Below are 85436 nucleotides of genomic sequence, written 5' to 3'. Positions count from 1 at the left end.
GGAATGACGGGGCCCGTCCCAAACGGGTTTACCTGGCGCCCGAGAAAAAATCCCTTCCCTTTAAACAGGTTGATGATTATATCGAAGTGACGGTACCAAAATGTAAGGGGTATTCACTGGTCGTTTTCGAAAATTAAGTGATGATAAAAAAATTAAATAAACTGAATGTTATGGAAAATGAAAGAAAAGGCTTAAGCCGCCGCAAATTTATTTCAGGCTCGGCAGCATGCAGCAGCCTGCTGGCAGTGGGGACAGCAGGAATGGCAACATCCTGTATGATGTCTAAGCCACATAGTGGAGAAGCACCAATAGCACGTGTTGCATTACGTCCATTCCAGCTTCTGTGCGCCATCTGCCGGATTGGGGAAGGCCACACAGAAAAGGATTGCGATAAAATAAAACAAATCAGGGAAAACCCGGATATTCCGGTAACACTGGTATGTAATGCCGGGGATATTTTTGCTTACCAGGATCCGGATACTTCAGAAGACACCCATGGAAGTTTTGAGTTCAACAGGAAACGGGACCTGGAGATTTTGCAACGGATTGACCTGCCTCCGGGGGTTATTTTACCCGCCAGGATAGTTTTACACAGGATATGGGACAGGATAGAAAGCCCAACCGGGATTTGTGATTGTGGGGATATGGCTTCAGATTCATGTAAGGGATGTCCGAAGGCAAATTCCGGGTATTATGAAAAAGGGCGTGAGATTAGCCTGCGGTATGCTGTACCGGGTTGGAATACCCGGCTGGATTTTTCGGAATCAGACCTGGCCGGGACGCAGGGTGCGATAATTATCCCCAGGACAAAAGAGGAAAGGTCCCAAGCAAAGGAAGAGTCAATCCGGGCAATGTATAAAGCGGAAGCAATTAGTGTGAGGCCCCATATTTTACTGTGTGCAATATGTCAATACGGGTTGGGAGAAAGGCCTCCTTTTGAGACCGATAACCTGCCTGAGATGCTCCAGTATATCCTGAAAAAACCGGATGCAAAAATAAGGATTGCAGAAGCCGCCGACTGGATGATGTGTGCTCCGTGTCCCAGCATGAACAAATATGGAGCCTGTTACAACGTAAAAGGTCGTGCCGGTTTAACCAGCCAGCTCCGCGATGTAAGGGTACTTCATAAACTGGAACTTGCTTATGGGGATGTGATAAATGCACAGGAGTTGTACCGGAGGATAATAGAGCGTATACCCAGTACTGCTCCAATATGCGGGACTATCTCGCACGGGGTGGAAGCGCCCTCGGTATGGGACGATGAATGCGGGCACCATTCAGAAAGCCTGCCGGAATATGTAGAAGGAAGGAAACTGCTGGCAAAGGAATTTGGGGTAACTCTGGATGACAACAGCTAATAAAAGAGATAAAAATGAAACGCAGAACTTTTTTTAAGAATACAACTGTAATATCAACTTTTACTGTTCTAAGCCCGTCCATAGCTTTTGGTACTAAAATCAACTCGGCTGTCAGAGTGGGGATTATAGGTTGCGGAAACAGGGGGACAGCCGTTATTACTTCCATGGCGAAGCACACGAATACCCACATTTTTGCTATGGCTGATTTGTTCAGGGACAGGCTTGAGTTTTCCCAAAAAAGACTGGATGAACAGAACAGAAGTAAGGGGCTGCCTGGAATTGAGCAATCCTCAACCTATGTGGGGTTTAAAGCGTACGAACAATTGTTAAGCAATAATCAAGTTGATGCCGTATTAATTTCATCACCTGCCTATACTCATCCTGATTTTTTGTTGGCAGCTGCCAGGGCAGGAAAACATGTCTATTGCGAGAAGCCGGTGGCTCCTGATGTTGCAGGTTGTAAAAGGGTTCAACGTGTTGGGGATGATTATGACGGTAAAATAAGCATCGCTATCGGATTTCAAATCCGACATGCTTCGCCATATGTTGAAATGGTAAAACGAATCCAACGGGGAGATATTGGGGACTTAATCAGCGGAGAACTCCATTATTTTTCTTTGGGAATCCCAATAATAAAAAAAGAGGGAATTTCCGAGGATGAAGCCCGGATAAGAAATCATTTCCATTTCAGGGCATTATCCGGTGGCATATTGTTGGATCAGGGCATCCACATGTTAGATGTTTTTAATTGGGTTTTGAAATCGAATCCACAAAGTGCAATGGGTATTGGAGGAGTGAAAGGAGCCCCTGATTTTGGAGATGCCTGGAGTAACTTCCAGGTTTTGTACCGGTATCCGGGCAATATAAATGTTTCGATGCATTCAACACAGGCAGGGCCACAATTCGGGGATGTTTGCGCACGCTTTATCGGTACAGAAGGAATAGCTGAAGCACATTATACGGGAGGCGTTTTTATTGAGGGTAGGAATAAATGGGATTCAGGGATTCAGAGATGTGAAAATGTTTTACCTGACGAAAAACAAAGACAGGCCGGAGTATTCCTGTCCTCCCTCAGTGATGCTGATGCCAATAAGGAGATTGCTTTTATCGAAAGTATTGAATCGGGCAATTACCTCAATGAAGCCAAACAGGGGGCTACATCCACTCTTTCAGCTATTGTGGGAAGAAATGCGGCTATTTCAGGAGAAAGCCTCAACTGGGATGAGGTATATGCTTCAAATGAAAAACTGGAAACAGGTTTAGACCTGTCGCAGTTTAAAAAATAGGTTTAGAAGAAATTAAAAAACAAAATAATTCTTGTAACTATGGCAATTAATAGAAGGAAATTTTTACTTGCAACAGGAATGGCCGCAGCAATGCCGGCTTTTTCAACAGCAGTTAGCTGGATTGAAAACAAGGACAAGAAAAATGGCCGTTCATTTACCTCAGGTGATAATCCGATTGGTATTATAACTTCGGGAAATAACCCTGAAGAAGATATAAAAAGAATTAGTAATATGGGATTTACTACATGCCAGCTTGGGATATCTGAATATTCCCCGGAGTTGGCAAAAAGGCTTTCCGACAATCTCGGCAAATACCAAATACAACCCAATACCCTTATATGTATGGGGCCGGGCCCATACATATGGTCCCTGGACGAAGGGCCTTCTACCATTGGACTAGTTCCGCGGGAATATCGTGAGGAACGGATTGAACGATTGTACAAGGGAATTGACTTCTGTGTGGAAACGGGGATTCCCGCGGTGCATGCACATTTCGGTTTCATCCCCGAAGACCCCAGGGATATTCTTTACCTGGAATTTGTGAAAGCTATGAGGAAAGTGGGGGAATACGGGGTAAATAAAAACATCGACCTCTATTTTGAAACCGGACAGGAGACCCCGATAACTTTGTTGAGAGCAATAGAAGATATCGGTACCGGCAATTTATACGTCAACCTTGATCCTGCAAATTTGGTAATGTATGGTAAAGCAAACCCCTGCGACGGGCTAAAAATATTGATAAAATATGTAAGGGCCCTTCACATTAAAGATGGTCTTTATCCGACAGATCCTAACAAATTGGGAAAAGAAGTTCCCGTACCTGAAGGTGAGGTAGACTTTCCCGGAATGGTTCGGCTTCTTAAAGAAAATGATTTTAAAGGAGCTTACATTATTGAGTGTGAACTGTCCGGTGACCGTACAGAATACATCCTTCAAACAAAAAAATATATCGAAACACTGATTTTGAGTTAAAGGGAAAATGTGTGATATACTATTTAATAAGTCGCACTATCGCGAAATAAAATTGATTTCATTATGAATTGGATAAAAAACAGGTGGGGGTTTACCGGCATGAATGCAGTTATTTTGTCACTGGCATTTTTTTCATTCAACCACCATAGCAAAAATAATATTGTACTGGAAAGTAATGGTTTTAAATATGAGATTAGCTCTTCAGGAAAGAACCTGAGTTTTATTGATAAAACATCAGGTATTGACTACCTTAATGCAGACACTGTTTCATATTGTGCTTATGTCAAACAAAGTGGCAAGGAATATTATGTGTCATCGGTTTCAGTACAAGGGGGCAAACTTATATATGGATTTGGCGATGCTGGAGTAACTGCTGAAATAAATTTGGTAAAGGAAAATGACCGGCTTGTATTCGAAGTATTATCTGTAACGGGAGATGCGGAATCACTTACTTTTGTGAATGTCCCTTTAAAGCTGGAGGCAATGCCCTGGGAGCCTTTTGCTGCCTGTGTGCTGTCGATGAACCTTTTTACCCATGTAAGGCAGTTGCCTGCATTACAGGACCATTTGTGGGCAGCCTGTTACAAACGGTTTGGTATGGAAGGCGCCGAAGCAGCCATGCTGGGTGTACCCATGGAGGAAATACTACCGTCTATCCGGGGTGTTATACGAAACGCTGAAGATATCCCTTTTTCAGATAAAGGAGGGGCATGGGCCCAACTGGAGAAGGAGGGGTATGGCTCGTACCTTATGGATTTTGGGAGCCTGACGGAAAAAACGGTTGATGAAACAATCAAGCAGTGCCGGGAACTTGGTTTCAACCAGGTTATTATTCACGGAGGCGGAGAGTTCTATAAACATGGTGAATTCGAACTTGACAGGGCAAAGTGGCCTGATGGATGGCAAAGTTTTAAGCGGATAAATGACAAACTCCATGAAGCAGGTATCTCATCCATTTTACTCACATATACCTTTTTTATTGACAAAAGCTCGAAATATGTAACACCGGTACCAAGCGAAGACCTTGGATATTTTAGTTCTTTTACATTGGCAGAACCGCTGGGGCCTGATGATGATGAGATTGTTGTTAAAGAATCAACGAGTGATGTTTCCCCTGTGACAGGGTATTTTGTCCGAAACAGCCGGACGCTTCATGTTGGCAATGAACTGATTGAATTCAATGAGGTTACACCAACATATCCGTATAAATTTAAAGGATTGACAAGGGGAGTATCCGGTACACAAGTGACCACTCATCCTGTTAATGAAAAAGCATATCACCTGAGGGAGATGTTTGGCCTGTTTGTCCCCGGGCCTGAAACACCATTATTTAGGAGCATCGCAAAAAGGACAGCCGAAATTACCGACGAATGTGGTTTCGACGGCTTATACTTTGACGCGATTGACGGGAACGATCTGCTTGCAGGAAAAGAGAATGCCTGGTATTACGGAACAAAGTTTATATTTGAGGTAGCCCGCAACCTTAAAAAGCCTGTTGGGATGGAGATGTGCGATATGCCCCACCATTACTGGCATTATAGCTCCCGGTGGCAGGCCTGGGACAGGCCAACAAGGGGATACAAAAGGTTCATTGATATCCACCTGGCGGCAATAAAATCGGACGACCCCCGCCATGGCGAATGGATGGGCCATACACCCGTAATTAATAAACTTGCCCCTGCAGAAAATGGCAGGCTCCTTTTGCCGCTGCATTTAGGATGGTGGAAAAATTATACATGGGACCCTCCACAAACTGAGCCCACTTTCCCTGACGATATCGAGTACCTTTGTTGCAAAATGATAGGGAATAATGCAGGGTTATCAATGCTTGGTGGTGTTGACGATAAAACATTGAAGGAGTACCCATTGTTTGGGAGGTTGACCCCCATTATAAAACAATATGAAGAGTTACGCCATAAAAATTATTTTAATGACAGCATACGTTCCCTCCTCCGCCAGCCGGGTGAAGAATTTACCCTGTTCCGGGAAGAGGGCGGGGGATGGAATTTTAAACCTGTAACTTACCAAAAACACAAGGTTGAAGGGGCAAACCCCCAGTCAGCCAAATGGGAAGTGTGTAATAAGTTTGAAAGCCAGCCGGTGAAATTAAGGATTGAATTATTGATGTCTGTCAAAGCTTTTGATGACGATGACAATATCCTTTTGGCTGAATTTTCTTCTCCGAAAGAGTTTAATCAAAAGGGGAACGCAAAAGGAGTAACCGGAAGGATAGAAGAATCTGCAGAAAAAAATGCTGGACACGTGGGCCCGGTGGGGCTTTTTAATGCAACCAGTAAGGGAGAATCACCGCAGGAGGGTTCCTGGCTGAAAATGGAAAAGAAATTTGATCCCTGGCTTAATCTGGAAAATAACCAGGCACTGGGAGTATGGGTAAAAGGGGATGGCAAAGGAGAGTTGTTAAATTTAAGAATAGAGAGCCCACAGTATATTTCGATGGGGGCAAGAGGAGACCATTTTATTAAAATTGATTTTACAGGCTGGAGATATTTTGAACTGGTGGAAATAGAGTCGTCCAGGTTTAATGATTATATATGGCCTGACGAATATTTTAATGTATATAATTCTTATTTCTATAAAGTAGACTTTGGACGCGTCGACAAACTGCAGTTGTGGTATAATAACCTCCCCAAAGATAAGGAAGTAAGCTGCCGGATTGGGGCAATAAAGGCATTGCCAATGATTCCAAATACTGTCAAAAATCCTACTGTAATAATAGGTGAAGAAAAAATTGTTTTTCCGGTGGAAATGGAATCCGGTATGTACATTGAGATGTTGTCACAAGGCGATTGTAAGTTGTATGGTGCTAAAGGCGAATTGATTCAGGAGATTAGGTTGAAAGGGGAAATACCTGAATTTCAGAAGGGAAATAATGATATATCATTTACATACGAAAATGTTAATGGTATTCATTCCCGATTTCAGGTAACTATAATTGGAGAAGGAGAGCCTTTGTTGAAAAATGAAAAGAACTGATACTTCAGAAATAAACTGGTTTTCAACAAAACAAAATTGATTAAAGTAATTATGAAATTACAGTTATACTTTCTCACGGTGAACCTGTTACCCTACGCAAATACATGGGGACCTGGCTATTTTCCCGGGGGGATATGGGCCGGAACACAGGGGATTTCCTTTCGCCCCTAATGACCCGCCCCGGGTCACAAGGGGAAAAGCCTTTTCCCCTTGTGACTTTCTTTGGGTACTTTGGGGATTTTCCTGTGTCCCGAGGGGAAATTCCTGCGTACACGGGGGATGGCTTTAAGTTCCGAGGGGATAAGAACATTTCTCAAAACAAAAAGCTGCCGAAAGGCCTTGCTGCTGCCTATTTGCAATCGGTACCTTTTGGGAAGTGGATTGCAGTACTAAATTTTCTCTTTAATCAAGCTAACCGCAATTTGCAATGCTTTAATACGTCTTTTTAGCAAAGTTTGCTGGGAAGAACTTTGTTCCAGCTTATCTTTAGCTTTCTCACATTTATCGATTAAAGAGGTTAAAGCCACCAAGGCTTCCTCCAATTCCTTCTCACCAAAAGACACGTTATTTTTTACAATACTATTTTTCATGCGAATCAAAAGTTTATGTTATTTGATTATCAGTAGCAAGGCACGCGTTGCGGATCCGTGTTAGCAAAGGGTTTCTGCTTATTTGGTTTTCCCTTTGAATGTGGCATAAACTGCCATCGCATGTCCATGACCCAGTTTAAATTCTTCTTTCAGCCAATTGGTAATCTCAGTTGCTTTTACTACAAGGTTACCGTCTTTCAGGAATCCTTTTTTTGTTGCCAGCTCTTTAAAATCCGCGGGTGTTTTTCCTGTTTTCTTTTGAATATTATCTATATACGCTTGAAATGACATAACTTTTAGTTTTCAATTTATTAGTCATACATAATGATCTTTGCTATTTAAGAATAGTTGGAAATCATTGGCTTTCTAGATTGGTTTTTATTTTTTGCAAAGTGGATTCAATATCTTGTCCTATTATTTTATCCATATCTATTATTAAAAGCATAAAATTTTTAGGCCAATCCATTCCACTATGATAATCCCAAACTATTTTTGTTTTGTTTTCTGATTGAGATTTAAACTGAATACTCCCTTGTAGCTGTAAATAGATAAGGCTTTAGAAACCTTAATTCTAAATCAATTCTCTCATTTGGGTTCATGGCTACATTTTCCCATTCACCAGTGCCAACTTTTTTATGACTACTTTCAAAATGAAATGTAGCCCCTGGTGTACCATCTTCACTACCCGTAATTTCTATTTTTGTATTAGGATCGAAACTAAGCCAATGGTTAAAATACTTTTGATTTTTATGCATTCGCACATAATCATATACTTTTTTTTGAGGTGCATTTACAACCAATTCTCTTTTAATATTGTACTTTTTCTTTGTAAAGATTGTTATGACACAGACTACTGCAATTATTGCGATTAAGACTGTAATTAATTTTAGAATAATCATTTTCATTATTATTTATCAACTGTTAGGTTCTTAATCATTTTATCCAAAGTTCTGATTACCTGTTCGTATTCACTCTGAGAAATACCTTTCGCTACTCGTCGCCTGAATGCTTTTTGCATTTCAAAAACCATATTGTAGCACTTTCTCCCTTTTCCAGTCAGTTTCAGGAATTTGTGTCCTGTAACCAATTCCTTTTTGATTAAATTACTTATTAGCTTATGAGCAGTTACGATATCCGTAAATTCTTTTACAATATCAACTAAAATCGCAGTGTCAATATTTGGTGTGCAATAAATGCTATTTAATATTTGCCATTCTGCCCTGGTCAATCCATTTGCTGCATGCATTCGATCTATATGTTCTGTTAGCAGGTTATCCAACGTTTTAAGATAATAGCCAATATGCACCGGCGGCTTTTGGTTTTGTTCTGTATTTTGGTTTTTATTTCCAGTTAAGCCAATTATCGCAATGAGAGCCGCTAAACCATAAACTGAGTTTCTAAACATTTTTTTATTTTTTAGATTTTAAAATGCAAAGATTTATCTTTCAGTAGGTAAATGCATGACACAAATGTGCCAAAATCAAAATGATGCTAACTTTTTTCTGATTCGGGTAAGTGATTGTCTTTCTATACCTAAATAACTACTTAGGTGAGTGAGGGAAATTCTGTTGAAAAGTCCGGGGTTTTTCCGGATAAAAGAAAGGTAACGTTGTTCAGCTGTTTGGGTAAGAAAAGTTTTTATGCGGTTATTTTGCATCGATAGTTTTTTCTCGGCCAATATCCTTCCATGTTTTTCGAGAACCGGATTTTGGTTGTATCCTTCTTCTAGTGCAGTATAAGGAATTTGAATAAGCGTAGTATTTTCCAAACATTGAAAGACGTACATAGTAGGCGTCTTACTTATAAGGGACTGATAGTCTCCTACATAATTTAATTCAGTGAAAAAGTTAATCGTTCTTTCGTTTCCGTTTTCATCAATAATGTAGGAACGCATCAATCCGTTAACAATAAAACCCAATTCATTAGGTATTGTGTTTTCAGATAGATAAATATTGTTTTTCTTCAGTTTTAAAATTGAAAGATGATTAAAAAAGTTACCTAAAAGATCACTTACTTTTATATCAAAAGAGGAAAGATAGTCTTGATATGTTCTAAATTCGGGAGACATAATTTCTTTTAATAACCAACTGAGGGCATCTGAAGTATTAAAACTATTGTAATTAGACACAAACAGGAATCCATCGTTAATATATTACCGAATCCACTTTATTAAATCAGAACGTTGAATTTCAAAGGATTGCTGACTTCTATTTGCTGCTCTTGCCATTAAAACAACTTTTTGAAGATTAGCTGATACAACGTTTCCATTAAGGTAAATTTTTAGATTACCTCCGCTTTTTAGTTTTTCTCTATCCGGCCGAACTTTGACATCCCCGGGAATATCTTCTGTTACAAAATTTTGGTTAGACAATTCCAATATGCGTTTTGAATGCGGATTGGACGGTAGGGGAGTTGATAAATTTTGTCTTGTTTCGGGCAATGGCTTATCTACCCGATCCTGGCTATCAATGGTTAATGAATAAATTCTGGTTATATGAACTTGAAATGCCCTAATTTTATCTTTCATTTTATACTCAAAATAAACCAAATTGCTCTCAGGATCAATTTTTTTTAGTGTTCCTGTCCAAACTAACGGACGTTTATCAGACCAGTCATTTGTTTCAAATTTTATTATGTCGGCATAACAAAATCCGGTGCTGCAAAAAATAGTAATACTCAAAAGTTGTATAATCTTTTTCATTTTACTGTAATTTCATGATAATTAATATTCTTTCTGCTAACAACAATTATTTGAATTACAGAGCCTTCTACGCCCGCCGGCTCAAAAATGTAAAACCTTTCATCATCAGAAAAAAGTAAATGATAGTTTCCATCTGCATAGTTTGTTCCTGAATTGTCTGTGCTGTATAATTTTACAACTGGTAAACTAGTAGAATCCTTTAATCCATCCCTTATTGCATCCCTTTTCCCTTTGGTGTTGCCAATTGCCGCACAAATTAAAAAGGTAGAATAGAACAATAAGCTCATTACAAAATATCCAATCCAGGGTTTCCATGCATATCTGCAAGAGTAGTATAGAAGAATAAAAAGAAGTATGTATACTGAAGAAGCCAACCAATACCAACCGGAAGCAAGAACATGAGTCGCAAACTTTACAGCAGTGTATGAATCCTTTATATTAATTGGTGTTTGCATTGAAAAATAATCATTATAACTTGAACTGTATGCTACACCACCAGCGTAAAGACAAAAGGAAAAGTAACCAGCAAATACAATCAAATCGATAACTTGCTTTGTTGGATCGCCATCCGCATTCCTGAACTTTGAGATAAGATTTTGAATTAACTGCATCGTTAAAAAAATCTAGGAATAAAGTTTTTTATTATTCATACATGTGATTTTCCTGTAGAATCTCTCCTCGTCAAAGTGGGGAAAAGAACTTTTTCTTATTTCGGATTAAAAGGTATGAAATAATCTTCTTTTTTCAAAATCTCGTAATACATTGTAAGCAGAATTCCCTCGCAGGCACAAATTTATAATTTGTGCCTTGCCCGTTAGGGCAAATACTATTGCTTTTATAAAACAAGGCACGGGTCACAAACCCACTCTAGCTGGGGGACTATTATTATTATCTACATTTTTTTAAGCATCTTAAATCGAATACAACCGGAACAGTATATTCTACTTCTATTGGTCTTCCTTTTTGCAATGCCGGTCTATTAAATTTAATTAGTTTTGCAACCCTAAGAGCTTCATTATTCAAATCTTCTCTGATTCCTTTAACAACCTTGTGATTGATAGTTAAACCTAAAGTATCTATTTTAAAGGAAATTACAATAGTTCCTTCGACAGTATCCTTTTTAGCATTCAATGGATATTCTAATTTGCTTTGAATAAACTCTTTCAAATCACCCTTAAATAATGGAGGTTCCTCAATAAAGGTAACCATATTAATTTCTGTACTATCTGCAATCTGTCCATTAGCAAAATTTGCAAATAAGAACAAAAAAGTCAATATATAAATTCTTATCATCTTCCTGGTATTTTATAAATCCATTAAAAACGACTCGGATAAGCTGGATATGACCCTCGCTGGTGCCGATTTACAATCGGTACCTTTTTGTTGAAAACAAAAAACCTATTCATACAAAATGTATCAAATTCGTCCTTACAAACTTAAGTTTTACCAAATTTAAAATGAAAAAGAGGTAAAACGAAACGTACGTCTTTTCTTTATTTTTTGTTTAGCCTTGCAGTCTGAGGCACAGTTTACAAAACTGCGCCAGAGGGGGACACTTTTCATTCAAAATATGTGGCGGATTTCTTTTATGCCAATCCCCGGCTCATCATTCAGCGTAATTTTTCCATCAACTATTTTTACTCCTTCAAAAGGATCATTTGAGATGAGCAGGTTGCCGTCCAGGTCGGCCCACTCAGCCTGTGGTGAAAGCTGGGCTGCTGCTGAAACGGCGCAGGAGGTTTCGGTCATGCAGCCAATCATTACCCGTAAATGATTGGCCCGTGCCAGGGTAATCATTTTGTGTGCTTCCCGCATACCGGTACATTTCATCAGTTTAATATTGATTCCGGAATAAACGCCAACGGTTTTCTGTACATCACAAAGGCGCTGCACCGCTTCGTCGGCAATGATGGGAAGCGGCGAATATTCAGTTAACCAGGCATGATCCTCTTCCTGCTCTTTGGGCAAAGGCTGTTCTATAAACTGAACTCCTCTTTCGCTCAGCCAGTGAATCATTTCCAGCGCCTGCTCCCTGTCGTTCCATCCCTGGTTCACATCCACACAGAGCGGTCTGTCGGTAACCGAGCGAATGGTTTCAATCATTTTTAAATCGTCGGGGCCACCCAGCTTTACTTTCAGTAGTTTATACGGCGCTGCCTCTTTTGTTTTTTGTTTAATTATATCGGGTTTGTCAATTCCGATTGTAAAGGAGGTGTCAGGAGTATTTTCAGGAGAGAGCCCCCATATTTTGTACCATGGTTGTTGCAGTATTTTACCTGTCAAATCATGCAGGGCAATATCCACCGAAGCCTTTGCCGCTGTGTTTCCGGGAGCGGATTCATCCACACAGGTTAAAATTTCTTCCATGCGAAACGGATCGGAAAACTGCCCCAGATTGAGCGCACTTAAAAAGCGGGCAGCGGTTTCCGGGTTTTCTCCGAGGTACGGAGGCATGGAGGCTTCCCCGTAGCCGGTTAACCCTTCCCATTCAATTTTTGTAAGCATTACCGGTGTGGTTGTACGGGAACTGCCGGCCAGTGTAAATGTATGTTTCAGTTGCAGGCTGTAAGGTTCAAATGTCAATTTTAAGCCTTGCTTTGGATAAACACCTTTCATTCTCAAAAAAGTTAAACGGGTTGTAGCAAACTCCCGTTGTATATTATTTTGATAAAATTCCTTTCGTTGAATCCTGTTTTTTTGAATCTTTGATGCGAGGATTCATTTAAACAAAGATAGGGAAACAGAAACATCGACGACATTAAATTAAATTTTATCCGTGGAAAGAAATTTTGAAATACCGGTTCTATTTCAGGACGAACAGTTGATAGTAGTAGACAAGCCAGTCGGACTGGCAGTGCATAAAAACGATTTTATGCCTCATGATGCGCCATACCTTACCAAACTGGTGGGGGATTTAACAGGCCGCTGGATTTACAATGTGCACCGCCTTGATGCAAAAACATCGGGAGTAATTGTACTGGCTTTTTCGCCGGAAGTGGCGAAGGAACTCACATTGCAGTTTGAACGGAAAGAAGTGGCCAAAAAATATGTTGCGGTAGTACAGGGAAATCCGGGGGAGGGAGTTTTCAGCGACAAAGTGCTGGTAAAGAAAAAGACGAAGTTTAAAAAGCCGGCTGTTACCCGTTTTAAAGCCTTGGAGTCGGTTGAAACCGCTATTTCGTATAAGGATAAAACCGGCATTGTGCTGAGCCTGGTTGAAATAATACCGGAAACCGGCCGCTGGCACCAGATTCGCCAGCATTTTGCCCGCAATCGTTTTGATATTGTGGGGGATACCCATCATGGTGACTTTACGCTGAATAAAATCATTACGGAAAAAACCGGTAGCAACAGGCTATTGTTACATGCCGCGTCGTTGGAATTTACCCATCCGGGAACACAAATGAGACAGGCATTCACTTCGCCGCTACCGGAGGAGTTTAAAAAGGTGTTGGAGGGCTGTAGTCATTTAATTTGAATCCATATTATTTTATCTTTGGATTTTAACTGGAAATCGGTAAAGGGAATGGTGATGAGAAAAATTACGGCTATATTTTTTTGTTTTATTTCTATTGGATTATTTGCACAGGGGCCCCATAAAAAAGCGCTCTCTATTGAAGATTTTGAAAAATGGAACACCCTGAAAAATTACAGTATTTCAAATGATGGAAAGATAGTTGCTTTTGAGCAAAGCCCTCAGCAAGGGGATGGAATGTTAGTGGTAGTGTCTGAAAAGAAACAGACAGACACCATCCCGCGCGGATATAATGCGCAATTCGGTCCGGAAAATGATTTTCTTGCATTTCATATTAAACAACCTGAATCGACGATCCGAAAAGCGAAACGGGCAAAAACAAAAAAGGAGGATATGCCCGGCGATAGTCTGGGAATATGGACATTTAACAGTGGCAACATGGTTAAGTTTTCTCGGTTGAAATCGTTTCAGGTACCGGAAGAAAATGCAAAATGGATTGCCTTTTCCCTGGAACCGGAACCAGCCTCCAAAGATTCTGCTTCCAACCAACCGAAGGAAAAACAAAAACAGAAGGACGTGGAAGACCTGATCCTTTTCAGAGTTGCCACTTCCGACACAATGATGTTCCGAAATGTATCGGAATGGTTTTATGCCCGGAAAGGTGCTGCAATCTACTTTAACCGGCAGGTAAAAGATTCAACCGATACGTTTTCGTCACTTTATTCTTTTGATACATCAAGCGGAGAGGTCACACAACTTTTTAACGCGAAGGGTTGGGTAAAAAAAATAACTGCAGGCGAAACAGGCGAAGAATATGCGTTTCTTTTTTCGCAGGATACCATTAAAGAAAAAGTGTATTCACTTTACCTGGGAGAACCGGATAAGTCTCCGGAGATGAAGCTGGATCGTTATTCCAGAGGGATTCCGGTAGGGTGGTCGCCCAGTGAAAACGGAAATATGTATTTTTCTGAAGACAGAACAAAGTTATTTTTCGGGACAGCCGAAAGTCCTGAACCGGCAGAAAAAGACACACTTTTGGAAGATGAAAAACCCAAACTGGATATCTGGAACTGGCAAGACCTGAAACTTCAGCCACAGCAGAAAGTGGAGCTGGAGAAGGAGAAAAAACGTACTTACCTGGCTGTTTATCACCTTGAGCTGGGACGATTCATTCAACTGGCGGATCTCCAGGTAAGAAATATTACCACTATTCAGAAAGGGAACGGTGAAATTGCTTTGGGCTACAACGAGCAGCCTTATTTGCGGGAAACAAGCTGGACCGGAAAGCAATGCAGGGATTATTATGTGGTGGATATTCAATCGGGTATTAAAAGGGAAATAGTTGACAAAAAATCGTTTGTGCGCATTTCGCCCCAAGGGAAATATGTGCTGTGGTATGAGCCTTCCGACAGCAGTTATTATGCCCGCTCCACTGATATCAATAACCTGGAGGCTGTTCCGCTTACCAAAATGATCCCGGTAAGTTTTTTTGATGAACGGAACGACAAACCTACAGATCCCAATCCATATGGAATTGCTGGCTGGAGTGAAGACGATAGGTTTGTTTACATTTATGACCGCTACGATATTTGGAAAATTGATCCTTCGGGCGAACGGGTTCCCGCAAACATTACCAAAGCATTTGGCCGACGGAATGAGACACGCTTTCGTTATGTCTCGCTCGATCCTGACTTAAAATACATTCCGTCCAACGAAACGGTATTGCTGAATGCGTTTGATGAGCGTACCATGTCAAACGGATTCTTTAGTGTACGGTTCAATGCTTTAAAAGAACCGGATTTACTGACGATGGAACGGGTTCATTTTTCTAACGTAAAAAAGGCAAAAAAAGCAGATAAACTTATCTGGACGAAAGAAAGTGCACGCATTTTTCCTGATGTGTGGATCAGCGATTTGGATTTCGATCATGCACGAAAAATCTCTGATGCCAATCCGCAACAAGAGCAATATATCTGGCCCAAAGTGCAAATTGTGGAATGGCTCTCTTTTTCGGGAGAAAAACTAAAAGGGTTGCTTTATCTTCCGGAAAACCTCGATTTCGCAAAAAAATATCCGCTGATAGTTTATTTTTACGAACGGAATACGGAGAATATTCACCGGCATCAGCATCCTGCGCCCAGCCGGTCGGTCATTAATAAAACATTTTATACGAGTAACGACTACATTGTATTTGTACCTGACATTACCTATAAAACCGGGTATCCCGGTCAAAGTGCATACGATGCTATTGTGAGTGGTACGCAGTACCTGGTAAATTCATATCCCTATATCAACGAAAAGAAGATGGCTCTGCAGGGGCAAAGCTGGGGCGGTTACCAAACGGCTTACCTGATAACAAAAACCAACCTGTACGCAGCAGCCATGGCCGGGGCGCCGGTAAGTAACATGACCAGTGCTTACGGCGGGATACGATGGCAATCGGGCATGAGCAGAATGTTCCAGTACGAACAATCGCAAAGCCGGATTGGCGGAACACTGTGGGAAAAGCCACTTCATTACATAGAGAATTCGCCTCTGTTTTTTGCGCCGGACATTAAAACGCCGTTGCTAATGATGCATAACGATAACGACGGGGCTGTTCCATGGTACCAGGGCATTGAGCTTTTTGTGGCATTACGGAGGCTCGACAAACCGGTTTGGATGTTGACTTACAACAACGAACCGCACAACCTGAAAGCTACCAGTTGGGGCAACCGCATTGATTTAAGCAAGCGGATGTTTGGGTTTTTCAATCATTACTTGAAAGGACATCCGGCACCAGCCTGGATGGAAAAAGGTATTCCTGCCCTGGAGAAAGGGGAGGATTTAGGGTATTAATGCGAATCAAGTGTTGAACCCACTTCGGGGTTCTTCTCATATCCGTTTCATTACCACGGGTAAAACCCGTGGCTATTATTGTTTAATCCCTTTCGGGATAAAGAAATGTCCGAAGGACATAAATAAAAATAGCCCCGTGCGAAGCTCGGGGAAGGTAATGCGGGGTAAAGACGCAACCCCGGAGTGGGTTGAATTTTTGATAACTAGCTAATATCAACTCTTGATTCGCATTATTAGTAAAATCATTCGGGGTTTTAAATTTCCGAACAGGTTCAGTCAAACAGCCTTTTGCGAATTATAATTTCGATTAATTATTTTATTCGGCTGTCAATAATAATGACATTTCAGCCTGCATTTTTTCCTTTTTTGAGTAATGGAATTTTATTCTGTACGTCCTATTAGAAATAAACTTAAAAAAGATGAAAAAAACAGTTTTATTTTCGATGCTCCTTCTTTTTCTTTTTACGGCCTGTGAATATGAAAGCGGTGTTTCTGAAGCTTTTACAAAGTATCGTTTTAAAGATGGGGTAACGTCTGTTTATGTGCCCGGCTGGGTGATAAAACTCTCGGCACAGTGGGGCGACTGGGACAAAAATGAACGCGAATTATTACAAAACATCGATAAAGTAGAAGTGATTACCCTGGAGGATTCTCAGGTAAATACCGGAACCAACCTGCACCGGGAATTTTACAATGCCGTCAGCAAAAACAAAAGGATGGAAAAGTTGATGACGGTAAGGGACGACAACGAGCAGGTAACTGTTTTTGGAAAAATGGAAGAAAAATCCATAAAAGAGATGCTTATCCTGGTGGGTGGCAATGATAATGCAATTATTTATGTGAAAGGGAATCTCAGGCCTGAACTTGTTTCACGTTTTGTGAATGAGCATTCAGAAGAAGGGTTTCTGAGCTTCAGGAATTAAAAGTATTTTGTTTTTTATTTGTGCATGGTAGCCATCACCAGTCTGATTTCGTTATATGAAAAATCATTACCCAGTTTGTTTTTGATTTCTGTGGTAGTATAGGCACCTGTTTTTTCGTGCAGATGCGAGAGAATGGTATCGTATTTTTGGCGATCCAAAAGTTCAAACACGTCTAACTCCCCGCGACTGACAAAATGAGCCAGATGACCGTCAATCGTTGAAATGGCGAGGTTTCGTTTTTTTGCAATATCCGGCGGTTTCAATCCTTGTTTGAAAAGAGCCAGGCTTACTTCCTTGGTGTCAAGTCCGGCCAGCTCCACTTCCTGTTGGGCATTCAGCGGAAGGTCCATTCCTTTTTCCTTGCGGTAATCCAGAATCAGTGCCAGGAGTTCCTGTCCAAATTGTTCCATTTTTTTGCCGCCCATCCCTTTTACAGCTTTCAGGTCAATGGCAGTAGCCGGCAGTTTTTCAGCTATTTCTACCATCACTTTTTGGCGTAAAACCCGTGATTCGTCGAGTCCTGTTTCCATTGATTTTTTCCCGCGCCACTTCACCAGTTTCCTGTAAAAATCAGGATGGGACACATTGGCCGCGACCGCCTCGCTGCGGGCTTTGGAAGCTGGTTTTTCAATGGATGCAACGGCACGAGCTTCGAGATACTTTTTGATTGAGAATCCACTTAATAAAGACTCCAGGCACACCTTTTTTATTTCGAGATCCATTTCTATTCTGCCGTATACCTCGGTTATCCGTTTGCGAACACTCCGGTTATCGGTCTCAAAGGCAACATTTTCAAGGGGGATTTCAATTCGCTCCTTCATTTTTCCCAGAAAATATGTGGCTGCCTTTTGTAACCGTTCCTGTAACGGAATGTTTTCTTCAGCATGTCCGTGCCGGTGAGCCAGTTGTTCCATTTGCGGACGGAATTTTTTTGCTACATCAGTTAACTCTTCCTGAACAGGTTTCAGCATCCTTTGCAGTTCTTCCGGCAGGTTGCCCATTAAAGAAGTTGAATGTTCATTCCATACTTTCAGCAAATATGTTACAGACCGGATAAACGAACTAAAATCAAACAACTCATTCAGCAACTCTATTTCATATTCTTTCCGGTGCTTTTCCAGTTCCGTTTCTCCCGGTTGGTTTTGTTCCACATTTTTTGTGAAACCAACCACCGTATCGTCGTTAATTACACTTTGGGAGTTCAGCGGCGTGCTAAGAACCAATCCGTCTAAACTTTTACAGCGGCTCAAAGCCACGTAAACCTGTCCGTGGGCAAACGACTGCCGGGCATCGATAATAGCCTTTTCAAAGGTAAGTCCCTGGCTTTTATGGATGGTAATAGCCCAGGCCAGCCTCAGGGGATACTGAATGAACCGGCCAACAACTTCTTCTTCAATCTCCGATGTCTCCTCATTCAGCTGGTACTTGGTATTTTCCCACACATCCGGCTCTACTATAATTGCCTCTGTTTCATCCGGGCACTGTACTTCAATCTGGTCATCGATAATATTGATTATTTTTCCGATTTTACCGTTATAGTATCTTTTTTCCGGAGAGGTGTCGTTTTTCAGGAACATTACCTGGGCGCCGGTTTTTACTTCCAGCACTTCGTCGGCAGGGTAGGAGTATTCCGGAAAGTCACCTTCTGTTTTACATTCAAACCGTTTAATAGTAGCAGAAAGCTTTTTCAGGTGCGATTGGTTGATACGTTTTGCCTGGTAATTGTGGGTAGTTAACGTGATGTATCCTTCATCGTCTGCCGGAGAAAAATCGGGTTTGTACCGGTCATTTAGTAAGCGAAGATCCGTGGCATTCATTTGATTGTCCCGCACTTTATTAAGCAAATCAATAAATTTTTGTTCGCTTTGCCGGTAAATATGTTTTAACTCAATTCCGATAAAATCTGATTTTTGTAATGCCCGGCTACTGAAAAAAAAGCAGGTTTCATAATACTTTCCCAGAATGTTCCAGTCTTCTTCTTTTACTACCGGCGCCAATTGCTGCAGGTCGCCAATCATTAGCAACTGAATTCCGCCGAAAGGCTGATAACGGTTTTTGAAGCGGCGCAACACCGCATCCACGGCATCGAGCACATCGGCCCGCACCATGCTAATCTCATCAATAACCAGCAGGTCGAGGCTCCGTATAATATTGATTTTGTTTTTGCTGAAACGGCTGATGTTTTCGGAACGATTGGCATTTGGGATGCCTGAAAAACCGGGGGGAATAGCATCTTGCGGAATCTGAGGCCCAAAAGGCAACTGAAAAAAAGAGTGAAGGGTTACACCTCCCGCGTTGATGGCTGCCACACCTGTTGGGGCTGTTACCACCATCCGTTTGGGAGAAATTTTTTTTAAGTTTTTCAGGAAGGTGGTTTTACCGGTACCCGCTTTTCCGGTAAGAAATAAATTACGATTGGTGTAGTGCAGAAAATCAAAAGCCAGTTTTAACGGCGGATTTTTTTCATCATGCATGGCAATACTCCTTTGCTTGTTTTTGTGGTCCGAAGTTACTTATGTAGAATAAATTTCACAAACAACCAGCCTACAAAATTTCCTCCAGTTCAATCATTAAGTCCCTCAGCTGCTTTTTCCCCAATTGAAGAGGATCCAGGATTTCCGGTTTGTCCTGTATTTGCCGGCATACCACGATTCCCTGCTCCATCAGTTCCTGCTTCTGATTTTTGGTGAGGTTATTCAACACAGTAATTGGATAGATTTTTTCCCGGTCGATAATGTCCTTCAATCCGTTGCCATGGGGAAAATCCCAGCTTAGCAGATGTAACCCGCAGCATTTTCCATAGTCAATGGCATCCGATGTAAAGCGGGTGTTAGTGACCACCCAGCCGTAGAAAGAAAATCCGTTATATTCTGCATTTTCACTTCGTTTTTTTATAATGTCATCCACCCGTGAACGAATGTAAAGCGGAACCTGCACGCTCACCGTTTTTCCCGGGCTCTGGCCATACTTGCATTCTACGATGTATTGTTGCTTACCGCGTGTCGCCACCACATCCACTTCATGGGTAATACATAAACCTTCCACTATCTGTCCTACTTCGGTTGAATACCCCTGGAGTTCCAGAATTTTGCCAATAAAATGTTCAAAAGGATAGCCGGTAGGGCCAAGCTCCATAATGGCTTTTTTGAGTTTGTAGCGCGATGCCACATGTTTTTTCTTCTTCCGCAACAGCGCAAAAGCCCGGGAGTATATTTTTTGAGTCGTAATGCCGTCGTATATCCAGGAGCCAATATCATCAGTCACCTGATCAATTGTTTCTTCCCCTGCGCCTGCCCTGCGCAACGATTCTTTCAGTTTTTCAACTCTGAAAGGTTCTTCTTCTCCCGATGCTTTTTTTATGAGGAGGGTTGAATTTTCTTTTCCGGCCATAAATTTCTGTTTTTGTCAAAAATATAAAATAAAAGGATATCATAATTTTATGCGGCAAATGATGGGCTCTTGTGGAAGGATGATTAAATTTGGAAAAAATAATTTTCATGAAAAAAACATACAATTGGGCCGTTTTGGGCTGTGGAAAGATTGCACGGAAGTTTAGTAACGACCTGAAATTATTGTCGAATGCCAGACTCTATGCAGCGGCATCACGCGACCTGAAAAAAGCAGAGCAGTTTGCAGAAGAACTTGGTTTTGAAAATGCTTACGGAAGTTATGAAGAGATGGTATCCGACCCCAATGTGGATGTGGTTTATGTTGCTACGCCACACTCTCATCATTACGAGCACACCATGCTCTGCCTGAACAATAAAAAAGCGGTTTTATGTGAAAAGGCGTTTGCCATTAACAAAAGGGAAGCAGAGGAAATGATTGCCTGTGCCCAAAAGAACAATACCTTTTTGATGGAAGCTTTCTGGACCATGTTTCAGCCAAGTTTTAGAAAGGCGATGGAGATTATTCAATCCGGCGAATTGGGTAAATTAAAAATCGTACGTTCTGACTTCGCCTTTAATGCACCTTACGATCTGGAAAAAAGATTATACAATATTTCTTTGGGGGGAGGGTCGTTGCTTGATATTGGAATTTACCCGGTTTTTGCTGCCCTTACCTCCCTGGGTAAACCGGAAAAGATTAAAACATTTGCCGACTTTAGTCCCACTGGTTCCGAAGAAACGGTTAACATGATTTTTAAATATAAAGACGGAGAAATGGCAAGTCTTACCTCGAGTTTTGCCGGTTTTTCGCCTACCCAAACAGAGTACTTGTGCGAGAAAGGGTACCTCATTCTGAACGCGCGATGGTTTGTTCCTACCCATATTACGGTTTGGAAAGCCGGGGGTGAAATGGAAACCTTCCCCTCTGAACACAAAGAAGGAACAGGCTACCAATATGAGGCGGCTCATGTGATGGAATGCCTCGACGCAGGCAAAATTGAAAGTGATAAAATGACCTGGCAAATGAGCCTTGACCTGATTGAGACCCTGGACCGGGTGCGTATTGACGCAGGAATATTTTTTCCGGAGCACGATAAAAAAATGTTTTTTTAGTATTGCCTCAATGTAAAATGAGAATCAAAAAAACCATGGCAGTTTTTACTTTTAAAAAGGCGCTGGCAATTTCTTTTGTACTTTTGATAGGAATGAAAGGTTGTCACTCACAGGAAGAGAAGAAAATAAATTTTTCAACCATTGAACATCTCGATCTGGAAAGGTATATGGGGACCTGGTATGAAATTGCCCGTTTTGACCACTCGTTTGAACGTAACCTGGTGGGAGTAACGGCAAATTATTCATTACGTCCTGACGGGAAAATTAAAGTGGTAAATGCCGGATACAAAGATAGTCTCGACGGCGAATTTAAGCAGGCTGAAGGTAAGGCCAAACAACCCAATCCGGATGATCCGGGCAAACTTAAAGTTTCCTTTTTCTGGATATTTTATGCTGACTATTTTATTCTCGAACTGGATGAAGATTACCAGTGGGCACTCATTGGCAGTTCGTCAGACAAGTACCTCTGGATTTTAAGCCGCATACCGGCTCCGGAGCAGGAAACATTGGATCATATTCTTGCATTAGCAGCACAACGAGGTTATAATACCGATAAACTCATTTGGGTGAAACAGAGGAAGTAACCGATGCAGTTTTAAATTACAGTTAACAAATACATCTTTTTAATAAAGAATTATTTCTTTAATGTTTTAGTTTTTATATTTGAAGTGGATTAAAAAAAAATCACTTTAAATGAGCGAAACAGGGAAATACAAAACGAAAGACCGGGTGCCGGAACCAACATTGAAACGGTTGCCTGGTTATTTGTATTACCTTGAGCAGGTCAAAGAAGAAGGAACCATCAATATTTCAGCGCCAACCATTGGCAAAGATCTTGGCTGTGATCCTACACAGGTTGTAAAAGACCTGGCTGTTACAGGCGTTAAAGGAAAACCGCGGGTGGGATACAATACCTACGAGTTGATTCATGCCCTGGAAGATTTTTTGGGATTTAACAGGATAAATGAAGCCTTTCTGGTTGGGGCAGGTAACCTGGGGGCGGCTTTAATGGCTTACCAGGAACACCAGTCACTTGGTTTGAGAATTCTCGCTGCTTTCGACGTGGACTCCAAAAAAATTGGCCAAACAATCGGGGGAATTCACATTTTGGAATACAACAAATTGTTTAGCCTTTATGATCGGCTTAACGTAAAAATCGGAATACTTACCACTCCCAATCATGTTGCACAAGATGTTGCAGAGGATCTGGTAAACTGTGGAATTAAAGCGATCTGGAATTTTACTTCAGCCAAGCTTAGTTTACCGGAAGAAATTATCGTACAAAATACTTCAATGAGCTCTTATGCCGCCGTGTTACTAAGGCGATTAAACGATGCAGAAAAATAACCGTTAAAACCGTAAAAAAATGAAAGCACTTAAAAAAATAATGAACTGTTTGGAATTTCTAATAAAGAAAAAATTCCTTAATTCAGCAAAGACTGACATTGCTCAGGAATGCCAGGAGGTATTGGAGAAAAGTCTACTTGAGGAAAGCCGATTGGAAGAAGTGCCAGTGGAAGAATATGTTGTGAATTACAGAAGCACAACGCGTTGGCAAACTCTTTAAGTAAAGTAGCTGTTATGGATGTAGCCTTTTCCGGCAGCAATCAGTGCCGCTTCATGGGTCGATTTTACTTCAAAATAACCGGTATTCACCTGAGCCAGTTTACCCTTAATTTTTTTATCTCCTCCGGGGAAGGTGCGAGAACGGATTCTGCGAATAAAAATAGTATCAACCCGTCCCGGAAACTCAAGCGCCAACCTGGCATAGATTTCAGGGTCCCGCTGACCACTGTCGCCTATTAGAATAAATTTTTGTTTCGGATAGAAACGAAGTAACGATTCAATTTTTTCAAATTTACTCTCATGATTTCCCCCTCCCGATTTCCAGAATTTAAAGACACTTGTTTTTAATTTTCTCAGCATAAAAACCCCTTTGGGAATATGATTGAAATGAAAAAAATCTTCCAGCAGATCGTACAAGTTCCATTCGCTGCTTGAAACATAAAAAAACGGGTTACTTACCTGATTATCTTTTCCTTCTGCCAATGCATTATAAAATTTCGAAATCCCGGGAAACGGTGATCGTGTGAAAGCATTTTTAAAAAGCATGAGTTTCAGCTTTTTTAGAGTTTGGGTAGAGTGTGAAATCAGTACCGTATCATCAATGTCGGAAACCACTATTAGCTTCTGGTGGCAGGAAACAATCTGCACTTGACCGGTTGCATGAATGGGAGACTGATTTTCAACAATTTCATCCAACAGTGTGAAATGAACGGGGTGCCATTTTTTTCTTTGTAAACTCTCTGTTTTATTTTCGAAATGAAAATGGAAGAAAAAAAATCCCCAATCATCGGTTGTTGTGGTTTGGGTGGTGTCCAAAAATTTAGCTCTCACAGTAACCCCGGGGATTTCATCACCAGAGAACCGTTTTATGGTAGCCAGCATATTTTTCCAAACCCGGTGTTTATCTTTTGGTTTCGACAAACCTTTGTCTTCTATTACCATTCCCTGAATAAATATATCGGTTTCGTTTCCATATCCGTTATAGGGAACAATGATAGGCTTATCCAGCCACCCGGCCTTTTGTTTCAGAAAAACTTTTAAAAGCTTGAATGGCTTCCTGATTCCTTTTATAAAGGGTTTGAAATACTTCATCTCATTTTTTTCAAATCTATCTGTTTTACCGGTTTAACAATCCTGTGCTGTTTCGTTTAATGCATCAGTGAAAGTAATAAAGATAACGAGATTCATTATTTTTGAAAATTGGTAGTAAACAATTTTTTTACTGAGAGGTTGAGTAAGCAACGAATAAAGTCTGAAAAATGAACATATTTATTACAGGAACCAGTTCAGGACTGGGGTTTGGTCTCGCAAAACATTACCTTGAGAACAGGCATTCTGTATTCGGTATAAGCAGAAAAATAAATCCGGATTTGAATGCTTTTCCCAATTTTGATTTTCTGGTTCAGGACATTTCCAATTTTAACGAGGTTGAAACCAATCTTTTTTCTTTTCTGAAAGAAGTTGAAAACCTTGATCTGGTGATACTGAATGCAGGGATTTTAAACGGGATAAAGGATTTGAAAGATACAAGCCTGGAAGAGATTAAAAAGGTAATGGACGTAAATGTGTGGGCCAATAAAATTTTAATCGATACCCTTTTTAATTCGGTGAAAAAAATAGGGCAGGTAGTGGCTGTTTCCTCCGGCGCTTCTGTCAGCGGTGCGCGGGGGTGGAATGCTTATTCGATTTCGAAGGCGGCTCTGAATATGCTTATCAGTTTGTATGCAAAAGAATTTACAGAAACCCATTTTTGCGCTTTGGCGCCCGGGCTTGTCGATACCGGTATGCAGGATTATATTTATTCTCTGGAAGACAACGAAAAGTATCCTGTCGTTCAACGGTTAAAACAAGCCAAAGGAACCCCGGGGATGCCAACACCCGGAGAAGCTGCTGTTCTATTTTCATCCGCTATAGAAATGGCAAAAAAAGAGGAGAGCGGAATCTTTTTGGATGTCAGAAAATTAAAATAAATTCCATTGAATACCATCTTGAAAAGCAGAATTTTATTTGTGATTAATCCCTCCTCGGGAAAGGGAGAAAGGGGGGATGTAAATTCTATGTTGACTCGCTTTTCGGAAGAAATGGGGTTTGAATATGCTGTTTATCGGACAACCGGGAAAGAAGATGAAAAAGAGGTCAAACGATACCTGGAAAAATTTCAGCCTCATACTATTATTGCCGTGGGAGGCGACGGAACGGTTAATATGGTCGCCAAAATACTTATTGGGAGTGACATCAGGTTAGGTATTATTCCTGCGGGATCGGCCAATGGACTGGCATACAACCTGGGGATCCCGGAAAATTTTGAAGCAGCCCTGAAGAAAAACCTTCAGGATGCGGCGAATCCGGTAGATGTGATAAAAATGAATGGCAAACATTACTGTCTGCATTTGGGAGACATCGGCTTGAATGCCCGCATTGTAAAGCGCTTTGAAAAAGAGGGGTCCAAAGGAATGTTGGGTTACGGGAAACAGCTTTTCAAAGAGTTGTCGGAAGGGAAAACGTCATTTTCATTCTATATCCAGGTTCCGGGGCATCGCCGTAAAAAAATGAAGGCTGAGATGGTCGTAATTGCCAATGCAAAAAGTTTTGGTACCGGCGCAATTATTAATCCAACAGGAAAGCTAAATGACGGAAAGTTCGAAATCATTATCATCCGGCCCTATCCCTGGTGGTTTGTTGCCACTTTTATCTATGCTTTTTTTACCGGAAAGCTTCATAAAATGAAATACATAAGGGTATATTCTGCGTCAGAGGCCCGGATTACGCTGCTAGACCCTCAGGAGTTTCAGGTAGACGGTGAGGTACTTCCCAAAACGGAATTAGTAGAGGCTGAAATTATCCCTGCTGCCCTGATGGTTATTGGCGCCTGAGCAGCTTCCTCACTATTCACTGCTGCACGGGCAGCTTGCGGCTTTCTTCCCTTCCATATCCTTTAATTTCAATGGCACCGGAAGAAAGGACAATTTCAGCAAAGGCATTTTCTGATTTGGTTTCCACCATCCCCTTGAGATTTACGAAATGAATCCCATGATGAAAAGCATAATTCCCGGTATGGTTGTGCCCGTTTAACCAGAGTTTCACACAGGAATATTTTTCGAGTAACGCCAGTGTTTCTTCCTGGTTCCACAATGTGTGAGATTCCAGCGGAAGGAGAGGGTAGTGGCAAAAAACGGCTACCTTCAGTTTGTTGTTTTCTGCCTCCTGCAACTGATTTTCCAGCCATTCCAGTTGTTTTTGTCCCAACCCACCGTTCCAGGGATGGTAGTTAGGCTTACCTTCAGCTTTCAACCGGGTAGTTATCTTTTCTGCCTTCTTTACCACATCCGGATCAGAAGAAAGAAAAGAGATGTCGTTTCCATTGAGAAAAACAAAATGCCAATTTTCCTTTTGGAATGAATGATACATTTCTGCGAGGCCAAGCTCCTTAGGAACCTGGCTGCGAAGTGCCGGCTCTACCTCCAGATCATGATTGCCGGGCACATGAAACAATGGTTTTTCTATTTGTTTCAAAACAGGTTCCAGCAGGGTATAACTTTCAAAATCACGATCGATAAGATCGCCCAGGTTGACAACAAATCCGAGTTGTTTGTTTTTGTTGAAGTGGGCAATACAATCTGCCAGTTTTCCTGAGGAATCACGATAATATCGGGATCCTTCTGTTTTGCAGTCACAAAACTGGCAGTCGGCAAATACCCCAAAATGTATTTGCCCGAAGGATATGCCCGGTGTAAATGTAATTAGCAATAAAAGAATGACAGTTAGCTTATATTTATTCCTCATTGGCAGGCATCTGAAACGACCCCAGGTTAGTGACTTTATAATCAGCCATTGAAAAACGGGTGTTGGAATTGGCATCAACACGGGTTACCTGCATAATCGATTTTTCCCCGGTTTGCTTATCGGTGGTAGTGGCCTCCATCATATAACCCCAGGGAATACCGTGAGAGTAAAGACTGGTTTTAAACAGTGTACTGAAAAAATCCCGGGTATTCAATTTCAGATCCTTGGTGATCCATATTTCCGATTCGGACTCTTCATCGCTGTATTTGTACTCTTCACATTTGTACCCTGCAATGGTTTTTGTACGTCCCGTTTTGGTCACATTGGGATTGGCAATGTATGCATCCGGTGTTTCTTCCAAAATCTCCTCCTCATAGGTTTCACCAACCGAAGAGAAGAAGGCCCCCATACCATAAACAATACCTGTTTTTTCTCCCTTTTCTTCACTCAGAATAATGGTTGCGCCATTTTCAGCATCAATAATAAACATTCCCTGCCCGGGCTTTCCTATATCGCCTGAAACCATTTGGTAGGCCATGCTTCTCGAATCGGGGCTGAAATGGGTGATAAATTCTCCCTCACTCTCTTTCTTTCCGTTTCTGTTATATGATTCAATGTGCATCTGAATCAGGTGGTCGAAACGGTAACTGTCAGCAACCGGTACCGGTTCGCCTGACATTCCTATTCCTTTTAGGATATTCTGCATACGTTGCTCGCTGCGGGCATCGCTGCCTGAACCGTCAGATGTACTTTCCGGTTCCTCACTTTCGAGTGATTCTTCAATTTTATCGAGTTGCTTATCAATGGCTTCATCTGTTTTTTCTTCTACACGTTTTTCCACTTTCTCTTCCACTTTCTCCTGAACTTTTTCCTGGAGTTTTTTCAAAAATCGTTGTCCATGCGCAGGTTGAACAAATAAAACTGAAAGCAACACGAGTAAGGTAACTTGAGGTAAAAACTTCATATTTAATAACTTTAGATTATAAAAAATGATACTTTATTACAAATTTAGTCTAAATCTTTACAAAAATACAGCAATTCTGAGATTAGAAATGCCCCGTCTGATCATTTTCTATATTTTTGTCTTTAATTATATCTGACATTACTTGAACCGAATGACTAAAAAGAGAGAATTTGACAAGGATTATTTTCTCTGGGAACGATTTAAGAAAGGCGATAACAAGGCTTTTTTTTCAATTTATGACAAATTTTTTGATACGCTTTTCAATTATGGATTACATTTTTCCCGGGATAAAGATCTGATAAAGGATTGTATTCATGATCTCTTTTTAGACTTATATAAATACCGGGAAAAACTCTCAGAAATCGATAATATCCGTTTTTATTTATTGCGCTCATTGCGTCGACTAATTCATAAGGAGAAGTCGCGGAAAATTTCTGCTTTGCGAGGTGAGCAGATATTGATGCAAAACGATATTCCCCAAATGGCGTTTGAGGATAACCTGATAGCTATCGAAACTGAAAGCGAAAATAACAGGGTTTTGGGTGAAGTAATGAAAGTGCTATCGGACAGGCAACGCGAGGGACTTTTACTGAAGTATGAACAAAATCTTTCGTATAAAGAAATTGCATATATTCTGGGGATATCCGTTGAATCAGCCCGGACTTCTGTTTACCGGGCCTTAAAAGATCTCCGGAAGGCGCTTAAAAAGAAAGGATTTTCCATGCAGGTACTCTTTATCTTTTTGCGTAACAGGAATCTGATTTTATAAAATAGGGTTGAGTTTTTTCTTGTTATTTTTACTACTACAAAACATTGAGGTGGCTATACCGCTTTTTGTGACAATAATGCTGTGTGCTATTTCCTGATAAACAGAGCTTCTGCGCACAAAAGTGAAAAAAAATCATTTTTTTTTGTCTATGTTTTTGGTACTGGTCTCTTTCTTTACAAAGAGAGGAACGAATGTGAATGAATAAAAAGCAAAAAATAGAAGCTCACGATATTTTATCGGATGATGAGTTTACTGAAGAATATTTTTCAGACAATACTAAAAAAACAGAGAAATCTGATGAAAAAGAGATATGGAAAGCCCGTATTATTTTTGATTTTTTAAATGCCCGGAAAAGAGGTTCCTGGCCGGTAGAAAGGGAACAAACGAAAAAGAGGCTTGAAAAATCCATTCAAAAGGCTGAAACAGGAAAATATTTATTAAAATGGGTGGCTGCAGTCTTTTTGCTATTGGCTATTTTTTCGGTATTGCTTATCCGAAACAATCTAAAAACGGAAACAGCAATTGTTGATTTTGCCCAAACAATCGATCCGACAAAGTCTGATAGTGTTACGAATCTCATTCTTCAGGACGGGCGCAAAGTTTTGATTACAGAAGAAGAATCCCAAATCGTTTATGATGAAAAAGGGATGAACATTGTAATTGATTCCTCCCAAAAGGTTTCCCAGGAAGTAAAGCAAAAGAAAGAGGTGTTTAATACATTGGTTGTTCCATACGGAAAACGTGCGCAGATATCTTTGGCCGGAGGATCAAAAGTATGGTTAAATTCCGGTTCCAAACTAATATATCCCGCAACTTATTTGAAAGGAAAAAGAGAAGTCTACCTGGAAGGGGAAGCTATTTTTGAGGTTGCCCATTCGGCACAAATCCCTTTTATTGTTCGAACGAAAGATTTTGATATTAAAGTGATGGGGACTGTTTTTAATGTTAGTTCCTATCCGGAAGATAACGTATCGAGTACCGTTCTGGAGAAAGGAAAAATAGAGTTAAGCCCCAATGAGCGCTCTTTTTTACGAAAGGAAAAACTAACCATCCTTCCGGGGCATATGGTGACTTTTAACCCGGTTCGAAAAACATTTCAGGAGCAACAGGTTGATACAGAGTATTATTTTTCATGGCGCGACGGATATATTATCTGTAAGGGCGAACCATTGGGAAGTATTTTGAGAAAGTTGGAACGCTATTATAATGTGAGTATTAAATTACAAAATGCCGAATTTAAAAGTGAAACATTTTCCGGGTACCTGGATCTGAAAAATACCCCGGATGAAGTTTTAAAAGTTATTGCTGAAACAACCCCTTTTTCATTGAAGTATGAGAACAAAAATTTTAATCACTAATTTAAATTTTTGTGTCTATGAAATAAATACGAACTTACATTTAATAAAATAAAAAAGCCTGCAGATGGTAGCAGCATCTGCAAGCTTTGAATTAATTAACATCGCCGTTGGACGATATTTATTAACATTAAAATCAAACAAAAGTATGAAAAAAAGTAAAACGGATTGCCTCATTTTTCTAAAATGGATAAAGGAGGCACATTTTTTTAAAATTATGAGGGTAACGTTTTTTCTGTTGTTGCTTGGAATAAGTCATGTTTTTGCGAGTGCAACTTATTCGCAAAGTGTAAAGTTTACTTTTAACAAGAAGAACATAACCATAGGGCAACTTTTTGAGGAGATTCAAAAACAAAGCGAGTTTATTATTTTTTATAAAGACAGCGACGTTAACCTGGATCAAGAGGTTGATGTGACCGCAAAGGATGCATCTATAGAAAAGATTTTGGACCTGGCGTTAAAAGGGGTAAACCTCAACTTTAAAGTTTATGGCCGGCAGATAGTTGTTTTTCCTGCCCCGACATCGGAAATAAGTTCCGCAGAAAATGATGGATCCGGGATGATTCAATTTCAGCAAAAGAGAATTACCGGAAAAGTAATCGATAACAAAGGCCTTCCTCTACCCGGCGTTTCGGTAGTTGTAAAGGGCACTAACATTGGAATGATGACCAATCCGGAAGGCGAGTTTTCTCTTTCCGTTCCAATCGATGCTGAAATTTTGCAGTTTTCTTTTGTTGGGATGCAAATGCAGGAAGTTGTCATCGGAACCCAAACAAACATTAATGTAACAATGATTCATGATGTTATTGGTTTGGAAGAACTGGTAGTCACTGCACTTGGCATTACCCGTGATAAAAAATCACTTGGATATTCAGTGGGAGAAGTTGGCGGTGATGAATTAAATGAAACACCTCAGGTTGGTGTTCTCAATTCGATGCAAGGGAAGGTTGCTGGTGTGCAGATTGCTCAAACATACGGTGTTAGAGGTTCTTCTGTTAACATGGTAATCAGGGGAGCGTCATCGTTAAACTCTGACAATCAACCTTTATTTGTAGTCGATGGTGTACCGATTAATAATACTTCAGATAATCAATTTAATGAAGCTGACCTGGGTAATGCTGTATCTGATTTAAATACGGATGATATTGAGTCAATTTCAGTATTAAAAGGCCCCAGTGCTGCTGCTCTTTATGGTTCACGCGCAGGTAACGGAGTTGTACTTATTACAACAAAATCGGGTACAGGTAAGGAAAAAGGTATAGGGGTGAGCTTCAATACATCAGTTATTGCTGATGTTCCGTATAAATATCTTCCTGTTCAAAATGAGTTTGCTTCAGGGCAAGATGGTGCATTTGTATTTGAAAACGATGCTTACGAATTCTGGGGGCCTAAGTTAGATAATGGCTTTATGGCCACCCAAAGATATGAGGATAGTCCGAGCGAATTGGTTTCACATGAAAACAATATAAATCGTCAGAAGGATTTTTATCAAGTCGGCTGGACTCAATCAAATAATTTAGCTATTACCGGGAATTACGAGAAAGCTAATTTCCGTGTGTCGCTGGGTAATTACGATAACACAGGTATTATGCCAAATATAGATCTAAAAAAGAATAATATTGGCATAAACGGAACTATGAGACTTACCGATAAATTGAACGTTACGCTAATGACGACTGTAAATGAGTCAAAATCAGATAACAGACCAAATGTTAATGACTCTTTTCTTACTCCAACAAGAGCCATTCTAACTATTGGGCCTCAGGTTGATATGGCACCTTATAAGAATCCGGAAACATGGTGGATGGAGGGGCAAACCGGAGTAGTGCAACGCAGATGGAAAGAAAGATGGAATAATCCTTATCTGATGCAGGAGTATGCAACAACCGCTTTTAACCGTACTCACGTATTGAATAAAGTGCAAATGGATTGGGAATTTATTAACGACCTACATTTTACAGCAAAATATTTACGAAGTTATTCAGTACAAAAAGCTACAAATCAAAGGCCATGGGATACAAATAAGCAACCTTATGGAAATTTTGATATAAAAAACTCCACTTCTAGAGAACAAAATTGGGAGGGGCTTTTTTCTTATGACAAAATGATTTTAAACGATTTGGACCTATCGGCTAATTTGGGTGGAAATCTTCGATACAATTATAGCGATAACATTTTTAACGGGACAACTAACCTGGTTATTCCCGGTTTATATAATGTTCAAAATGGTGGCCCTGGGTCCGTCACATATACTAATTCCTGGAGTGAAAAGAAAGTGAACAGTCTTTTCGGGCAGGTTTCTCTAGGCTATAAAAAGATGATATATCTTGATTTAACGGCGAGAAATGACTGGTCTAGTACACTTCCCAAAGATAACCGTTCATACTTTTATCCATCAGCTTCTCTTAGCATGCTTATAAGTGACATGTTTGATATGTCCGAATGGGTTACCTTCGCTAAGGTACGTGCAGGTTATGCTCAGGTAGGTAATGATGTAGATCCTTATCAACTTCAAAGGTATTATACTTTTGGTGAGGACTGGGGAGATGCAAAACGAGCCAGTATTTCCAAAGTGGCAAAGAATGCCCAACTAAAACCGGAAATAGCAACATCGAAAGAAATTGGAGTTGACTTGTCGTTTTTTAATAACAGGTTATCTCTGGATGCAACCTATTATGTAATGGATAATGAGAATCAGGTACTTGGCATTGATGTACCAATTACTTCAGGAGCAAACAGTAAGCTTATAAATGCTGGATTAGTAAGAAGTAAAGGTTGGGACGTGACTCTTAACACATCTATTATAAGAAAAAGTGATCTTTCTTTTGATATAGGATTTAATTTTACCAGAAACAGATCTACCATTGTAGAGCTTGCTGAAGGAATTGAATATTTTGGGTATAGCAAAGGATACGCTTATTTTTATACTTATCCAGGTGGCCAAGTTGGAGATATTTATCAAGCTCCTTTCTATAAAGTAGAGGATGTTAATTCTCCCTATTATGGCATGCCCATAATATATAACAACGGCAAGCCTGAAAGAAATCGAAATCCTGATAATTTCGAAAAAATTGGAAACTACAATCCTGACTTTGAAATGGGAATAAATCCTAGTATACAATACAAAAACTTTAGCCTTACTGCAGTTTTTGATTGGAGATCAGGAGGAGAATTCTATTCAGAAACTTTGAGGCAAGGAAAGAATGATGGAAGGTTTCCAGAATCAATTAATGGAGGCGCAGATTATGATCCGAATGTAGATATAGCACAACAAATTAGAGAAAACCCGGATAAATACATAAACAGGTGGATTGGAGGACGCGATTCCCAATATGGGGGATTTCCCTGGCCAAATGAAGAGACAAGGGAATATAGAAGTTATGTGAACGCATCCGGAGAAAGAGTTTATGTTAATGATGCCAGTTTTATTGTTGGAGTCATTGAGGATGGAGAAGGAGGATATATTGAGAATTTTGGAGGGCCGGGAACAATATGGTTAAGTCCGTATAATGCGAACAAGGGCGTTGACAGATACCTGGCGTCAGCTAATCTTTACAGTGCTACTTACGTGAAGTTAAGAGAGCTGTCACTTACGTATGATCTTCCGAAGTCTATAGTAAACAAAATGAAACTGCAAAAGCTCTCTTTAGCCTTGATAGGTCAAAATTTGTTTGCATGGACAAAGCACAATGTATTCGTCGATCCGGAAACGGCTTTTACCCTTGTTAACGATAATGATGCGGGTAAGGAACGGGGATATGAGTTTTACTCTGTAATTCCCTATACCCGTAGTATCGGTTTTAAAATAAACGTTGAATTTTAATCCTAATAATCATGAAGAAAATATTTATAATTCTATTAACAATAGCTCTCATTCCCATCGTCAATTCATGTGATGATTTTGAGGAAATAAATGTGAGTCCTAATAATGTGAGTGAGCTTTCACCAAACTTTTTATTGACCACTTGCACTAAAAATGTTGCATCTATATATAGTGATTTTGGCTATTGGAATTCAAGGATGCCTTCCTTATTACAGTATTACCAGGTAGGTGACGGTTATAAAGCAGAGGAATTTAATGCTTTATATTGGCAGCCAGGAGGCCATAGTCCATGGGAAGATATATACAGTAGTTTAGTACAAGTTCAAGCAATGTCCGATCTTAGCGTGGAAGAAGGTAACGTTTTTATTGAGGCAGCAGCGTTGGTTTACAGGGCTGTGCTTATGGATCTTGTTACGAAGGTTTATGGTGATGCTCCCTTTTCGGAGACAAATAAACTGGATGAAGGTCTTATTTTCCCGAAATATGATACACAGAAAGAGATTTATGAAACCATATTAATTGATTTAAAAACAGCAAAGAATATGATGGAGGGAATTTCTGGCCCTGAACTTCCCGTTTTGGATGGATATGATTTGTTGTACGACGGAGATAAAGGCAAGTGGATAAAGTTTATTAACTCTCTCAGGATCAGGATGTGTTTATTGTTAAACAATAAAAAGGCAGATTTAGGTGTAGATATAGACGCGGAATTTCAGGATGCGGCTCAAAATGTTTTCACAAGTAGTGATGATAATGCTCTTTTGTATTATCTTGGAACTTCTGCAGGTACTTCTTTTCGAGGAGGGCCGTTTAACTCTTCTGAACTTTCTTATGCCAGAAGAATGGGTCAACCTTTTCTGAACACTTTAAGAAACCAAAACGACCCGAGATTGTATAGGTGGATACGACCCGTAGAAAAAAATTGGAGTACGGAGGTTAGTACAGAAACGACTATCGATTTTACCGACCCACTTGGACAAACCTTTTCTGTTGACGTATTGCCTTATCCTACCGGCTTCGATATAGATACACATCTGTATGTTGGATTACCAATTGGTAGAAAAGATTCATGGACGGAATATAATGCTGGTCCCGATAAAAGTGTTGAGCCTAAATATTCCCCTTACTTATCGCGACTTACAGAAATGTATTTTGAAAATGCGAATCCATTAATTTCTATGACGATTATTACCTATTCTGAGGTTGAATTTATTCTTGCAGAAGCTGCGGCTATTGGAGCCTTTGGTATCACTGGTGCAGAAACGCATTATAAAAACGCCATAGCAGCTTCTATGGAGGAATGGGACATATTCGATGACTATGTTGGAGGTTTTGATTTTGATAATTTTTATAGTCAGGAATTGGTTGACTTAAATCAAGCCACCAATAAGCAAAAACGCATTATTCATCAAAAGTATATATCAATGTGGTTCAGGCCAGAACCATGGTTCGACTGGCGTAGAACAGGGTATCCTGATTTTGATGCGCCAATGGACGCAAGTCAGCCTTTATTGCCCATTAGGTATTCTTATAATAACCCTGATCCACCGGATCCTACGTATATTGAAAAGTACAATGAAGCTGTTGACAGATTGGAGAAAACTGAATATGTGCAGATAGGATCAAAAGACGATATTCGCTCGCGAATGTGGTTACTACAAAATACAGGTAAGCCTTATTAAAACAGTCTGTTCTGACTGGTTTGCCTCGCGATGGAAAACGAATATAGTATTTTAATAAATGTTTTCGTGTTCAGAGCAGAGGCTTTTCTGAAGAATTTGGGTTAAAGTAGCCGGTGGGTTTGTTAAAAGCCTGCCGGCTTTTTTTTGTCATTGTAACGGCTGAAAATATTTGGGCAGTAAGCAGGACATAATACAAAAAAAGGAGCCCTAAAGCTCCTCTTTTTGTGCCCGGAACAGGACTCGAACCTGCACGTCCATGCGGACACTAGTCCCTGAAACTAGCGCGTCTACCAATTCCGCCATCCGGGCTGATTTTTAAAAGAACGGTTGAACTGTACTCAGCTCGATTTCGAGGTGCAAATATATAAAAAAACGTCACCGGGAAGACACATCCCGGTGATTTTTTTACAGCATTTTTATTTGGTCCCCTACAGTATGTTTTTCACAATACTTACATCTTAATGCGATGGGTGAAGTAGCTACCACCCTAAACCGGGTAGTCATTTTTTCATGATTGGTAATACACTTAGGATTAAAGCATTTAACAATACCTGTAATTTCTTTCGGTACCCCGACCACTTTTTTTTCTGCCACTTCGTAATCACGAATAATATTCAGCTTGGCATGTGGTGCAATAAGGGCGATTTTATTGATTTCGTCATCTTCGAAAAATCTGTCGGAAACTTTAATAATGGCTTTACTGCCCAGTTTTCCACTTTCGAGATTCGCGCCAAAGGTAATCTGGTTCTCTATTTTGTCGAGCCCCAAAATGGAGATAACCTTAAACAGGTTTTGTGTGGGAATGTGATCTATTACAGTACCGTCTTTTATGGCGCTGACTTTGAGTTTCAGTTTTTTCTTATTGTTGTCCTTCATGATTTTCTACTTGAGGTTCATAATATGGGAAATGATAGCTTCGCGTGTATAAACCCCGTTTAGGGCTTGGGTAAAGTAATAGGCTTTTTCATTTTTATCCACATCAGTGTGAATTTCGTTTACACGGGGCAGCGGATGCAGAATTTTGAGGTTGGGCTTGGTTTTGGCCAACATCTCGTTACGCAGGATGTACACATTTTTCACCTGTTCATATTCAATCGGATCGGAAAACCGCTCTTTCTGAACACGCGTCATGTAAATAATATCTGCTTCGCTGATAATATCGGTAAACTCACGGTGCTCAAAAAAACGAATTCCTTTTTCCCGCAGGAACATTTTGTACTCGGCAGGCATCTGCAGCTCAGGAGGCGCAATAAAATTGAAAATTGGATTTTCAAATTCCGACATGGCCATGAGCAAAGAATGTACTGTCCGCCCGTATTTTAAATCGCCCACCATAAAAATATTGATATTATCGAGCGAACCCTGTGTTTTTAGAATGGAATACATGTCGAGCAGGGTTTGGGTGGGATGCTGATTGGCACCATCACCGGCATTGATTACCGGTACCGGGGATACCTCGGCTGCATATCGTGCCGCTCCTTCCAACGAATGCCGCATAACAATCAGGTCGGCATAGTTGCTCACCATTTTAATCGTATCATGTAATGTTTCGCCTTTTGACGTACTGGAACTGCCAGGATCGGCAATTCCGATAATTCTTCCTCCCAGCCGGCTGATTGCAGTTTCGAAACTCAGCCGGGTACGGGTAGATGGCTCAAAAAAAAGGGAAGCGACTACTTTCCCTTCCAACAGGTTTTGGTTCGGATTTTTTTCAAACTCCGCAGCCAGTTTCATTATTTCCAGGTATTCATCCTTCGAATAATCCGTAATAGAAATTAAATCTCGTTTCATTATTTTGATATATATTGAATGTCCGTTTTTTGCAGAAAAAAAGCCAATATTTCAGAAAAATAAAATATTGGCTTTCGGCTTTCTGGAAAAGCAATAGTGCTTTTTATTTTGTCGAAACATGAAAGGAATAGTCTGACCAGGCGCCGGAAAATGAAAATATTGGTTTTTTGGCAGGCGATACTGCCACAAAAAAGTCGGTGATTTTTTTGGCGATGCATCATGAGTTCAAATGTAAAAGGTTTCTGAAAAATGAAAGCGAAGCCAGGGCAGTTTTTTTAACCAATTTATTAACACTTTTCACCATTTTAAGTACTTTCTATTTCTACGCCGTAAAAATTGCGGAACAGCTCTTCTATCCGGGAAGCTTCTGATTTCCGGACAGAAAAATTGAGCTGGCAGTCCAGTTCGAAGCGGGTATCTGTGATATGCAGATTTTCCTGCTTAACTATCTGCATTACGTCATTCATCTCTTTGTAGGTGAATTTCAGCCGGAAGTTCTCTTCTATAATTCGGGTTACAATGTCAGCGTTTTTAAGCGCTTCGGCTGCAGCTGTCCGGTAGGCGTTAATCAGACCGCTTGTACCGAGCAATGTCCCGCCAAAGTAACGTACAACCACCAGGAAAACATTAGTAACCTCAAAGCTCTGCAATTGCCCCAGAATGGGTTTTCCGGCAGTAGAGGAGGGTTCTCCGTCATCATTCGCACGAAAAAGGATGTCTTCCGTACCTAATCGCCAGGCGTAACAATGATGACGGGCGCTATGATGTTCTTTTTTTATTTGGGTTAACAGCTCTTTAACTTCTTCTTCATTTTTTACAGGAAAAACAAAAGCGAAGAATTTACTTCCTTTGTCTTTGAAGCTTCCTTCGCTTTTGCTTTTTATGGTTTTGTAGGTATCTGTCACTACATAGTCAATTTTTTCTCGATATCTTCAACGTATTGCCTGAAATTTTTATCGGTATCTTTTAGGTTATTTACGGTTTTACATGCATGGAGCACGGTAGCATGATCTTTATTCCCGATTTGCGCCCCGATACTTGCCAGTGAATATTTGGTCAGGCTCTTCGAAAAGTACATTGTAATTTGCCTTGCCTGCACAATTTCACGCTTCCGGGTTTTGGTCTGAAGCGACTCTACCGGCATGTTGAAATAATCGCACACCACTTTTGAAATATACTCAATGGAGAGTTCCCTTCTCGAATTTTTCACCAACTTGTTGATAAGCTTCGAAGTAAGGTCAAGTGTAATTTCACGTCTGTTAAGCATGGATTGTGCCAGCAGCGAAACAAGGGCACCCTCCAGTTCACGAACGTTGTTGGTTACATGTGATGCAATATATTCCAATATATCTTCTGTAAGATCAATACCATCTTTATATACTTTCCTGCGAAGTATTTCCATGCGGGTTTCAAAGTCAGGCGTTTGCAGATCAGCAGTCAAGCCCCATTTGAAGCGCGACAACAGCCTTTGTTCCATCCCTTTCAGTTCGATGGGCGGCTTGTCGGAAGTTAATATGAGTTGCTTTCCTGTTTGATGAAGGTGATTAAAAATGTGGAAAAATGTTTCCTGTGTTTTTTCTTTTCCCGCAAATTCCTGTACATCGTCCAGAATAAGTACATCTATCATTTGGTAGAAATGCAAAAAGTCGTTCCGGTTATTGTTCCGGGTAGCCTCGGTAAACTGTGTTTGAAATTTATTGGCATTAACATACAGTACCACCTTGTCGGGCATCTGTTCTTTCACTTCAATTCCAATTGCCTGTGCCAGATGAGTTTTGCCCAACCCGGAATTTCCATAAATCATCAGGGGATTAAAAGCAGTTCCGCCAGGGTTTCGTGCCACAGCAAAACCGGCACTCCGAGCCAGACGGTTACAATCGCCTTCCACAAAATTATCGAAGGTATTATCGGGTTTTAATTGCGGATCTATTTGCAATTTTTGTATTCCAGGTATAATAAATGGGTTTTTAATGGCTTTCTTTTCATCTCCCTTCAGGGGAATGGTCATTGGCTGGTTTTGAATTTTTAAATTGTTGTTGGTAGGATAGCTTACGGTAAAGGGAGTCCCGTTTCCTCCACGTGCTTCTCCGTTGGCCGGTCCCATCACTACATTATATTCCAGTTTGGCGCCGTTTCCCAGCACCATCCGAAGTGTTTTTCGTAAAATATCAATAAACTGCTCCTCCAAGTACTCATAAAAAAAGGCACTCGGGACCTGAATGGTTAGTACTTTGTTTTCAAGTTTGACGGGTTCGATGGGTTCAAACCAGGTTTTATAACTGCTCCCTGGTACATTATCCCTGATAATGTCAAGACACTTAGCCCACGCAGATTGATATTCGCTGTTCATTTATACTCGCTGGATTTTGAGGTTCTACTAAATTCCCTTTTTAATTCCCGAAAGCAAAAATTGCGAAAAAAAAGTTAAAAAAAAAATCCGTTTTCACTTGACTTTTTTAAAAACTGTTTATTGTTTTCGTTATGAGGACTTTAAAATATATAATTTTCTAAAATTAATTAATGCCCTGTAAATGAGTGTGTTGCTTTTAACATTTTGATTAGTAGCAGGCTAACTGGTAGGTAGTAGTAGGTATTAATTTTTCATAAAGAACACTATTAACAATTATCCGTTAATTACCGGAGCGATTTGAGTGCTTTTTCCAGTTTTATAAGCCGGCCATTTTTAAAAGCTACAATAGACGCATCCGGAAATTGTTTTAGCGCTTTTTTATGCAGATCCAGAATTTCGGAAAAAGAGTTTGACGTGCCGGTCAGGTATGTAAAAGCTCCGCTGGCTTCATATTCTTCTGGTTGAAAGCCTTTGAACTTTTCAGAATCAAGCGGAATCCGGTTCTCGCTCGATATCAAATGTACTTTAAAAATAATATCGCCAGCCTTTTCTCCGGAGGCATTCACGTAAACTTTCCGGCCCAAATCGATTGCAGAAAAACTAAGGTATCGTTCGGGATTGGCCCGGATATCAGTCATTAAAAGATTTAGATTTTCAGTGAGCAGGTTTACGGACTGGTAGAGTTCATCATCGTTAAAGAGTCGCCCGGCGGTATTGTCTGTACTATTGAGTTTCGTCAGTAACAGATTGATTTTTTCCGTTGATTCGTGAATCGTGCCGAGTAGGGGAGATACCGTTATTTGAGCCAGCGTATCGCTAAATGCAGATAAATTTTGTAAGGTGTTTTCAAATTCCCCGGAGTTCCGGTTTAAAACAGTTGTTATTGTGTCAAGGTTTGTGATAACATTTTTCATGCTTTCCTTTTCCGATGATACGATTTCCTGCAGGTCGGCGGTAGTTCTTTCAATATTATAAATTGTTTGGTTGATGTTTTCAAAACTTTCGGAGAGGTTTCTTCGTGCATCTTCGTTCAGAATTACGGTAAGCACGGTGATTGCCGAGTCGATCGTGCCGAGCAGCTCCTCGGCTTTATTTTTTATAGGAAGTACCTGCATACTTACCTGTTCTTTCAGATCACGTTCCACATCCCCGGGAATTGTGTCATTATCGTTATAAAATTCACTTTCTTCGCTTAAGTTTATCCGGATAGTTCGGGTTCCCATAATATCGCTGCTTGCAATCTGTGCTACCGAATTTACGGGTATTTTTACAGATGAATCAATTATAACAGTAACCAAAAGCCTGCCACTGTTGTCGGGTAAAAATTTTATTTCTTTTACATGGCCAATCTTAAAACCACTCAGTATCACTTCATTGGATCCGGAAAGGCCATCCACCCGATTATAAATAACATGGTATTCATTGCTTTTCTTAAAGATGTCATTTCCTTTCAGGTAGCTCAGGCCCCAGATTAGTGCGGTTATAGATAAAACAATTAAAATTCCCAACCGGGTATACTTTGAAACTTTCATTTTGCTGTCATTTAATGAACAATAAGTGAAGTAAAATTAGGGAATTCAAACAGGAATTACCTAAAATATACCGGAAAAACATTTTTTTAATGGCTACATTTTTTGCAGGGCAACATCTACCGGAATCAATTCTCCGTTTTCGAAGGCAACCACAAATGCCCCGTTAAACCTGGACCGAAGCCGTTTCCTTTCTGCTTTGGCCTGCTCAATTGTACTATACTTCCCACAAAAATAACGGTACGTTTTACCGCTGTTCTGCATGAATATTTCACTTTCCCCGTTAAAATTCGAGGGTTTTATTTCTACCGGACTTGCAAGTGAAGCTACCTGCACCGAAAAAATGATATCTGGTTTTTGAGCAACTTGATTTTCTCTGCTCTCACTTCCGTTGACATTCCCGGGCGATAGTGGGGCAGAAGGAACTGTTACCAGGTTGAAACTGCTTTTGGCCTCCACCTTTTTTTTATAATCCCGGAATGCCCTGTAGATTGCCGATGCCAGGTAATCCCTGCCCGGTTCACTCATTAGAAAATTCCGTTCGGAGGGATGGCTCAAAAAACCGGTTTCGACCAGAATGCTGGGCATGGTGGTTTGTCGCAATACCAAAAAACCCGCTTGTTTTACGCTCCTGTCGATGCGTTTGGCCCGCTCCCTGAACTGGTCTTGTATGGCAGAGGCAAGCATGGCGCTTTGTTCCAGGTATTCGTCCTGAACCAGTTCAAACATAATATACGATTCGGAGGAGTTAGGATCGAATCCTTCGTAAGTGGTACGGTAATCGTCTTCCAGCAAAATAACAGCATTCTCTTTTTTAGCAACCTCTAAATTATCTTTTGTACGATGTTGTCCCAAAATATAGGTTTCCGTTCCCTGTACCAACCCCCGCTGAACAGCGTTTACATGTATCGAGATGAACAAATCGGCATCATTTTCATTGGCAATGGCTGCCCGCCGGTAGAGAGGGACAAAAACGTCCCGGTCGCGGGTATATATTACTTTAACTTCGGGAAAGTTCTGCTGAATGTATTTCCCAAGTCTTAATGAAATATCCAGAACAATATCCTTTTCGCGTGCACGGCCATGTACGGCTCCGGGATCCCTGCCTCCGTGGCCCGGGTCAATGACTACGGTACGAACATGCGATTCATCCACTGGCGGGCCCGCACGGACTACGCCCGGCAACCCGCAATTAATAAACAAAAATGCACAGATGTATGGCACTACTTTCATAATCGTTTCCTGTTTCCGGAACAAAAATAGAAATATTAGAATTATTTTGCATTTATTAGGGCTCAGGTATAACCCTTATTTTTATTTTTGCACCTCGAGCCAGGAGGAGAAGCATTAAATGCAGAAAACATTTTGTACAAATTATTGATAACATACTTTCTTGCTGTATTGCCACTGATAACTTTAGGCCAGCAAACAGAGACAAGGCCGGATAATTTAAATTTATCAGGGATTGATACCACCAGCACCATGCCTGACCGGCGGGATACCATAGTGCCAAGTCTGCTTGAGTCTGACTTCTTTGTTCCGGATTCCCTTTCGACTGACACAATGGCTATGGAGAAGGCCCCTGTCATTGAAGCGCCAATTGATTACAATGCCGAAGACTCAATTATAGGCTCATTCGACGGGCAGAAAGTGTATCTCTACAATAATGCAAAGGTTACGTATCAGCAGATTGAACTGACAGCCTATTATATCGAACTTGATTTGGAAACCAAAGAAGTGTATGCTGAAGGCATTAAGGATTCCACAGGAACTTTGATTCAAAAGCCCATTTTTAAAGACGGAAACGATGAGTTTGAATCGAATACATTGCGGTATAATTTTGAAAGTGAAAAGGGAATTATTACCGATGTAGTAACGGAGCAGGGGGAAGGTTTTGTACACAGCCAGCGAACAAAAAAGATATCGAAAGATGCTTTTGTTTTAAAAGATGGGAAATATACTACCTGCGATGCACCACATCCTCATTTTTACCTGCACCTGACCAAAGCAAAGGTTATTTCAAAAAATAAGATTATTACAGGTCCGGCATACATGGTTCTGGAGGATTTTCCTCTCTATTTTCCCATCCTGCCTTTTGGCTATTTTCCCAATACACCTTCATACTCTTCCGGGATTTTAATCCCTACATACGGCGAGGAGAATAACCGGGGTTTTTTCCTAAGGGAAGGTGGTTACTACTGGGCCGCCAGTGAATATTTTGATTTGGCGGTGCAGGGCGATATTTATTCCAAAGGTTCGTGGGCTACCAAGTTGCATACCAATTACCGTAAAAGATACAAATATAACGGGGGATTCGATTTTCGTTATAATTTAAATGTTTATAAGGAAAAGGGTGATCCCGATTATAATCCGTCAAAACAATTTGCGATTACCTGGAACCATAGTCAGGATGCCAAGGCGAACCCCAACCAGACTTTTTCGGCCAGCGTAAACTTTTCTACCAGCGGGTATGACAAGCAAAACGCCATTTCTGCCGAGAATTACCTGAGAAGTCAAAAGTCATCAAGTATTGCATTCTCCAAAAAGTTTGAAAATACGCCTTACAATTTGTCTGTAAACCTGAGGCATTCGCAAAATTCCACCGATTCTTCTCTCACGTTATCGCTTCCTGAAATGACCTTCAGTATGGCAAAAGTTTATCCGTTGCGGAAAAAAGTTAGGTCTGGTGCATTGAAATGGTACGAAAAATTTGGTATAAATTATACGGGAAACCTTAGAAATTCAATTACTGCCCACGAGTCAGAAATTTTGCAAAAGTCGTTTGCCCGCGACTGGAAAAATGGTATCCGTCATAATATCCCGATTTCATTGCCCAGCTTTAACTTGCTTAGCCATATTAATTTTAGTCCCGGTTTCAACTACAACGAAAAGTGGTATTTTAAAAGATATGATTATACGTATGTTAAAGACGGAAATTTCAACAATCCGGGTAATTTCTCGGATGACATCCGGATAGATACCATTACCGGGTTAAACAGGGTTTATGACTATTCTTACAGTTTAAGCGCCTCTACCAATATTTACGGGATGTTTCTTCCGGTTAACCCGCAATCGAGGGTGAAAGGTATCCGGCATAAAATGACACCTTCATTTAGCATCAGCTACCGGCCCGATTTTGGGGCCGAACGGTTTGGCTACTGGAAAGAAGTGCAGGTGGATACAACCGGTGCTACCCGCTTTTTGGATGTGAATGATGGGGGAATTTACGGTGGTTCGCCTGGGAGGGGGGCCTCGGGAGCTATCTCGTTTTCACTCAATAATAACCTTGAGATGAAGATGATTGATAGAAAGGATACCACTCAAATGGAGGGGGAAGAAGAAAAATTTAAAAAGGTAAAAATTATCGATAACCTGAGTTTCAGCACATCTTACAATCTGATTGCCGACTCGTTAAACCTGTCGCCGATAAATATCAGGGCGCGGACTACTGTTGCCGGTGTAAATATAAATATGGGTGGTGTGCTCGATCCGTATATGACGAATGAAAACGGGACAAAAATTCATAAATATGTTTGGAATGAAAAATCGGGTTTGGCCAAACTAGGACGACTTACCCGTGCAAACCTTTCATTTGGAATGAATTTCAGATCGAAAAAGGGTGAAGAACAGGCCGAACGGAACAAGGAGTTGATAGAGGAAGAAAATGTATTGCCGGGAGACTATAGTCATTATGCTGATTTTAATATCCCCTGGGATTTTGGGTTTGACTATAGCTTTAATTATGCCGGGCCGCGAAGACCTTCAGAAAAAGGAAGGATAACACAAACTATTGGGGTCCGCGGAAACCTGAGCCTTACCGATAAATGGAGGATCAGCATGAATACCAACTACGATATTATGGCCGGAGAATTTTCTTTCACCACCTTCAATGTAAACCGCGATCTTCACTGCTGGTCCATGGCATTTAACTTTGTACCGTTTGGGTATATGAAAAGTTACAGCTTCACCATCAACGCCAAATCATCGATGCTTAAAGACCTTAAAATACAGAAACGCCAGAGTCACTACGATAATTTCTAAATCTGATAATTATGAAACGAATTATTTCAACCGGCAAAGCGCCACAGGCAATCGGACCTTACAGTCAGGCCGTAGAGATAGAAGGAACCCTTTATATTTCGGGACAGGTTCCGCTGAATCCTGAAAATATGAAGTTGGTGGAAGGTGGAATTAAAGAGCAGACTGAGCAGGTAATGAAAAATATTGGCGCCATTTTGGACGCAGCCGGATATAGCTTCTGGGATGTGGCAAAGTCAACCTGTTTGTTGGCCGATATGAAATACTTCAAGGAAATGAATGAAGTTTACGGAAAGTACTACCCGGAAAATCCACCTGCACGGGCTGCCTTTGCTGTAAAGGAACTCCCGTTGGGCGCTTTGGTAGAAATAGAAACCGTGGCGATAAAATAAAACAGGATCGGATTTTTTATTTCTGTAAAATGGAAATGAGTAGTCCGCTGTTTTTACCTTTTGCCTTTTCACTTTTTCCTTGTATTTTTGCGACTCATTTTCAAATGAAATGTTATATCTATGTTTGAGAACTTAACCGACAGGCTGGAGCGATCATTTAAACTGCTTAAAGGGCAGGGTAAAATCACTGAGATAAATGTAGCTGAGACCCTGAAAGATATTCGCCGTGCATTGCTCGATGCCGACGTCAACTTTAAAATAGCCAAAACATTTACTGACGAAGTAAAAGAGAAAGCATTAGGCCAGCAAGTACTGTCTGCTGTGAAGCCGGGACAGTTAATGGTGAAAATTGTGAAAGACGAACTGTCCGGACTGATGGGCGGCGAATCAGCCGACATCGACCTGAGCGGTTCTCCTTCTGTTATCCTGATGGCCGGGCTCCAGGGATCTGGTAAAACCACCTTCTCGGGCAAACTGGCCAATATGCTTAAACGCAAAAGAGGAAGGCACCCGTTATTGGTGGCTTGCGACGTTTACCGGCCTGCTGCAATCGACCAGTTGAAAGTGCTGGGAGAACAAATCAATGTACCCGTCTACACCGAAGAGGGGAACATGGATCCGGTAAAAATTGCCCAGGCTGCTATTAAGGAAGCTAAAAAGCAGGGGCATGATGTGGTAATTATCGATACTGCCGGTAGGTTGGCCATCGACGAGCAGATGATGAAAGAAATTTCTTCCATCAAAAAAGCGGTACAGCCAAACGACATTCTGTTTGTTGTTGATTCCATGACGGGCCAGGACGCAGTGAACACCGCCAAAGAGTTTAATGACAGGCTCGACTTCACCGGAGTTGTGCTTACCAAACTCGACGGTGACACCCGTGGTGGTGCGGCTCTTTCTATCCGGGCTGTGGTGGAAAAACCTATCAAATTTGTAGGAACAGGCGAAAAATTGGATGCCATCGATGTATTCCATCCTTCCAGAATGGCCGATCGTATTCTCGGTATGGGAGACATTGTTTCGTTGGTTGAAAAGGCCCAGGAACAGTATGATGAAGAAGAGGCCCGCAAACTGCAAAAAAAGCTGGCTAAAAATACTTTCAACTTCAACGATTTTCTGAAACAGATCAACCAAATCAAAAAAATGGGTGATCTGAAAGATGTGGTTTCGATGATTCCCGGAATGGGCAAGGCTATGAAAAACATGGACCTTGATGATGATGCCTTCAAACATATTGAAGCGATTATTTACTCCATGACGCCAGCCGAACGGGAAGATCCATCTCTCATTAATGGCAGCCGCCGTAAGCGTATTGCCGGAGGATCGGGAACCAGCATTCAGGAGGTGAACCGCCTACTCAAACAGTTTTCCGAAACCCGGAAAATGATGAAAATGGTTTCGCAGGGAAAAAATATTCAACGTATGATGGGAGGAATGAGGCAGCCCGGAGGAAGATAATAAAGGCACAAAATAACCCGATACTAAAAACAACAACATGATATTGATTGATGGCAAAAAAGTGGCGGCTGAAATGAAACAGGAAATTGCTGCCAAAGTTTTGGAATTAAAAGAAAAAGGCGGAAAAACTCCTCATCTGGCTGCTGTTTTGGTTGGACATGATGGAGGCAGCGAAACCTATGTCGCTTACAAAATAAAAGATTGTGAAGCCGTGGGGTTCAAATCGTCGCTTGTCCGTTATGAAGATGACGTAACGGAAGAGGAACTTCTTTCCAAAGTGCAGGAACTGAATGAGGATACCGACATTGATGGCTTTATTGTTCAGTTGCCGCTGCCCGGTCATATTTCGGAACAAAAGGTAATAGAAGCCATCGATCCAAAAAAAGATGTTGACGGATTTCACCCTGAAAATGTAGGACGCATGGTTATCGGGTTACCATCCTTTGTTTCTGCCACCCCTTTTGGAATTGTGGAACTTTTGAAACGCTATAATATTGAAACGAACGGAAAAAACTGTGTCATTGTAGGCCGTAGTAATATTGTTGGCCGGCCATTGAGCGTACTTTTATCTCAAAAAGCGATAAATGCCACAGTAACCGTTGCCCACAGCCGGACGCAAAACCTGGAGGAAGTTTGCCGCAATGCCGATATCCTCGTTGCAGCCATTGGTGTACCTGAATTTGTAAAAAAGAATATGGTGAAGGAAGGTGCAGTAGTTATTGATGTGGGAACTACCCGGGTGAAATCGGATCAGACCAAGTCTGGCTGGAAGCTGAAAGGCGACGTACTGTTCGATGAAGTGGCTTCAAAATGCTCCTATATTACCCCGGTTCCGGGTGGAGTGGGGCCCATGACCCGTGTTTCGCTACTGCATAATACGCTGCTGGCCGCAACCGGTAAAATATATTAAAAGAACATTTTTTTATTGGACAGCGGTGGTTTAATGGCGACCGGAAGTGTTTTTTAATAATTATTTTCTATTTTTGATTCGCTAACCAGGGAAATCGAAAATCACAAGGTATGGAAAACGTTGATTACAAGGGGGAAAAAAAGAAACCGGAAATCAATCCCAAACAAGGGATTCATTCAAAAACCATTCGGGCTGGAAAGCGGACTTATTTTTTCGATGTCAAAAGCACGCGAAACGATGAGTACTATTTAACCATCACCGAAAGTAAAAAGAAATTTGGGGAGGACGGAAATTTTCGTTATGAAAAGCACAAGCTTTTCCTGTATCCCGAAGATTTTGAGAAATTTTCCGAAACGCTGGAAGATGTAATTGGCTATATTCATGAGAATCAGCCGGAAATAAAAGCGGATGAGCCTGATGTTACATCGAAAGCAGTAGAGGAAAACAAGGTAGAAGAGCAGGAAGAAATTTCTGTAGAGTCGGCAGCTGTAGCAGATAAAAATTTTAGCGACCTTGAATTTGACGATATTTAAGCCCGGTCGCTTAGTTCCAGCCAGCGTAACTCTTTTTCATCCATTAAAGACTTAACCCTTACTAACTCTTCCGATTTTTGGTGGAGTTCTTCATGGCCAAGTGTCCCTGAATTAAGGGTATCTTCCAATTGTTTCCTTTGTAATTCGAGGGTTTCTATTTCATTTTCCAGGAGTTCCATTTCCCGCTTCTCTTTAAACGAAAGCTTCTTTTTTGTGTCTTCCCGGCCACTGTCCGAACTGCTTTTCCGGTTGGTTTTTCCTGCTACATTTTTTGCTGAAATCTTTGAAACTTCTTCCCTGGTTTGTTTTTGTTGCTGGTGTCGATAAATCGTATAACTACCGGGAAAATCACTTATGATACCGTTTCCTTCGAAAACAAAGAGGTGCTCCACAATTTTATCCATAAAAAACCGGTCGTGCGAAACCACTACTACACATCCTTCAAAAGCTCTGAGGTACTCCTCAAGCACATTCAATGTCAGAATATCAAGGTCGTTGGTCGGCTCGTCAAGAATCAGAAAATTAGGGTTCTGCATTAAAACGGTACAAAGGTAGAGCCGCCGTTGTTCGCCGCCGCTAAGTTTTTCAATGTAATTGTATTGAGTTTCGGGTGGAAATAAAAACCGGGTAAGCAATTGCGTGCTGGTCATGCGCGTACCATCCTCAAAAATTATGTATTCGGCAATTTTATTTACTGCATCAATTACTCTTTCCTGCGGGTTGAAATTGATTCCATCCTGTCGGTAATATCCAAATTGAACGGTTTGCCCAATTTCTATCTTTCCCTTATCCGGCTGCAAAATTCCGGTTATCAGGTTCAAAAAAGTCGTTTTACCCGTTCCATTTTTTCCTACAATTCCCACCTTTTCGAAACGTGAGAATTTATAAGTAAAATTATCCACCAGGTTCATGCCGGGAAATGATTTGGAAAGATGCTCTATCTCCACTATTTTTTTACCCAACCGGGCCGATTTTATATTGATGTCGATACTTCCTTCCTCAAATTTCCGGGTGGATTTTTCTTTTATTTCGTAGAATGAATCAACGCGGTATTTTGCTTTATGCCCGCGGGCTTTGGGCATTCGGCGCATCCATTCCAACTCGGTACGAAGCAGGTTTTTTGCTTTGGTTACCGAGGCCTGCTGTGATTTAATCCGATCATTCCGTTTTTCCAGGAACCAGGAATAATTTCCCTCATACCGGTAAATCTTGTTATCTTCCATTTCGATGATTTCATTGCAAACCCGGTCAAGAAAATAGCGATCGTGGGTGACCATCAGCAAAGTGGATTTGGATTTTCCGAGGTAAGATTCCAGCCACTCAATCATTTCCAGGTCGAGATGGTTGGTTGGCTCATCAAGAATCAGGAGATCCGGGTTATGAATCAATACCTTGGCCAATGCCAGTCTTTTTTTCTGGCCTCCCGAAAGTTCGCCTACAAGCTGTTCGAAGTTGGTAATATTGAGTTGGGTAAGGACCTGCTTAATTTCCACTTCAGAGTCCCACGCAGCCAATTCATCCATTTTGGCAGAAATCTCAGTAATCTTCTGCTGGTTATTTTGTGCAACCGCCAGTTCAAATTCCTTTACTGTTTGCAGCTTTTCACTGTCTGCTTCAAAAACCTCTTCCAATACAGTCAGCTCCGGGTTTAACTTTGGAATTTGCTCGAAATAGCCAATTTTTATATTATTTGTTACAGTAACAGAGCCGCCATCTGGTGAATCTTTACCTGCCAGTATATCGAGCAGTGTCGATTTTCCGGTTCCATTACGGGCAATCAATGCCACCTTTTGCCCTTCGGAAACAGTGAACGAAATATTTTCAAAAAGCATCAACTCTCCCCACCGTTTTGAAAGACTCTCTGCCTGAATGTATGGTCTCATGTAAAAAATTTTGACAAAAATAACAATTGCGAATGAAAAAAGCCGGCATTCACCGGCTTTTCAAAATCTGTTTAATTTGCTAACCTCAAACTATTTCTTTTTAAGGGAGAGAAACAGTTCTCAATATTTCCTAATAGTAGGACTCGTAAATTGCTATATTGTTACATTCCTTTTGCAAAAAAAATTATTTCTTTTGTAACAAAATACAGATCAATGCAAAAGAAACAGTTGTTTGAAGAGGTCATTCGGTATTTTGAGAAAAATATGCCGGTTGCAGAGACAGAGTTAGCGTATGAAAACCCTTTTCAGCTAATTGTGGCCGTTATTCTTTCAGCCCAGTGCACAGACAAAAGAGTAAACCAGATAACTCCCGAACTGCTCAGGCGGTTTCCAACTCCGGATAAAATGGCAGAAGCCGAACCTGCCGAGGTTTTCGAATACATCAAAAGTTGTTCTTATCCTAATAATAAATCGAAACATTTGGTAGGAATGGCCCGCAAGTTAATGGAGCTGTTTGATGGCAAAGTACCAGATGATGTGGATGATCTGCAAAAGCTCCCGGGAGTGGGCCGGAAAACAGCCAATGTGATTGCTTCAGTGGTTTACAACAAACCGGCGCTGGCTGTCGATACTCATGTGTTTAGAGTCGCGGCACGCATTGGCCTGACAACCGGCGCCAAAACTCCGTTGGCTGCCGAAATGCAACTGATAAAATATATTCCTGAAGAACTTGTTCCCAAAGCGCATCACTGGCTGATTTTGCATGGAAGGTATGTTTGCGTGGCCCGCAAACCAAAATGCGAAAAATGTGGACTCACTTCGGTGTGTAAATATTATATGGAATCAGTTAAGAAATAGCAGGCTGACAGCCATTACGGCCATTCCCCCTACTAATCCGTAAATTCCCCAGTGGTGTTCCCCGTATTCTTCCGCGGAAGGCAATAGTTCGTCAAGGGAAATGAAAACCATAATTCCGGCGATAAAAGCAAGGGAAGAAGCAAAGAAAACTTCTGAATTTGCAGCGGTTAAAAACGGCAAAAGTAAAAAATAGGCCAGAATAGCGCCCACCGGCTCTGCTAATCCGGAAAGAAAAGAATATAAAAAAGCTTTTCGCCTGCTGCCGGTGGCATAAAAAATGGGAACGGAAACGGCTATTCCTTCCGGAATGTTGTGAATGGCAACGGCAATGGCAATGGCAATACCCACTGTCGGATCATTCAATGCAGAAATAAATGTGGCTATTCCTTCCGGAAAGTTATGAAATGCAACCACCACCGCCGTTAAAATTCCTGTCCGGTAAAGTTTATGATTGGATTTTTTCCTTTTCTGATCAGTCATTTCTTCCACTGCCCGCATTTCGTGTGGGTTTTCAAAAGAGGGAATAAATCTGTCGATAAGTCCTATCAATAAAATACCGCCAAAAAATGCAAGGATAGTAAACAAAGTCCCGGTAAATTCTCCGTATCCTGCCACAAAACTTTCTTTGGCATCGAAAAATATTTCTACAAACGAAATGTAGATCATAACTCCGGCTGAAAAGCCCAGTGAAACGGTAAGCAGCTTGGTGTTTGTTTTTCGGGCCATAAGTGCAATCGTACTGCCTATTCCGGTAGATAAGCCTGCGAATGCCGTGAGAAGTAATGCATACAATACGTTGGATGTAGTCATAAATATTTGTTTTGCGCTCAAAATTAGCAAAAAGCTTATTAAATCAATTGGAAGAAAATAAAATCATCCCGGATTTTTGTTTTTCCTTTTGTATGAATTTAATGTTGTAGTATAGGAATTATATTGTCATGGATCTTTGATATTTTATCAAACTTTGTACTTTTGCGTCTGACATTTTAATTTATAAAATTCGTAGCTATGGCATATAAAATTTCAGATGAATGTATTGCATGTGGAACATGTATTGACGAATGCCCGGTTGATGCAATATCAGAAGGGGATATTTATGTAATTGACGCTGATCTTTGCACCGATTGTGGTTCATGTGCAGAAGTGTGCCCGGTTGAAGCTATTTCAGTGGAAGAATAAACCGGACGACATAAATTGAATTAAAGCCTGTTTCTTTGAAGAGACAGGCTTTAACTTTTTGTAGCAAAATTATTTGTACCTTAAAACTCCAAAAATCATGCAGTTTGGATAAAGCAAAACAAATACTGGAATGTGTGCCGAATTTCTCGGAAGGACGAAATCAGGAAGCCATAAATGCCATTACCAATGCTATTGAAGGGGTAGAGGGTGTCAAGCTGCTGAATACCGAATCCGGCAAGGATGCGAATCGTACCGTGGTAACATTTGCAGGCAATCCTTCGGCTGTTGTGGAAGCGGCATTTCAGGGAATAAAAATGGCTGCTCAAGTTATTGACATGGCAAAACATCACGGCGAACATCCGCGGCTTGGCGCTACCGATGTGTGCCCACTGGTTCCGGTAAGCGGTATATCAATGGAAGAAACTATTGGGCTGGCCCGCAAGCTGGCTCAGCGGGTGGGAGAGGAGTTGGCTGTTCCCGTTTACTGTTACGAAAATGCCGCATTCAGAGAAGAAAGGCGAAGCCTCGCGAACTGTCGTTCGGGAGAGTATGAAAAGCTAAAGCTAAAAATTACATCGGAAAACGGGAAGCCTGATTTTGGGCCCGGGCAATGGTCGGAATCAGTTGCCAGAACGGGTGCAACGGTTATTGGAGCCCGGAATTTTCTGGTGGCTTATAATATAAATCTTGATACAACTTCTGCCTCTGTTGCCAACGAGATTGCATCGGATGTACGTGAATCGGGCCATGTTGCACACGATCCGAAGACGGGAAAAATTATTTTCGATAAATCAGGCGAGCCGCTTCGTATCGCCGGGACATTGAAAAAAATTCGTGCCATCGGGTGGTTTATCGAGGAGTATGGAAAGTCGCAGGTTTCTATAAACCTGACTGACATTACCGTTACACCCGTGCATATTGCATTTGAAGAAGTGTGTAAAAAAGCCCATGAACGAGGCGTTCGGGTTACCGGTTCGGAATTGATTGGGCTCATTCCGCTAAAGGCTATGCTTGATGCCGGTAAATATTTTTTGAAAAAGCAACAGCATTCAGGTAAGGTTTCTGAAGAAGAAATTATTCAGATGGCTGTCAAATCGTTAGGGCTCGATGAGTTACGCCCTTTCAATCCCAGGGAAAAAATAATTGAATATGTACTGGGCTCAGAGTATGGATCCTAAGGCTGTTTTTGCCGCTTTTTCCAATACTTCGATGGCAGCATTGGCAGCCTTTTGTGCAATGGCCTTAGAAATTACAGCCAGGGCATTCAGTTGCGCTTCAGCAATTAACTTTTCATCCTGCAACCGGCTCTTAAATTTTTCCTCACTAAGCTCTCCGGTTATCCTTAACTCGGCTATCAGGGCAAGGCTTTCTTTTCTGTTTTGAAGAAACTGGTCTGCTGTCCCTTTTACTTTATTCCAGTGACTGCCTGTTACATCTTTTATGGCAGATGCCATGTCGGAAACGACTGCGTCTATATTAAAACTCATAAGACAAAATTTAAGTTTGCTATTGTGGCGGATTGGCTGCAATTTTTTTACCCTCTTCGGCTACCTGCATAGCATAAAACAGGTCGGAAAATGATTTCCGGTTGAGCCTGATCAGCCCGTTGCTTAACGTATTATCGGTTTTGTGTTCTTTTTTGTATTTCTGCCACAACTCAAGCGTTATTTCGCAAATCCGGGTGGAATTTTTATTCAGGGGCCTCACTTTGTTTTGATTTAGTATGAAATTGATTTCCACCTCAATCTCAACATATTCTTCTGTGAATTTATCGTAATTTCTGCCTCCATCTTCTTCGGTGGTCTTTTCCAGCATGGTAAGGTAAAATTTGTCTACCTGTTTGGCTGTGGTTTCAATGTTTTTTGAAATAGTGGCATTGTAGTTTGGGATAAATGCTACCCGGCATGAGGCCAGATAAAACAGGCTCAGAATGGTCAACAGAAAAAACAGGCGGGAGCTGACCTGTTGTTGGTTTAGCTTTTTCATAAAATCGGGTTCGAATTATTTTTACTTATAAAACACTTAAAATTAAGTGTTTATTTTGACAATGTCAATACTTCATTGTCAATTTTGAATAATTCGAACCCGGTAAGTATCAAGTCACGGAAGCGAAAAACGGAAGAATTTCCCGTTTTCCTTTATTTCAAAATCGTTCCATTTTAGAGAAGAAAAAATCGGCTTCAATCACCGCATTTTCGTCGCTGTCGGAACCATGTACGGCATTTTGTTGCAGACTGGTGCCATATAATTTGCGAATAGTACCTTCAGCGGCATTTTCCGGGTTGGTAGCCCCGATAAAATTGCGGAAGGCCTCTACTGCATTTTCTTTTTCGAGAATGACTGCCACAATGGGGCCGGAACTCATAAACTCAACCAGCGCCTGGTAGAACGGTTTTCCCTTGTGAACCGCGTAAAAAGTCCCGGCCTGTTCTGCGGTCAGACGGGTAAGCTTCATCGCCTTAACCTGAAAGCCTGCTTCTGTAATCATTTTTAAAATTGCACCGGCATAATTCTTTTTAAAAGCGGTGGGCTTAATCATTGTGAAAGTCTGGTTTCCTGCCATTTTCTGAATATTTTTAAATTTAAAACAGCCGCAATATTAACAAAATTTGAGGAAAGATGCCTTTGCGCGCGATGCAGATTTCTTATCTTTGTCCATTCAAATTTTTATGGTTTTGAAAAACACTGGGAATGAGATTTTTAACTCTTTAAAGGAGTTGCTGGGACAAAAGCATCAGAAAATGCTGCTGGTAACACATGAAAACCCCGACGGCGATGCTATTGGCTCTGCCATTGGTTTGGGCGAAATACTCCGAAACTTTGGACACGAGGTTATAATTGTTGTCCCCAACGACTATCCGGCGTTTTTGCAGTGGTTTTCCTCCGACCTTGAAATACTCATTTATGAACGGAAAAAGAATCAGGTCAAAAGCCTTCTTAAAGAGACGGATGTATTGATTTGCCTGGATTTTAATGAGCCAAAGCGGGCTGCAAAAATGGAAAAAAAGTTGCTTGAGTTTTCAAAGCCCAAAGTACTTATTGACCACCATCCAAACCCTTCCGGATTTTGCGATTACTCCATTTCAGAAACGGAATTCAGTTCTACAGCCGAATTGGTATTTGAAGTAGTAAAAAAAATCGGTCTGAAAGATTATATCAATTACAATGCTGCTGAAGCTCTTTTTACAGGGATTATGACCGATACCGGTTCTTTCAGCCACAACATTTCGCGCCCCGGTCCTTTTAGTGTGGTATCCAGTTTGATGGAGTGGGGCATTGATACCGATAAAATACACGCTGCCATATATCACAATTTTTCAGAAAACCGGATGAAACTTTTAGGGCATTGTTTGGGCCAAAAAATGGAAGTTTTCCCTGAATTCAGGTCTGCCATTATTTGGATATCGCAGAAAGAACTGGAAGATTATGATTTTCAGCCGGGCGACACCGAAGGATTTGTTAATTATCCCCTTTCAATAAATAATATTGTTTTCAGTGCGTTGTTTATTGAAAAGAAAGATCATGTAAAGGCTTCGTTTCGATCCAAAGGGAATTTCCCGGTTAATGAATTCTCCCGGGATCATTTTTCCGGGGGAGGTCACCGAAATGCGGCCGGAGGGGAATCAAAACTTTCGTTGGAAGAATCAGTCGAAAAGTTTAAGCAACTTTTAAAGCAATATGAGCATCAATTAAAAGAAACGATAATATAATTAAGAAAAAAATGAAGATAAAAATTGTAAACAATGTTATCCTTATTACCATTTTGACGCTTATTTTCTCGTCATGCCTGAAAAATGAAGATGAAAAAGAGTACACTGCAGCCGAAGAAATTCAGTTGCGCGAGGCTTACCTTGACGCTCTCATCGAAAATGGGAAAGATATTGACACAACTGCAAGTGGCGTTTACTATGTAATCAGGGAAGAAGGAGAAGGTCCGTTTGCCCAATCGGGTGATACACTTACCGTTGCTTATGCGGGGTATTTTATTGATGGCACTTTATTCGATGCCTCCCAATATCACTACGAAGATGGCAAATATGAATTTGTACTGGATGTTTCCTCTTTGATTCAAGGGTGGAATGATGGGATGAAAGTAATGAATGAAGGATCGGTTGTGGAATTTATTATCCCCTCAGAGTTGGCATACGGATATAAAGGTGAGAGGGGTGTTCCGCCATACCAGACCTTGTTGTTTGTAATAGAATTGTTTGACATTAAATCTCCACAAAATTGAAACAGAAGAACATGAAACGCATAATAACCGTATTGGCAATCACACTGCTGGCTGTTACTTTCTTTGCATGCAAGGAAAATGACCTGGAAAAACAACGGGAAAATGAGTTGAAGAGGCTGAATGAATATATGGCCGACAATTACTCTGGGGTGGATCCCAAACCTTCTGGTTTATATTATTTCCCTTTAGATGAAGGCACTGGCGATTCCATAAAGATTGGGGACGAGGTGCAAATCTATTATCAAATTCAAAGGTTAGACAGTTCTGTTGTTGCCCAAACCACCGGTTATTCAGAAGGACATCGGTATGATCCTGTAAAATTGGTTGTACTTCCTCCTACCCAATTAAGTTCATCTGCCACTTATGTGGAAGAATTACTGGCTTTACACGAAGCCCTTACTTACATGAAAAAGGGGGCCCGGTCACGGCTTATTTTTGACTCTGCGCTTGGCTTCGGGCAATACGGAACGACTGGTATTTCCGGCTTTTCTTCCCTGATTATGGAAGTGGAAGTATATAAAGTTATTCCGGTTCCGGTTCCGGAAGAGGAAGAAGAGGAGTAGACATAACATCCTGATTTTTTTTACGAATGACCAGGATCGAACTCCTAAAAAAACTGCTACCCGGATTTATCCCGCTTTTTGTTTTTATTGCGGCCGATGAAATATGGGGAACTAAAATCGGGTTGTTTGTGGCTGTGGGTGTAGGCATGCTCGAACTGGTTTGGGTATGGATCAGAGAAAAAAAGATCGACAAGTTTATATTATTCGATACCCTCTTACTAGTTTCGCTTGGAGCCATTTCCATTCTGCTTGAAAATGATCTTTTCTTTAAACTCAAACCCGGCCTGATTGAACTCATCCTGGTAACAATACTTGCCGTTTCCGCCTTTTCTAATGTAAACCTTGTAGGCCTGATGGGCAAACGCTACCTGAAAGATGTGCAGTTCGATGAAGCACAGGTAAAACGAATGCGCAAAAGCCTGAAATCGCTTTTTTACATTTTCAGTGTACACACGGCATTGGTTTTCTATTCCACTTTTTACATGAGTAAAGAAGCCTGGGCATTTATCAGTGGGGGATTGTTTTACATTTTATTTGGCATTTATTTTCTTTTTGGAATTTTCGTTCAAAAAAGAAAACAAAAAAAATATGCCGGAGAAGAATGGGTTCCGCTGGTTGACGAAAAAGGAAATGTTACCGGCCAGGCTCCGCGCAGTAAGGTTCACGATGGCAGCAAACTACTGCACCCCGTTGTTCACATGCAGGTTCTGACTCCCCAAAAGGCTGTTTTACTTCAAAAGCGTTCCCGATCAAAACTCATTCAACCCGGGAAATGGGATACGGCTGTGGGAGGACATATTTCTGCCGGAGAAAACCTTGAAGAAGCCTTAAAAAAAGAGGCCTTTGAAGAAATTGGATTAAAAGATTTTTCGGCAAGGCTTGTTGAAGTATACCAATGGGAGTCGGACATTGAAACAGAATTGGTTTACCTTTTTGTAACCTACGATCACAAAAATTTTCAGGTATCTACTACTGATGAAGTAGAAGAAGCCCGCTTCTGGACTGCAAAACAAATTGAAAAGCAACTGGGGTCGGAATTGCTTACCCCCAATTTTGAACATGAATTTCAAATGCTGAAAAAGAAAGGACTTCTGTAACATTGGGAGTCGGTTACAATTCCTTTATTTAGAAAGTAAAAGTCCGGTTATTCCCCAATCAAAAAAATAGCCGGTTGTTTGTGTAAATCGGGTAATGTTTTTTTCCATTGTCCGATTGTTCTGGTAGATATAAACTCATTCTCACCGGTAAGATTGGCCGCGATACAAAGCAGGGTAGAAGGGGAGCAGATTTTAACCAGGGCAGCTGCCAACTGATTGTTACGATAAGGGGTTTCAATGAATATCTGCGTTTGCTTTTCATGTACCGCCTTTTTTTCCAACGCCAAAACAGCCCGCGAACGTTCATTCGGTTTTACAGGTAAATAGCCGTTAAAAGCAAAACTCTGGCCGTTCATTCCGGATGCCATTAAAGCCAGTAAAACAGACGAGGGACCCACCAATGGCACAACTTTTATCCTTTTTTGATGGGCAATTTTTACAATGTCGGCGCCCGGATCTGCCACTCCCGGGCAACCGGCTTCCGAAATTACAGCAATATCAGCCCCCTTTTCAGCCGGTTCCAGAAAACGGTGGAACTCGGAGGGCAGTGTATGTTTGTTTAACTCAAAAAAAGTCAAACTGTCTATATCAATGTCTTTATTCACTTGTTTTAAGAAACGTCGTGCTGTGCGTATCTTCTCAACAATAAAATATTTTGTATCGGTAAGAACAGGGAAAACACTGGCCGGTAAAACGTTCTGCCAATCGCCTTCGCTTAAAACATTCGGTATCAGAAATAGCTGAGCCATTTTAAATTTTTTGTAAAAATAGCGATATTCAACTTTTCACCATCGCTTTTGTTAAATTTGTCCTATGCCAAATAATGAAAAAACCAGAATGGAAGCAACCTTTCTCGGTACGGGTACCTCACAGGGTGTTCCGGTAATAGCGTGCGACTGCCCGGTTTGCCTTTCCGATGATCCCAGGGATAAGCGGCTGCGGTCGTCATTATTATTGAAAATCGGAGAGCAAAATTATGTTATTGATGCCGGGCCTGATTTTCGCCAGCAAATGTTGCGTGAACAGGTTCAGAGGCTCCGGGCCATTCTTATTACTCACGAACATGTAGATCATATTTTCGGCCTTGACGACATCCGTTCATTCAACTGGGTACAAAAACACCCAACCGACATTTACGCTGAAAAACGGGTGCAGGAATCCATTAAGCGGATTTTTCATTACGTTTTTGCGGATCATAAATATCCCGGGATCCCCAAGATGAAACTGCACGTAATTGATAATAAACCTTTTGTTATTGAAGGAGTTGAGTTTTTGCCAATCCGCTGTTACCACCACAAACTACCGGTTTTTGGATTTCGGACAGGAGAGCTTAGTTACATTACCGATACAAACTTTATTCCCGAAGAAGAGATGGAAAAACTCCGGGGGACCCGCATTCTGATTATTAATTCCCTCCGGAAAGAAAAACATATTTCACATTTTAACCTGGAAGGGGCTTTGGAAGTAATCAGCAGGCTAAAACCCGAAAAAGCATACCTAACTCATGTAAGTCACAATTTTGGAACACATGAAGAAATTCAGTTGCAATTACCCGAAAATGTATTTATTGCATACGATGGAGAGAAAATCGTGCTGAATGAAAGTATATAAATGATGTACAGTTGACGTTTTCTCCTATTTACCGGATTTCATCCAGGGCGAGACCACAGCCAATGCGGCAATAAGGTAAATTCCACCAGCCAGAATAAAAGCTGTATTCAGACTCACATGATCAGTCATCCAGCCAAGTAACGGGCCAATCACGGCAAAACTGATACGGATAATCAGGTTCCGTACTGATAAAATGGTCGCTCTTATTTCATCCGGTGTGTACAGGTTTATATAGTTTTTGAAAACGGGGGTAGCCAGGCCGCGAACAATATAAAACAAAAGCAAAAATACCAATCCTTCGCGACTAATCAGCAGCCCGGATGAAAAATATCCCAGTGCTAGGAGTATTACTATAAACAATACCTCGTTTCGCCTGCTGAAACGTCCTTCAAACCGGTAGGCAAATGCAGAAGAAACACCTACGCTCAGATTCAACACAGTCCACAGAAGACCAAATAATTCCACAGGCAAACCAATGATTTTAAAATAGGGTTGCACCAGCCAGGCAAAAGTAAGCGTGGCAGTACCTGTTACAGCCGAGAGAAGAATTGAAACACGCAGGTTCGTTTCTTTCAGGAACGTATTTTTAATATCTCCCACTATTTTTTTTACAGAGTGTATGTGGGTTGTTGCTTTAATTTGGGGTTCTGTCAGGGTAAAAGCCGCCGGAATAGCAAGAGCTGCCACGGCAAACTGGAAATAAAACGGGGTACGCAGGCTGACAGCTGCTAGAAATCCGGCTGTAATTCCGGCAATGGCTTCGGCAAAATTGCCGGCAGAAGTGATGCGCCCTTCGTGCTTTACATAGCTGCCCGACTTACGGTCAGCTTTCAGGCTTTCATACAGCATGGCCGAATCAGCCCCGGAAACAAATGAATGACCGGCTCCCAGTACAATCTCAGCTGCCACAAAAGCCCAAAAACCATAGGAAAAACTGTACATTAAAAATCCGGCGCTTCCCAGAATGGTTCCGAGTATTAAGGTTTTTTTACGGCCCCAAACGTCTGCCATCCATCCTGAAGGTATTTCGAGAAACACAATGGCCAGGGAATAGATCGCCTTTAAAACAAAAATCTCGTGCATCCCCATTCCGTTGTCCTGATAAAACAGAACCACAACTGGCATAACCAGGTTAAACCATTTTGAAATTTTTACGAGATAAAGCCGACTGATATTTTTGCTGAATCGTGCCATTTTTTAAATAAGCTGCAAAAATACAAATCAAAAAGAAAAGCATTTTTTTAATTTTCTTGCAATAATTCATTTTTTAGCGAAAAAATTACTTTTTTGAGCATTTTTTAAGAATTTTTCTTTCAAATTGCAAGTCCATTTGTATTTTTGCAGACAATAGATAAAAAAAACAAGCATGAAGTTATTTTTTCCTGACAATTACAAGTCAATCTTGAATGTTAACCAAACGGAACAGGCCATAAAACTGATTAAAGATTTTTTCCAGTTAAACCTTGCGGCAGAATTGAGGCTGCGAAGGGTTACGGCTCCGTTGTTTGTTAAAAAAGGTACGGGTATTAATGACGATCTGAATGGAGTGGAACGTCCTGTGTCATTTCCCATGAAAGAAATGAACGATCAGGTGGCTGAGATTGTACAGTCGCTGGCAAAATGGAAAAGGCTGGCCCTGGCTGATTTGGAAATGCAGGAAGGGTATGGTTTGTACACCGACATGAATGCCATCAGGCCGGATGAAGAACTGACCAATATCCATTCCCTCTATGTGGACCAATGGGACTGGGAACGTGTTATCTCGAAAGAGGAACGTAACCTGGACTTCCTGAAAAAAATAGTTCGTAAAATTTATTCTGTGTTGGTAAACACGGAGTTTTATATGTCGGATAATTATCCTGAAATTAAGCCTGAATTGCCCGAAGAAATTACGTTTTTGCATTCGGAAGAACTGGCAGAGCAATACCCGGATTTAACCCCTTTTGAGCGGGAAGCACGCGCAGCAAAAAAATACGGGGCCATTTTTGTCATTGGTATTGGCGGACAAATGCCCAACGGAGAAATTCACGACGGGCGCGCTCCCGATTACGATGACTGGAATACTTTAACGGTAAACGGTTACAGAGGACTTAACGGCGACCTTATTCTGTGGAATGATGTATTGAACCGTGCTTTTGAGATTTCATCCATGGGGATTCGGGTTGATAGCAATGCCATGCTCGAACAGCTAAAAATAAGGGGAATGGAAGAGCGTAAAGAACTGATGTGGCACAAAATGTTGCTCAACGGCGAACTACCACTTACCATTGGAGGCGGAATAGGGCAGTCCAGACTGTGTATGTATTTCCTTCGCAAAGCCCATATTGGCGAGATTCAATCAAGCATCTGGCCTGACGAGATGATTGAAAAGTGCAAGGCAAACGGAATTCATCTGCTTTAAAAATATTGGCCGGATACTCCAAATTTCAAGTATCAAATAGCATTTTTTGTTATTTGATACTTGTTTTTTTTAGGAATTTGTTTTTTTGCATTTGTAAATTGTAATATGAGTTCTATCTTTGCCACGCAAAAAAACAAAGGCTGCCCCGGTAGCTCAGCTGGATAGAGCAACTGCCTTCTAAGCAGTAGGTCATGGGTTCGAATCCCGTCCGGGGTACAAAAAAGTTACAAAAAAGAACACTTTGTTAAAAAAAGCGAGTTGACACAAAACCGGGTCAATTCGCTTTTTTTCTAAATATCAACTTCCTTTTTTCATATCTGATATAACTGTTTGAAAAATAAAAAACACTTACTGTTTTGTTTGTGAGTCAATTAACCCCGAACTATGGCTTGTTGAAAAACGATAATTCCTCTTTGGATTAACGACTGCATTTAACCCGTAGAAAAAGTAAATCAAAAAATTTAGCTGCAACACTTTTTTAAAATAAAAATATATTTACATTTGTAGGACATAACGGTCATATACCATATAATTATCAAAAAAATGAAATTTAATAAAGTTGCAGTAAAAGCAGTAACGTTGGTCGACCAGGTTGAAGAACAGATTCTCAGTTACATTGTAGAGAATAAATTAACCTTGGGCAACGAAATCCCTTCGGAACTGACTCTTGCTGAAAATTTAAATGTTGGGCGAAATGTGGTGCGGGAGGCACTCAGCCGGTTACGAATGCTGGGCATTGTTGAAAGCAGGAAACACAAAGGCATGGTTGTCAGGGAACCGGATGTAATGAAATGTTTCACGAAAGTTGTAAATCCTTATTTACTGAGCAAACAAAGTATCCTTGATCTTCTCGACTTGAGGGTGTCAATAGAGTCAGGCATTGCCGAATTAATTCTGAGTAATATTACGGATGAAGATATAACAGAATTGGAATCCATTATTTCAAGGCACACTTATCAGGATGACATGAAACTGAAAGTGGAGAATGAAATTGAGTTCCATTCCAAGTTATACCGGATTACAAAAAATCAGGCCGTTATTGATCTGCTGGAAATGATTTTACCCTTGTTTAGTTATGTAAACGAAAAATATGAGGACTTCAAACCGTTAAACCAAAAAAACAAAGAGAAGTTGGTAAAACACGAAGATTTGATTCCTCTTTTAAAAGCCAGGGATGTAGATGGATACAGAAACGCAATTTACAACCACCTGAAAGCCTATTCAGAATATATTAAACAAACCAGAAATATTAAATAATACAGAAGTACATGGAATACAAACATTTTGAGGGGCTGATTGCTGCCACTTTCACCCCATTTTATCCCAACGGGGAGTTAAACCTGGGAGTCATTCCTGAATATGCCCATCGGTTAAAAGAAGACGGAGTAAAAGGAATTTTTGTTTGCGGTTCTTCGGGCGAAGGATTGTTAATGGATACAGAAGAAAGAAAGGCAGTGGCAGAGGCGTGGATGCCTTTTGCCGATGAACAATTTCAGGTTATTGTACATGTGGGGAGTACGAGTCAGAAAATCGCAAAAGAGTTGGCAGCACATGCAGCTTCCATTGGTGCAGCTTCCATTGGGTGTATGGGACCCTGCTGTTTTCAGCCGCGCGATGCACACAGCCTTGCGGCTTTTTGTGCAGAAATTGCTGCTGCCGCCCCGGAACTACCGTTTTACTATTATCACATCCCGACAACCTCGGGTGTCCATATTAAAATGAACCATTTTCTTCAGGTAGCAGGAAAAGTAATTCCGAATCTGGCAGGAATCAAATATACGAATAATGATATGATGGATATGATGGAATGTATGAGCCTTGAAAACGGGAAATACGATATTTTACATGGACACGATGAAACTCTGCTGGCGGGCATGACATTGGGAGCAAATGCCGCAATAGGTACTACATTCAATTTTATTGCACCACTTTTTAATAAAATGATTCGGGCTTTCCATCAAAAAAATACAGACGAAGCGCTTACAATACAAAAGGAAGTAAACAAAATTGTGGCCCTGATGCTTTCAACCGGAAGTCCCATATCCGGAGGAAAGGCAATTATGAAAATGAGCGGAATCGACTGTGGCCCTTGCCGGCTGCCGATTTCAATAATTTCCTCAGCGCAGGAGGCAGACCTTCAAAAAGAGTTGGAAAAGATCGGTTATTTTGAGATTCAGAACCAATGAAAAGGGTTCTTGTCATACTATTTGTTGTCATTTCCATCAGTTCCTGTTCCGATAAAGGCGACCAGAAAAACACGGCTGAAAAGGCACACGAATTTCTGGTAAATACACTTGAAACTACCAGCGGATGGGAAAAAGTTCATGCGGCTGAAGAGCTTTTATCGTTTGGCTATTCAACAGGGATAAAAGAACAATTTTTGCATGAACTGGAAGAGCATAAAGAGACGCCACAGTACAGGATTGGTATCTGGCGTGTGCTGGCCCGGGAAGCTCAAACCGACGAGGAGCGCAAAGCATGGGAAAATAAAATTGCCCAGGTATATGCCTCTCCAACGCAACCCGATCGCTTACACGCAGCCGAGAGCCTGGCAAAACTGAATATCAACCTGCAAAAAGTTGCTCCGGCTTTGGTTTGCAACGACTTAAACAGTAAGGATACTACAATGCAGGCTTTTGTTACCTGGGGAAGTTCCGTTGCAACAAATCCCGACAGCATTGATTACCATTCTCTTATATCGATGATTACTTCACCGATCGAAACTTTCCGGCGTGTTGGCGCCTATGCGTTGGGATTTTATCCTGATTTACCAACTGATTTTCGCAGCGTGCTGGTTGAGAACGCATTGGCCGAGCCGGAAAGCTCAAAGGCAAAGGTTTATCTGTTAAAAGCGGCGTTGTTATTTTCTGATGATGATTCAACCACAGCATTGTTAAAAGAAAAATCGGTTCATTTTCTTTCATCGACAGAAAAGTTTGCGAGGATTGAGGCTTTGCTTGCTTTGGCAGAAAGAGGAAGCTCCGGAGATTTGCCCCTGCTGAAGAAAATATTGGCAGAAGAGTATCCGGGTAGTCAACACACTTTCACAGAAAGAGAAGTGACAGATATTCGTGCCACCGCAGCGTATGCCATTTTAAAAATAACCCAACGGGGAGGAGGGAAAATGGCTTTCCCCGATTGGCTAATCATCGGAGCTTATGCTTTGGTAATGTTGGCTATTGGTTTCTTCTACTCAAAGAAAAATAAAAACGCGGAAGATTACCTTCTGGGCGGCCGCTCAATGAATCCAATTATGGTTGGACTCTCGCTGTTTGCAACAATACTGAGTACATTGAGTTACCTTTCGTATCCGGGAGAAATGATAAAATTCGGACCGGTTATTTTTACCAGTCTGGTTTCTTTTCCCCTGATCTATTTTATTGTAGGCTGGCTGCTTATTCCCCGTTTTATGAAAATGAAAGTGACCAGCGCCTACGAAATCCTTGAAATCAAGATTGGAACAGGGGTCAGGGTTTTGGGGACGTTTTTCTTTTTGTCGCTGCGATTGTTGTGGATGGCAACAATTATTTATGCTACAGTCAATACAGCCATCATTTCTATTTTTGGGATACAAAAAAGTCTTGTGCCGCTAATATGCCTGATTATGGCAGTGATAACCGTTGTTTACACTTCCATGGGAGGATTGAAAGCGGTAGTAATTACGGATGTGTTGCAAACCGTAATCCTGATTATGGGAGCCTTGCTGACGCTTTTTATTATCAGTATGCACCTGGGATCTTTTCAATCCATTTTTCCGCAAGAAATGCCTGCCCATTGGGAACCGGTAACCTGGGGGCTGGATGCCGGAAAAAGGATGACCGTGGGGAATGCCATTTTAATGGTATTTGTCTGGTATATATGCACAGCCGGCTCCGACCAAATGGCCATTCAGCGTTACCTAGCCACAAAAGATGTGCGTTCGGCAAGAAAAACGTTTGGAATTTCACTGGTAACCAACTTTACGGTTCAGGTGTTGCTGGCCCTTGTTGGCCTGGCTCTTTTGGCTTATTTTACAAAAAAACCGTACGAGTTACCAGCCGGCGAAGTCATTTTTAACTATGCCGATTCATTGTTTCCCTGGTTTATTGTTGTAGGGCTACCGGTTGGTGTTACCGGACTTGTTACAGCGGGATTAATTTCTGCCGCCATGTCGAGTCTTTCGTCAGGATTGAACTCTTCTTCATCCGTTATTTCTGAAGACATAATTAAACGGTTCTTTCCTTCAAAAAAGAATGTAGATTTTCTGAAACAGGCACGTACAATATCAGTTATCATCGGAGGAGTTGTAACCTTATTGTGCCTGCTGGTTGGATATGTTCAGGGAAACCTGCTGGAGGTGGTTATTAAGGTGGTCAACCTTTTTGTAGCCCCGCTTTTTGTTCTGTTTTTTATGGCTCTATTTATTCCGTTTTCAACACAGTTTGCCACCATAGCCGGTGGACTTGTAAGTGTAGCGGTAGCCATTGCCATAGCCTTTTTCGAAATGTTTGGACTTCAGGTTTTATGGATTATGCCTATTGCTTTTATCGCCGGAATAAGTTTAGCGTGCATTTTAAGCGCAGTCGAAATATTCTTTTTTAATAATCAAAATGAAAATAGAAATGAAAAAATGGAAAGTTAAAATGTTGCTGTTTCTTTTGTTTCCTCTTACGGCTTCGTTGCAGGCCATGTCAGAGGATCTTCCCAGTAGTGTTAAAATAACGAAGATATGGGATTCAGCCAAACACAACGCATTTACCGACCTTATCAGTTTTAACGGGAATTACTACTGCTCTTTCAGAGAAGGCTCGGGCCATGTACCCGGTACGGATGGAAACGTCAGAATTTTAAAATCTTCGGATGCGGAAAACTGGAAAAGTGTGGCCCTTTTAAAAAAGGAAGGAATTGACCTGCGCGATCCCAAATTATCGGTTACACCTGACGGAAGATTGATGGTTATCATCGGAGGCTCTGTTTATAAAGACGGAAAATTGTTGGGGCGCGAACCGCAGGTGTCATTTTCGGATAAATCAGGAGAGCAGTTTTCCAACCCTGAAAAAGTAATCATCGATCCTGAAATTGCTTCATGGGGTGACTGGATCTGGAGGGTTACATGGTATAAAGGAGCAGGTTATGCCATCGACTACCAGATTGGCCCGGAGGAGAGAAGAGGTCCCACCGCAATGTATCTCGTTAAAACAACCGATGGAAAAAAATTTGAAAAAGTTTCGAAAATTGAGGTAGATGGTTTCCCCAACGAATCGACTGTTCGTTTGGATAAGAAAGGAACCATGTACGTACTTATCAGACGTGAGTTGGAGGATAAAATGGGCGTTTGGGCTCACAGTAAACCACCATATACCCAATGGAATTTTAAGAAGCTGGACTTCCGGCTGGGAGGACCGAATTTCGTCTTCCTGAATAATAAAAAGATTGTTCTTGGCACGCGCATGTACGAACCCGATGTTTATACAGGGATTCACATCGGAACGAAAAAAGGTGATTTCAGGGAAGTGATTCATCTTCCTTCAGGTAAAGACAATAGTTATCCCGGACTGGTAGTTGAAAAAGACCGGCTGCTGGTTTCTTATTATTCTTCGCATGAAGATAAAGCAGCGATATATATTGCCGAAATCCCCCTTCAGGCTTTAGATGTCAAATAAATATGGATATATAAATTATTGTAAGAAAGCATTTTAAAAAAGGGAAGCTTTAAAAAGCTTCCCCCTTAAATCCAGTTATACCTGACTCTTCAGGCAATAACTTTAATTAAAAACTTGATATTACAAAACTATGAAAAAAATGAATCTATTGAAAAAACATGCAAAAAGGAGGTGCCGCATTATAGCCTTCTTCTTTTTTGCATTTCAGCTTTTATGGGTAAACCCAAGCTTTACCTATGCGTCAGCTCCTTTTAATGACACCAGACAAAATCCAGTAACAGGCGTTGTTACCGAGGAAAACGGGACACCGCTTCCGGGAGTTAGTATCATACAAAAAGGAACAACAAACGGGACTGTTACAGATGCGGATGGCAAATATACGGTTGAGGCACCGCAAGGTTCTACATTGGTATTTTCTTTTATCGGTTTTACAACGAAGGAAGTTACTGTTAACACGGAAGTTATCAATGTTGTTCTCGAAGAATCAGTGGTAAATCTGGACGAAGTAGTTGCCATCGGATATGGCAAACTAAAAAGCAGTCAGGTGTCCAGCTCCATTTCAAAGGTTTCGTCTGAAGATATTACAGAACGTGCCGTTGCCCGTATTGATCAGGCCATTCAGGGGAAAATTGCCGGCGTGCAGGTGCAGGAGGTATCCGGAAGTCCCGGAGCCTCTCTTAACGTAAAGGTACGTGGAGTAGGTTCTATAAACTACTCAAGTAATCCACTTTACGTAGTTGACGGTTTTCCGATTTCCGGAGATTTAAACAGTATCAATCCGGGGGATATTGAATCTATCGAAGTTTTAAAAGATGCCGCCTCTGCTGCGATTTACGGTTCACGGGGATCAAACGGGGTAATTCTTATTACCACCAAAGGGGGCACGGCTGGAAAAAATACAATTGAAATAGATGCTTTTTACGGATTGCAGGAACGTTTTAGTAAAATAGATGTATTAAACCGGGATGAGTACATTGAATATGCTATAGAAGAACGTATCAACAGCTATGCATACAGCGGCAGCGACCTTTCTGTTCCCGAAAGTGAAAGACATAACTATAAGTACGCGATTGACCCGTTGTGGAGAACGAATCCGGAATCGTTCCCGGATAATGACTGGCAGGATTTGATCGACCGGGTTGCTCCGGTTCAAAGCTATTCTTTGTCGGCCTCCGGAGGAAATGACAAAACCCGCTATTTTATTGCCAGCAATTTTTACGATCAAAACGGGATTATTCTTAACAGCTTTTATAAAAGGTATACAGCCCGTGCGAATGTTCAAACGCAGTTAAAAGACTGGGTTGCAATGGGCATGAATCTGTCTGTAGCAAATTCAAGGAGGAACGATCCGGATACAGATACAAACGGCGGTCCTATTAGCCGCTCAATTCTAATGGCACCTATTGTTGGAGTAGACCAGCAAACCGTTGCAGGAGGTAACTACTATTATCACGCCCACTTTTACCTGAATCCAATTGCTATGGCGGAAGAGATAGTAAATGAAACCAAAAGAAACGATGTTATGTCTAATTTTTATGCGGAATTTATTCCCGTTAAGAATTTGGTATTCAAAGCTTCCGTTGGTGCAAACATTAACTCCGATAAAAATCAGTATTTTAAACCCAATAATATTAACAGGGGAAACGGAAGTTTTGGCTCTGTTACGAACAGGCTAATCCAGAATTACCTGAGCGAAAATACTGTAACTTATGATTTATCCAGGGACAACTGGACGTTGAACCTCCTGGGTGGATTTACCTACCAGGAAGAAAACTACGAATATTCATACCTGAAAAAATCAGGATTTCCGGATGAAGAAATTCAAACTTTAAATGCCGGGACACAGTTGGATAGTGGTACATCAACTGAATCAAAGTGGAGTTTAATTTCTTATCTGGCCCGTGCCAATTTTTCCTATCGGAATAAATATGTGGCCACAGCAAGTATACGGCGCGACGGCTGCTCCCGTTTTGGAAAAGATAATCGTTGGGGAATATTTCCTTCTGCTTCTTTGGGATGGATTCTTTCCGAAGAGTCATTCATGCAAAGCATAAAAAAAGAAGTAAGTAACCTAAAATTAAGGGCCAGTTTCGGAACGGTGGGTAATAATAATATTGGGAACTATTCTGCCATTGCCCTTTTAAGTTCTGCCAATTATATTGTAGGCGATATGAAAGAAGGCGGTTACCAACCGGCTTCCTTTGGAAACAAAGATCTTGGATGGGAGATGGTATCTACAGCCGATGTGGGGCTCGATATGGGATTTCTTAATAACCGGATTAACCTTACGCTGGATTACTATGTGGCTAACACCCGTGATCTTCTTTTAAATGTACCGGTTCCGCAAATAACCGGGTTTAATTCTGCCTTGCAAAATATAGGGAAGGTGCAGAATAAAGGATACGAAGTGGAATTATTAACCAAAAACGTGGTAGGCACATTCAAATGGACAACCGCTTTTAATATTTCGCACAATAAAAACGAAGTAAAAGAGCTGGGACCAGACGGAAGCCCGATTATCACCAATATTTACCAGGAGGTAAAAACCATTACACAAATCGGAGGCGAAATAGGTGAATATTATCTTTATGAAACCGACGGAATTTTTAAAGATCAAGCGGATGTGGATGCCAACGGAGCATTGGCTTACCGGAATAAAAAACCACAACCAGGCGATTTGAAATATAAAGATCAGACCAACGACGGTGAAATAACAGAAGAAGATAAAATTCCTATGGGCAACAACCAACCGGATTTCATCTGGGGTTTAACAAATACCTTTTCGTATAAAGGAATAGGTTTGTCCATATTTATGGATGGACAAACCGGCAATTACCTGCTAAATGTGGCCAAAGGACAAAACTCCCAGTCGAGGGCCAATGTCAGGGGAGAATGGAGAGATCGCTGGAGATCGGCAGAAAATCCCGGAAACGGGAAAGTTCCTCGTGCGGTAACAACAGATAACCTGACAACCCCTTCTGACTGGTTCCTGGAAGATGCAAGCTTTTGGAGGATAAGGAATATAAACCTGAGTTACCAGGTTCCTCAAAAAGTGGTAAACAAATTAAAAGGAATTGGCGCGTTAAAAATATATGGAAGTGTAGAAAATGTTTATATGTATGACCACTACAACCATATGTCGCAAACGGCAACTTTCTCTAACAGTAATACTTTGCAAGGAATGGATTTTGACAGCGGTTATCCGTTGGCAAGAACCTACAGAATTGGTCTAAATTTAAAATTCTAAACAATGAAAAAAATAGTATATATTCTACTGGTCATTTTTATTTTCTCCTGTGAAGATAAACTGGAACTTAGTCCGGTATCGCAAAAGAATGTGGACAATTTCTATAAAACAGAAAATCAGTTCTATCAGGCTGTTATGGGATGTTACGATGGGCTGCAGAGTGCCATGTTAAAGGCAAGCTTTTCGTATATGATGACCGAATCAAGAAGCGATAACGCCTGGCAGGAAGTTGATTACGATGACGGGCGAATCAGTCGTTTTACAGACGACGCAGACTTGACAGTACTGAATTCTGCCTGGGCCGGGTTATACAATTATATAGCCAGGTGCAATAATGTTATTCAATCTTTGGAAGGTAACACCGAATTAGAGGCCGATGTAAAAGCTCAGTTTGAAGGCGAGGCTCTTTTTATGCGCGCTCTTTTCTATTTCGAACTGGTACGCTTTTTTGGCGAGGTTCCCCTCGTCGATAAGGTATTAAGCATAAAGGAAGGCTATGCCATGCAGAAATCAAGTATTGAAAGTATTTATGATTTTATAGTATCCGACTTAAAACGGGCGGCAGAATTGCTTCCGGATGTAAAACCCTCAGCAAACCCAAACAGGGCAACTGCCCTGGCGGCAAGAGGTGTTCTTGGGAAGGTATATGTATTCAGAAGTGGTTACCCTCTTAATAAAAATGAATGGGGACTGGCAGGTACCGAATTAAAAGCAGTGCTTGATGGTGTTGGGGATGAAGGCTTTTTTGATAATTACAATGATATTTTTGATTATAATTTCGAAGGAGGCGAACAGGCCATATTTTCTATTGGATGTAAATCGGGTGCCGAAGGGGAGGGGAACCCGTTTCCAACCCGAAATGCACCAAATGGTATGAACCCGGGAAATGATCCGCTGATGATTCCTTATGGCGGAAGTCCCTACCAGTTATTTCTCGATGACTATATTTTAGGAAGCATTTTTGATGAACCCAATGATGTAAGATTTGGATATTCGGTACAAACCGAGTGGCTCGAAAAGTCGGGAGATACCATCACCAACTGGCCCTTCTGTCAAAAATATAAAAATGGACCTGTTTCAGTCAGCTATGATTGGGACATCGACTGGATTCTACTGCGGTACACCGATGTTTATATGCTTTATGCCGAGGCTCAGTATTACCAGAATGAAAAAACGGAAGCCTTGAATATTCTTAATAAAGTTCGTAAACGTGCCGGCTTAATTGAATTGCAGGCCGCTGATATTGACACGGAAGATGAATTTGTTGACATGCTTCTCAGAGAGCGGCGAAAAGAATTTTGTTTTGAAAATCAACGCTGGTTTGATTTGGTGAGGACTGATAAGGCAATGGATATCATGAAAACTTTCCTGGCTCAATATGGAGCAGCTGCAAACTTTACAAGCCGCGACCAGTACTATTATCCGATTCCGCAAAGGGAAACCGATGTTACAGGAATAAAATAGCAGTTTATAACAGGATGCAAATCTGAATAGGAATTACCTTCCGCAAAAAAGATTTGCCTCGCGGAACATAAAGCCTTTCGTTTGTCAGACGAAAGGCTTTTGTTGTTTTAATATCAGTGACTTATGATGATTTGAGATAAAAAGTATTTGTCTTGTTCATCAATCCTCCAAAAAACATGACATTCATTGTTCCCTTTTTCTTCTCTCATTTTGTATTTTTGAATTCAATTTGAAAAATCATAAAAATGAAACAGATAGTATTTATAATTCTGATGGCTGCCCTTGTCTGGGGTTGCACATCGGCTTCTAAAAAAGGGGAAAACATGCAAGAGAAAACAGAGATTCAGCAGAAAGTAGAAGAGTTTGCCACATTCAGACTTACAACCGATTTGAGTGTTCTAACTGAAAAAGAGAAACAAATGCTCCCGTTGTTGCTGGAAGCGGCTCAAATTATGGATAATATTTTCTGGACTCAGGCTTATGGCGATAAAAGTGAACTACTCGCAAATATTACGGATGAATACATAAAACAATTTATAAAAATAAATTATGGTCCGTGGGAACGCCTGAACGACAATGAATCTTTTTTGCCGGAGTACGGCCCCAAACCGGCAGGTGCTAATTTTTATCCGGCAGATATGACTAAAGCAGAGTTTGAAGCCTGGGACGAAGCATCTAAAAACAGTCAGTATACGTTAATCAGAAGAGATGAAAACGGAAAACTGATTTCTGTTCCATACCATGTTGCATACAAGGAGCAGGTGTCTGCTGCGGCTGAACTTATTAAGCAGGCAGCTTTACTGGCAGAAGAGCCGGGGTTGAAAACATATCTGGAAAAAAGGGCAGAGGCATTGCTTACCGACGAATATTACGAGAGCGATGTGGCCTGGATGGAAATGAAAAACAACACCATCGATTTTATTGTCGGCCCCATTGAAAATTACGAGGATCAGCTTTACGGATACAAAACGGCTCACGAGTCATATATCCTGATAAAGGATAAAGAGTGGAGTGAAAAGCTGGAGAAATATGCCGCTTTACTTCCCGGGTTGCAGGAGGCTCTTCCCTGTCCGCAACCGTATAAAGACGAGACACCGGGAACGGAATCGGATATGAATGTGTATGATGCCGTTTATTATGCCGGAGATTGTAATGCAGGCAGCAAAACCATTGCCATCAACCTGCCAAACGATGAAAAAGTACGCGCAGATAAAGGAAGCCGCAAATTGCAGTTGAAAAATTCCATGCAGGCTAAATTCGATAAAATTCTGGTTCCCATTGCCGATTTACTGATTGCCGAAGACCAGCGTAAACATGTTAAGTTCGATGCCTTTTTCGAAAATACCATGTTTCACGAGGTGTCACATGGCCTGGGGCTTGGAAATACGGTAGATAAAAGTTCTACCGTACGCGAAGCCCTGAAGGACACTTACACTTCCATTGAAGAGAGTAAAGCCGATATTTTGGGCTTGTGGTGCGTTCTTCAGTTAAATGAAATGGGCGAATTGGGGGAAAAAGAAATGATGGATAATTTTGTCACATTTATGGCGGGAATATTCCGTTCTGTGCGGTTTGGGGCAGCCAGTGCCCATGGCAAAGCCAATATGATGCGTTTTTATTATTTCCAGGAAGTTGGTGCATTTGAACGTGATCCGGTAACCGGGACCTACCGCGTAGATTATGAAAAAATGAAAGAGGCGATATTTAGCCTCTCCGGGCTTGTTTTAAAAATACAGGGAGATGGCGATTACGCAACAGCCAAAAATATGATTGATGAAAAAGGGTTTATTCGCGAAGAGTTACAAAAGGATCTCGATCGCATTGAAGAAGAAGGTATCCCTCGTGACATTGTATTTGAACAAGGCGCAGAAGTACTTGGTATTAAATAGGTTTTAAACGTATATTTTGAGAAAGGATGACACGAATAATACCGATGTCATCCTTTTTATTGACATCGCTTTAACATTTCGTTTGCAATATGTTTAGTTTGATTTACTACATTTGCGATGTGAAATTATTCAGAAACATATCGGTTTACATTCTGACGGTAGCGTTTTTGTTATCGGCGAGTGGTATTCTGGTTTTTCATTCGCATTGTTTCTGTACAGGGGGAGATCAGATTTCTGTTTATGTTAGCCCGGAAACATGCGAAGAGACTATCCATATTCATCATAAACATGAGGGTGGGGAAGAGGAGCCGGTTTCGGAAGACGACTGCCACGAATGTACTCCTCACACAGATGAATGTGGATGTAATATACTGAATGTTAAATTTGTAAAGCTCGAAGACCAGGTAATTCATAAAAAAGTTCGGGTCGAAAAAATACAACCGGTTCAGCTAAAAATACTGGAAATAGCCTCCATATTACTGGGTTTTCCGGATAAAGTCCCGGAGGTTGAATTAATTTATACAGATCCCCCCAAACGCGTTCACACATCCCTTCACTTTCTTATCTCTATTCAACAACTTAAAATTCCCTGTCTGGCTTAAGATTTTTTTCTGTGTAATCTCCTGACACATAGCTCTTATTGCATAACACTGTTTATATTAAAATCTTAAGTATGAGATCGATCGGATTTTTAATCTTGATATTACTAATCTTACCTTTTATTGCCGGCGCTCAGATTTTGGAAGGAGTCGTTTACGGCAAAGAGAAAAACGAAAAACATCCCTTACCCGGCGTAAATATCTACTGGCAGGGAACCAATAAAGGGGTTGCTTCAGACAATGAAGGAAACTTTAAAATAAAAAAGGGGAACGGAGACCATGTTTTGGTTTTCAGTTTTGTTGGGTACCAGCAAAAAGAACTGCATATAAATGAATTGGCATCTCTGGATGTGGTACTCGAACCCAACCTGGAACTTGGCGAAGTAAAGGTAGTACATAAAAACCGCGGCACCTATTTATCGGCTATTGATCCCATTCAAACCGAACGGATAAATAGCGCCGAATTGCATAAAGCGGCCTGCTGCAACCTGGCAGAGAGCTTCGAAACAAATCCCTCTGTGGATGTGAGTTACAGTGATGCCGTGACAGGTGCCAAACAAATACGGTTACTGGGATTAGAGGGGACCTATTCTCTTTTGCAGATAGAAAACATGCCAAATCTAAGGGGGCTGGCAACCAATTTCGGACTTACTTATGTGCCGGGACCGTGGATGGAATCCATTCAGGTGTCAAAAGGGGCTGCCTCTGTTTTAAACGGGTATGAATCTATTGCCGGACAAATAAATGCAGAGTACAAAAAGCCGGACGGAGATGAAAAATTATTTCTGAATACGTTTGCCGGCGCCAGCGGAAGACTTGAATTCAACGGAAACGGAAATATCCGTGTGTACAAAGACAAACTTTCCACCGGAATTTTTGTCCATGCTTCTGACCAGTCACGACGCAATGATGAAAACAGTGACGGTTTTCTGGATGAACCCCTGTCCCGGCAGTTACAGGTATTCAATCGCTGGAAGTTTAACAACCATAAGGGTTATATGGCCCAGGCCGGAATAACTTTGCTCACGGAAGATCGCCTGGGAGGACAATCATCCTTCAGGCGTACGATGCAGCCCCTGCCCACCAATCCTTATGGCATTAACATAGAAAACAACCGGATTGAAGGATTTTTTAAGACCGGCTATGTATGGCCAAATAATCGTACTGCCCTGGCCTGGTTGTCAAACTTTTCCCGGCATGAAACCAATTCTTTTTATGGATTGAATGATTACGATGCAAAAGAAACACGTTTTTATGGCAGCGCAGTGTTTACCCGCGACCTTAATGTAGCAGCCACTCATTCGCTGAACTCAGGCTTTAGCTTTATTTACAATGATTTTTCCGAGAGTTTATATACCAATGTAATAGACCGGACGGAGCAGGTTCCCGGAATTTTTTCCGAGTACACATTCAAACCGAATCATAATTTCACCTTTATGACAGGAATTAGGGCTGACTTTCACAATCTTTTCGGAACATTTATTACACCGCGAATGCATTTCAGGTACAATATGGGAGAGCATATTACCATTAGGGGCAGTGCGGGGAAAGGATACAGAACAGCCAATGTACTTTCCGAAAACAATTACCTGCTGGCCAGCGCCCGCCCGTTACAATGGTCTGACGATGTATTTCAGGAGAAAGCCTGGAATTACGGATTTGCTTTGGTACAGTATTATACTTTATGGGGCCGCGAACTACAGCTGAATGCCGAATACTTTCGCACCGATTTTCAAAGTAAACTGGTGGTGGACAGGGAAACTTCTGCCTCTCATATTATTCTGGCCCCGCTGGATGGAAAATCCTTTTCAAACAGTATTCAGTTCGATCTGCGTTATCAGCCAGTCAAGCGTCTTGATATGCTCCTGGCTTACCGGCTTAATGATGTGCAGCAAACCATCGGAGGCCAATTACTGGAGAAGCCTCTTACGAGCCGGTACAAAGGGCTAATAAATTTTAATTACACCACCAACCTGAAAAAATGGATGTTCGACTACACCATTCAGTTCAATGGAGGCGGACGAATTCCCCGTTACCCGGGAGAAGGTGGAGAGCAGATTCCGGAAGGATTCTATGAATTTTCGCCTTTTACCGTTATGAATGCACAGGTTACAAAATATTTCAGGTACTGGAACATATACGTTGGAGCCGAAAACTTAACTGATTTCAGGCAAAAAAATCCGGTAGCCGGGGCGGATAATCCTTTTGGGCCGCAGTTTGATGCCACCAATGTGTGGGGACCTGTAAAAGGCCAAAGGATTTATGCAGGATTACGTTTTACACTTAATTATCAATAACTAACTTTAAAATTATCAATAATGAAACAGGTAAGTATCTTATTTTTTATTTTGCTGGTTGGCGCTTTTGCCAACGAAGCTTTAGCACAAAAGAAAGACATGGCAGTTGCGTGTTTTAAAAGCAGCATGGATTGTGCAAATTGTGAGTCGACACTCACGGAATACCTTAAATTTGAGAAAGGGGTGAAAGATCTGAAAGTAGATCACGCCTCCAATACTATTTTAATTGAGTATAAAGCCAATAAAAACACAGAAAAAGATCTTGCCAAAGCCATCGAAAAGAAAGGCTATAAAGCGGAGAAAATCAGCAAGGCTAAGTATGACGAAATTGTAACGGCGAGTAAAAAGCAAGGCCAAGGCCATAGTCATTGAAACTCACCGGGAAAGAAATTAATTCAGTCTGAAACGGTATGAAATTGTCCCCTGCTGGAAAGCGGGGGCACTTTCATCCACATTGAATTTTGCCTTTAAAGCAGCTTGTCTGGCTTCATTCCAGAATTTCTGATTCATAATGGTCGTTCCCCTTGCACCGGGATCTGCTGCTGTTACATTTCCATTTTTATCAACCGTAACCTTCACCACAACCAGGCCTTCATCATCTCCGGGATAAACAGGCTTAGGCAAAGAACGGGCGCTTCGTCCTGACAGGTTATAAGAAATCCCTGCTCCCTGATTGCCGGATCCACTACCTCCGGGGCCATAAGTTCCGGCATTCGGATCTCCGGTGGGAACCCCCTGGTTTCCACCGGGAAAAGTTACACCCTGACCTTGACTGTCGCTGGTTCCCTGTCCTTCAGAGCCGCTTTTATTGTCACCAAAAGCCCCTTGGGCGCGCGAATTAATTTCGGCAATTCGTCGCTGCTCTTCCTCTTTTCTTTTTCGTTCAGCTTCTTCCCGCCGCTGGCGTTCCAACTCAGCCTGTCGTTGCCTCTCCAGTTCGGCCTGACGCTGACGCTCAATTTCAGCTTGCTTTTGCCTTTCAGCCTCAGCTTTTCTCTGTTGTTCCGCCTGTTGCTGTTTGCGCCGTTGTTCTTCAATCCGGCGTTTACGCTCTGCTTCTTCCTGTCGTTTTTTTTCTGCAGCATCAATGGCGGCAGTTTCCTCGTAATCCTGCGTCATAGCAACTTCTTCAGCCGGTTCTGGCTGACTTGCAGGGGGAGGAGTAACCTGTTGCGGAGGTGGGGGAGTTGTCTGTTCTTCTTGCTGAACGGGAGGCGATGGCCTCGGTTGGCGCTGCGGCGGACTGGGTTCCCTTTCGCCCAATCCCTGGTCGCTTGTACCAAAATTAACCAGAATACCTTCTTCACCCGGCAACGGAAGCGGAGTAAAAAAACCCATGAAAATAAGCAATAGCAGGACAATGAGATGAAATATAGTTGTCCCGATAATTCCTTTCTTATGTTGTCGGATATAATTCATTTAGCTTTCGGGAGCTGTAGCAGCTATCATTTTATATTTATTCTTCCGTGCGATGTTCATAATTTTTACCACTTCGTCCCACGGAACCGATTTTTCAGCATGAAGTGAAATGTAAATATCATCATTGCCAACACCATACCGGTTTTGTAAAAAAGATTCGATTTCCCTGAATTCAATACGCCGTATTTTCCCTTCGTCATTGATATAGTACTTCAAATCCTTTGTAATGGAAATGGTGGTTATCGGCTTGGCAGCAGTCTGGTTGTTGCTTTGCGGCAACAAAAGCTTTAAGGCATTGGGAGCCACCAGGGTAGATGTCACCATAAAAAATATCAATAGCAAAAATACAATATCCGTCATAGACGACATGCTGAAGGCTGCATTTACTTTGTTTCTGCGTTTTAAAGCCATTTTTTAGTGATTATGCAGGTTCATTCAGTAGATCCATAAATTCTGAAGTGGTAGCTTCCATTTTGAAAACCACTTTCTCAACATTTGTTACCAAAATATTGTAGGCAAAATAGGCGATAATCCCGACAATAAGTCCGGCAACCGTAGTCACCATAGCCTGATAAATGCCTGTAGACAAAAGAGTTACATCGATGTTGTTTCCGGCATTTGCCATGTCATAAAAAGCCTGAATCATCCCCATTACAGTTCCAAGAAATCCGAGCATGGGTGCACCGCCAGCTACCGACGCCAGCACCGGAAGTCCTTTTTCCAGCTTGGAAATTTCCAGGTTCCCCACGTTTTCAATGGCTGCATTTACATCGGTTAAAGGCCTGCCAATGCGGCTGATCCCTTTTTCAAGCATCCGCGATGCCGGGTTAGAACTGCCCCGGCAAAGCATTAAAGCTTCGTCTATTTTTCCGCTGGTAATGTAAACTTTAATCTTCTCCAAAAGCCCGGTGTCAAATTTGCCGGCCTTTTTTATGGCGAAATACCGGTCGAAAAAGATATATACCGCAATAATCGACAGTAAAATAATAGGAATCATAATCCATCCGCCTTTAAAAGCCAAATCGATAAACTTTGTTGAGATTCCTCCTGGTTCTGCGGCCAATGTATCTAATTCAGTTGTTAAATCGGCCTGAATCGTTAAAAGTTTCAGCATGGGTTTTTCTATTCTTTAAAATTTAAAACAAAAACGAAGTTAAACTTCAAATATTATAAACTGCTAAAATAAGTATAATTTTAGAACTCCCGGTACAGGATAATTCGGGATGATTACAAGTTATGAACAGTAAACTATTAATATTTCCGGGCAGTTTAAAAGCTTCCTACACAGAACGCTTTTGTTGAACACCTAAACGGAATATACAGAAGAACTGTTTTGGATGGTTACCTGTTCCAATCGTTGGATAAAGTCCGGGAGGAAACAAATAAAAAACTGAAAAGTAAAGAAAAATATGATTCATGAATCTGACAAAGTATATGAACGACTTCATTCCTCAGTCGCCCTTGACAGAACCATATTATCACATTGAAAAAGGGGAAATTACATAGGAATGAAGAATTTATAAATCTGTCAAGGTAGAATTCATTTAAAGTTGTAAATTGTAGTTACAATAAAATTAAGAATTATATTCCAGACAATAGTATTCTATTAAAATACTGAAATATGGCAATTTGTTCAAAGTGTATTGTACCAGATAGCTATCCAAATGTTAAGATACAAAATGGTGAATGTTCATTTTGTCAATCGAACTCAAAAATTTTGGGAAATAAGTCGAAGACCAATCAAGATAAAATTTTACAATCAACACTAGAACTTGGTAAAGAAGAAAAATATAATTGTATTGTACCCATAAGTGGAGGTAAAGACAGTTCTTATATATTATATTATCTTGTTAAAAAAATGGGATTAAATCCTTTAGCGGTTTACTTCGATAGTGGATTTGCTACTGAAGAAGCTAAAAACAACGTAAAAGGAATCTGTGAAAAGTTAAATGTTGATTTGGTCATAAAATATGCATCTCCTTACCGTAGGAAAATCGTTCAGCATGCTTGGAAAGTATCATACTATACTGGAAGGGTTGGTTCTTATTGTACGAATTGTGAAAATAATATTCGTACAGTAGCAATTAACGAGGCAAAAAAGCAAGGAACCAAGTATATAATTTGGGGATCTACTGATTATGAAGACAGTGCATCAAGTTTACTTAAACCTTCTGCTTCTCACTTCAGGGATGAATTTGCAAGTTTTAAATTAATTAGAAAGCAAATGTATAGCACTCTAATTTCTATCGGAAAAATAATTTTAAGAGATAAAATATCTGTTAAATCAAAAGTTAGTGCATTGTTTCATTATATGATGTTTCTAAAAAATATGGTACTGGATAACATTAAGCTTAATGCACCCGGTGGTTTTTATAAATTTACACCTTATTTGCAAGTTTCATTTAGAAATAAAAAAACCGAAACGCTGTATTTTTATGATTATATACCGTACGATCCATTTTATCAAATAAAAATATTGGAAGAAAATGTGGGCTGGAAAGCACCAGCGGACAGAGAAGCCAAAATGGATTGCTTACTGCACGATTTTTCAAATTTTACTTGCTTGAAAAGAACGGGATTGACCGATTCAGGATTTAAGCTTGCAGTACTTGCCCGAAATGACATGATTTCAAGAGACGAAGCATTAAAAAAGGAAAAGAAGGAGATTGAGTTTTTGAAAAATTATTTTCAAAGTGAAGATCTTGATATTAGACCTGCTCTGGATGTTATGAAAAAAATTATATTTAATGGGGTATCCAACTGTTAATCATTTGGAAACCTATACAAAAGCAAGCGTACACAAGATTTACTGTATAAACTTTTACATAAAATCTTTACCGATATCGGACTTAAACGTCGCGATAACTGATTTTATGCAAACCAGCAGAGCTGGACGTAAATATGCCTGGTATTCCAAAATATAATATAAATACGTTTGTCCTATAATGTGGTGCATTATATTAATATAGCTTTGGCTATATTTTTCTGGTTTTTCCTTCTTTATAAAAACTCAGTTTTAGCACGATCTAGTGGGTTGGCAAAAAGTTTTGGAATTCTGAACTTCCTAAACGGAACACTCTTTTGCGGAGAGTAACGGAGCAAATGGGTGTGGAGTGCTATTTCCAATAACTAATTTGTTTTTTCAATCCTGAATTATTAATTCTAAAATTGGTCATTTTGTAACTAGCTCTAAAATGATCTGCAATTTCATGTGTTGATTTTCCATATTTTAAATGGTACAGCAGCCCTTTACGTGGTAATTGAAGAGCCGCTCCTAAATACTCAGCCTCCGCTTCTTGTTCTGGATTGTAATAGCGCATGAAGTATGGTAAATTTTTTATTTCTTCCGAGATTTCATGTTTACGAATAATATGAGCGAGTTCATGCATCAAATTACTTTGTTGTCTTTTGGGACTATGTGAATTATTATGAATAATAAAGTATTGACCTTCCTTATTTGATGTAAATGCTGACCAGCCTGATTCCAATAATAACTTCTTCTCTTCATGTCCCGAACAACCAAGCTCTCGGGGTATAAAAATTTCAACACCTAAATATTTCGCTAATTTGAAGGCACAGAGTTCATCATAAATGGGAACATTTAATTCTATTCTCAATTGCTCGGAAATACGCTCAGCTTCAGCCTTGAATCCCCTTTTTAATATGTTCTTTTTAGTACTCACAACTTTTTATAGGCCATATCTATTAATTTAACAAGCATCTCGATAGTATCTGGTTCAAGTTCTCTATCTGCTCTCAAATGTCCAATTAGTTTCTGTCTTGAATTACTATGTTCAGAATTAATGAAAGTATCGGTTGATACTCCCAACCATTTACAGATTTTAATGAATGTATCTACGTCTGGCACATTGCCCTTTTCAATTCTTGACAACGTTGGAGCACTTATTCCACCAATTTCTTGGGCTGAAGTTCTTAAACCAGTACTTCCTCGTTTTTCTTTGATCATTCGGGATAACAAGTCAATTTTAAGCTCGCTGTTCATAATTTGTTTATAAATGTTTCTTTGTCGTTACGCTTTGTTTCATAAGTTTAACGTATCTTTGGTGTAACAAATTGTTTCACTAATGTAATTATTAATTTTGATATGACAAAAAGAAATACATACAATTACAATCTTAAGTTAGGACAGAAGATTGTTTACAAAGGTACTACAAATGACCTTGAAAAGAGAGCAAAAGAACACGAAGCAGACAGGAAAAAATTCTCACACATTCAACAAGTTGGAAAAGCAAAAACTGAATATGGAGCTAAAAGTGAAGAAGCTAGGCAATTAAATAATTAAAGAAAAAATCATGGAGGTCAAAATCCAAAGTATAACAGAACAAATAATGGTTAAACAATTAAATATTTAGAATCATGGCAAAAAAAGAAGTAACAATCGTGGTAAATGGAACACCACATGAAGTTGAAAAAGAAAAAATAACTTATGACGAGGTTGTAACCCTTGCTTTCCCTGACTTTCCCCAACATCCAGAGAGAACATATTCGGTTACATACAAAAGAGGTCAAGGAAACAAACCTACTGGTATTTTATCACCAGGAAGTAACGTACAAGTAAAAGATGGAATGGAATTCAAAGTTAAGCATACTGGTCAATCATAATCAGGATATCAGACAGCTTTATGAAAAAGGATACGCCCTTTCAGTTGATAGTGGTTATCTCGCAATAAGGGACATACCGTACTTAGATGAAAAAAAGAATCTTCAAATAGGTGCAATTGTGTCTAAGTTGGTATATGTTGATGAGAAAAAAGTAAAACAAGAAGATCATCAAATATTCTTTTGCGGGACACACCCATGTCAACTTGATGGAAGTTTGATTAGGAATCTCGGAGGGGGACCAACGAAATTACAGCTAGTATCAGCAGATATTGTGGTACAACGGTCATTTTCAAATAAACCCTTAAATGGCTTCAGAGACTATTTTGAGAAAATAGAAAGCTATGTAAACATTATAGCTGGTCCTGCAATTGAATTATATGATGCCAATCCTTTGACATTTAGAAATGTTGAAGTAAATGAGGAATCTATTTTCAAGTATAGTGACACCTTAACAAGTAGAGCGGAAATTGGAGATCTCTCAGCAAAGTTTAAAGAGGAAGTAGTTGCTATCATAGGTTTAGGAGGAACTGGAGCATATCTTCTGGATTTTATGGTTAAAACTCCTGTAAAAGAGATTCGTGGATTTGATCTTGATTGGTTCCATGTCCATAATGCTTTTCGTTCTCCCGGGAAATTAGAGGATGAAGAGTTAGGCAAAAGAAAATCAGAAGTTTATCAGAAACGGTATGAAGGATTTAGGATTAATCTGAATATTAAATCCAAATACATCTTAGCAGATTCTTTTGATGATTTAAATGGAGTCTCATTTGCATTTGTTTGTGTTGACAAAGGAAAATCTCGTGGAGAAATTTTTAAGCTTTTAATCGAAATGAAAATACCATTTATTGATGTTGGGATGGGGCTTGAGAGGGAGAATGATAAAATTAGTGGTACTGTCCGAACAACTTTTTATTCGAAAGAAAATTCAGAGGAATTAATTGATAAAAGGTTGGCACCTCTTGATGATCTGCCTGATGATATTTATAAGAATAACATTCAAATTTCTGAATTAAATGCTTTAAATGCATGTATGGCAATAATAAAGTACAAGCAATTAAAAGGCTTTTATGCTGATGATGAAAAATTTTATCATCAGTTATTCACTCTTGACGGGTTTAATTGTGTAGGTGAATGATAAATAGTATTAAATTACTGAAAGTAAAATACTTACCTAATAAATTGGAAACAGGTATTTTATATGTTTCGAAAAAATACGGTATTGCAGGTCATTTGTGTCCATGTGGATGTGGAAATAAAATTATAACTCCGCTCGATTCAACAGAATGGCAATTAACTATTAAAAAAGATAAACCAAGTTTATATCCTTCTATAGGCAATTGGCAGTTACCATGTAAGTCTCATTATTGGATTCGCAATGGTGAAATTAAATGGTCTTATCAATGGTCGGAGGAAGAAATAGCGGCTGGAAATTCAGCAGAAGAAATAAGAAGAAAATTGTATTTCGAAAAACTTGAAAGTAAAAGTAGTAAGTAGCAATTGCTATCTAAATTCAGAAATTATTTCTTTGGAAATAAATAGTAAACATCATTAAATCGATTGATATTTTGATAGTTATGGTGCTGGCAAGAAGAAAATGCGGGCAAGGGTAGGGGTGAATTGACATTTAGGCTGTAGTAGCCGTAATACGAAAGCCGTTAAAAATGGCAAGAGCGCGAGGATAGCTTTGTTTTCTTCTTGATTCTTTTGTTTACTTTTCTTATCAAGTGTGCAAGGTTTGGAAACCTAACATCAAAAGAGATAACTTGTAGCATTAATCAAGGCCGGCAAAAAGTCCGTTTTTCTTATTGGAATAAAGTAATTTCTACATCCAAGTATGGATCTTGGGAA

Annotated in this window: 78 protein-coding genes, 2 tRNA genes and 1 pseudogene; 48 read left to right on the top strand and 33 right to left on the bottom strand. The window is 40.7% G+C overall.

The genetic code is table 11. The annotated features are described in order from the left end of the window. Positions 1 to 140 precede the first annotated feature (140 nt). The 4 genes from D1164_RS19735 to D1164_RS19720 all read left to right on the top strand — a co-directional run bounded on the left by D1164_RS19735 (position 141) and on the right by D1164_RS19720 (position 6610). Positions 141 to 1358, top strand: coding sequence for a DUF1284 domain-containing protein (locus tag D1164_RS19735; protein WP_119351628.1), 1218 nt, complete (start codon positions 141 to 143; stop codon positions 1356 to 1358). 14 nt (positions 1359 to 1372) lie between these two features. Further along, positions 1373 to 2644, top strand: a complete 1272-nt coding sequence (locus tag D1164_RS19730) for a Gfo/Idh/MocA family protein (RefSeq protein WP_119351627.1) — start codon at positions 1373 to 1375, stop codon at positions 2642 to 2644. Between the two features lie 39 nt (positions 2645 to 2683). Next, a complete protein-coding gene (locus D1164_RS19725) occupies positions 2684 to 3616 on the top strand; it encodes a sugar phosphate isomerase/epimerase family protein (protein WP_119351626.1) in 933 nt (310 codons plus the stop codon). Positions 3617 to 3679: 63 nt separating this feature from the next. After that, a complete protein-coding gene (locus D1164_RS19720; protein ID WP_119351625.1) occupies positions 3680 to 6610 on the top strand; it encodes a hypothetical protein in 2931 nt (976 codons plus the stop codon). A 389-nt stretch (positions 6611 to 6999) separates the two neighbouring features. On the opposite strand, the gene D1164_RS19715 is transcribed toward D1164_RS19720, so the two are convergent. The 9 genes from D1164_RS19715 to D1164_RS19675 all read right to left on the bottom strand — a co-directional run bounded on the left by D1164_RS19715 (position 7000) and on the right by D1164_RS19675 (position 12517). Then, positions 7000 to 7200 carry a hypothetical protein gene (locus D1164_RS19715; RefSeq protein ID WP_119351624.1) on the bottom strand — a complete coding sequence of 67 codons (201 nt, stop codon included), beginning with the start codon at positions 7198 to 7200 and terminating at the stop codon, positions 7000 to 7002. A 78-nt stretch (positions 7201 to 7278) separates the two neighbouring features. Further along, complete coding sequence (locus D1164_RS19710) at positions 7279 to 7491, bottom strand: DUF4287 domain-containing protein (protein WP_119351623.1); 213 nt, start codon at positions 7489 to 7491, stop codon at positions 7279 to 7281. A gap of 224 nt (positions 7492 to 7715) precedes the next feature. After that, positions 7716 to 8099: an SRPBCC family protein gene (locus tag D1164_RS19705; RefSeq protein ID WP_147372237.1), complete on the bottom strand. Its 384-nt coding sequence runs from the start codon at positions 8097 to 8099 to the stop codon at positions 7716 to 7718. An 8-nt stretch (positions 8100 to 8107) separates the two neighbouring features. Next, positions 8108 to 8605 (bottom strand): MarR family winged helix-turn-helix transcriptional regulator, encoded by a 498-nt coding sequence (locus D1164_RS19700; RefSeq protein WP_119351621.1) that lies wholly within the window; start codon positions 8603 to 8605, stop codon positions 8108 to 8110. Between the two features lie 75 nt (positions 8606 to 8680). Beyond that, complete coding sequence (locus D1164_RS19695; protein ID WP_119351620.1) at positions 8681 to 9268, bottom strand: Crp/Fnr family transcriptional regulator; 588 nt, start codon at positions 9266 to 9268, stop codon at positions 8681 to 8683. Positions 9269 to 9352: 84 nt separating this feature from the next. Next, positions 9353 to 9901 (bottom strand): hypothetical protein, encoded by a 549-nt coding sequence (locus D1164_RS19690; RefSeq protein WP_119351619.1) that lies wholly within the window; start codon positions 9899 to 9901, stop codon positions 9353 to 9355. Beyond that, positions 9898 to 10512 carry a hypothetical protein gene (locus tag D1164_RS19685; protein ID WP_119351618.1) on the bottom strand — a complete coding sequence of 205 codons (615 nt, stop codon included), beginning with the start codon at positions 10510 to 10512 and terminating at the stop codon, positions 9898 to 9900. The genes D1164_RS19690 and D1164_RS19685 overlap by 4 nt, the downstream gene beginning before the upstream one ends. A 277-nt stretch (positions 10513 to 10789) precedes the next feature. Next, positions 10790 to 11194 carry an energy transducer TonB gene (locus tag D1164_RS19680; protein ID WP_119351617.1) on the bottom strand — a complete coding sequence of 135 codons (405 nt, stop codon included), beginning with the start codon at positions 11192 to 11194 and terminating at the stop codon, positions 10790 to 10792. 270 nt (positions 11195 to 11464) lie between these two features. Next, the gene (locus D1164_RS19675; RefSeq protein WP_119351616.1) at positions 11465 to 12517 is read right to left on the bottom strand and encodes a dipeptide epimerase; all 1053 of its coding nucleotides are present in this window, start codon (positions 12515 to 12517) and stop codon (positions 11465 to 11467) included. Positions 12518 to 12677: 160 nt separating this feature from the next. Between D1164_RS19675 and D1164_RS19670 the strand changes: the two genes are divergently transcribed. The 3 genes from D1164_RS19670 to D1164_RS19660 all read left to right on the top strand — a co-directional run bounded on the left by D1164_RS19670 (position 12678) and on the right by D1164_RS19660 (position 17137). Then, the gene (locus D1164_RS19670) at positions 12678 to 13379 is read left to right on the top strand and encodes an RluA family pseudouridine synthase (RefSeq protein WP_172594546.1); all 702 of its coding nucleotides are present in this window, start codon (positions 12678 to 12680) and stop codon (positions 13377 to 13379) included. Positions 13380 to 13433: 54 nt separating this feature from the next. Beyond that, positions 13434 to 16214, top strand: coding sequence for an alpha/beta hydrolase family protein (locus tag D1164_RS19665; protein ID WP_172594545.1), 2781 nt, complete (start codon positions 13434 to 13436; stop codon positions 16212 to 16214). A gap of 419 nt (positions 16215 to 16633) precedes the next feature. After that, positions 16634 to 17137, top strand: coding sequence for a DUF4252 domain-containing protein (locus D1164_RS19660; RefSeq protein ID WP_119351613.1), 504 nt, complete (start codon positions 16634 to 16636; stop codon positions 17135 to 17137). Between the two features lie 14 nt (positions 17138 to 17151). On the opposite strand, the gene D1164_RS19655 is transcribed toward D1164_RS19660, so the two are convergent. Together D1164_RS19655 and D1164_RS19650 are read right to left on the bottom strand one after the other, a co-directional pair. Next, positions 17152 to 19611, bottom strand: coding sequence for a helix-turn-helix domain-containing protein (locus tag D1164_RS19655; RefSeq protein WP_119351612.1), 2460 nt, complete (start codon positions 19609 to 19611; stop codon positions 17152 to 17154). A gap of 70 nt (positions 19612 to 19681) precedes the next feature. Beyond that, a complete protein-coding gene (locus tag D1164_RS19650) occupies positions 19682 to 20527 on the bottom strand; it encodes a restriction endonuclease (protein WP_119351611.1) in 846 nt (281 codons plus the stop codon). Between the two features lie 107 nt (positions 20528 to 20634). Here D1164_RS19650 and D1164_RS19645 point away from each other — a divergent pair, with 107 nt between their 5' ends. The 4 genes from D1164_RS19645 to D1164_RS19630 all read left to right on the top strand — a co-directional run bounded on the left by D1164_RS19645 (position 20635) and on the right by D1164_RS19630 (position 23206). After that, positions 20635 to 21639, top strand: a complete 1005-nt coding sequence (locus D1164_RS19645) for a Gfo/Idh/MocA family protein (protein ID WP_119351610.1) — start codon at positions 20635 to 20637, stop codon at positions 21637 to 21639. A gap of 17 nt (positions 21640 to 21656) precedes the next feature. Further along, on the top strand, positions 21657 to 22223 hold the full coding sequence (locus D1164_RS19640; protein WP_119351609.1) for a lipocalin family protein: 567 nt from the start codon (positions 21657 to 21659) through the stop codon (positions 22221 to 22223). Between the two features lie 109 nt (positions 22224 to 22332). Continuing rightward, positions 22333 to 22986 carry a redox-sensing transcriptional repressor Rex gene (locus D1164_RS19635; protein WP_119351608.1) on the top strand — a complete coding sequence of 218 codons (654 nt, stop codon included), beginning with the start codon at positions 22333 to 22335 and terminating at the stop codon, positions 22984 to 22986. 19 nt (positions 22987 to 23005) lie between these two features. Beyond that, the gene (locus D1164_RS19630) at positions 23006 to 23206 is read left to right on the top strand and encodes a hypothetical protein (RefSeq protein WP_119351607.1); all 201 of its coding nucleotides are present in this window, start codon (positions 23006 to 23008) and stop codon (positions 23204 to 23206) included. Here D1164_RS19630 and D1164_RS19625 read toward each other — a convergent pair. Beyond that, entirely contained in the window at positions 23203 to 24297 is a 1095-nt protein-coding gene (locus D1164_RS19625; RefSeq protein ID WP_119351606.1) for an App1 family protein, read from the bottom strand. The genes D1164_RS19630 and D1164_RS19625 overlap by 4 nt on opposite strands. 167 nt (positions 24298 to 24464) lie before the next feature. Between D1164_RS19625 and D1164_RS19620 the strand changes: the two genes are divergently transcribed. Together D1164_RS19620 and D1164_RS19615 are read left to right on the top strand one after the other, a co-directional pair. Further along, positions 24465 to 25175 carry an SDR family NAD(P)-dependent oxidoreductase gene (locus tag D1164_RS19620; RefSeq protein WP_119351605.1) on the top strand — a complete coding sequence of 237 codons (711 nt, stop codon included), beginning with the start codon at positions 24465 to 24467 and terminating at the stop codon, positions 25173 to 25175. A gap of 6 nt (positions 25176 to 25181) precedes the next feature. Next, positions 25182 to 26078 carry a diacylglycerol/lipid kinase family protein gene (locus D1164_RS19615; protein ID WP_172594544.1) on the top strand — a complete coding sequence of 299 codons (897 nt, stop codon included), beginning with the start codon at positions 25182 to 25184 and terminating at the stop codon, positions 26076 to 26078. Positions 26079 to 26094: 16 nt separating this feature from the next. Here D1164_RS19615 and D1164_RS19610 read toward each other — a convergent pair whose 3' ends face one another. Together D1164_RS19610 and D1164_RS19605 are read right to left on the bottom strand one after the other, a co-directional pair. Continuing rightward, on the bottom strand, positions 26095 to 26988 hold the full coding sequence (locus D1164_RS19610; protein WP_172594543.1) for a metallophosphoesterase: 894 nt from the start codon (positions 26986 to 26988) through the stop codon (positions 26095 to 26097). After that, complete coding sequence (locus D1164_RS19605) at positions 26978 to 27952, bottom strand: DUF4412 domain-containing protein (protein ID WP_119351602.1); 975 nt, start codon at positions 27950 to 27952, stop codon at positions 26978 to 26980. The genes D1164_RS19610 and D1164_RS19605 overlap by 11 nt, the downstream gene beginning before the upstream one ends. 151 nt (positions 27953 to 28103) lie before the next feature. On the opposite strand from D1164_RS19605, the gene D1164_RS19600 reads away from it, so the two are divergent. The 4 genes from D1164_RS19600 (at position 28104) to D1164_RS19585 (ending at position 35581) form a co-directional block, all read left to right on the top strand. After that, on the top strand, positions 28104 to 28721 hold the full coding sequence (locus tag D1164_RS19600) for an RNA polymerase sigma factor (protein ID WP_119351601.1): 618 nt from the start codon (positions 28104 to 28106) through the stop codon (positions 28719 to 28721). Positions 28722 to 28918: 197 nt separating this feature from the next. Further along, positions 28919 to 30079 (top strand): FecR family protein, encoded by a 1161-nt coding sequence (locus tag D1164_RS19595; protein ID WP_119351600.1) that lies wholly within the window; start codon positions 28919 to 28921, stop codon positions 30077 to 30079. 64 nt (positions 30080 to 30143) lie between these two features. Further along, entirely contained in the window at positions 30144 to 33899 is a 3756-nt protein-coding gene (locus D1164_RS19590) for a SusC/RagA family TonB-linked outer membrane protein (RefSeq protein WP_206611074.1), read from the top strand. A gap of 11 nt (positions 33900 to 33910) precedes the next feature. Beyond that, positions 33911 to 35581, top strand: coding sequence for a SusD/RagB family nutrient-binding outer membrane lipoprotein (locus D1164_RS19585; RefSeq protein ID WP_119351599.1), 1671 nt, complete (start codon positions 33911 to 33913; stop codon positions 35579 to 35581). 225 nt (positions 35582 to 35806) lie between these two features. Here D1164_RS19585 and D1164_RS19580 read toward each other — a convergent pair. From D1164_RS19580 to D1164_RS19545, 7 genes are all read right to left on the bottom strand, one after another. Beyond that, a tRNA-Leu gene (locus tag D1164_RS19580) sits at positions 35807 to 35890 on the bottom strand. 96 nt (positions 35891 to 35986) lie between these two features. Continuing rightward, complete coding sequence (pyrI, locus tag D1164_RS19575) at positions 35987 to 36457, bottom strand: aspartate carbamoyltransferase regulatory subunit (RefSeq protein ID WP_119351598.1); 471 nt, start codon at positions 36455 to 36457, stop codon at positions 35987 to 35989. Positions 36458 to 36463: 6 nt separating this feature from the next. Then, entirely contained in the window at positions 36464 to 37372 is a 909-nt protein-coding gene (pyrB, locus tag D1164_RS19570; RefSeq protein ID WP_206611073.1) for an aspartate carbamoyltransferase, read from the bottom strand. A gap of 305 nt (positions 37373 to 37677) precedes the next feature. Then, the gene (locus D1164_RS19560; RefSeq protein ID WP_119351595.1) at positions 37678 to 38277 is read right to left on the bottom strand and encodes an IMPACT family protein; all 600 of its coding nucleotides are present in this window, start codon (positions 38275 to 38277) and stop codon (positions 37678 to 37680) included. Then, a complete protein-coding gene (dnaA, locus tag D1164_RS19555) occupies positions 38277 to 39722 on the bottom strand; it encodes a chromosomal replication initiator protein DnaA (protein ID WP_119351594.1) in 1446 nt (481 codons plus the stop codon). The genes D1164_RS19560 and dnaA overlap by 1 nt, the downstream gene beginning before the upstream one ends. Before the next feature lie 284 nt (positions 39723 to 40006). Beyond that, a complete protein-coding gene (locus D1164_RS19550; RefSeq protein ID WP_119351593.1) occupies positions 40007 to 41254 on the bottom strand; it encodes an MlaD family protein in 1248 nt (415 codons plus the stop codon). A 93-nt stretch (positions 41255 to 41347) separates the two neighbouring features. After that, positions 41348 to 42484, bottom strand: coding sequence for an N-acetylmuramoyl-L-alanine amidase family protein (locus D1164_RS19545; protein ID WP_172594542.1), 1137 nt, complete (start codon positions 42482 to 42484; stop codon positions 41348 to 41350). 132 nt (positions 42485 to 42616) lie between these two features. Between D1164_RS19545 and D1164_RS19540 the strand changes: the two genes are divergently transcribed. From D1164_RS19540 to D1164_RS19520, 5 genes are all read left to right on the top strand, one after another. Beyond that, positions 42617 to 45292, top strand: coding sequence for a putative LPS assembly protein LptD (locus D1164_RS19540; protein WP_147372235.1), 2676 nt, complete (start codon positions 42617 to 42619; stop codon positions 45290 to 45292). 11 nt (positions 45293 to 45303) lie between these two features. Continuing rightward, the gene (locus D1164_RS19535) at positions 45304 to 45681 is read left to right on the top strand and encodes a RidA family protein (protein WP_119351591.1); all 378 of its coding nucleotides are present in this window, start codon (positions 45304 to 45306) and stop codon (positions 45679 to 45681) included. Between the two features lie 120 nt (positions 45682 to 45801). Continuing rightward, positions 45802 to 47139 (top strand): signal recognition particle protein, encoded by a 1338-nt coding sequence (ffh, locus tag D1164_RS19530; protein WP_119351590.1) that lies wholly within the window; start codon positions 45802 to 45804, stop codon positions 47137 to 47139. A gap of 37 nt (positions 47140 to 47176) precedes the next feature. Beyond that, complete coding sequence (locus D1164_RS19525) at positions 47177 to 48049, top strand: bifunctional 5,10-methylenetetrahydrofolate dehydrogenase/5,10-methenyltetrahydrofolate cyclohydrolase (protein ID WP_119351589.1); 873 nt, start codon at positions 47177 to 47179, stop codon at positions 48047 to 48049. Positions 48050 to 48159: 110 nt separating this feature from the next. Further along, on the top strand, positions 48160 to 48582 hold the full coding sequence (locus D1164_RS19520) for a DUF3276 family protein (RefSeq protein ID WP_119351588.1): 423 nt from the start codon (positions 48160 to 48162) through the stop codon (positions 48580 to 48582). On the opposite strand, the gene D1164_RS19515 is transcribed toward D1164_RS19520, so the two are convergent. After that, positions 48579 to 50465: an ABC-F family ATP-binding cassette domain-containing protein gene (locus tag D1164_RS19515; RefSeq protein WP_119351587.1), complete on the bottom strand. Its 1887-nt coding sequence runs from the start codon at positions 50463 to 50465 to the stop codon at positions 48579 to 48581. The two genes, D1164_RS19520 and D1164_RS19515, sit on opposite strands and share 4 nt — an antisense overlap. Before the next feature lie 213 nt (positions 50466 to 50678). Here D1164_RS19515 and nth point away from each other — a divergent pair, with 213 nt between their 5' ends. Then, complete coding sequence (gene nth, locus D1164_RS19510; protein WP_119351633.1) at positions 50679 to 51323, top strand: endonuclease III; 645 nt, start codon at positions 50679 to 50681, stop codon at positions 51321 to 51323. On the opposite strand, the gene zupT is transcribed toward nth, so the two are convergent. Then, positions 51309 to 52133 (bottom strand): zinc transporter ZupT, encoded by an 825-nt coding sequence (zupT, locus tag D1164_RS19505; RefSeq protein WP_119351586.1) that lies wholly within the window; start codon positions 52131 to 52133, stop codon positions 51309 to 51311. The genes nth and zupT overlap by 15 nt on opposite strands. A gap of 198 nt (positions 52134 to 52331) precedes the next feature. Between zupT and D1164_RS19500 the strand changes: the two genes are divergently transcribed. Together D1164_RS19500 and ftcD are read left to right on the top strand one after the other, a co-directional pair. Further along, a complete protein-coding gene (locus tag D1164_RS19500) occupies positions 52332 to 52502 on the top strand; it encodes a DUF362 domain-containing protein (protein WP_119351585.1) in 171 nt (56 codons plus the stop codon). A gap of 104 nt (positions 52503 to 52606) precedes the next feature. After that, a complete protein-coding gene (gene ftcD, locus D1164_RS19495) occupies positions 52607 to 53680 on the top strand; it encodes a glutamate formimidoyltransferase (RefSeq protein WP_119351584.1) in 1074 nt (357 codons plus the stop codon). Here ftcD and D1164_RS19490 read toward each other — a convergent pair. The 3 genes from D1164_RS19490 to D1164_RS19480 all read right to left on the bottom strand — a co-directional run bounded on the left by D1164_RS19490 (position 53663) and on the right by D1164_RS19480 (position 55065). Continuing rightward, on the bottom strand, positions 53663 to 53989 hold the full coding sequence (locus D1164_RS19490) for a hypothetical protein (protein ID WP_119351583.1): 327 nt from the start codon (positions 53987 to 53989) through the stop codon (positions 53663 to 53665). The two genes, ftcD and D1164_RS19490, sit on opposite strands and share 18 nt — an antisense overlap. A gap of 19 nt (positions 53990 to 54008) precedes the next feature. Next, entirely contained in the window at positions 54009 to 54488 is a 480-nt protein-coding gene (locus tag D1164_RS19485) for a hypothetical protein (RefSeq protein WP_119351582.1), read from the bottom strand. 157 nt (positions 54489 to 54645) lie between these two features. Continuing rightward, entirely contained in the window at positions 54646 to 55065 is a 420-nt protein-coding gene (locus D1164_RS19480) for a nucleoside-diphosphate kinase (protein ID WP_119351581.1), read from the bottom strand. Positions 55066 to 55177: 112 nt separating this feature from the next. Between D1164_RS19480 and D1164_RS19475 the strand changes: the two genes are divergently transcribed. Genes D1164_RS19475 through D1164_RS23980 form a run of 4 tightly spaced genes read left to right on the top strand, consistent with a single transcriptional unit; the run spans position 55178 to position 58396 of the window. Beyond that, complete coding sequence (locus D1164_RS19475) at positions 55178 to 56212, top strand: DHH family phosphoesterase (RefSeq protein ID WP_172594541.1); 1035 nt, start codon at positions 55178 to 55180, stop codon at positions 56210 to 56212. Positions 56213 to 56223: 11 nt separating this feature from the next. After that, positions 56224 to 56736 carry an FKBP-type peptidyl-prolyl cis-trans isomerase gene (locus tag D1164_RS19470; protein ID WP_119351579.1) on the top strand — a complete coding sequence of 171 codons (513 nt, stop codon included), beginning with the start codon at positions 56224 to 56226 and terminating at the stop codon, positions 56734 to 56736. Positions 56737 to 56747: 11 nt separating this feature from the next. Beyond that, the gene (locus D1164_RS19465) at positions 56748 to 57299 is read left to right on the top strand and encodes an FKBP-type peptidyl-prolyl cis-trans isomerase (protein ID WP_147372233.1); all 552 of its coding nucleotides are present in this window, start codon (positions 56748 to 56750) and stop codon (positions 57297 to 57299) included. Between the two features lie 26 nt (positions 57300 to 57325). Then, on the top strand, positions 57326 to 58396 hold the full coding sequence (locus D1164_RS23980) for an NUDIX domain-containing protein (RefSeq protein ID WP_206611072.1): 1071 nt from the start codon (positions 57326 to 57328) through the stop codon (positions 58394 to 58396). 47 nt (positions 58397 to 58443) lie between these two features. On the opposite strand, the gene D1164_RS19455 is transcribed toward D1164_RS23980, so the two are convergent. Beyond that, a complete protein-coding gene (locus tag D1164_RS19455; RefSeq protein ID WP_119351577.1) occupies positions 58444 to 59145 on the bottom strand; it encodes an SAM-dependent methyltransferase in 702 nt (233 codons plus the stop codon). Positions 59146 to 59233: 88 nt separating this feature from the next. On the opposite strand from D1164_RS19455, the gene D1164_RS19450 reads away from it, so the two are divergent. Further along, positions 59234 to 60007 (top strand): MBL fold metallo-hydrolase, encoded by a 774-nt coding sequence (locus tag D1164_RS19450; RefSeq protein WP_119351631.1) that lies wholly within the window; start codon positions 59234 to 59236, stop codon positions 60005 to 60007. A gap of 24 nt (positions 60008 to 60031) precedes the next feature. Here the strand turns inward: D1164_RS19450 and D1164_RS19445 are convergent, their stop codons facing one another. After that, positions 60032 to 61201, bottom strand: a complete 1170-nt coding sequence (locus D1164_RS19445; RefSeq protein WP_119351576.1) for an MFS transporter — start codon at positions 61199 to 61201, stop codon at positions 60032 to 60034. A gap of 172 nt (positions 61202 to 61373) precedes the next feature. Here D1164_RS19445 and asnA point away from each other — a divergent pair, with 172 nt between their 5' ends. The 12 genes from asnA to D1164_RS19385 all read left to right on the top strand — a co-directional run bounded on the left by asnA (position 61374) and on the right by D1164_RS19385 (position 77918). Continuing rightward, positions 61374 to 62408 carry an aspartate--ammonia ligase gene (asnA, locus tag D1164_RS19440; protein ID WP_119351575.1) on the top strand — a complete coding sequence of 345 codons (1035 nt, stop codon included), beginning with the start codon at positions 61374 to 61376 and terminating at the stop codon, positions 62406 to 62408. A gap of 142 nt (positions 62409 to 62550) precedes the next feature. Next, positions 62551 to 62624 (top strand) — tRNA-Arg (locus tag D1164_RS19435). 327 nt (positions 62625 to 62951) lie between these two features. After that, a complete protein-coding gene (locus tag D1164_RS19430) occupies positions 62952 to 63665 on the top strand; it encodes a FadR/GntR family transcriptional regulator (protein WP_119351574.1) in 714 nt (237 codons plus the stop codon). Positions 63666 to 63676: 11 nt separating this feature from the next. Continuing rightward, on the top strand, positions 63677 to 64594 hold the full coding sequence (locus D1164_RS19425; protein WP_119351573.1) for a dihydrodipicolinate synthase family protein: 918 nt from the start codon (positions 63677 to 63679) through the stop codon (positions 64592 to 64594). Further along, entirely contained in the window at positions 64591 to 67029 is a 2439-nt protein-coding gene (locus D1164_RS19420; protein WP_119351572.1) for a sodium:solute symporter family transporter, read from the top strand. Before D1164_RS19425 ends, D1164_RS19420 begins: the two co-directional genes overlap by 4 nt. Beyond that, on the top strand, positions 67010 to 68050 hold the full coding sequence (locus tag D1164_RS19415) for a hypothetical protein (protein ID WP_119351630.1): 1041 nt from the start codon (positions 67010 to 67012) through the stop codon (positions 68048 to 68050). Before D1164_RS19420 ends, D1164_RS19415 begins: the two co-directional genes overlap by 20 nt. A 139-nt stretch (positions 68051 to 68189) precedes the next feature. After that, positions 68190 to 71297 carry a SusC/RagA family TonB-linked outer membrane protein gene (locus D1164_RS19410; protein ID WP_172594540.1) on the top strand — a complete coding sequence of 1036 codons (3108 nt, stop codon included), beginning with the start codon at positions 68190 to 68192 and terminating at the stop codon, positions 71295 to 71297. A gap of 3 nt (positions 71298 to 71300) precedes the next feature. Continuing rightward, a complete protein-coding gene (locus D1164_RS19405; protein ID WP_119351570.1) occupies positions 71301 to 72761 on the top strand; it encodes a RagB/SusD family nutrient uptake outer membrane protein in 1461 nt (486 codons plus the stop codon). A 245-nt stretch (positions 72762 to 73006) separates the two neighbouring features. After that, positions 73007 to 74650 carry a dipeptidyl-peptidase 3 family protein gene (locus tag D1164_RS19400; RefSeq protein WP_119351569.1) on the top strand — a complete coding sequence of 548 codons (1644 nt, stop codon included), beginning with the start codon at positions 73007 to 73009 and terminating at the stop codon, positions 74648 to 74650. 89 nt (positions 74651 to 74739) lie between these two features. Then, complete coding sequence (locus tag D1164_RS19395; protein ID WP_119351568.1) at positions 74740 to 75252, top strand: hypothetical protein; 513 nt, start codon at positions 74740 to 74742, stop codon at positions 75250 to 75252. A 71-nt stretch (positions 75253 to 75323) separates the two neighbouring features. Next, positions 75324 to 77546 (top strand): TonB-dependent receptor, encoded by a 2223-nt coding sequence (locus D1164_RS19390; protein ID WP_119351567.1) that lies wholly within the window; start codon positions 75324 to 75326, stop codon positions 77544 to 77546. Between the two features lie 21 nt (positions 77547 to 77567). Next, positions 77568 to 77918 carry a heavy-metal-associated domain-containing protein gene (locus D1164_RS19385; RefSeq protein WP_119351566.1) on the top strand — a complete coding sequence of 117 codons (351 nt, stop codon included), beginning with the start codon at positions 77568 to 77570 and terminating at the stop codon, positions 77916 to 77918. Positions 77919 to 77936: 18 nt separating this feature from the next. Here D1164_RS19385 and tolA read toward each other — a convergent pair whose 3' ends face one another. Genes tolA through D1164_RS19370 form a run of 3 tightly spaced genes read right to left on the bottom strand, consistent with a single transcriptional unit; the run spans position 77937 to position 80079 of the window. Further along, complete coding sequence (gene tolA / locus D1164_RS19380) at positions 77937 to 78965, bottom strand: cell envelope integrity protein TolA (protein ID WP_119351565.1); 1029 nt, start codon at positions 78963 to 78965, stop codon at positions 77937 to 77939. Next, complete coding sequence (locus tag D1164_RS19375) at positions 78966 to 79376, bottom strand: ExbD/TolR family protein (protein ID WP_119351564.1); 411 nt, start codon at positions 79374 to 79376, stop codon at positions 78966 to 78968. A gap of 10 nt (positions 79377 to 79386) precedes the next feature. Further along, positions 79387 to 80079 carry a MotA/TolQ/ExbB proton channel family protein gene (locus D1164_RS19370; RefSeq protein ID WP_119351563.1) on the bottom strand — a complete coding sequence of 231 codons (693 nt, stop codon included), beginning with the start codon at positions 80077 to 80079 and terminating at the stop codon, positions 79387 to 79389. 177 nt (positions 80080 to 80256) lie between these two features. Between D1164_RS19370 and D1164_RS23665 the strand changes: the two are divergent. Together D1164_RS23665 and D1164_RS19360 are read left to right on the top strand one after the other, a co-directional pair. Further along, a pseudogene (locus tag D1164_RS23665) lies at positions 80257 to 80385 on the top strand (IS3-like element ISLbl2 family transposase); the annotation flags it as partial. 201 nt (positions 80386 to 80586) lie between these two features. Continuing rightward, positions 80587 to 81732: an adenine nucleotide alpha hydrolase family protein gene (locus D1164_RS19360; RefSeq protein ID WP_119351561.1), complete on the top strand. Its 1146-nt coding sequence runs from the start codon at positions 80587 to 80589 to the stop codon at positions 81730 to 81732. A 349-nt stretch (positions 81733 to 82081) separates the two neighbouring features. Here the strand turns inward: D1164_RS19360 and D1164_RS19355 are convergent, their stop codons facing one another. Both D1164_RS19355 and D1164_RS19350 read right to left on the bottom strand, forming a co-directional pair. Beyond that, positions 82082 to 82648: an ImmA/IrrE family metallo-endopeptidase gene (locus D1164_RS19355; protein ID WP_119351560.1), complete on the bottom strand. Its 567-nt coding sequence runs from the start codon at positions 82646 to 82648 to the stop codon at positions 82082 to 82084. Further along, positions 82645 to 82968 (bottom strand): helix-turn-helix domain-containing protein, encoded by a 324-nt coding sequence (locus D1164_RS19350; RefSeq protein ID WP_119351559.1) that lies wholly within the window; start codon positions 82966 to 82968, stop codon positions 82645 to 82647. Before D1164_RS19350 ends, D1164_RS19355 begins: the two co-directional genes overlap by 4 nt. A gap of 102 nt (positions 82969 to 83070) precedes the next feature. Between D1164_RS19350 and D1164_RS19345 the strand changes: the two genes are divergently transcribed. The 4 genes from D1164_RS19345 to D1164_RS19330 all read left to right on the top strand — a co-directional run bounded on the left by D1164_RS19345 (position 83071) and on the right by D1164_RS19330 (position 85082). Further along, positions 83071 to 83268, top strand: a complete 198-nt coding sequence (locus D1164_RS19345) for a GIY-YIG nuclease family protein (protein WP_119351558.1) — start codon at positions 83071 to 83073, stop codon at positions 83266 to 83268. 74 nt (positions 83269 to 83342) lie between these two features. Next, positions 83343 to 83588: a multiubiquitin domain-containing protein gene (locus D1164_RS19340; RefSeq protein WP_119351557.1), complete on the top strand. Its 246-nt coding sequence runs from the start codon at positions 83343 to 83345 to the stop codon at positions 83586 to 83588. Further along, a complete protein-coding gene (locus D1164_RS19335; RefSeq protein ID WP_119351556.1) occupies positions 83548 to 84723 on the top strand; it encodes a ThiF family adenylyltransferase in 1176 nt (391 codons plus the stop codon). The genes D1164_RS19340 and D1164_RS19335 overlap by 41 nt, the downstream gene beginning before the upstream one ends. Continuing rightward, on the top strand, positions 84720 to 85082 hold the full coding sequence (locus tag D1164_RS19330; RefSeq protein WP_206611071.1) for a DUF6527 family protein: 363 nt from the start codon (positions 84720 to 84722) through the stop codon (positions 85080 to 85082). Before D1164_RS19335 ends, D1164_RS19330 begins: the two co-directional genes overlap by 4 nt. Positions 85083 to 85436 lie beyond the last annotated feature (354 nt).

This window comes from Mariniphaga sediminis (assembly GCF_003573545.1).
Taxonomy (GTDB): Bacteria; Bacteroidota; Bacteroidia; order Bacteroidales; family Prolixibacteraceae; genus Mariniphaga; species Mariniphaga sediminis.
The sequence above is the reverse complement of the archived record's forward strand: the minus strand, read 5'-3'. Positions and strand labels throughout refer to the sequence as shown.

Bases quoted from the DNA above. Each gene is read 5' to 3' on its own strand.
- D1164_RS19680 (WP_119351617.1), bottom strand. From the start codon at position 11,194: ATGATAAGAATTTATATATTGACTTTTTTGTTCTTATTTGCAAATTTT.
- D1164_RS19525 (WP_119351589.1), top strand. From the start codon at position 47,177: ATGATATTGATTGATGGCAAAAAAGTGGCGGCTGAAATGAAACAGGAA.
- D1164_RS19655 (WP_119351612.1), bottom strand. From the start codon at position 19,611: ATGCATGATGAAAAAAATCCGCCGTTAAAACTGGCTTTTGATTTTCTG.
- D1164_RS19665 (WP_172594545.1), top strand. From the start codon at position 13,434: ATGAGAAAAATTACGGCTATATTTTTTTGTTTTATTTCTATTGGATTA.
- D1164_RS19470 (WP_119351579.1), top strand. From the start codon at position 56,224: ATGAAGATAAAAATTGTAAACAATGTTATCCTTATTACCATTTTGACG.
- D1164_RS19480 (WP_119351581.1), bottom strand. From the start codon at position 55,065: ATGGCAGGAAACCAGACTTTCACAATGATTAAGCCCACCGCTTTTAAA.
- D1164_RS19385 (WP_119351566.1), top strand. From the start codon at position 77,568: ATGAAACAGGTAAGTATCTTATTTTTTATTTTGCTGGTTGGCGCTTTT.
- dnaA (WP_119351594.1), bottom strand. From the start codon at position 39,722: ATGAACAGCGAATATCAATCTGCGTGGGCTAAGTGTCTTGACATTATC.
- D1164_RS19725 (WP_119351626.1), top strand. From the start codon at position 2,684: ATGGCAATTAATAGAAGGAAATTTTTACTTGCAACAGGAATGGCCGCA.
- tolA (WP_119351565.1), bottom strand. From the start codon at position 78,965: ATGAATTATATCCGACAACATAAGAAAGGAATTATCGGGACAACTATA.
- D1164_RS19395 (WP_119351568.1), top strand. From the start codon at position 74,740: ATGTTTAGTTTGATTTACTACATTTGCGATGTGAAATTATTCAGAAAC.
- D1164_RS19700 (WP_119351621.1), bottom strand. From the start codon at position 8,605: ATGTTTAGAAACTCAGTTTATGGTTTAGCGGCTCTCATTGCGATAATT.
- D1164_RS19345 (WP_119351558.1), top strand. From the start codon at position 83,071: ATGACAAAAAGAAATACATACAATTACAATCTTAAGTTAGGACAGAAG.
- D1164_RS19360 (WP_119351561.1), top strand. From the start codon at position 80,587: ATGGCAATTTGTTCAAAGTGTATTGTACCAGATAGCTATCCAAATGTT.
- D1164_RS19645 (WP_119351610.1), top strand. From the start codon at position 20,635: ATGAAAAAAACATACAATTGGGCCGTTTTGGGCTGTGGAAAGATTGCA.
- D1164_RS19500 (WP_119351585.1), top strand. From the start codon at position 52,332: ATGGCATATAAAATTTCAGATGAATGTATTGCATGTGGAACATGTATT.
- D1164_RS19605 (WP_119351602.1), bottom strand. From the start codon at position 27,952: ATGAAGTTTTTACCTCAAGTTACCTTACTCGTGTTGCTTTCAGTTTTA.
- D1164_RS19620 (WP_119351605.1), top strand. From the start codon at position 24,465: ATGAACATATTTATTACAGGAACCAGTTCAGGACTGGGGTTTGGTCTC.
- D1164_RS19390 (WP_119351567.1), top strand. From the start codon at position 75,324: ATGAGATCGATCGGATTTTTAATCTTGATATTACTAATCTTACCTTTT.
- D1164_RS19545 (WP_172594542.1), bottom strand. From the start codon at position 42,484: ATGAAAGTAGTGCCATACATCTGTGCATTTTTGTTTATTAATTGCGGG.
- D1164_RS19535 (WP_119351591.1), top strand. From the start codon at position 45,304: ATGAAACGAATTATTTCAACCGGCAAAGCGCCACAGGCAATCGGACCT.
- zupT (WP_119351586.1), bottom strand. From the start codon at position 52,133: ATGACTACATCCAACGTATTGTATGCATTACTTCTCACGGCATTCGCA.
- D1164_RS19400 (WP_119351569.1), top strand. From the start codon at position 73,007: ATGAAACAGATAGTATTTATAATTCTGATGGCTGCCCTTGTCTGGGGT.
- D1164_RS19600 (WP_119351601.1), top strand. From the start codon at position 28,104: ATGACTAAAAAGAGAGAATTTGACAAGGATTATTTTCTCTGGGAACGA.
- D1164_RS19685 (WP_119351618.1), bottom strand. From the start codon at position 10,512: ATGCAGTTAATTCAAAATCTTATCTCAAAGTTCAGGAATGCGGATGGC.
- D1164_RS19485 (WP_119351582.1), bottom strand. From the start codon at position 54,488: ATGAAAAAGCTAAACCAACAACAGGTCAGCTCCCGCCTGTTTTTTCTG.
- D1164_RS19695 (WP_119351620.1), bottom strand. From the start codon at position 9,268: ATGTCTCCCGAATTTAGAACATATCAAGACTATCTTTCCTCTTTTGAT.
- D1164_RS19735 (WP_119351628.1), top strand. From the start codon at position 141: ATGATAAAAAAATTAAATAAACTGAATGTTATGGAAAATGAAAGAAAA.
- D1164_RS19640 (WP_119351609.1), top strand. From the start codon at position 21,657: ATGAGAATCAAAAAAACCATGGCAGTTTTTACTTTTAAAAAGGCGCTG.
- D1164_RS19675 (WP_119351616.1), bottom strand. From the start codon at position 12,517: ATGAAAGGTGTTTATCCAAAGCAAGGCTTAAAATTGACATTTGAACCT.
- D1164_RS19455 (WP_119351577.1), bottom strand. From the start codon at position 59,145: ATGGCTCAGCTATTTCTGATACCGAATGTTTTAAGCGAAGGCGATTGG.
- D1164_RS19405 (WP_119351570.1), top strand. From the start codon at position 71,301: ATGAAAAAAATAGTATATATTCTACTGGTCATTTTTATTTTCTCCTGT.
- D1164_RS19375 (WP_119351564.1), bottom strand. From the start codon at position 79,376: ATGGCTTTAAAACGCAGAAACAAAGTAAATGCAGCCTTCAGCATGTCG.
- D1164_RS19425 (WP_119351573.1), top strand. From the start codon at position 63,677: ATGGAATACAAACATTTTGAGGGGCTGATTGCTGCCACTTTCACCCCA.
- pyrI (WP_119351598.1), bottom strand. From the start codon at position 36,457: ATGAAGGACAACAATAAGAAAAAACTGAAACTCAAAGTCAGCGCCATA.
- D1164_RS19590 (WP_206611074.1), top strand. From the start codon at position 30,144: ATGGTAGCAGCATCTGCAAGCTTTGAATTAATTAACATCGCCGTTGGA.
- D1164_RS19450 (WP_119351631.1), top strand. From the start codon at position 59,234: ATGGAAGCAACCTTTCTCGGTACGGGTACCTCACAGGGTGTTCCGGTA.
- D1164_RS19370 (WP_119351563.1), bottom strand. From the start codon at position 80,079: ATGCTGAAACTTTTAACGATTCAGGCCGATTTAACAACTGAATTAGAT.
- D1164_RS19650 (WP_119351611.1), bottom strand. From the start codon at position 20,527: ATGGCCGGAAAAGAAAATTCAACCCTCCTCATAAAAAAAGCATCGGGA.
- D1164_RS19720 (WP_119351625.1), top strand. From the start codon at position 3,680: ATGAATTGGATAAAAAACAGGTGGGGGTTTACCGGCATGAATGCAGTT.
- D1164_RS19420 (WP_119351572.1), top strand. From the start codon at position 64,591: ATGAAAAGGGTTCTTGTCATACTATTTGTTGTCATTTCCATCAGTTCC.
- D1164_RS19335 (WP_119351556.1), top strand. From the start codon at position 83,548: ATGGAATGGAATTCAAAGTTAAGCATACTGGTCAATCATAATCAGGAT.
- D1164_RS19445 (WP_119351576.1), bottom strand. From the start codon at position 61,201: ATGGCACGATTCAGCAAAAATATCAGTCGGCTTTATCTCGTAAAAATT.
- D1164_RS19630 (WP_119351607.1), top strand. From the start codon at position 23,006: ATGAAAGCACTTAAAAAAATAATGAACTGTTTGGAATTTCTAATAAAG.
- D1164_RS19595 (WP_119351600.1), top strand. From the start codon at position 28,919: ATGAATAAAAAGCAAAAAATAGAAGCTCACGATATTTTATCGGATGAT.
- D1164_RS19690 (WP_119351619.1), bottom strand. From the start codon at position 9,901: ATGAAAAAGATTATACAACTTTTGAGTATTACTATTTTTTGCAGCACC.
- D1164_RS19635 (WP_119351608.1), top strand. From the start codon at position 22,333: ATGAGCGAAACAGGGAAATACAAAACGAAAGACCGGGTGCCGGAACCA.
- D1164_RS19340 (WP_119351557.1), top strand. From the start codon at position 83,343: ATGGCAAAAAAAGAAGTAACAATCGTGGTAAATGGAACACCACATGAA.
- D1164_RS19710 (WP_119351623.1), bottom strand. From the start codon at position 7,491: ATGTCATTTCAAGCGTATATAGATAATATTCAAAAGAAAACAGGAAAA.
- D1164_RS19330 (WP_206611071.1), top strand. From the start codon at position 84,720: ATGATAAATAGTATTAAATTACTGAAAGTAAAATACTTACCTAATAAA.
- D1164_RS19515 (WP_119351587.1), bottom strand. From the start codon at position 50,465: ATGAGACCATACATTCAGGCAGAGAGTCTTTCAAAACGGTGGGGAGAG.
- D1164_RS19705 (WP_147372237.1), bottom strand. From the start codon at position 8,099: ATGATTATTCTAAAATTAATTACAGTCTTAATCGCAATAATTGCAGTA.
- D1164_RS23980 (WP_206611072.1), top strand. From the start codon at position 57,326: ATGACCAGGATCGAACTCCTAAAAAAACTGCTACCCGGATTTATCCCG.
- D1164_RS19610 (WP_172594543.1), bottom strand. From the start codon at position 26,988: ATGAGGAATAAATATAAGCTAACTGTCATTCTTTTATTGCTAATTACA.
- D1164_RS19410 (WP_172594540.1), top strand. From the start codon at position 68,190: ATGAATCTATTGAAAAAACATGCAAAAAGGAGGTGCCGCATTATAGCC.
- D1164_RS19625 (WP_119351606.1), bottom strand. From the start codon at position 24,297: ATGAAGTATTTCAAACCCTTTATAAAAGGAATCAGGAAGCCATTCAAG.
- D1164_RS19585 (WP_119351599.1), top strand. From the start codon at position 33,911: ATGAAGAAAATATTTATAATTCTATTAACAATAGCTCTCATTCCCATC.
- D1164_RS19465 (WP_147372233.1), top strand. From the start codon at position 56,748: ATGAAACGCATAATAACCGTATTGGCAATCACACTGCTGGCTGTTACT.
- ffh (WP_119351590.1), top strand. From the start codon at position 45,802: ATGTTTGAGAACTTAACCGACAGGCTGGAGCGATCATTTAAACTGCTT.
- D1164_RS19730 (WP_119351627.1), top strand. From the start codon at position 1,373: ATGAAACGCAGAACTTTTTTTAAGAATACAACTGTAATATCAACTTTT.
- D1164_RS19660 (WP_119351613.1), top strand. From the start codon at position 16,634: ATGAAAAAAACAGTTTTATTTTCGATGCTCCTTCTTTTTCTTTTTACG.
- D1164_RS19550 (WP_119351593.1), bottom strand. From the start codon at position 41,254: ATGAAAGTTTCAAAGTATACCCGGTTGGGAATTTTAATTGTTTTATCT.
- D1164_RS19715 (WP_119351624.1), bottom strand. From the start codon at position 7,200: ATGAAAAATAGTATTGTAAAAAATAACGTGTCTTTTGGTGAGAAGGAA.
- D1164_RS19430 (WP_119351574.1), top strand. From the start codon at position 62,952: ATGAAATTTAATAAAGTTGCAGTAAAAGCAGTAACGTTGGTCGACCAG.
- D1164_RS19490 (WP_119351583.1), bottom strand. From the start codon at position 53,989: ATGAGTTTTAATATAGACGCAGTCGTTTCCGACATGGCATCTGCCATA.
- D1164_RS19415 (WP_119351630.1), top strand. From the start codon at position 67,010: ATGAAAAAATGGAAAGTTAAAATGTTGCTGTTTCTTTTGTTTCCTCTT.
- D1164_RS19350 (WP_119351559.1), bottom strand. From the start codon at position 82,968: ATGAACAGCGAGCTTAAAATTGACTTGTTATCCCGAATGATCAAAGAA.
- nth (WP_119351633.1), top strand. From the start codon at position 50,679: ATGCAAAAGAAACAGTTGTTTGAAGAGGTCATTCGGTATTTTGAGAAA.
- asnA (WP_119351575.1), top strand. From the start codon at position 61,374: ATGAAGTTATTTTTTCCTGACAATTACAAGTCAATCTTGAATGTTAAC.
- pyrB (WP_206611073.1), bottom strand. From the start codon at position 37,372: ATGAAACGAGATTTAATTTCTATTACGGATTATTCGAAGGATGAATAC.
- D1164_RS19520 (WP_119351588.1), top strand. From the start codon at position 48,160: ATGGAAAACGTTGATTACAAGGGGGAAAAAAAGAAACCGGAAATCAAT.